We start from the raw sequence: 112,054 nt of genomic DNA, 5'->3' as shown, positions 1-112,054 counted from the left end.
GACCGCGCCGAGCGTGCCCGAACTGCTCGAGCACGTCGCCGCGCACGTGCCGAACTACATGGTCCCGCAGGCGATCATGCTGCTCGACGAGGTGCCCCTCAGTCCGGTCGGCAAGCTCGATCGTGCCCGGCTGCCCGAGCCGGTGTTCACCGCGTCCGGTGGTTACCGCGCGCCGGTGACCGCCGCCGAGATGGCGCTGTGCGCGGTGTTCACCGAGGTGCTCGGGGTCGAGCGGGTCGGCGTGGACGACGGGTTCTTCGAACTCGGCGGCAACTCCTTGCTGGCCACCAAAGTCGTTGCGGCACTGCGTGAGCAGGGCTACGAGATGCCCGTTCAGATGATGTTCGGCGATGCCACCCCGTCGGCCATCGCGGCCAAGCTCGACGACGTCGACCCGGACGCGGTGATCGAGGCGGCCACCAGCCCGGTGCTGCCCATCCGCCCGTCCACCAGCCCACACGACACCCCGCTGTTCTGCGTGCACCCGGCGATCGGTCTGGCCTGGTGCTACGCGGGACTGCTCGCGCACCTGGCCCCGCAGCGCCCGGTGTACGGTCTGCAGGCCCCGCACGTGTCCGGCGACGACGGCTTCACCTCGATCCCCGAAGCCGCCGGACACTATGTCGCCCATATCAAGTCGATCCAGCCACACGGTCCCTACCACCTGCTCGGCTGGTCGCTCGGCGGCCTGATCGCGCAGGAGATCGCCGTGCAGCTGCAGGACGCGGGCGAAGACGTCGCGCTGCTGGCGATGATGGACAGCTACCAGCTCGGCGACCGCTGGCTCGACACCTCGATGCCCAGCGTCGCCGATATCCTCGGCGAGTTCGGCGCCGATCTGGTCGACGGCGCACCGTTGCTCGCCGACCTCGACCTGCACGAAGCGGCGGATCTGCTGCGGGCACAGGAGGGCCCGTTCGCCGCGCTCTCGGTGGAGCACCTGCAACGCCTCTACACCGGGTACGCCGACGGCACCGTCATGGCCAACCGATTCCGGCCGCGCACCTTCGACGGCGACCTCGTGTTCTTCACCGCCGCGGCGGACGAGATCAACGCCGCCGATCCGAGTCGGCGCGCACAAGCGTGGCAGCCCTTCGTCACCGGCAACATCCACAACCACGACCTGCCCTGCAGGCACGCGGCGATGACCACACCGGAATCGCTGGCGGCGATCGGCCCTGTGCTGCATCGCCACCTCGATGCCATCCCGGAGATCACCGTGTGCGGCAGCGGCCAGAAGGAGATGCGTCCGTGAGTTTCGCGGTAGAAGTGCGCGGCCTTGCCAAGAGTTACGGCAAGGTGCGCGTTCTCAAAGAGATCGACCTGGAGATCCCGGCGGGCACCGTGCTGGGTCTGCTCGGACCCAACGGTGCGGGTAAGACCACCACCGTGCGGATCGTCACCACGCTGTTGCGACCCGACGCCGGTTCGGTGCGGGTCGCCGGCATCGATGTGCTGGCCGACCCGGCCACCGCGCGCACCAGGATCGGGTTGTCCGGCCAGTACGCGGCGGTCGACGCGAACCTGACCGGCTACGAGAACCTACGCATGGTGGCGCGTCTGTACGGCATGGGACGCAAGCAGTCCGTCGCCCGCGTGGAGGAACTGCTCACCGCGTTCGGGCTCGACCACGCGGCGGGCAGGCGGGCAGGCACCTACTCCGGTGGCATGGCGCGTCGCCTCGACCTGGCGGGTGCGCTGGTGGCGCGGCCGCCGGTGGTGGTGCTCGACGAACCGACCACGGGCCTCGACCCGCGCGGTCGCCTTGACATGTGGCAGGTGATCGGTGATCTGGTCGACGACGGAACCACCGTCCTGCTCACCACCCAGTACCTCGAAGAGGCCGACCTGCTCGCCGACCGGATCACCGTCATCGACAAGGGCACGGTCATCGCCCGCGGTTCCGCCGACGAACTCAAGACCTCCATCGGCGGTGACCGGCTCACCGTCACCCTCGCCGCCGGGCAGAGCCCGTGGCCCGCGGTCACCGTCCTGCAGCAGGTCGGCGTCGGCGAACCGATCCACGAACCCGGCAGCGACGAGGTGTCGGTGGTGGTCGGCAACGGGTCTCGCACGATGGTCGAAGCGCTGCGCCGCCTCGACGACGCCGGGGTCTGCGTCCTCGACGCGAACGTCGTGCGCCCGACTCTCGACGATGTATTCCTTTCCCTCACCGGCACCCCGGCCGAGCCGATCCCCGAACCCGAAACCGACGACGTGCAAGAGGAGGTCCTGTCGTGAGTGCCCCCGACGTCACGGTGGACGACTACGAAACCCGCGATCTGCCGATCCAGCCGAGCACTGCCCGCCTATCCGGCTCCGAGGAGACCGAACCACGGGCCCGGTTCGTGCGTGACAGCGCGATCGTCGCCTATCGCAACCTGCTCACCATCCTGCGGGTGCCGACGCTGCTGGTCACCGCCACCATCCAGCCGCTGATGTTCGTGTTCCTGTTCGCCTACATCTTCGGTGCCTCGCTCGGTGGCGACCAGTACCGGGAATTCCTGCTGGCGGGCATCTTCACCCAGACCGTGGCGTTCAATGCCGCGTTCACCACCGTCGGGCTGGCCGGTGACCTGCAGAAGGGCATCATCGACCGGATGCGGACGCTGCCGATGTCGCGGCTGGCGGTCCTGATGGGTCGCACCCTGTCGGACCTGGTCGTCAATATCGTGAGCCTGGGCGTGATGTCGATCTGCGGGTACGTCGTCGGTTGGCGCATCCACGGCAGCGTCGGCGACGCGGTGACCGCCTTCTCCATCATCTTGCTGTTCGCGTTCGCCATGTCATGGGTCGGCGCCCTGACCGGTCTGGTCTCCCCGACGGTGGAAGTGGCACAGAGCGCGGGCCTGATCTGGCTGTTCCCGCTGACGTTCATCTCCTCGGCGTTCATCTCCGCCGAAACACTGCCGGGACCGCTGCGCGCCATCGCCGAATGGAACCCGATCACCGCGGTCTCGGCGGCGGGCCGCAAGCTCTTCGAGAACGACTCACCTCCGAGCTTCGTCCCAGCGACGGGCTGGGCCGCGGAGAACTGCATCCTCTACGCGATCATCTGTTCGCTGGTCATCCTCGCCATCGCGATGCCCGCGGCACTACTGCAGTACCGCAAGGTCGCCAGTCACTGAATTTTTGGCGGCTGGCGCCGCGGTTCTCGGCGCTGAACTCCACCTCTTCCCTCCCTACGGGCACTCCTTCGTCGCACCCTCCGGTCAGTCCATCGGCGGAGGCGCGCCGAGAACGCCGAAGGCCGCCTTCCCGAATCGGGTAGGCGGCCTTCGGCGTCGTGCGTTCGAACTTCTACCCGCGGCGGCGGGTCTTCAGGAGGTCGAGGCGCTCCTTGAGCAGCTCCTCGAGCTCCTCCTTGCTGCGACGTTCCAGCAGCATGTCCCAGTGGGTGCGCGGCGGCTTGACCTTCTTGGTCTCCACGGAGGTGCCCTCCATGAGCTGACCTTCTTGGCCGTTGCGGCACAACCAGGTGGGCGGGATCTCCGCGTCGTCGGCGAACGGGACGTCGAACTCCTCACCGTTGTCGGTGCGGTAGCGGGCGATCCGGCGGGGGGCCAGGTCGTGGTCGCGATCGGTCTCGTAGCTCACCGCTCCGAGCCGGCTGCCCCGGAGTACGCGATCTGCCATGTGTGCTCCTGTAATTTTGGCGGCTGGTGCCGCGGTTCTCGGCGCTGAACTCCACCTCTTCCCTCCCTACGGGCACTCCTTCGTCGCGCCCTTCGGTCAGTCCATCGGCGGAGGCGCGCCGAGAACGGGTCGTAGTACTACCTCAACGCACGGGAAGTCTGAACTGTTCCATTGTAGTCGCAGGGCCACATCGGCCGAGCGACCCCCGAATTCGCACCAGTGGTGCCCCCGGGTATCGAGTGGGTGCCCGCTGAGCGAGACCTGAACCGGCGAATCGCGTCGCGGGCCGATAGGGTTTCCGATCATGTCGCGCAGTCGCCTGCTGTCCTGCCTGTGGTGCGGGCGGGAGATCGTGGATTCGGAGTCGGGTCGGCGTCGCCGTTATTGCCGCCAGTCGTGTCGCCAACGTGCCTATGAGCACCGCAGCAGTCTCAAGGGGACCGGGATCCCCGAAGACGCGGTGGTGCTGACGGCGCAGGAGGCCGCCGATCTCGCCGATCGGTGGTTCGCGGCGCGGTGTGCGGCCGAGGATGTGGCGACGGCGGTGGGGGAGGGGGCCTCCCCGGCGGAGTTGGCGGAGTTGAGCGCGACGCTGGTGCAGTTGGCTCAGGAAGCTGAACGGCTTCGCTGAATACGCGAAACCCCGTGTTTCCCACGGTAAGTCGGTGGGCACACGGGGTCTCGGCATGGGTGGGCGACACCGGCGCTAGGTCGACAACGCCTCTCGGGCACGCAGGTACACGGCCGTGACGCCCCCTGCGACGAAGAGCACAAGGGCCGTGGCGGCACCGGCGGTCGCGAGGTCGGGGCTGGTGAGGGCCTGACCGCGCAGGGCCTGCCAGGCCACGAGCGTGAGCAAACCGAAATAGCCGAGGACGGCGACCACGAGCAGGGCGGCGCGGGTCGTTTCGGTGCGCAACCAGGGGTAACGCGGCGCGAGGGCGACCAAGGCGACGGCCAGCAGCAGCAGGACCTGGATGCCGTGCAAGCCGACGAAGTGTGGGATGCGCAAATCGCCGCCGATGGTGCTCCAGTGGGTGATCGGCATGCCCGCGGCACTGTCACGTGCTGAATCGCCGGGCCGTACCGTGTGCCCTGCTACCAGCCCCACCACGGTGCCGTCGGCCTGGCGGACGAGCTGCGGCCCGGTGAATCCCATCAGGTACCCGAGCGCCATCCCGGTCACTGCCAGCCACAGTCCCGCCTTCAACGCGATCCGGGTGGGCCGGTCGGCCAGTTTCTGCCAGGAAATGATCACCGCCAGGACAAGATTGGCGAGGAACAACCCGGGCACACCGGAGGCGAACACCTGCTGCCCGATCTCGTTGACCGGGTCGGTGGAGTCGTTGAAATGGCTGAACGTCCCGCGTGCCGCTTGCACCGCGATGAACCCCACATCGACAACCCCGGTGATCGCGAAGACCGTGCCCAGCCACCAGGTGGCACGGCGCCCGCGATGCGGCAGCCGCAGAATCCACGCCAGGGTCACGCCGTAAAGGGCGAAGGCGAGGCCGAACTTGGCCGGCTCGAGCCACACCGACTCGCCGAGCAGTAGCCGGTCGTTCACCGCCATCCCGATAATCGACACCGCGACCAGCGCGGCCATGAGCGCGGAGTTCACCAGCAGCGGGCCGTGCCATCGCGCGCGGTCGGTGCCATCGCGCGCGGTGTGGAAACGGATGCGGGACAGCGTGTGGGTGAGGTCGATCGTCGCCATGAACCGAAGGTAGAAATCCGGTGCGCCACACCACGTCCCGCTGCGGAACGGTTCGGCTCCGATACCCGGGTACGGGTGCGGCCTACCCGAGTTCTAGGGGTTGTCTCAGATTCCCATGCGCCAGATGGCGGCATCGACCGCCCGGGGTGAGACGAGCGCGAGTGCCTGCAGAACGCGGGTGTAGGTCGGGTACAGCTCGACCGGGCGGGTCCGGATCGCGGTGGTGATCCAGTCGGCGGCCTCCTCGGCCGACAGTGCCGCCGCGTGGGCGTATTTGCCGGTGGGCGCGATCATCTCCGTACGCACCAGCGGATAGCCGATCGTGGTGACGTGCACGCCGCGGCGCCTGGTCTCCGCGCCGAGACTGCGTCCGAACGCGCCGAGCGCCGCCTTCGACGCGTGATAGGCGGTGAACAGTGGCATCGACCCGGCGGCGACACCCCACGTCGCGACATTGACGATGTGCCCGGCGCCCGCGTCGAGCATCGACGGCAGTAGCCCCATCGTGAGCCGCGTCGCCCCGAAGTAGTTCAGCGCCATGGTGCGCTCGTAATCGTGGAACCGGTCGGTGGTGTCGGCGGCGCCGCGGCGGATCGAACGGCCCGCGTTGTTCACCAGCACGTCGACGGTCCCGAACTGTGCTAGCAGGGCTTTGGCCAGCGCGTCGTTCTGCTCGGCGTCGGCGAGGTCGCAGGTGATCATCTCGGCATCGCCGCCTTCGGCACGGACCGCGTCGCGCACCAAGGCCAGCGGCTCGGCACTCCTGGCGACGAGAACCACCCGCGCGCCTTCCCGGCCGAGAGCATGCGCCGCGGCTTTACCGACGCCCGACGAGGCTCCGGTCAGCACCACGGTCTTCCCCGCGATCTCCTGCCGCTCGGCGCGGACCAATCGCGCGAGCAGGCCGGGGAGTGCGGGCGGGTTGAGCAGCATCGATTGTGCGACTTCGGCGAACACCGGGTCTCCTGTCGAGTCGAGCGGCGGGGACGAACAGTTAATTTACTGAATAGTAAATTACAAAGTGGCCAATTGAGTGTCAACCGGCGAGGGCGCGAATGGTTGGATGACTGGGTGAGCACAGCCGGTACCAAGGGCGTCCCGCGCCCCCAGCGCGAACAGCAGATCCTCGACGCCGCCGTCGCCGAGATCGGCCGCGTGGGTTACGCGGGACTCTCCCTCGCTGACGTCGCGCAGCGCGCCGGTGTGTCCAAGCCGCTGGTGTACACCTACTTCCAGTCCAAGGACGGGCTCTACATCGCCTGCGCGGACCGGGCGGCGGCTGTTCTGTTCGGCGCGATCGAATCCGCCATCGCCGGAGCGGGCGGTCTCAGCAAGGCCGAACGTACCCTCGACGCGATCTTCGTCGCGCTGGAACCGCGCCCGCACGACTGGACCGTGCTCTTCGACCGCTCCCACCCCGACGACGGACCCGCCGCCGAGGCCGTCCGCGCCGCGCGCCGCCGGATCGCCGCCCAAGCCGCCCGCGGTGTCGCCGACGCCATCGGTGCTGTCGACCTCACCGATCCCACCGACCTGTCCGCGCTGACCGACGTCTGGATGGGCGCGGTCACCTCGCTGGTCCTGTGGTGGTTACGCCACCCCGATCAGACGGCCGCCCAGATGACCGCGCGCAGCCACCGCCTGATCGGCGCCGTCCTGACAGCCTCACGGTGAACCGCGGTCCGCACCCCGGCTTCGGCTGGGGTGCGGATTCGCTTGTCCAGCAGTTGTTTACGAGGCGAACTCGGTGGTCGATCCGGCAGTCGGGAGCAGTTCCGCGAGCAAGGGGGCCCACTCGTATCGACGTTCGGGGAAGCAGCGCTCGAGCAGGTCGCGCATGATCGACGGTGCGATGGAGGCGCCGGGGGAGGCGCCGAGCAGGCCGGCGATGCTGCCGTCGGCGCCCGTGATCAGTTCGGTGCCGAATTCGAGTACTCCGCCGTGCCGACGATCGGGTTTCACCAGCTGGGCGCGCTGCCCGGCCTGGACCAAGGTCCAATCGGCGGGGTCGGCGGTCGGGTAGAAGCGTTGGAGCTGGGCGAACTTGCGCTGGGGTGAGGCCAGTAGTTCGGTGACGAGGTAGCGGACCAGATCGACATTCCGCAGGCCGGCCGCGACCAGCGGGACGATATTGTGCGGGCGCAGCGTGGTGAACAGATCGGTGAGTCTGCCGTGGCGCAGCAGGCGGGTGCTGAAGGTGGCGTAGGGGCCGAACAGCAAGGCGCCCGCTCCGTCGACCTCGCGACGATCCAGATGCGGCACCGACATCGGCGGTGCGCCCAGCGCGGCCTGGCTGTAGACCTTGGCGTGATGTTCGGCGACGACCTCGGGATTGTCGGTCCGCAGGAACTGCGCACCCAGCGGGAACACCCCGTACCCCCGGACCTCGGGCAGACCGGCCCGCTGCAACAGCCGCAACGCGTATCCGCCCGCGCCGACGAACACGAACCGGGCCCGCACCTGGAACCGCCGTCCACTGTCGAGGTCGCGCCCGCGCACGGTCCACAGCCCGTCCTTGCCGCGCGTGAGCCCGGTGATTTCGCGATGCATCCGGACCGCGTTGCCCGCCGCGCGCACCGTCGACAACAACGACCTGGTCAGCGCGCCGAAGTCGATGTCGGTGCCCGCGATGTGCCGGGTGGCCGCCATCGCCTCGCCGTCGGCGCGGCCACGCACCAGCAGCGGTGCCCAGCCGGCGATCACCGCACGGTCTTCGGTGTACTCCAGCTGCGCGAACGCGGGCTGTTCGCGCAGCGTCACGTACCGCTGCCGCAGGTAGGCGATATCGCGCTCGCCGAACACCGCCGTGACGTGCGGTGTCGGGGTGAGGAAGGTAGCGGGCTCTAACTCACCGCGGTGGGCCAGTGCGGACCAGAATCGGCGCGAGAGCGCGAACTGGTCGGCGATTCCCGCCGCCTTGGCGCCGTCGCGCGGGTCGGGCATGTAGTTGAGCTCGCACAGACCGGAGTGCCCCGTGCCCGCGTTGTTCCACGGATGACTGCTCTCGGCGGCCGGTTCGCCGAGTCGCTCGAACAGCGCGATCGACCAGTCCGGCGCGAGAGTGCTCAGCAGCGCCCCGAGCGTGGCCGACATGATGCCGCCGCCGATCAGCACCGCGTCGAGAATGTCTTCGCCACCGCCGGATTCGGGCCGAGTGGGTGTGGTGTCGTGCATTGTCGAACCTCCCGTGAGCTGTGTACCGCTATCGTCACGCCGGGAGTAGTGATCCGTCCAACACGGAATCGCCGAATATATGATCCGGATATGGATGATTCACCGGAGTTGGGGGCGCAGGCGCTGGCTCCGCTGCTGTCCGCGTTCGACGCGGCGGCCGAAGAAGGTCACTTCACCCGGGCCGCCCAGCGACTCGGCGTGCCGCAGTCCTCGCTCAGTCGCCGCATCAAAACAATGGAGCAGCTGGTCGGAGTGAGCTTGTTCCAGCCGGTGGGGCGCGGAGTCGCGCTCACCCCGCAGGGCCGTGACCTCTATGAACGCACGCGTGGACTGGTGCGCGCACTCGACGACGCGGTGCACCGGGTGCGTGCCGACGCCGACCCCGACAGCGGGCTGGTGCGTTTCGGGTTCCCGCTCACCCTTGGCCCGGTCAGCATTCCCTCGCTGCTCGCGCAGTTCCACACCCGCGCGCCGCGGATCCGGCTGCACCTGGTCCAGGCCCACGGCGAGGCGTTGGCCGAGCAGGTGCGCGACGGCAGGCTCGACCTCGCGGTGATGATCCCGCCACCGGCCGACCTGCCGACGGTGGACCTCGGACGTCAGCGCATCGACCTGCACGTCTCGCGCGCGCATCCACTGGCCCGGCGCACCCGTATCGACCTCGCCGAACTGTCCGACGAGGCGTTCATCGCGAACCCGCCCAGCTATCAGCTGCGCACACTACTCGACACCTGGTGTGCCGCAGTGGGTTTCACACCGCGAGTGGTATTCGAGATCACCGAGTTCGAAACCCTGCGCGCACTGGTCGCGCTCGGGCAGGGTGTCGCGCTGCTGCCCGCCGCCGAGGTCGCGAACCCCGACCTGGCGGTGATACCCATCGATGGCGAACGCGACCGCGAGGTCGGCCTGGTCTCGGGAGACCATGACTCGACGCTCGCGGTCGCGCGGCTTCGGGAATTTCTGATCGCGCGCCGGGCGGCGATCAGTGGATGAGCAAGGTATCAGTCCTGGGCGATACCGGCGTCGATACCACGCGCGGCGAGCCACGGGTGCGGATCGACCGGGGCGCCGTAGAGCGAGCCGTCCGGCACGTGCACCTCGTAGTGCAGGTGGGGGCCGGTGGAGTTGCCACGGTTACCGACGGTGGCGATGGTCTCGCCGGCGCTGACGTGCTGACCCACCTCAACCAGGATGTCGTTCACGTGGCCGAACACACCGATGGTGCCGTCATCCTGCTGGACGCGAACCCACAGGCCGAAGCCCGACGCCGGACCGGCCTCGATCACGGTACCGTCGGTGACGGCGAAGATGGGCGCGCCGATCGGGTCACCGAAGTCGATGCCGTTGTGCGCGGTGCCCCAGCGGGCGCCGTAGTAGGAGGTGAGCCTGCCGTTGACCGGGCGAACGGTCTGCGGGCGCGGCGGCGGCGGGAGAGCGATCGTCGGCAGCGGCGGCAGTTCCAGGCCAACCGCTTCGCGGTGCTCCTCCCACGCGATCGGGGCGGACGCGGGGGTCTCGCCCTTGGCCTCGGCGGGGGTGTACGCGGTGAAGCGGTACGGCGACTGGCCGGTGTTGATGGCCTCGGTGGCATCCGCGGCGATCGTGGTAGTGGGGACAGGGCTCTCGGGCTCACTGAAAGTGGCGACGGAGGTACCCACGAGTGCGGACAAAGCCACCGCACCCGCGACCACGCCTCCCCAACGACCTGCGAAGGCGTCGGAGACTCGAGCAGATAACGGGTTGGTCACGAACATGGTTATGAACGTAGCTAAACCGTAACCTTCGCGGCCAATCCTGTGGCCGCGATCACGAAGCGCTATAACCCCAGTTGATCTATAACAATACTCTAACGAATAGCGGACATCCTTGGACTCACCGGGTGAAATTTGCCTGGTCAAGATCGTTGCCGAAACTCCGCATCCCGGGGAGACTGATTCAGTGGCCGCTAACGGAGTCCGTGCCATTACGGCTTTATCCGATCCCACCCGGCGCGCGATCTTCGAATCGTTGCCGCAGGGTCCCCGCTCGGTGGCCGACCTCGCCGCCGCCACCGGAATCACCAGCTCAGCCGCGTCTCAGCACCTGCGCGTCCTGCGGGAGGCCCACCTCGTCCGCATGCGCCGTGACGGGAACAGGCACCTCTACTCCCTTGACCCCCGCGGCCTCAACGACGCCCGCGACTACCTCGACAAGTACTGGCCCAGCGCCCTGGCAGCCCATGCCGCCGCGCTGCGGGATGCGGCCGATGCCGACCCGGCTCAGCCCACCCGGCGGTAGCGCGATCTGCCGGATTCGGCCCATGCCTGCTTGTCGAGCTGCATATCGACCGCCGAGATCACCTCGGGCACCCCGATCCGCAGCAAGCCGGGGTCGGGCGACAGGCCGTCCGGATCGCCGACCTGTCCGGCCCACAGCACCGCATGCCTGCCGAGCAGGTGTGCGGGCGGGCCGCCCCGGCGCGGCGGCGTCGGACCGAACAGCAGGACCGTGCGGGTGCCGAACGCCGTTGCCAGATGCGCGACACCGGTATCGCCGCTGATCACGAGGGCCGCCTCGGCCACCGTCGCCGCGAGATCGGTCAGGTTCTGCCTACCCGCGAGGACCCGGTCGTCGGGCAAGCCTGCCTGCGCGGCCACCTGCCGAGCGATATCGTGCTCGAACGGGTCGCCGGTGAGCACCACGTCGCGGCCGAGGACCAGCAGGTGACGCACCACCGCGGCGAACCGCTCCGGCGGCCACCGGCGCGCGGGCGCGCCCGCACCGATGTGGACGACGATGCAATCGCGACGGCTGATGGAGGCCACCGGCGGCACCAGCCCGAGGTTGCGCCGATCCGCATCGATGCCCTCGCCCTCGAGCAGCCGGCACCACCGGTCGACCACGTGCGCTTCGGGATCCCAGCGCGGACCGGCGAGCTTGGGCAGGGCGGGCGTGCGATGACCGATGATTCGCGCGGCCCCGGTATCAGCCAGTGCTCGTGCGCCGGCGCCGTCGGGGCCGTGCAGGTTCACCGCCAATGCGGGCGCGGGACCATCCCAGATCAAGGCGGCCGGATCAGCGGTGGCGACGAGTTCGTCGACCGAGGAGATCAGGTCGACGATCTGCTCCAGCCGTTGTGGCGCCGCCAGGACGATCCGGCTCTGTGGTTCGGCCCGGCGCAGGGCACGCAGAGCCGGGACCGCGGCGAGAAGCTCACCGAGGCCCCGAGCTTGCAGCACGAGTACAACCGACACATTCTTCATCTACCCGGGACTGTCGCCGATCAAACTTTCGCGAGGGCAACGATGTGGCGGCGTGCGTCGGAGCTCACGCACCGGGCCGTACCCGATCGCGACACGGTGACAGCCCCAGCTATTTTCCGGAAAACCGGAGCGAGCAGGCATAACATCTCGTTATGACGACAAATACCGTGCTGGGGAGCCCGTTCACGGCTCTTGCCAAGAAGACCTGGCAAACAATTCTGGTCACCGGCCTCCTCGCGGTGATCCTCGGGATCATCGTGCTGGTGTGGCCCGGTCCGTCGCTGCTCGTGGCGGGCATCCTGTTCGGTATCTACATGGTTGTCAGCGGCATCTTCCAGCTGATCGCCGCCTTCACCCATCTGCCGAGCACGAGCTTTCGCGTGTTGTCCTTCATCAGTGGTGTGCTGTCGCTGATCATCGGTGTGTTCTGCTTCCGCGACGACCTCGCCTCGATTGTGCTGCTGGGGCTGTGGATCGGTATCAGCTGGCTGTTCCGCGGCGTCGCCGTGCTGTTCGCCGCGATCTCGGAGCCGGGCGTGCCCGGCCGCGGCGTGCAGATCTTCTACGGCATCGTCAGCGCGCTGGCCGGGGTCATCCTGATCGTCTGGCCGATCACCTCCCTCGCCACCCTGGTCTGGGTCGTCGGCATCTTCCTGATCATCATCGGTGTCATGGAAGTCATCACCGCCTTCGGCGTCAAGAAGGACGCGCACCTGCTGGACCAGCAGGTGGGCTGACCTCTCCACGGAAAAGTTCGTCTGAACCGGCCGGTGCCTTCGCGCACCGGCCGCTTTCGCCTGAACTACGCTTCGTACCCATGGAATTCGTCTACAACCTGGTGGTTGTCAGCCATCTGCTCGGCATGGCCGCGGTGGTCGGTGGCTATGTCGCGGCGCGTCCGGTGGTGTCGGAGCTGATGGTGTGGGGTGCTCGGGCGCAGTTGATCACCGGGGTGATCCTGGCCGGGATGGCTTCGGGCATCGACTCGCTCGACAAGGACCCGGATACGACGAAGCTGGCGGTGAAGCTGGTTGTCTCGGTCGCGGTGGCCGCGTTCGCGGAAATGGGCAGGGGTGATGCGAAGCGGGGCAAGCAGATCGACTGGATGACCGACGCCGCCGGTGGCCTCGCGATCGTGAACGTGCTGGTCGCCGTCCTGTGGACCTGACCGCCGTGCAATTTCTCGGCATCCACCACATCGCGATCATCGCCACCGACTACGCCCGCTCGAAATGTTTCTATACCGAAACCCTCGGCGGCACCGTCCTCGCGCAGAACTACCGGGCCGATCGCGAGTCGTGGAAGCTCGACATCGAGCTGCCCGGCGGGGTTCGCATCGAACTGTTCTCGTTCCCCGACCCGCCCGCACGCCCGAGCAGGCCCGAAGCGGCGGGCTTGCGGCACCTGGCGCTGGCGGTCGCGAGTGTGCCCGCCGCCCTGCGCGAGCTGCGGGCGCGGGGTGTCCGGACCGAGGAACTGCGCACCGATGAACACACCGGCAAGCAGATGGCCTTCTTCTTCGATCCGGACGACCTGCCGCTCGAGCTGTACGAGGCCTGATCAGTCCGTCGCGCGGGCCCGTCGCGCCAATTCGACCGTCGCCGCACGCAATTGGCTGATCTCCGACAGCGGCGCGGCGTAGCCGACCCTGGTACGAGCCACTCCGCGTGGGGATTCCACGCGCAGGTCGAGGCCGTAGCGGTCGGCGCGTTCGCACGTGGCGGCGATGGCGTCGGGGAACCCGCCCAGCTGCTGGGCCATCGCCAGCAGTGCTTCGGCGTGGTCGGCGTTGAGGTGCGCGATGCCGGGCGCGGCGTGCGCGACGATCGGGTCCGGCTGTGCGGCAAGGTAATCGGCGGCCGAAGCCGAATCCATCCGGCCGTAGCCGCCGACCCAGCGGACCCGTTCGATCCGCAGTACCCATAGTGTGAAGTCGCTGTAGTCGATGTAGTACTTGGCCGCCGGGATCGCCGCCAGGTGGGCCTCGCGGGCCGCTTCGGCTTCGGCGCCGGTCGGCCGTTCCACGAAACCCGCGAGGGTGATCCGGGTGCCTGCCAGGGGATCTGCCGGGATATCTGGCGTGACGATCGCGATGCTGGCGCGCGGATCGGCGGCCAGGTTGCGGCCGTGTTCGGCCAGGCGCGACACACTCAGCACCGGAGCGCCGTCGAGCAATCCGTAGGTGATGAACGACGCCCACGGTGCGCCGTCGGCGGTGAGGCTGGCGAGCGTGCCGGTATTGGTGCCCGCCGCGATCGTTCTGGCTTCTTCGGCCGGCGAGGGGCGGGCCTCGTTGGCCAGGGGAGCGGTCGGCAGCGCAATGGCAGGTGCGTCGCCCGGGTCGCCGTGGTCGAGAGTCATGGCCACAGCGTATCCACCTGACGCGGGCGGCGGGGCATGCTCGTCAACCAGCTGTGCAGCGCCTCGTAGACAGCGTCGTGATTGAGCAGGCTGAAGTGGTTCGCCGCGGGGATGTGCAGGCCGTTGACCGCGTCGAAATCGAGTCGCCTGGTCCGCCCGCGCCCCGACCCGCTTCCGCTGAGAACCATGCCGTCGCCGATGATCACGCCGAGTGGATGCTTCGGGCTGTGGGTGATGGTCGTGGTGACGAAGTAGTGATCGACACCGGCCAGCAGCGGCACTTCCTTGACCGCTCGCGCGCGCAGGGTGTCCACGTCGAGGTCGCGCCAGTCCTCGTCGACCAGCGACCCCTGCCGCAGGTCCCGGATGCCTGCGCTGCGCCTGCGCAGCAGTGTGCTCAGCGGCCGGGTCTCGGGCAGCAGTTCGAGTGCGGCCGAGGCGAAGTGCACGAACTGTTCGAGTGGCGCACCGTGGTGTGGTGAACCGAGGCACACCACCTGTCGCACCGATCGCACCCACGCCTGGCCCGTCTCCTCGGCCTGATGGCACGCGCTGCGCATGACCAGTCCGCCCATCGAGTGCCCGATCAGGCAGATCTCGTGCACCGGCATCGGCCAGCTGTCGACCAGGCGGGTCAGCAGGTCGCTGAGCTGGGCGGCGTTCTCGGAGATGTGCAGGCCGGAATTGAAGCGGGCGTAGACCGGGGTGTAGCCGAGATCGTTTTCCAGGCGCTCGCCGTAGGTGGGGCGGTTACCGAGGCGCCAGGCGTGTTCGGTCTCCACGAGTCCGTGTAGGAGCACGACGAGCCGGGTCGTGGGCACCGGGATATGGGCGGCGAACTGTTCGGGCTGGACGGGGACACCATCGATGCGAAAGGTCATGGGGGAGGCCAGGATCGGCGTCTCGTCTTCCAGTGTGTCACCGATCAGCCCCTGGATCGCGGCCAGCACGCCGGCACCCCACACGGTGCGCGACGGTGCGGTGAGGCCGGGCAGCTTGACCGCGCTCGCGACCTCGCCGACGACGAAGCCGGTGCCGCTGACGGCCGCGTACACGCTCTCGGTGATGGCGTCGTGCACGATCTTCACCGGAGCCGCCGCGGGCCCGACGCCTGATCGCACCGCCGCGAACACCCGATCGGAGATGGCGCGGTGGATGGCCGCGATCCCGTCGACCGCGCCGGCGAACTCGTCACCGGCGAGCCGTGTCAGCGCCTGTACTTCGGCCTGGGATTGGGGGAGCTGCTCCGTCACAGGCCTGAGAGTACAACTGTGCACTGAAAGGTGTTGGGTTCGGGGCAGCTTCGAGACCTGCGACGATGCCCGGCCGTCAGGTTTGGGGCAGACCACAAATAACATCGTGATACTGCGATATGCGCATCTAACGATGTGGCTGAGACAGTATGACTAAGGAAAAACCGGCTGCGCCGGCGGGCTCGGGACGGCGGGGGCTCCCGCCGTCCCGGGTGGTCACGGCCGGTGCATGATCGCGTACCAGAGCGCGCCCATCGTGCCGAGCACGAACAGGGGAGAGATAACCCAGGTCTCGACCCGATTCCCGGTCCGCTCGATCAGCGGCACCCGGGTGCGCAACGGAAACGGCCACAGCAATCGGCAGCCCCGATCAGTCAGGCAGTCGCCGAGCAGGTGGGCCAGGCAGCCCAGCCCCACGCAGATCGGGAGCCACACGGGCTGGTCGACGATCCAGTGGTCGACAGCGAACGTCCCCGCCGTCGCCAGCACGATCACCGTCCCGTAGGTCCGCACACTCTTCCCCGGCGGGCACAGGTGCAGCGACCGCACCGCCAGCGCGAGTAGGAAGAACACCAGGCCCAGCGTGAACGGCCGGCCGAGATAGTGCTCGCCCGCCCAGGTCGCCGCGACCGCGACGACGACGAACAGCAGCGAATGTGTCCCGTGTCGATGTCCACCCGACACCCAGGAGATCAACCGGCACAGGTGATGTGACACCGGGCCGAGCACGTGAGAGATGGTGCCGTTGGGATGATCCGCGTCCGGCAGCAGCGCGGCGCCCGCGGTGAGCAGCGTGCCCATGATGAGTTCGGCGATGCCGAATCGCGTTGTGTCGCTGTCGAACAGGGGGAAAGCGGCGACCGTGAGTGGTAGCGCGGCGGCAGTACCAGCCCAGGCCAGCGCCCCACTCGTCGCATGTGAATGTCCTAGCACCCCGCAACGTTAGAGTACGTCACGACTTCGGCGCATATGCCGTGGACAGCGCTGGAATGCGGGGCGCACCTGGATCGTTGGGGCAGGGGAGCTACCCAGCGAGATGACCATCCAGGCGTCCGTGGACCGGCTGGCCGAGCTCGCCGAGTCCTGACGAACAGCGAAACATCCTGCGACGCACAGTGCGCCGCAGGATGTTTCGCTGTCCGGATCAGGCGGTGATGTCGAACCGGTCCAGGTTGCTCACCTTGGTCCACGCGGCGACGAAGTCGTGGACGAACTTCTCCTTCGCGTCGTCGGTCGCGTAGACCTCGGCCACGGCCCGCAGCTGGGAGTTGGAGCCGAACACCAGGTCGACCCGGCTACCGGTCCAGGTGACAGCGCTGGAGGCGCGGTCGCGACCTTCGTAGACGTTGTCGTCGGCGGCCGACGGTGTCCACTCGGTACCCATGTCGAGCAGGTTGACGAAGAAGTCGTTCGTCAGCGCACCCGGGGTCTGGGTGAACACGCCGAGCGGCGAGGACTGGTAGTTCGCGCCGAGCACGCGCAGACCACCGATCAACACGGTCATCTCCGGCGCGCTGAGCGTGAGCAGGTTCGCCTTGTCGATGAGCAGGAACTCCGCGGGGATCTGCGCGTCCTTGGACACGTAGTTGCGGAACCCGTCGGCCTGGGTCTCGAGCGCGTCGAACGACTCGACGTCGGTCTGGGCCTGGGTCGCATCGGTGCGGCCGGGCGTGAACGGCACCGTCACCGGGAAACCGGCGGCCTGAGCGGCCTGTTCGACACCGACCGCACCGCCGAGGACGACCAGATCGGCGAAGGACACCTGCGCACCGCCGGTGGCGTTGAACGTGTCCTTGATGCCTTCGTAGACCCGCACCACCTGGGCGAGCTCATCGGGCTGGTTGACCGCCCAGCCCGCCTGCGGCTGCAGCCGGATCCGGCCACCGTTGGCACCGCCACGCTTGTCGCTGCCGCGGAACGACGAGACCGCCGCCCACGTCGTCGTCACCAGCTGGGCGATGGACAGTCCCGCCGACTGGATCTGGCCCTTGAGGGTGGCGATCTCGGAGTCGCCGATGAGCGGGCCGTTCTGGGCGGGAACCGGGTCCTGCCAGAGCAGCTCTTCGGACGGGACCAGCGGGCCGAGGTAGCGCACGACCGGGCCCATATCGCGGTGGGTCAGCTTGTACCAGGCGCGGGCGAACGCGTCGGCGAACTCCGCAGGGTTGTCCAGCCAGCGGCGGGTGATCGGCCCGTAGATGGGGTCGAGCCGCAGCGACAGGTCGGTGGTCAGCATGACCGGTGCGCGCTTCTTCCCCGGGATGAACGGGTCGGGCACGGTATCGGCGCCCGCGCCGTCCTTCGGGATCCACTGGTGCGCGCCCGCCGGGCTCAGCGTCTGCTCCCACTCGTACCCGTACAGGGTCTCGAGGAAGTTGTTGTCCCAGGTGATGGGGGTGCTGTTCCAGATGCCTTCCAGGCCACTGGTAATGGCGTCCTCGCCGACGCCGGTGCCGAAGCTGCTCTGCCAGCCCAGCCCTTGCAGTTCCAGCGGCGCGGCTTCCGGTTCGACACCGACCAGCTCGGCGTCGCCGGCACCGTGGGTCTTGCCGAAGGTGTGGCCGCCGGCGATCAGCGCGGCGGTCTCCTCGTCGTTCATCGCCATCCGGGCGAAGGTCTCGCGGATGTCGATGGCGGCGGCGAGGGGATCCGGATTGCCGTTGGGGCCTTCGGGATTGACGTAGATCAGGCCCATCTGGACCGCGGCGAGCGGGCGCTCGAGGTTGCGTTCACCGGTGTAGCGTTCGTCGCCGAGCCAGGTGCGCTCCGGGCCCCAGAACACGTCTTCTTCGGGCTCCCACGCGTCCACGCGGCCGCCACCGAAACCGAAGGTCGGCAAGCCCATCGACTCGAGCGCGACATTGCCGGTGTAGACGATGAGGTCGGCCCACGACAGCTTGCGGCCGTACTTCTTCTTCACCGGCCACAGCAGGCGGCGTGCCTTGTCCAGGCTGGCGTTGTCGGGCCAGCTGTTGAGCGGGGCGAAGCGCTGCATGCCCGAGCCTGCGCCGCCGCGGCCGTCACCGACCCGGTAGGTGCCCGCGGAGTGCCAGGCCATCCGGATGAAGAACGGGCCGTAGTGGCCGAAGTCGGCGGGCCACCAGGGCTGCGAGGTCGTCATGACCTGCTCGATATCGGCCTTCACTTCGGCCAGGTCGAGGGTGGCGAACTCTGCCGCGTAGTCGAAGTCTTCGCCCATCGGACTCGCGACGGCCGGATTCTTCTGCAGGAGAGTGAGATTGAGCTGGTTCGGCCACCAGTCACGGTTGCTGCCACGCGCGTCGGTGGACGCGTACGGGCGATGCATGACGGGGCAACCACTGTCACCGGGTTCCGTTTGGGCTTCCGCGATAGGTGGGTGTTCCTCGGGCACGGTGAATCCTTTCAGGAGAGTGATGGTGATGTCGTGCAGTCGGGGCACCGGCCCCAGTAGATGACCTCGGCCTCGTCGACAACGAAACCGTGGTCATCGAAGGGAGTCAGACAGGGCGCGTCGCCGTCAGCGCACTCGACATCGACGATCACCCCACATGATCGGCACACCAGGTGATGATGGTTGTCACCGACGCGGGTCTCGTAGCGCGCGACAGTGCCCATCGGCTGGATCCGCCGGAGTAGCCCGGCGCTGGTGAGTGCCCGCAGTACGTCGTAGACGGCCTGCTGGCTGACGGCACCGAGGGTGTCTTTGACTCGGCTCAGAATGGTGTCCGTGTCGGCATGCGGATGCTGGTGCACTGTGGTGAGCACCGCCAGGCGTGGCGCGGTGACGCGCAGCGAGGCTGCGCGCAGCATCTGTTCGAAGTCCAATATTGTGGACACATTCCAGATTGTGACTCATTCCAGATAGCGGGGCAAGGTTTCCGGGCTGACATTTTGTGCGTTTCGCGCGATACTTGGCGAGAAGGCCGGTCGGGGAGACCGGTCCATGAGTCCGGGGTGGGAACGATGTCGAATCGCCAATGGTATGCCGCGTCCGCGATCGCGGTGGCCGTTCTGGTAGCAGGTTGTGGGAGTTCGGGGGAGTCCGTCGGCGCCGCGCCGACGAGCGGTTCTGCGAAGGCGACCACGACGGTGCGCACCACCACTCCCGCGCCGCCGGTGCTGAATCGGCGCGGCGAGAACGGTGCGGTGGTCCAGCAGGACGGGTTGGTCGGTGCGGGCAAGCTCGACATCGTCAACGGCAACAGCGACGACTTCGCGGTCGTGGTGACCAACGGCGATCCCAAGAAGCCGCAGGCCACGATTTACGTGCAGGGCAATTCCAGCGCCACGCTCAACGGTATCGACGGCACCTACTACGTCTATCTGAAGACCGGCAAGGATTGGGACCAGGCGGCGCTCGGCTTCACCCGCGAGCGCGAATTCCAGAAGTTCGACGACGCGTTCGACGGTGACTCCGACTGGGAGATCACGCTGCAGCCCTCGATCGGTGGCAACGCCAGCACCAGCGACGTACCCTCCTTCTGACCGCGGTGTCAGGCCACACAACTGTGAACTGTGCCAAGGAATGCCCGGTCCGCCTGCGCGTCGACTAGCCTGCCGGGTGTCCGTTCCCCGAACGAAGGTGATTCATAGTGACTTCCGTAGTCGATGCCGCGCCCGTCGATGCCCCTGACACCGCGTCGAAGGTAGGGCACTACTACCGGGTCGAAGGCGTCTACGAGGTCGGTCGCGAGAAGATCCGCGAATACGCTCGCGCGGTTCAGGACTTCCATCCTGCCCACTGGGAGGACGAGGCCGCCGCAGCGCTCGGCTACCCGGGTCTGGTCGCACCGCTGACGTTCGTCTCCATCCCGGCTATGGCGGCGAACAAATTGTTGTTCGAATCGGTGGTCGTCGGCTACGACATGTTCGTGCAGACCGAGCAGGTCTTCGAACAGCACAAGCCGATCGTGGCCGGTGACCGTCTCGTCGTCGACGTCGAGCTGTCCTCGGTGCGCACTATCGCGGGCAAGGATCTGATCACCGTCACCAACACCTTCGTCGACGAACTCGGCGAGACCGTGCACATCATGCACACCACGGTCGTCGGCATCACCGGTGAAGACGGTGTCGATCCGGCGATCACCGCCGCGGTGGAGAGCATCATGCTCCACGGTGTGAGCATCTTCAGCGCCGACAAGAGCGCCGCCGTGGAGACCACTCTGCGTCCCGAGGGCGAGGTTGCGCTGTCCGTCGAGGGTGCCGCCCGTGTCCCGAACACGGCGATGTCGTTCGACGAGCTCACCGTGGGCGACGAACTCCCACTCCGCGACGCCCGCGTCTCGCGCGGTGACCTCGTCAACTACGCCGGCGTTTCCGGCGACGGCAACCCGATCCACTGGGACGAGAAGATCGCCGAGATGGCGGGCCTGCCCGACATCATCGCCCACGGCATGCTCACCATGGGTCTGGGCGCGGGCTTCGTCTCCACCTGGTCCGGCGACCCCGGCGCCGTCACTCGCTATGGCGTTCGCCTGTCGACCCCCACGATCGTCGGCCGGGAGGGCGGCCAGGTCGAGTACACCGGCCGCGTGAAGTCCCTCGACCCGCAGACTCGCTCCGCCGTGATCGCGATCGTCGCCAAGTCCGGCGGCCGCAAGATCTTCGGCCTCGCCACCGCGAACCTGCGCTTCCGCTGAACCCGGCGCGGTGGACCCGAACTCGTAGTCGGGTTCACCGCGGCGCGGCGGCGACCTCGGATCGCGGTGTGGCGTCCGGGGTTTCGGCCGCGACCGGCCGCACCCGCACCCACGTGCTGTTGACCGCCGACGCGCCCGAGAGCGGGTCGGTGCGTGCCGGGTCGTGCAGCAGGTTGACATTGACGCCCGGCAGCGCGGCCGCGACGGTCCAGCCCACCCCGGGTTCGCGATGCCCCCAGCCGTGCGGGATCGCGACCACGCCGGCGCGAATATCGTCGCTGATCTCCACCGGAGCCACGATCGCACCGACCGTGGATTCGATCGTGGCCGGATCACCGTCGGCAAGACCACGGGCGGCGGCGTCGTCGGGGTGGATGAGCACGGTGCAGCGGTCGCGGCCCTTCACCAACGACGGGATGTTGTGCAGCCAGGAGTTGTTGCTGCGCAGGTGACGTCGTCCGATGAGCTGGAGGTCGAAGCCGGACTGGGCCGCTGCGGTCGTCTCGTCGAGGACTGTGTGGATCGCCGCCAGGAAATCCGGGGGCGCCAGGTGTGTCTTGCGGTCGCTGGTGCCGATCAGTTCGGGCAGCCGTGGCTGCAACGGGCCGAGGTCGACACCGCCCGCCGCGTCACGAATCCTTGTGAGTGTCAATCCTTTTCGTCCGCGGCGCAGGACGCCGTAGGGGCCTGTCGCGACGGCCGCTGCCGTCAATCGCAGGGGACTGACCTGTTCGAACGCGGCGTTGAGCGCGCGCCCGGTGAGCTTTCGTACCGGCAGCGGTACCAGTTCGGTTACCAGTCGGGCCAGGATCTGCCAGTCCTCCAGTCCATCGGCCGGTGGATCGAATACCTTGGCGTCGTAGCGGGCGTTGTTGCGAACGCTGAACATCGGGAACAGCAGGCTCAGTTCCTCGCGTTCCAGCGCCGAGACGGGCGGCAGGATGAAATCGGCGTGCCGGGTCGTCTCGGTGACGTACATGTCGACAGCTACGTAGAAATCCAGTGATTCCAGCGCGGCATCGAGCTTGTCCGCCTGCGGTGTCGAGAGCACCGGATTGCCCGCGTAGGTGATCATCGCCTTGATCTGGCCCGGTCCGGCGGTGAGGATCTCCTCGGCGAGCACCGCGACGGGCAGTTCGCTGCGGAACGCCTTGTGCGCGCCGGAGCGGTCGGTCCACGCGCCGTGTCCCATCGGCAGGTACTTCGCGTACCGGGCGGCGTCGACGACGGGGGTCGCGAACATCTGACCGCCCGCGCGATCGAGATTGCCGGTCACCGCGCTGATCGTATTGACCAGCCAGTGGGTGAGCGTGCCCGTTACCTGCTGACACACCCCGATCCGCGCGTACACCACCGCCGACGGTGCCGCCGCGTGGTCACGGGCCAGCCGCCTGATGGTGTCGGCGTCGACGCCCGCCAGTGGTGCCATCCGTTCCGCGGTGGTGCCGGCGACCAGTTCGGTGAGCTCGTCCCAGCCGGTGCAGCGCGCGCGCACCGCCCGTTCGTCGCACAGTTCCTCGGTGACCAGCACATGCAGCATCGCGAGCAGCAGGTAGACGTCGCCGCCGGGGCGGACCGGCACGTGTTCGTCTGCCAGCCGGGCTGTTTCGGTGCGGCGGGGGTCGATCACGACGACGGTGCCGCCCCGGGCGCGAACTGCCTTGATGCGCGATTTCGCGCCGGGCATGGTGGTGATCGATCCGTTGGACACCGCGGGATTGGCGCCGAGTACCACCAGCCGGTCGGTGCGGTCGATATCGGTGATCGGCATGAGCACGTTCGAACCGAACATCCGCCACGCGACGAATTCCTGTGGGAACTGATCGATCGAGGACGCGGAGAAGAAGTTGCGGGTCAGCAGGACGGCCCGGAGAAGCGCTCCGTACATCACCGAGGAGCTGTGCGCGGCCGGGTTGCCGATGTACATCCCGATGGCGCTGGGACCGTGCGCCGACCGCACCGCGCGCAAACGTTGCCCGATCTCGCGCAATGCCTCGTCCCAGCCGACCGGTTGGAAGGTGTCGCCGACGCGGCGCATCGGCGTCCGCAGCCGGTCCGGGTCGTGGTGCAGACCGCCCATGGCCGTCGCCTTCGGGCAGATGTAGCCCTTGGACAGCACGTCGTCCGGATTTCCTTCGATGCGGGTTACCCGCGAATCCTCGACCGTGACCAGAATTCCACAGTGTGCCTCGCACAATGTGCACTGCCGTGCAATTGTCGTGCTGTCCACAGCTTTTCCCACCCTCCGCTGAATGCGCTCACCCCACGGTAGCGCGACCGCAGGGCCCGGCAGATCCGTCTACGGTCGGATTTCCGCGCCGCCTGACGACCCCGTCATCACCCCGTGCAACCACCTGTTCGGTACCCCGCTCGAGCCGCCACGCCCCGGCGCCGACGTGTACTGGAGCCCGTTGGGCACCTCGACATCGTCTGCTACGACGATGGCACCGGCATGGAGAACTATTCCCCGACCGAGCGACCCTGGGGCTGAGTGGACCGGGCGGTCGGCGACAGCATGGTCGCCGACCGTTCGGGTCACGCGGAAACTGCTGCGCCCCCGGATCTTTCGGGCGCGGTAGTGGGGCCGTCGGCGCCGGACTCGATCGGTGGACCGGTCTGCGATCCGGACCGCACGGCAAAGCCGATGAGTCCGGCGAGGACCGCGACCCCGGCGGTCACATACCAGGCGCGCTGGAAGGCGTCGAGCGTGGCGGCCGGGGTATCCGGGGTGCCGAGCATGGCTACCAGGACCGCGACGCCGACGGCGAGGCCGAGTTGGCGGGCCATGCTCAGGACGGCCGATCCGGTCGCGAAGCGTTGCGGGGGAAGGGTTCCCGCGCCGACGGCGAACGCGGTCGGCAGGGTCAGCCCGACGCCGAGACCGGTCAGCAGCATCCCGCCGAGTAGGCCGCCCACATAATCCGGTGCCAGTTCGGCCGCGCGCGCCCACCACAGGAGGCCACCGCCGAAGGCGAGCCCGCCTGCCGCGATCACCGGGCCCGCGCCGATTCGGGCGATGAGCTTGCCCGCGGCGAGGGCGACGAACGGCACGACCAGTGGGCCGGGCGCGATCGCCAGTCCGGTCCGCAAGGCCGACCAGCCCCACACGTTCTGCGCCCAGAGCGTGACCGAGAGCAGCATGGCCGCGAACGCGATCTGGAACACCAGCGAATTCGCACCCGCGAGAACGAAATTCGGAACCCGAAGCAGGGCTGGGTCGACGATCGGGCTGTGATGGCGAGCCGAGCTCACCGCGAAGACCACACCGAGCGCGACCGCGACCGCGAACGCGGCGAGCACCCCGGTGGAGGTCCAGCCCCACTCGGGACCTTGGACGAGGGCCAGGATCAACGACCCGACCGCGCCGATCAGCGCGCCCGCACCCAGCAGATCGGGCAGCGGACCACCCGCGGCGGGCGGGCACGGCAGCTTTCGCATACCGATCACGAACGCGGCCAATCCGATCGGCACATTCACGAGAAATACCCAGCGCCAATCGATTTCGATCAGCAACCCGCCGAGCACCGGACCCAGTGCCGCGCCGAGACCGCCGAAGGCGACCCACAGGCGCACCGCGCCGGCGCGTCGCTCCGGCGGTGTCGCGGCGAGCAGCAGTGCGAGCGAGGACGGCGTGAGGAGTGCGCATCCCACGGCCTGGACAACACGGAAAGCGATGAGCGACTCCACATTCCAGGCCGCCGAGCACAGCGCCGACCCGATCACGAAGATCGCCAGACCGGTGAGGAAGGTGCCGCGGTTACCGCTGCGGTCGCCGAGCCGACCGGCCGGAACGAGTAGCGCGGCGAAGACGATGGCGTAGAGGTTGAGCACCCAGGACAGCTCGGTCAGACCGGCGCCGAAGTCGCCTGCCATGGCGGGCATGGCGACATTGACGATGAACAGGTCGAGGCTCGACAACAGCACGCCGATGGAGACGATGGACAGCACCAACCGCGGATTCGTATCCCATGACGGGGCAACGGATTTCATGAAAAAGGCTCCCGTTCAGCCGAGGACGCGGCGGGTTTGACGGGCGGTGGCGAGCAGAGCGCCCGCACCGTCCCAGATATCGGTGTCATCGACGGACCAGCCGCCACCGGAACTGACGTTCGCGGCGCGGACCAGCACGGGTGCGTCGCCGAGGTCGGTGAGGTCGGCGTGCAGCTGCAGCGACAGGGTGACGGTCGGGACGGCAACCGGCGCGGTGAGCAGCGGGAACAGCCCGGGTGGGAGGGCGTCGGCGAGGACGGCGAGACTCGGGGCGTCGATGGGCAGCGCGGGGTCGAGCGCGATCCAGGCGCACATCATCGCCTCGTCCGCGCCACTGAGGGGCAAGGGGCCTGCGGCGGGTCGGATGACGAAATGCGCGCCGACGGGAACGATCTCGGGGGGCAGCTGGAACAGCGCGCAGTCCTGTGGAGCCGCGACGAGGGGCGCGGGCCGGGCGCTGTGGGCGGGGATCGCCGTCGCGCCGGGCGCGCCGAGCGTGACGGTGGCCGCGGCGACCGGCGCACCGTCCTGTTCGGCGACCACGTCCAGAATCGTCGTGCTGCGGCCGACGGTGTGTTCGGTGGCGCGCAGGGTGAACGCGCCGGTCGCTGGTCTGCCGAGGAACCGGACATCGGCGGCGCGCACGGGGTACTCGCGCGAGCTCGCCCGCTGGGCGACCTCGATCAGGAGCCCGGCGAGCGCGCCGCCGTGTGGGCCGGTCCAGCCGCGCCACGAATCGTCGACAACGGCATGCCACTGCCCGGATTCCCCAGCGGCGAGGGCGAATTGTGCGCCGAGACGCCCAGTGAGTTTCATCATGCAACTCACGATAGGTGGGTGAGTTCTTTCATGCAACCGACTAGACTCGACTCATGCGACGCACCAGCTTCGAGGACATGAACTGCTCCCTGGCCCAGTGCCTCGAGGTGGTCGGGGAGTGGTGGACGCTGCTGATCGTGCGCGACGCGCTGTTCGGCGTCACCCGCTTCGACGACTTCCGTGACCGCCTCGGCATCGCCCGCAACGTGCTGACCCAGCGCCTCGACGGCCTGGTCGAGCACGAGATCATGACCCGAGAGCCCTACCAGCACAACCCCGTTCGCTACGACTACCGGCTGACCGCCAAGGGTCGCTCCCTCTGGCAAGTGGTGACCGCGATGCGCCAGTGGGGCGACGAATGGGCAGCACCGAACGGCGCCCCGGTCGAGGCGCTGCATCGCAGCTGCGGCCACGTCGCCACGATCGAGCCGACATGCTCGCACTGCGGCGAGCGAGTGCACGGCCGCGACCTGCGGCCGGTGGACGGCCCCGGCGCGGGTGAACGTTCCCCGTTGCCCGCCTCGCTACGGCAGTGAAGTCGACACAACATCGCCACTGAGCGCGTTGTCGTGTTGATCATGAGGCAGGGGCTGGGGTGTTGAACCGGTCGGATTTCGAGCTGGTCGCACTGCGAGTGATTTCGGAAGGAAATCCGGAAGCTCTTGGCGCGAAATACTTTCCGTGAATCAGCCGCGCAGGCCGCGCAGGGCGGTCTCGACCACCAGATCGGCGAATTCGGTGGTCAGTGTGCCCGTGCGCAGTAGCCATCGGTCCATCAGCGGGCCCCAGATCATCGCGATGGCCACGTCGAGGTCGATGTCGGCGGCGATCTGGCCCGCGGTCTGCGCGGCGGCCAGTCTGCGGCGTTTGAGGTTGTCGACGGGGCCCTGGAGGCGTTCGACGTAGGTGGCGGCCAAGGCGGTGTCGTGCATGATGGCGCTGGTCAGGCCGCGCAGGGGGAGGTCGAAGCGGGGGTCGGCGAGTTCGGCGACGGTGGCACGCAGGACGAGTTTGAGGTCGGCTTCCAGGTCGCCGGTGTCGGGCAGGCCCGGTGTCGCGTCGTCGCCGGTCTCGCTGAGCATCAGGAAGGCGTCGAGCAGGACGGCGCCTTTGGACGGCCACCACCGGTAGATCGTCTGCTTGCCGACCCCGGCCCTGGCGGCGATCGCCTCGATGGTCAGCTTGTCGAAGCCGATCTCGCCCGCCAGCTCGAAGGCGGCGGACAGGATCGCGCGGCGGGATCCCTCGTTGCGCCGGGTCGCGTCGGCCGAGGGCCGGGGCGCGGGGTTCACCTGCTGACTCATGTCGCCATCGTAGCAACGAAAGAGACGAGACGTTGCGTCTTGACAGGGCGGCGATCCGGTGGCATCCTCGAAACATCAGACGAGACGCAACGTCTTGTCTAGGCAAAGGAGGATTGCCATGACCACCGCCGGTACCACCGCATCCCGTGTCTGGTTCATCACCGGAGCGAGCCGCGGTCTCGGCCGTGCCTTCGCCGAAGCCGCACTGGCGGTGGGGGACCGGGTCGCCGCTGCCGCTCGCACCGGATCCGCACTCGACGAACTCGCCGCCGCCTATCCAGGGCAGGTCCTGCCGCTGATCCTCGACGTCACCGATCGCGGTGCGGTGCACACGGCCGTCGATGCCGCCCTCGCCCATTTCGGCCGCCTCGACATCGTGGTCAACAACGCGGGCACCCTGTCGATGGGGATGATCGAGGAATTCACCGAAACCGAGGCCCGCGCGCAAATGGAGGTCAACTTCTTCGGTGCGCTGTGGGTGAGCCAGGCCGTGCTCCCGCACCTGCGCGCCCAGCGCGGCGGGCACATCGTGCAGGTCTCCAGCATCGGCGGACTCGCCGGGTTCCCGCTGTCGGGCATGTACGCCGCGAGCAAATTCGCACTGGAGGCAATGAGTGAGGCCCTGGCCATGGAAGCCGCGGAATTCGGTGTGCGGGTGAGCATTCTGCAACCGGGTGGGTACTGGACCGACCTGTATTCGGCGATGGCGAACACCACACCGATCGAGGCCTACGCCCCGCTGCGGGCCCAGCTCGAGGCGCAATGGGCCGAGGGTTCGGTCGACAGCGAACCTGCCCTTGCGGCCCAGGCGCTGCTCACGCTCGTCGGTGCCGAGGAACCGCCGCTGCGCCTGCTGCTCGGAAACATGGTGTACGACTTGGCCTTCGACCTCGCGCGCGCCAAGATGGCCACCTGGTCGGCCTGGGAGCAGACCAGCCGAGCCGCGGAGCGGGCAGTAGCCGCGCCGGGCTCGGCCTGATCGTCACACGGAGGAGCTCAGGTGGTGACCGGAGTCCGTGCGGCGCGATCGATCAGGTACTCGACCAGGTGGGTCAGCACCGCCTTGGCCGAGGGCCGATCGCGCGCGTCGCACAGGATCACCGGCGTGTTCGGATCCAGGTCCAGCGCGTCACGCACCTCGTCGACGGTGTAGCGCGGGGCGCCGTCGAAGCAGTTCACCGCGATCAGGAACGGCAAGCCGCGCCGCTCGAAGAAGTCGACCGCCGCGAACGAATTGCTCAGCCGCCGCGTGTCGGCCAGCACGATCGCACCCAGCGCGCCACGGCACAGCTCGTCCCACAGGAACCAGAAGCGGTCCTGTCCGGGCGTGCCGAACAGGTACAGCACCAGGTCCCGGTCGATCGTGATGCGACCGAAGTCGAGCGCGACGGTGGTCGTGTGCTTCTGCTCCACGCCCGACAGATCGTCGACACCGGTGCTGACCTCGGTGATCAGCTCTTCGGTCCGCAGCGGCGCGATCTCGCTGATCGCGCCGACCATGGTGGTCTTGCCGACGCCGAAGCCGCCGGCGATGAGGATTTTGACCGAGGCGGCCATGTGCTGGTCGCCTGCGGACATCGGGTCAAAGTTTTCGGATGCCATCCAGAACCGCTCGCAATATGTTGAGGTCACCGGTACCGGCCTCGGCCGCTACCGGAGCCCGGAAGATGAGGTGGCCCTCGGCGATGAGATCACCGACGAGGATCTTGGTCACCGCCAGAGGCAGTTTCAGCACGGCCGAGACCTCGGCCACCGACTGCGGACGCTTGCACAACCGTGCGATCGTCGTGTACTCGGGTTCTGGTTTGCGCAGGGTGGGGGCGGGATGTACTGCTACCACCACCGTGAGCATGTCCAGGTCGTGCGCCGCGCCCATGGTGCGGCCGCGGGTCACCGCGTACGGCCGGACCAGGGGTCCGGCCGCGTCGTCGAACCACGGATCGCCGAGTCGAGTCATTGTCGAAACCTTCTATAGCTGTGCATGCCCGTGCCGCGGCTCCGTCGACAGATAGCTGCCGACCCGCTGCACGGTGAGATTCATTTCGTAGGCGACCATGCCGAGATTGGCGGACTCGTTGGCTTGCAGTGCCAGACAAGCGTTCTCACCTGCCGCGGTGACGAAGAGCACCGCCCGATCGAGCTCGATCACCGCTTGGCGTACGCCACCGCCGTCGAACCGGCTCCCCGCGCTGCGCGCGAGACCGTAGAGGGTCGAGGACATGGCGGCGAAGTGTTCGGCGTCTTCACGCTTCATCTGCGAGGAGCGTCCGAGCAGCAGTCCGTCGGTGGACAGTACAACCGCGTAGCGGACCCCTGCCAGCCGGTCGACGAGATCGTCGAGTAGCCAGTTGAGATCACCGGGGGAAGAGTTCACCTCAGCCTTCCTGTTCGTCCTGGTTCGATGTGGTCTGTTGTTTGCGACCCTGACGGGTGCCGTTCTCGATCGCGGACATGATGTCGCGCGCCTGTTCTGCGGAGCGGGGGCGCTCGGGCACCGATGGCGCCTCGGCGGCGGGCTCGGGCGCCAGATTCGTCTGCCTGCTGCGACGCGGCAGTGCGGGGCGTTCGTCGGAGCCGGTGTCGTAGCGCGGGGTCCGCACTGCGGGCGCCTCCGGGGCAGGCGCCATCGGAGGTGGGGTCGGCGGGTCGGCGACCAGTGTCGCGACGGGCGCCGGAGCCGATTCGAGGGCGGCGAGCGGTCCCGAATCCTGCGGCGCGGGCAGACCACGGCGCAGCGGGCCGGTCACCGTGGGCGGCATACCCGCCAGGTCGGCCTCGCCCGCCAGCAACAGCTGGGGGATCAGCACGATGGCACGGATGCCGCCGTAATCGGATTCGCTCAGCCGCACCGACACACCGTGCGCGAGGGCGAGGCGCGCGACAACGAACAGGCCGAGGCGCGAGTCCACCGACAGCGTGCCGACACCGAAGTCCGGCGGATCGGCCAGCATGTTGTTGTAGCGGACCAGGTCGTCGGCGCTCATGCCCATGCCCTGGTCGGTGATCTCGACGACCATACCCTTGCCGACGATATTGCCGCCCGCCTCGACCCGCGACTGCGGCGGGGAGAACGCGGTGGCGTTGTCGACGAGCTCGGCGAGCAAGTGCACGAGGTCGGCCACGACGGTGCCCACGACTCTGACCTCGGGCAGTTTGGTCACCCGCACGCGCGCGTAGTCGAGCGTTTCGCCGATGGCGCTGCGCACCACGTCCATCACGGGCACCGGCTGACGCCACTGGCGTCCCGGTCGACCGCCGCCGAGGATGATCAGGTTCTCGGCGTTGCGGCGTTCGCGGGTGGCCAGGTGGTCGAGCCGGAACAGCGTCTCGAGCAGCGCCGGATCCTCTTGGCGGCGTTCGGCTTCGTCGAGAATCTCGAGCTGGCGGTGCATCACGATCTGGCTGCGATGGGCGATGTTGAGGAATACCGCGCGCACACCCTCCCGCGTGCGGGCCTCCTCGACCGCGGCACCGATCGCCGCCGCGGCGGCGTGTTCGAAGGCCTTGGCGACCTGACCGATCTCGTCGTGCCCGAAGTCGAGCGTGGGGGAGGTCTCGGCCTGGTCGACCTCGCCACCGTCGCGCAGGGTGCGCATGGTGGCGGGCAGCTTCTCGTCGGCGAGTTGCAGTGTGGCAGTGCGCAGGCGGCGCAGGCGGCGGATGATCCGATTGGCCAGGATCACCGCGACGACGAACACGAGCACGCTGAGCGCGAGCACGCTGCCGCCGGCCAGCGCGGCGTTCGTCTCGGCTTTGCGAGCGGAGTTCTCGGCGAGCTTCTGGACGTGGTCGTTGTAGGCGGCATAGGAGTCGAGCAGGCTCCGGTTGACCTCGGCCGCGGCGGTCTGCCATTCCGGTGTCGCCAGCGGCAGCGCGGGGAGCGTGACGGTTTTGCTGGTCGGGGTGCCTGTTTGGGTGGCCGCCGACACCGCGAAACGCTGCACGAGAGCGGTTTCCATGGCAGTGAGCTGCTGCCAGTGTCCGGTGGCCGTCAAGGCCACGACGGCGCTGCGCTCCGGTTCGTCGAGTCCGGCTGCCAGGTTGGCGATTTCGCCATGGTAGAGGCCGGTCTGGTTGGTGAACTCGTCGAGCGGGATGGTCGAGGTTCCGTCCGAAGCCACCATCGCGGTGGCGACCGCGTTACTGCGTGACATCGCCTCGGCCGCACCGAGCAAGCGCAATCCCTCGGCCACACCGGAGGCGACGATCGCGTCGGGCGCCGCGCGCTCGGCGACCTTGGTGCCCTGGATGATCACGTTGAGCAATGAGTTGTAGAACAGGTAGGCGTCCGAAATCGGCAGCATCCGGGCGTCGGCGCCCTTGCGCACGCCGTCCAGATGCGTGCCGAGAGTGGCGAAACCGGCCTTGTCGTCGCCGATATCGGAGTCATCGATCGCGCGCAGGTTGTCGCCTGCGGCGATCAGCCCGCGAAACGCCCCGTCCATGCGCGTGCGCGCGGCGGGGAGCCCGAGTGCCGCGGCCTCGTCGCCGGCCAGGTGTGCCAGGGTGAGGTGCCGCTCGGACTGGACCGCTTCGATCAGCTCGCGGGCGGGCACGGCGGCATCCTGCAACTGCCCAGCCCATGATTTGGCCTTGTTGCTCTGCTCGACCAGGTAGCCCGCCGTACCGACGCCGACCACCACCAGAGTCAAACTGGGTATGAGGGCAATCGCCAGAATCCGGGTGCGCACACCGAGTCTCGCCAAGAACATCGCTATAACGTAACGGAATCGTTGCAGTGTTGTCGTGCGTGTCTCGGTGAGCGAGACGCGATTTGGTTTGTGCGGGAACGCATTTGCTATATGGGGGCACACACGAAAAACGGCGAGCTCACCCCGCCGGCTGAGCCGCGATGGCCCAGTCGGCGGGGGCTCGCCGTGACCTGCCGGCGCCGGGAAAGATGCTGCCAGGTCAGGTTTTCGACGGCGCCGCTACAGCGTGCGGTCGGCGCCCGTTCGTGGTGGCGGCGCGGCCGCCAGTGCCGCGTTCTCCGCCGCGGTCAGCAGCCTGGCGCGCAACACGAAGCGCATGCCCTGACCGGCCTCCAGCGAGTCCTCGACGGCCTCACCGCGCGCCACATCGACGGTGAGGTGAGTATCTTTCCAGCATTCGAATTGCTTGGCGCTGATCCAGAATTCGGTATGCCAGCTGAGTCGGCCGAGCAGGATGTCGGCCTTGTCGATCGGGAACTGCTTGGCCGACAGGCACATCGGTGCGCTGGCGTCGTCGCAGCAATCGCCCGCCTGACGGAACAGGACGGGGCCGTTGTCCTCGATGAGCCGGCGGAGCAGACTCTGGGCGCGCTCGGTGATCTCCACACGGTGGATTCGATTCTGCATCAGAACATCCCGAGTTTCGTTGTCGAATAGCTGACCAGCAGATTCTTGGTCTGCTGGTAGTGCCCGAGCATCATCGCGTGGTTCTCCCGGCCGAATCCCGACTTCTTGTAGCCGCCGAACGCGGCGTGGGCGGGGTAGGCGTGATAGCAGTTGGTCCAGACCCGGCCTGCCTCGAGGCCGCGGCCGAGTCGATGGGCGGTGTTCAGATCGCGGGTCCACACGCCCGCACCGAGACCGTAGAGAGTGTCGTTGGCGATGCGGATCGCTTCGTCGACGGTATCGAAGCGGGTCACCGCGACGACCGGGCCGAAGATCTCCTCCTGGAAGATCCGCATCGTGTTGTCACCCTCGAAGACGGTGGGTTCGATGTAGTACCCACCCGGCAGGCCGTCGACCTTGCGTGCTTCCCCTCCAGTGAGCACGCGGGCGCCTTCGGCTCTGCCGATGTCGAAATAGGACAGAATCTTCTCGTACTGGTCGTTGCCGGCCTGCGCGCCGATCATCGTCTCGGTGTCGAGTGGATGACCGGACACGATGGCCTCGGTGCGGGCGATGGCTCGGGCGAGGAACTCGTCGTAGATCGACGAATGGATCAGCGCCCGCGACGGGCACGTGCACACCTCGCCCTGGTTCAGGGCGAACATGACGAACCCCTCGACGGCCTTGTCGAGGTAGTCGTCGTCGGCGGCCAGCACATCGGGCAGGAAGATGTTGGGGCTCTTGCCGCCGAGTTCGAGGGTGACCGCAATGATGTTCTCGCTCGCGTACTGCATGATCAGCCGCCCGGTGGTGGTTTCCCCGGTGAAGGCGATCTTGGCCACGCGCGGGCTCTGCGCGAGAGGTTTACCCGCTTCGACGCCGAAACCGTTGACCACGTTGAGAACTCCGTCGGGCAGCAGATCCGCGATGAGTTCGACGACGAGCAGCAGTGACGCCGGTGTCTGCTCGGCCGGTTTGATGATCACGCAATTGCCCGCCGCCAGCGCGGGCGCGAGTTTCCAGGCGGCCATCAGGATCGGGAAGTTCCACGGAATGATCTGCCCGACCACCCCGAGCGGTTCGTGGAAGTGATAGGCGACGGTATCGGCGTCGATCTGGGACAGCGATCCTTCCTGGGCGCGAAGCACACCCGCGAAGTAGCGGAAGTGATCGATGGCCAGGGGGAGGTCGGCCGCCAGGGTTTCGCGGACCGGTTTGCCGTTGTCCCAGGTCTCGGCGACCGCCAGCGGTTCGAGACTGTTCTCGATCCGGTCGGCGATCTTGAGCAGGATGTCGGACCGCTCGGTGGCCGAGGTCGCGGCCCAGCGCTCGGTGGCGCGGTGCGCGGCTTCGAGTGCCAGATCGATATCGGCGGCGGTGGAACGGGCCACCGCGCAGAATGTCTCACCGTCGACCGGTGAGGTGTTATCGAAATAGCGGCCTTCGACAGGGGGAGCCCAGTCACCTCCGATGAAGTTGTCGTATCGGGCGGCATAGCTGACTATGCCGGTATCCGATCCGGGTTTGCCGTAGATCATGCGTCTCGCTCCTCGCGACCTCTCCCGTGGTGTCCCACACTATTGCCGGAGAAGGTTGGTACGAGGTTGGTGACGGCGTTTGTGCAGGTCAGGACTGGCGTGCCGTGAAGAGTCGGGCCGTAACGACGGCGCGCCGGACATCGTCGCGAGGCAGTAGCCGCAGGGCGTGCTCGTGCACGGCGACATCGCCGGGGCACCGCTGCCCGAACGCGACCGCGTGTTCGGGGCGGTCGCTGCCGAGCACCGCATTGCGGATGCCGACGTCGAGATGGGCGCGCCACTGTTCCACGCCGGGCAGATCCGAACCGGGCAGCAGCGGACCGCGATACAGCCACAGCGCCGAGGTGAGGTCGCCGCCCTCGATGGCGGCCAGCAGATCCACCGCGTCGCAGGACACCTCGCCGGTGAGCATGTAGCGCCGGTTCGTGATCTCGCCGCGAGTGGCGCGGCGCAGGTGCGACACATCGGCTTTGAGCGTGTTCAGCGACACCGATCGCTCACCGTAGACCGCGGCGTGCAGCTGTTCGGGGGTGTAGCCGTCGGGCTCGAGCGCGAGCAGGGCCAGGATCTCGAGTTGTCGTGGCGGCAGCGGTACCGGTCGTCCGTCGCGCAAAAGCCTTGCCGCGCCGAGACATTCGAGTCGCACACCGGGCGCGGGCGTGGGTGCTTCGGCGCGCAGCATCGTCTCCACGGCAGTGACCAGCGCGCGCACCGAGGTCATCACCATCGGATGCGAGCGTTCCCAGGTCGAGGACAGGTCGAGCACACCGACTGTTCGGCCGTCGGGGCCGTGGATGGGTGCGGAATAGCAGACCCAGCCGTGCAGCGCGGCGACGAGATGCTCGGCGGAGAAGACAGTGACAGCCCTGTCGTCGTGCAGGGCCAGAGACAAGCCGTTGGTGCCCATATGGCTTTCGTCCCACACCCCGCCCGGCGCGAAGTTCACCGCTTCTCCCTGGCGGCGCAGCGCGCGATCACCCGCGGTCCACAAGATGGTGCCCGATTCGTCACTGACGACAGCGAGATAGCCCGATTCCTCGGCCATTCCGCGCAGCTGGCCCGCGAGTTCGGTGACGGGCCTGCGCAGCGGGGATTCCGACCAGCGGTCGCTGATGTCGTTGAATCCGGGAGCGACTTCGGTGGCGGGGTCGACAGTGTGCAGGGAGCGCTGCCAGGATTTGGCGACATCGTTGCGCACGGCGCCGGTGTCGCGGGGCAGGGTCAGGGGGCGCGAGGGCGCCGCCAGCCGGTTCCACTGCTTCTCGAGCTCGACTCGGTAGTCCAAGAGCCGTTCTGGCCTGTGCGGTGCGGCGATCGGGTGGTGTTGGGGCCTTCCTGCGTCCTCGGCCACGTTCACTCCCTGCTCGTCGGTGACGCACCGTGTCCGCGACGAGAACCGGTGTGGCGCTTACTGTCTATCAGCTGTGCCACCACCATGGGAACGTTTGTGCCGAGGACGACGAGGTCACCGGTCGCCGGCCTGTCGCGTTGCCTTGACGTCGGCTACTTGTTGAGGAAGATCCCGGCGATATCGGCGTTCTTGATCGGGGTGTCGACATTGCGCTGGGTCGCGCACAACAGGTCGACCTGCACGATCATCGAGTCGACCACGGTGCCCGCCGGTTCGTTGTCGTTGCCGGTTTGCTGCTTGATCGCCTTGGTGACGGTGATCCGCTTGGTGTTGGCGTCCTGGTTGACGTAGTCGCGACAGCTCGTGTCGCCACCCTGGTTGAGCGCTCGCTCGACCTCGGTGCAGCCGGTGGCCAGTGCCGCCAGCACCGCGACGCCCACCGCGACGGCGCCGATACGGGTGTTGGCATGCATGATTCCTCCTGGAATGGTTCGCTGCGCGCACCTGCGCGTCGGTGACAGCTTAGGCGGTGGTGCTCAGGCGCGGTGGATCCGCAGGGGAACCCGCAGCTCGGCGGGGGTGAGCGACCCGTGGTGGCCGACCATCAGCGATTGCAGCGGTTCGGCGCCGGACCGCACGACACCGCCGTGGCCACCCGCGATCACGACGAGATCGCCGATGCGTGCGGCGGCCTCGCGGGCGAGGGTCGGGCCGAACCAGCCCGCGTCGATCGCCTCTTCGCGGGTGCGGATCAGGAACCCGCTCCCGAGCACGCCTCGCCAGGTGTCGGCGACCGAGGCGCTCTCGTCGGTGTAGACGTGGCGGGCGCGCGGTTCACCGCCCAGTGCCAGGACGTTGTCGGGCAGGTGCGGGTGGGTGTCGAAGTCGATGCGCTCGGCGAGTTCGACCATGCCGTGATCGGCGGTGACGATGAGCGCCGAGCGAGCGGGCAGACGCGCCGCGATCTCGGCGGCGATCCGGTCGACATTGGCCAGCTCGAACCGCCACGCCCTGCTGGCGGGCCCGCGAGCGTGCCCGGTGGTATCGAGTTCTGAATGATAGGTGTAGACAAGGGTTTTCGGTGCGGAGGTGAGGGCGTTCAGCACGCCGTCGACGAGATCGCCGACTGAATAGGCGGTGCGGAATCCGCCGCCGCGCCACCCGGCCAGGGTCAGGCCGGAACCGTCCTGATAGCTCGGCGCCACCTGCACGGCGGCGATGCCCGCGTCGGTGGCGCGCTCGAAGATGGTGCGGTGCGGCTGAATCCGGTCGGGCGGGAAGGCGGTGAGCGCGTCCACCTCGGTGCCCGCGCCGGTGAGTTGCCACCGGAGCGAATTGAACAGGCGTTCTTCGCCGGGCAGCCGCATGGTGTAGCCGACGATGCCGTGCTGGCCCGACGGCAGTCCGGTGCCGAGGGTGGTCAGGCTCGTCGCCGTGGTGCTCGGGAAGCCGGCATCGAGGGTCGCGTCGGGCAGGCTCGTCAGGAACGGCGCGGCAGCGGATTCGGCGGCCAGGGCTTGCGCGCCGAGTCCGTCGACGAGCAGCACGCAGACCCGGTCGACATCGAGATCGAGGCCGAGCCGGTCGGTGTCGCCGGGCACGCCGAGGCAGGTCAGTACCGATGGGAGCAGATCGGAGAGTGCGGCTGTGCCGTAACGCGGTGTCAGCAGGAGATCGTCGCTCACGCCTGCCCTGTTTCGAATCGGCTGATCAGCCCGTCGCGCAGAACGAACTGCCAGGTGGTTCGCATCGAACCCCACCGGCTGTTGGTGTAGTCGGCGGTGAGCGCGAGGCCGTCGTCGGAGTCGACCGTGTCCACGACGAGATGGCCGTTGCTGCTGAAGATCTCGGCCTCTGTCCATTGTGCGAGATTGCGTTCGACACCATCATCGGACATCGTCGCGTCGGCGGTGAGCACACCGTAGAACTGGTCGGTGTCCTGCGCGTTGAGCGCGTCGACGAACGCCTCGACCACGGGATCGAGTTTCGCGGTGCCAGACATCGGGCCTCCTGCTCGAAACGGCTACGCAGACGACAAACACGGTGGTACCCACTGTAGGTGAGTGCACACGCCGGGTCGGCGGAATATCGGTGGCGCGTCAGGCGGTCGACGATCCCGGCGTGATCAGCGCGGTGAATGTGCGCATGATCGTGTCGACGAGTTCGGGCGCGTGGGTGCCCATCTGTTCGCTGCGCTTTTCGAGATGCCCGTCGAGCCACAGCGACGCCAGCCCGTGGGCCAGCGCCCACCAGGCGACGGCGAGGGTTTCGGCGCGGTCGGCGGGCAGGGCGCCGACGGCGACGCACTCGGCGACGGTGTCGACCAGGACGTTGAAGGCGGCGTCACCGGCGACGTGGGCGTCGGGGTGTTTTTCCGGCTGGGACAGCTCGGGCCGGAACATGAGCCGGAACTGGGCGGGGTGATCACGGGAGAACCGCACGTAGGCATCGCCGAGTTCGGTGAGTGCTGCCAGTGGGTCGACCGTGGCCGCCCGCGCGGTGACCAGGTAGGCGGCCAGCTGCTGGAAGCCGTCGATCGACAGTGCCGAGAGCAGCGCGGCGCGGTCGGCGAAATGGTGATAGGGCGCGCCACTGCTGACCCCGGCCTCTCTGGCGACGCGGCGCAGGCTCACCGCGGCCAGGCCCTCGCTCTCGATCAGGCGCAGGCAGGCGGCCATCAGCGTGGCGCGCAGATCGCCGTGGTGGTAACTGGTGCGCTTCACCATCAAGAGCGTAGGCGAGATCCCGGCCGGAATTGGCACTGGACAGCAAATCTATGCAGTGTTTAGATGAATTGAGCATCGCTTAGATGTGTGCTCCACCGAATCGACGGAATGGATGACCACCATGACCACTCGGGTACTCGTCACCGGCGCGACAGGTTTCGTCGCCGGCCACTGCATCGCCGAACTCCTCGCGCACGGCTACGCCGTCCGCGCCACCGTGCGCGATCTGGCCGCGCACACCAGACGCGCCCATCTCACCGAACTCGCCCGCCGCACCGGTGGTGACCTGGAATTCGTCGCGGCCTCCCTCGACGACGACGCGGGCTGGGCCGCGGCGGTCGCGGGGTGCGACACCGTGCTGCACGTCGCGTCACCGTTCCCCGCCACCCCACCCGACGACGAGCGAGACCTCATCGAACCCGCGGTCAAGGGCACCCTGCGCGTGCTGCGCGCCGCCGCCACCGCCGGTGTCCGCCGCGTCGTGCTCACGTCCTCGGTCGCCGCCGTCGCCTACGGCCATGACGTGGACGCGGTGCGCACCGAGGACGACTGGTCGGTGGTCGACCGCATCCCCGCCTATCAGAAGAGCAAGACCCTTGCCGAACGAGCGGCCTGGGAATTCGTCGAATCCCTGCCCACCACCGCCGATCTCGAACTGGTGGTGGTCAACCCCGGCATGATCCTCGGCCCGCTGCTCGAAGCCAGGACCAGTACCTCCCACGAACCGGTCCGCCGCCTGCTGGCCCGCGACGTCCCTGGTTCGGTGAACACCGGCTGGACCCCCGTCGACGTGCGCGACCTCGCTGTCGCACATCGGCTGGCGATGGAAGTTCCCGAGGCGGCGGGCAATCGATACATCTGTGCGACCGACCCACTGTGGATGGGGGAGCTGGCCCGCCTGCTGGCCCGCGACTACGCCGCCGAGGGCTTCCGGGTCCCCACCCGGGTCCTGCCGAACTGGGTGATCCGCCTCGTCGCGGTCTTCGACAAAGGTGTCCGCTTGACCGTGCCGGTGCTCGGCCGCACCGAACACGTCACCGCCGACAAGGCCAGGCGCGAACTGGGCTGGACAATGCGCCCGATCGAGGACACCATCCGCGACACCGCCGACAGCCTGATCGCCTTCGGCATCGTCACCGCCCCCGACCGGCCCGCGAAGCCATCGCGTGCCGCTGCCGGAACACGTTGAGCGGGAAGGGCAGACGGTGTTGATCACCGCACTCTTGCTCACTCTCCTCGGCGTCGTCCGCCGGAAGCTGCGCGGACGGGCGGGCGATGAGGCCACCGGACGTTCGAGACTCGGAATCCAGCTAGAGCGGGTCGGCGACGCGATGCGTCGCGGTGCGACCCGACTGGTTCGCGAACCGATCGCGGCGCTGTCGGTGGCCGTCGCCGTCCTCGGACTCGCCGTCGGCGGCACGTACCTCGCCTGTTCCGGTCTGGTCTGAGGTCAACGCCATTCTTGGCGTTGCAGATCCAGAATCACCGGGTGCATCAAGGTCGAGACCTCGGGGTCGACCGGGCGGCGATCCGGTGGGAAGACGGTGGCCGCGGCAAGGGTGGCGTTGTCCAGGGAGCGCAGCGGGCCGGGGCTGCGCAGGGTCGGGGTCGGGGCCGCGGTGGCCGAGGCCAGCACGAAGCCCCAGTCACCGAAGCTCGGGACGTCGACGTGGTACGGCGTGGTGTGCAGACCCGCGGAACGCAGGGTGGCGTCGATGGTCCAGAAGGAGCGCGGGGCGAAGAAGGGTGAGCCCGATTGGACGACCATCCGGGCGCCGGGCGCCAATACGTTGGCGGTCATCGCGTAGAACTCCTGCGAGTACAGCTTGGCCACCGAGGTCTGGTCGGGGTCGGGCAGGTCGACGATCACCGCGTCGAAAAGACCTGGGGCGCTGCGTAACCAGCTGAACGCGTCGGCGTTGACCACCTCGACTCGTGGGTCGTCGAACGCATGGCGGTTGAGGCCGGTCAGGCGGTCGTCGGTGCGGGCGAGGTCGATCATCGCCGGATCGAGCTCGACCAGTGTCACCTGGGCGATGTCGGGATAGCGCAGGATCTCGCGCAGCGCGAGGCCGTCGCCGCCACCGAGTACCAGCACCGAACGGTGCGGGCCGGACAGCACCGGGTGCACCAGCGCCTCGTGATAGCGGTACTCGTCTACCGAGGAGAACTGGAGTCCGCCGTTGAGATAGAGCCGGGTATCGGTGGTGGCGAACGGGGAGAACGATTCGGTGAGCACGATCTGCTGATAGGGCGTGCGCGTCTGCCACACGATCGGGTGGGCGAACAGGGCCTGCTGCGCGGTCGCCTCGAAACGGTCGGCGTAGAGGTAGCTGCCGGTGAGGCCGCAGGCGACCGCGACGGTGGCGGCGATCAGGGTGTGGCGGGCGGCGCGCGTCATCTTGTCGCGAAAGAAGAAGAACGCCAACGCGAGTCCGGCGACGGCGTTCACGACCCCGACCACCAGGCTCCCGCGGATCTGGCCGAACACCGGCAGCAGCAGGAACGGAAACGCCAATCCGCCCAGTAGCGCACCCACATAGTCGGCCGCGAACAGATCGGCGACCGCGCTGCTGGCCTCCTGCTCGCGGATGTCCTGCAGCAACTCCATCAGCAACGGAATCTCCGCACCCACGAGCATGCCGATCACCGCCGCCGCCAGCACCAGCGTGCCCGTATAGATATTGAGCCACGCGTAACTGGCGTACAGGGCAGCTACCGACAGCCCACCGACCACGGCCAAGGCCAACTCCACCGCCACGAAAGCGGCAGCGGCACGCGACCGCAACGGTTTGGCCACCAGCGCGCCGACACCCATCGAACACACCATCACGCTCAAGGTGATCGACGCCTGGGCGGCGGTGTCACCGATCAGATAGCTCCCGAGGGTGACCAGCGACAGCTCGTACACCAAACCGCATGCCGCACACACGAATACGGTCGCCAGCAGCGCCGCCCTGGCCAGGCGGTGCCGGGGCATCAGGTCAAGCCCGCGGCCACCACCAGCGCGACCGCGACATGCGCCGACGCCGTGACCCACACCGCCGGGTGCGGTTCCTCGTCGGCGACGACGGCCCGGAAGTCACCGGGTGTGAGGGCGTCGAGCAGTACGAACGCCACCGCCATCGCGGCCAGTCCGATCACCCCGTAGATCGCGCTCGACAGCAGAGCCTCGGCGATCTTGCCCTCGGAGGTCCAGATGGCAACGGCCACGATGATCCCGACCCCGAACAGGTTCGAGGCGAGCAGGATCGCGGCATTGCGGTTGCGTTCGATCCAGATCTGGGCGCGCAGGTCGCCAGGGGTGAGCAGGTCGACGACGCCGAAACCGACGGCCATCAACACGATTCCCACCGCGGAATAGGCGAGCGCGGCGCCCGCGTCCGCCGCCAGGTCGGCGAGCATGAGTGTCCTCCTGTGCTGTGCGGGCGCGGTGAAACGCCCGAGTGAATTACTTGCCGCCGCTGTCGCTGCCGCCGCCGCGGTAGTCGCCCGCCGCCGAACCGCTGGTCCAGCCGTAGCCGCTGATGTGGCCGTGGTGGCGGCGAGTGCCGTTGGACCAGCTGTCGACCAGTACGAGCGAGCCACCGGCATGCGGTGACACCGCGATGAGATCCCGGTCGAATCGCAGATAGTGGTTGTCACCGGTATTGCGCTTGTCGCGCGGATCGGTGGCTTTCGCGATCGCGGCGGCCACCGCGGCGGGTGCGGTGGTGGCGAGGAATGCCAGACCGTTGTTCGCCTGATCGAGCTGTTGCGCGCGCCGGTACTTCTCCGCGACGAATTCACGCGGATCCTCGTCGCGCGTGACAACCACAACGACGACCACCGCCACGACGACCGCAACCACAGCGACCAGGCTCGCGATGATCCACCGGGTGCGATTCATCGACTCGACCCCCCGAACCCGGTGCGCCACACAACTGTCCGTGATGCGTTGATGACTGACCCTCCCCATCGAAAAATCCTGCCGGACTGTATCACCCAGGGAGGCGGACACACCGCATCGATTCGGACAATACGGATTCGCGGAGGTCGCTACGTCGTGGGTGATCGGCGCGTGGCGGGCGGGTCCATTCCTGCGTCGGCCGCCTACCCGCAGTGACGGACTCGTTCAGCGCGGCCGCTGCCACCGCAAGGTATAGCGCCACATCAGGCGGCGACGGATCTCGGCGCCGGGGAGGTGTTCGGTGGCGGCGGAACGGATTTCGGCGAGGGTTTCGCGTGGATCGGCCAGCGTGACATCGGGGCCGCCGAGCGATCGGTGTCGCCAGCGATCGAGTCCCCAGATCGCCGGGAGGAGGGGGAGGTAGTGGAAGTCGCTGACCGGGTGCATCTTCCAGAGGCCGACCACCGCGAGGGTGCCGCCGGGGGCGACGAGGTGGCGCAGGGCGGTGATGCCGGCCCGCACGGGGACATGGTGCAGCGTAGCGACGGCGGTGACCACGTCGAAGGTTTGGTCGAGGTCGCGGAAGTCGGCGTGTTCGAGGTGGACGTTGGGTGCGGCGGGAGCGTTGGCGATGACCCGGTCATCGATGTCGACCCCGAGGACCGCGTCGCACCGGGTCGCTAATTTGCGGGCGAGTAATCCGTCACCGCAGCCGATATCCAATGCCGTGCGGGCAGTGTCGGGCACCTGATCGAGTACCCAGGGGTGGTAGTGCGTGTTGTGATTCCAATAGGGGTCGGTCGGCATGACCGGTCAACGTGCCGGGTCTCGGATGGGTTCCGGAACTGGGTTGCGTCACAGGCTGTTTCGTGGACTACCGCCCCGATACGTGATCGGCCGACCACGCGGCGAACTGGGTGAGGTCGTCGAGCACCACATCGGCGCCCGCGGTCCACAACCCGTCAGCGTCATAGGGCCCGGTCGTGACGCCGACGGCCACGACACCGGCGGCCTTGGCGCCGCGCATGTCACCCGCGTGATCGCCGACGAAGACGTGGGCCGATTCCTCGCACACCACATCGGCCTTTCCGGTCGACCACAGGTCGCCGGCGAGACGATCGATCTGCCAGCCGAGGTGATCGACGTGCAGTCGCGCGTGCGGCTCGAATTTTCCGGTGACGACCAGCGTCCGCCCACCGCCGGCGCGCACGGCGGCCAAGGCGGCGATCGCGGCCCGAACCTGCCCCGAACTGCGGTGATTCACGTGGAACCCCGGCTGCACACGATGCCGAAAACGGTGGGGGGAGTGCAGGGCGGCGAAGCATGTTGTGCGTCATCGCATTTCGGTCCTGCCGGTCGGTATGCGGAATAGTGGTAGGTCACGACCGCATCGAAAGATGGTGGGCCACCGCGCTACCCAGCGAACGGCAGGCAGCGCAACAGTGCAGTGACTGCCATTCGGCACGTCGACCTCGCCGCGGGCGCGACCCTGATCCAGACCGCGCCCCGCGGAGTCAGCTACTGGCAGCGGCGGTGAACGGCGCGATCGTGGGCACCGGCACCGGCCGCGATGGATGGGTCCACACACCCTCGCGCGCCAGAATCGGCAGCACGCCCTCGCCGAACCAGTACGCCTCCTCCGGGTGCGGGTACCCGGACAGGATGAAGCTGTCGATCCCGATCGCGGCGTATTCGAGGAGGCGATCGGCCACCTCGGCGTGCGACCCGACCAGCGCCGTACCCGCACCGCCGCGCACCAGGCCAACGCCCGCCCACAGATTCGGGGCGATCTCGAGCCCGTCGGTCCGCCCGTTGTGCAGTCGCGCCATTCGGCGCTGCCCCTCGGAGTCGCTCGTGGCCAGGTTCGCCTGCACCCGTTCGATCTCACCCGGTGCGATGCCGTCGAGGAGCCGGTCGGCCTCGGCCCACGCCTCGGCGGCGGTATCGCGGCTGATCACGTGGATGCGCAAGCCGAAGCCGACGGTGCGGCCCTCGATCGCGGCCAGCCCGCGGACCCAGTCCAGCTTCTTCGCGACGGCGTCCACCGGTTCGCCCCAGGTGAGGTAGGTGTCGGCGTAGCGGGCGGCGATGGGTCCGGCCGGACCCGACGAGCCGCCGAAGAACACCGGCGGCATCGGGTCGGGACGGGCGCTGAGGATCGCGTCCTGCACCCGCAGATGCTCACCGGTGAAGCTGAACGGTTCGGTCCGCGACCACAGCTCTCCCACGATGTGCAGGAACTCACCGGTGCGGGCGTAGCGCTGGGTCTTGTCCAGGAAGTCGCCGTAGGCCTGCTGCTCGCGCTGCTCGCCGCCGGTGACGACATTGAGCAGCAGCCGCCCGGCGGAATGGCGCTGGAAGGTCGCCGCCATCTGGGCGGCCAGGGTGGGGCTGGTCCCTTTTTCGTCGCAGTGAGGGGCCCATCGATGCTGACCGGTGCGCCCGCCCTCGTCACGGATTCCGATCACCGTGCGCCCAACCCGCGACACGCACGGCGTTACCACGCCGAACTAGACGTAACTATGCGAAACACGTAACCTCGAAGCAGGCTCGGGCGACGGTGCTCGGGTGGCGACCCTACGAAACGAGTTTCCTCAATGACGCGGCATGTCGACGTACTGATCATCGGCGCTGGCCTGTCCGGAATCGGCACGGCCTGTCACCTCACTCGCGAGCAGACCGGACGCACCTACGCGATCCTCGAGCGCCGCGAGAACATCGGAGGCACCTGGGACCTGTTCAAGTACCCCGGCATCCGCTCGGACTCGGACATGCTGACCTTCGGTTTCGGATTCCGCCCCTGGATCGGCACCAAGGTGCTCGCCGACGGCGCCAGCATCCGTAACTACGTCGAGGACACCGCCAAGGAATACGGCGTCACCGACCACATCACCTTCGGCCGCAAGGTCGTCACCGCCGATTTCGACCGTGCCGCCGCGCTGTGGACCGTGCAGGCTGTGATCGAGGCCACCGGCGAGACCGAGACCTGGACCGCCAACGTCGTCGTCGCCGCCAGCGGCTACTACAACTACGACAAGGGCTTCACGCCCGAGTTCCCCGGTCAGGACGACTTCAAGGGCCAGATCGTGCACCCGCAGCACTGGCCCGAGGACTTGGACTACGCAGGCAAGAAGGTCGTCGTCATCGGTTCCGGCGCCACCGCGATCACCCTGATCCCGTCGATGGCCGACACCGCCGCGCACGTCACCATGCTGCAGCGCTCGCCCACCTGGATCCAGGCACTGCCCTCGGACGACCCGATCGCGATCGGCTTCAAGAAGTCGCGCGTGCCCGACTCCATCGCCTTCAAGATCGGCCGCGCCCGCAATATCGCCCTTCAGCGCGCCAGCTTCCAGCTCTCGCGCACCAACCCCGAGCTGGCCAAGAAGCTGTTCCTGGCGCAGATCCGGCTGCAGCTCGGCAAGAACGTCGACCTGCGCCACTTCACCCCCAGCTACGACCCGTGGGATCAGCGGCTGTGCGTGGTCCCCAACGGCGACCTGTTCAAGGTGCTCAAGAGCGGCAAGGCTGACATCGTCACCGACCGTATTGCGAAGTTCACCGAGAAGGGCATCCTGACCGAGTCGGGTCAGGAGCTCGAGGCCGACATCATCGTCACCGCCACCGGCCTGAACGTGCAGATGCTCGGCGGGGCCGCCATGTCCATCGACGGCACTCCGGTGAAGTTCAACGAGACGGTCGCCTACAAGAGCGTCCTGTTCTCCGATATCCCCAACTTTCTGATGATTGTCGGCTACACCAACGCCTCCTGGACGCTGAAGGCCGACCTCGCCGCCGCCTACCTGTGCCGCGTGCTCAACATCATGCGTGACCGCGGCTACACCACGTTCGAGGTGCACGCCGAACCCGAGGACATCGCCGCCGAGTCGCTCATGGGTGGCGCCCTCACGTCGGGCTACATCCAGCGTGGCAACGACGTTATGCCTCGCCAGGGTGCCCGCGGTGCCTGGAAGGTGGTCAACAACTACTACCGGGACCGCGCGATGATGCACAAGGCGCCGATCGAAGACGGCGTGCTGCAGTTCAGCAAGACCGGCACCGCCGTCAAGCCCGGCGAGAAGGTAGCCGGCGCGTAGACATCGCACCCGACAAGGCCCGTCACAGCGAACTGTGACGGGCCTTTTGCTGGCCGGGATCGACCGATTTCCTTCACCCGGGCGAACTTTCAGCGGTTCCCGTACGATCGCGATCGAAGACACCGCCCGGGGAGATGAAGGAGGACGGTGTGGGATCTCGCCTACCGGCGACCATCCGTGACGCGGGGACGTGGCTGCGGCGATTCGCCACGACGACACCAGGTGCGATCGGGGTGGTCCTCGTCGTGACCACGGTGGCCTGTCTGGTCGCCGGATCGACTGTGGGCCAACAGCTCGACGCCAAGATCGTGCGCACCGAACAGGTGCTGGATCGGACCGAGCCGCTGGCCTTCGCCGCGCAGAGTCTGTATGTGTCGCTTTCGGCGGCAGACGCGGGCGCGGCGACGGCCTTCCTGTCCGGTGGCATCGAATCACCGCAGGTACGAGACACTTACGAGCAGGCGCTCGCCGAAGCCGCCGCCGCACTCGCGGAAGCGACCGCCGGTGCCACCGACGCGCAGACCAGGGCGATCGTGGCCCGGATCGCCGCCGACCTGCCGACCTACACGGGCTTGGTCGAGACCGCCCGCGCCAACAACCGTCAGGGCTTCCCGGTGGGGTCGGCGTATCTGCGCCAGGCCTCGGATCTGATGCAGACCTCGCTGCTGCCCAACGCCGAACAACTCAGCCAAGCCCGCTTCGCCGCCGTGCGTGACGACCAACAGCGCATCGGCACGCTGCCGTGGACGAGCATCGTGCTCCTGCTGCTCGTCCTCGCGGTGTGCGCGGTCGGGTCGATCGTGTTGCTGCGCCGGACCAACCGCTGGGTGAACACCGGTATGGCGATGACGGCGCTGGCCGCCCTGGTGGCGCTGCTGTGGACCGCGGGCGCCACGTGGACGGCCGCGCAACTGCTCGACAGCGGCAGTTCCGGAGCCGGTGCGCGCGTGGAGAACCTGGCCGGGGCCCGCATCCTGGCCCAGCAGGCCCGCACCGACGAAACCCTGGCCCTGATCACCCGCGGCGACATCACCGCCACGGAGAAGGCCTTCCAAACCCACAGCGACGACCTGCGAGGACGCCTCACCGCGGCAGGTGGCGGCGACTCCGATGCCGAACGCGCGCTGACGAACTGGAGCGCGGGCCACAACGCCCAGCGCACCGCCTACGAGAAGGCCGATTATCCCGGCGCGGTCACCCAGGCGATCGGCACCGGCCCCGACAGCTCGGCCACCAGCTTCGCCCGCCTCGACCAGGAACTGCGCGACGACCTCGCCCAGGCCCGTGACGACCTGCGCGACGGCGTCGCCGCCGCCGCGACATCGTTGACCCTCAGCCCCTTCGGCACCCTGCTCCTGCTCCTGGCCGCGGCCGGCGCGGTGATCACCGGACTGTGGCCACGACTCAAGGAGTTTTTGTGAGGCGTCCGCTGCTGGTCGCGCTCGCTGCGGCCGTCACGCTGGTCGCGGGCTGCGGTGACGCGCCCGAACCGTCGATCATCGCCGCCACCGCCGTCGCCCCACCGCTGCCCGGCGCCGAGACGATCACCTCGGCGCCGACCGCCGAAGGCACCGGAACCTGCGATACCGAAGCGACGCTGGCGCCGACGACCCAGCCGCGACCCGGTGCGATGCCGGTGGGATCGGCGATGGCCGCGATCGTCGCCAACGGTAGGCTGCGGGTGGGCGTCGATCAGAACACCTACCTGTTCGGGTTCCGCAATCCCTCGACCGGCAAGCTCGAAGGTTTCGATATCGACCTCGCCAGGGAGATCGCGCGCGACCTGTTCGGTGACCCGGACAAGATCGAACTGCGTTCCGTCACCGCGGCCGACCGGATCCCGCTGCTGCAGGAGAAGAAGGTCGACATGATCGTGCGTACCTTCTCGGCGACCTGCGAACGCCGCCGTGAGGTCGACTTCTCCAGCGTGTATTACCGTGCGGCGCAACGCATCGCGGCTCCCCGCGGCGCGGGCATCAGCAACGGGGCCGGGCTCGCGGGCAAGCGGGTGTGCGTGGCGAAGGGCACCACCGCGGCCGCACCGCTGTTCACCTTGCCGACGCCACCGATCGTGCTCGGCGTGACCAACTGGACCGACTGTCTGGTCGCCCTGCAGCAGGGCACCGTCGACGCGATCAGCGGTGACGAGCCGATCCTGGCGGGTCTGGTCGCCCAGGACCGCAATCTCGAGATCGTGGGCGACCCCATCGGCGCGGGCGCGTACGCGGTCGGCGTACCGCGCGGCAGTGACGAGCTGGTGCGCTTCGTCAACGGCGTGCTCGACCGCACCCGCAACGACGGCACCTGGCAGCGGATCCACGCCCAGCATCTGTCGACCCTCGGCACCTCGCAAGGCCCGCCGGTGCCCCGGTACGTCGGATGACCTGGCCGATGCTCGGCGTGCTCGAGATCGATCGTGAACTAGCCGGGCGCACAGCGGAATTGGCGAAGGTGACCACGACACTGCTGGAACTGGACCGCCACCCCGGCCTGGCACTGGTCCGCCGCTACCCGCCGACGGGGGAGACCGCACGCCGCTGGGCGCCGGTGGAGCAGGCAGTGGGCGAACTCTGGGAGGACCTGGGGCGGGTGCGCGCCATCCTCGGCGAAGCCGAGACAACGCGTGGCGGGCGCGGCAAGGTCGACGACCGCGCACGCGGGCGGCTCACGGAGCTGCTGCGTGGCCGCCCCCACGAGGTGGCGAGGATCCCGATTCCGTTGGCGCAGCGTGGACTCACCGGTCCCAGCGAAACGATCGTGACGGTGGGTATCGCCGATTGCCTGGGTCGGATGCGCGCCGCGTTCGCCTTCGTCGCCGCGTTCGCCGACGAGATCGCGGCGGTCGACGGGCGGGTACTCGGGGCGCTCGCCCCGCTGCAACAGCGCGTCGAGCAAGCCCGCGGCGCGCTGGACGCGGCCTCCGAACCACTGGCCACCCTCTTGCGTCGCGCAGGCACCGACCCGCTCGGCTTCGGACCCGGCGAGATCGACACCGCGCTCGCCTCGCTCACCGCGCTGATCGACACCGAATCCGCCCGCCACAGTGAACATCTCGCCGTTGCCGCAGACCTGCCTGGCGCGGTTGCCGCCCTGCGCGCACAGCTGGCCGATCTCGGCGAACGGCAAGATCGCGCCGACGACACCGTCACCCAGGCTCAGCACAAGGTCGCGACCGGAGAGCTACCCGATGGCGGCGAACCGGCACCGCGACTGCGCGCCGAACTCGACGCTCTCGGCGGTACGCCCGATCGGCCCACCGTGGAACATCTGCTCGCGCTGCGTGTGCGTGCCGGCGACGCTGCCGAAAAGGCCACACGGCGAGACGAATTGGCCCGTGGTCTGCTCGATCGGCGCGCCGAACTGCGCGGCAGACTCACCGCCTACCGCGCCAAGGCCTCGCGGCTCGGGGTGAGTGAAGACCGGGATGTGATGGCCGCCGACCGGATCGCGGCCGGTCTGCTCACCCGCACACCGTGCGATCTGGCCGCGGTCACCCGGGCCGTCGCGGACTATCGTTCGATCATCGGGGAGAAAGCGGGGCGGACAGCATGACATGTAGTGAACCGGGGTGCGGCGGCACGATCGAGGACGGCTACTGCGCACTGTGCGGTACCGCGCCCGTCGCGAGCGCGCCACCGGTACCGCAGGCCCGCCCCGTGGGCAACGGCCGATCGGGACGCACGACAGCGCAGCCGCGCAGCGCGAACCCGCAGCCGCCACCGATACCCGTGCCTGTTCCCGACGCCTGTGGCGAACCCGGGTGTGACGGCACGATCGTCGACGGTTACTGCGGCACCTGCGGTACCGCGCCTGCCACGGTGACGGGCCCGATGCACAGCCTGTCGGCGTCGACGGTCAGCGCGAGTGGTCGCACCTCGAGTCGTTCGGTCCGGACCCGTTCGGGCTCGGCGCGTTCGGCCGCGCGCGGCAGGCTCGGCGCCGGGCTCGTCGAAGTCCCGCCGGTCCCGCGCGTCGACCCGGCCACGGCCGTGCTCACCGACCCCCAGGTGCCCGAATCCGACCGCTTCTGCGGCAAGTGCGACAAGCCCGTCGGCCGTGGACAGGCCCGTGTCCCCGGCCGCACTTCCGGGTTCTGCCCGCACTGTGGCACCCGCTACTCGTTCGTGCCACGGTTGCGCGCAGGCGATCTTGTCGGCGGCCAGTACGAGGTGGCGGGCGCTCTCGCCCATGGCGGGCTCGGCTGGATCTATCTGGCTACCGACCGCGCCGTCAACAAGCGCTGGGTGGTCCTCAAAGGCCTCATCGACACCGGCGACGCCGACGCGCTGGCCGCCGCGCTGGCCGAGCGCCGCTTCCTGGCCGAGGTCGACCACCCCAACATCGTCAAGATCCACAACTTCACCGAGCACGCCGACGCCGACGGCGAGCCCGTCGGCTACATCGTCATGGCCTACGTCGGCGGCACCTCGCTCAAGCAGATCCTGCGCGCCCACCGCGCCGAAACCCAGCGCTATCTGCCGCCCGCGCAGGCGATCGCCTACGTGCTGGAGATGTTGCCCGCCCTCGGCTATCTGCACGCTCGTGGCTGGGCCTACTGCGATTTCAAGCCCGACAATGTGATGCAGACCGAGGAACGTCTCGAACTGATCGACCTCGGCGCGGTCATCGCGATGGACGACCGCACCAGCCCCATCTACGGCACCCTCGGCTACCAGGCGCCCGAGATCGCCGAAACCGGGCCGACGGTCGCCACCGAGATCTATACCGCGGGCCGCACACTGGCCGTGCTGATGATGCGAGTGCCCTCCGTCGACGGCAAGCTCGGCCCGATCCCCGGCCCCGACACCGAACCGCTGCTGGCCGAACACGATTCGCTGCACCGGTTCCTGCAGCGGTCCACCGACCCCGACCCACTGGCTCGTTTCGCCTCGATGAGCGAAATGGCCGACCAGCTCACCGGTGTCCTGCGCGAAGTGCTGGCGACCGGCGACGGCATCCCTCGCCCCGGTATGTCGAGTCAGTTCGGGCCCGCCCGTGCTGTCTTCGGCATCGACCGCGTCACACCCGAACCCGCCGCCCTCATCACCGGCCTGCCCGCTCCACTGGTAGACCCGGGCGACAGCGGTGCCGCCCTGCTCGCGACCACCGACGCCGCGACCCCGGCCGAACTCGAGCAGGCACTCACCGCCGGACTGCGCGCGGTGGTCACCGGATCCGGCGAGTCGGTCGAGATCCCGCTGCGACTGGTCCGCGCCGAGCTCGAAGCGGGTAACGCGGCAGCGGCTCTGACTCGTCTTGCCGCCTTGGACGCCGAGCTCGAATTCGACTGGCGCCGCGTCTGGTATCGAGCCAAGGCCGCCCTGCTGACCAGCGACTATTCCGCTGCCGCAGCGGATTTCGAGTCCGTCTACGACGCGCTGCCCGGTGAACCCGCCCCGAAACTCGCCATGGCGGCCACCCTGGAGCTGGCCGCCGCCGAGGCCGCCCGCGGCGAGAACCCGGACACCGGGGCCTTCGAGCTCAGCCGCGCACTGGCGCTCTACGAAGTGGTCTGGCGCACCGACCACACCTTCCTGTCCGCCGCCTTCGGTGCCGCGCGGCTGCGCCGCACCAGTGGTGACCGCACGGGCGCGGTAGCGGTCCTCGACCAAGTCGACCGCACCTCCTCGATGTTCACCCAGGCCAGGGTCTGCGCCGTCGAAACGCTACTGACGCACCGTGATCCGGCCGACCTCGACGAAGACCTGCTCCGCCGGACCGGCGAGCGCGTCGACCAACTGCGCCTCGACTCGCGCAAGCGCACCGCGCAGGTGCGCATGTTCGTCCTCCAGGCGGCACTGAACTGGATCCGGTCGGGACAGCGGCCGAGCACACCAGGCAAGCTGTTGGACGTGGAATTCACCGAACAGGGCGTGCGGACGGGATTGGAACGATGCTTGCGGATACTGGCGCGCGAGGCCGACGACATGTGGACCCGATTCGTCCTGGTGGACCAGGCGAACTCGGTGCGCCCGAGGACCACCCTGTGACGGCGCCGGGTTGTGCCGATTGCGCGGGCTCGGCACGGGCGGGATACCGCTTCTGCGAAGGCTGTGGCCGTGAACTCGGCGTGCGCAAAGTCGCACTGCCCGTTCATGATCCGGTCGAGGTGCCGCAATGCTCGACCTGCGGTGAACGCCGCTACGAGGGTGGCTACTGCGTCAAATGCGGCAGCCCCAAGCCCATCCCGGACCGCTTCGAGGAAGATCTCGGCGCGGTGTATGTCCTCACCGACCGCGGAATCAGCCACTCCCGCAACGAAGACGCGGTCGCGGCCGCGGTGCGCGAGGGCGACGGCATCCGGGTGATCGTGGTCAGCGACGGCGTGTCCACCTCCCAGGATCCGCAAGCGGCCTCCGGCAATGCCGCCCGTACCGGCGTCGACGCCGCCCTGGCCGCCCTGGCCGAGGGCCGAGCCGACTCCGACGCCGCGATGGCCGGTCTGGCGGCCGCGACCGCGGCGGTGCGCGGGATGTCACGCACCCCTGAGTACGCGCCGTCGTGCACCTACGTCTCCGCGATCGTGCGCGAGACGAACCTCGGCACCGACATCACCGTCGCCAATGTCGGTGACAGCAGGGCCTTCTGGCTCGCCGCGGGCGATCCCACCGCCTCGCGCCGGCTCAGCATCGACGATTCGTGGGCCCAGGCCCTCGTCGACGCGGGCGCCCTCGACGAGACCGCCGCCATGAACGACCCGCGCGCCCACACCCTGCTGCGCTGGCTCGGCGCCGACGGTGGCGAGGCACCGTGGTCGGCGAACTGCCTGCAACGCATGCTCGCCACCGAACCGGGCACGCTGCTGCTGTGCAGCGACGGCCTGTGGAACTACCTGCCGGAAGCGGTCGCGCTCGCCGGTTTCACCGTGGAGACCTCGCCGCAGGCCGCCGCTCGCGCACTCGCCGACTTCGCCCTCAACAGCGGGGGCAGCGACAACATCACGGTCGCACTGGCTCCGGTGCCCGTCGCCGGATCGCACGAACCAGGAGTGTCATGAGTTCCCCTGAGACAGCCGGTATCTCGATCGCCGTCGACCAGAACGAATTCCTCGCCGAAGGCGCGAGCGTGGTGGACGCGGTGCTGACCGTGACCACCGGCCCCGAACTCGCCGCCGTCGCGGCACCGCCGCCGCGGCTCGAGATCCTGATCATCGACTGTTCCGGCTCGATGGGTAACCAGCGCAAATTCGAGAACGCGCGCAACGCCACCCGCACGGCCCTGGACGAGATCCCCGACGGCACCGCGTTCGCCATCATCGAGGGCACCGAATCGGCCCGGATGATCTACCCGACCGACAACAGCCTGTCCGCACCCGCCGACCGCGCGCACCGCGGTTCGGCCCGTCGCGCCCTGGATCGGTTACGGCCCGACGGCGGCACCGCGATGGGATCGTGGCTGGCGCTGGCCCGCCAGGTCGCCGCCGCGCACCCCGGCGCGCAGGCCCACGCGATTCTGCTCACCGACGGCAAGAACGAACACGAGACCCCGCAGGCGCTCGCGACCGAACTCGACCGTGCCGAAGGGCTTTTCGTCTGCGACTGCCGCGGTGTGGGCGATGACTGGGTCGCCGAGGAACTGCGCAAGATCGCCTCGAAACTGTCCGGTGACGCGAATATCGTCGCCGATCCGAAGGACCTGGCCGCGGACTTCGCCGCGATGATGCGCTCGTCGGCCGCCCGCGTGATCCCGGAACTGACCCTGAAGGTCTGGACCCCCGCCGGTGCGCGGGTGCGGATGGTCAAACAGGTCTCGCCGGTGCTAGAGGATCTGACCGGGCGCCGGACCGACGTGGGCGCGCAGGTGGGGCAGTACCCACTGTCATCGTGGGCTGCCGAGGAACGCGAGTACCACGTGCAGATCGAACTGGAACCCGCCGCGCCGGGCCGGGAGAAGCTGGCCGCGCGGTTGAGCGTGCTGGCCGGTGACGAGGTCCTCGGCCAGGGCCTCGTGCGTGCCGTCTGGACCACCGATTCGACCCTGTCGACCCGCATCAGCACCCGCGTCGCCCACTACACCGGCCAGGTGGAACTGGCCAAGGCCGTCCAGGAAGGCCTGGCGGCGCGCCGCAACGGCGACGTCACGACCGCGACCGCGAAACTGCGGCGCGCGGTGGAACTGGCCGCCGCCTCCGGGCACGAATCCACCGCCAAACTGCTGCGCGGTGTGGTCGAAGTCGAGCACGACGGCACCGTGAAGCTGCGCGGCCAGGTCGCCGCGGCCGACGAACTCGCCCTCGACATCCGCTCCACCAAGACCGCCCGGGTGCGGCCGGAGGGCGGCTGACATGCCGATGTGCGCGGACGGACACCAGTCGCGGTCGACCGACTACTGCGATGTGTGCGGATCGGCACTCGGCGGTGCGCCCGCGCCCGAGCCGGCGGACCTGCGCCTGTGCCCCCACTGCCACGCGCCGGCCAGCGGCCGCTTCTGCGAAGGATGCGGCCACGACTCCGCCCTGCCGCCACCGGCCGCCATCGCGCGGGCCGGTGACCGACCGGCATCGGCTGACCCGACACGGGAGAGTGTGCGGCCCGAGTCGCCCGACCCGTCATGGGCGAGTGCGCAACCCGATCATCAGAGTGGTTTCGACTCCACACTGATCGCGACCGGCGCGGCGCCGGACAGTGGCCGGTCCAGGGTGTGGGTCGCCCGGATCTTCGCCGACCGCGAGTTCTACGCGCGCGTCCAAGCCCGCAAGGGGCCCGATGCCGAACGTGTCGAATTCCCGGACTTCTCCCCGGAACGCCGAATCATCTTGCGTGGCAACCAGTTCCTGATCGGAAAACGATCGGCCTCGCAAGGAATCGTGCCCGAGATCGACCTCGGCATCGCCCCCGCGGATATCGGCGTCTCCCGGGCGCATGCGATGATCCAGGTCGATCGGGGCGGCGCGCTCACCATCACCGACCTCGGTTCCACCAACGGGACCAGCCTGGACGGCGCCGAAACACCGATCACTCCGCAGCAGGCGGTCGCCGTGGGCGAGGGCAGCCGGATCCACGTCGGCGGCTGGACCACCATCGCGATCACCGCGGAACCGTAGACGCAGCTGTTCACCAAACGTAGGGTCGGGGCCATGACGAAGTTCGACGGGAAGACCTGCCTGATCACCGGTGCCGCCAGTGGCCTCGGCCGCGCCACGGCGTTCGCGGCCGCCGCCAAAGGGGCGTCTCTCGTCCTGACCGACATCACCGCCGACGCGCTCGCCACCACCGCCGAGGAACTGCGCGCGACCGGCGCGACGGTGCGTCTCGCGCACGCCGCCGACGTCAGCGACCACTCCGCGGTCGTCGGCCTCGCGGCCCACACCTTCGAGGCCGTCAGTCACGTCGACATCGTCATGAACGTGGCAGGCATCGCCACGTGGGGCACCGTCGACAAGCTCACCCCCCAGCAGTGGCGCCGCACTGTCGACATCAACCTGATGGGCCCGATCCATATCATCGAGGAGTTCGTGCGCCCGATGATCACCGCGGGTCGCGGCGGTCACCTGGTGAACGTGTCCTCGGCGGCCGGGATCTTCGGCCTACCGTGGCACGCCCCCTACAGCGCCACCAAGTTCGGCCTGCGCGGTGTCTCCGAGGTGCTGCGTTTCGACCTGCGCCGCCACAAGATCGGCGTCAGCCTGGTGTGCCCCGGCGCGATGGCCACCCCGATGGCCGACAGCATCGACATCGCGGGCGTCGACCGTGACAATGCCGCACTGCAGAAGGCGATCCGCCTGTTCATGCGCCACGCCGTCACCCCCGACCAGGCCGCCACGGCGGTGATCAAGGGTGTCGAGCGCAATCGCTACTGGGTGTACACCTCCCGCGACATCCAGTTCGCCCACTGGGGCCAGCGCTACTTCCCCTACGGCTACACCCTGGCCATGCGCGGCCTGAACTCCGCGATGACCAACTACGCCGAAAAGAACGCACTGGTCCGCTAGACGAGATCACTCGGGTTCCGGGATCGCGGTGTGCCGCTCGGTGATGGTGGGTCTCATCTAGACTTGCCGAGACCGGCCGACGCCGATTTGTAGGTCGGCTCGAGCGGAAGGAGCGTTCCATTGAGCACCGCGATTCCGCAGTGGATGTACCCGCCGCGCGACAGCGGCTGGGAAGCTGATGACCTCGATCTGCTGCCGCCCGATGCCCCCCGCCACACCGAGCTGCTCGATGGAGCGCTGATCTTCAACATGTCCCCTCAGCGGAGTTGGCACGACCGGGTAATCCGCAGGCTCACTGCCGCGTTGGAGCTGGTTGTGCCCGCGGAGCGGACCGTCGAAGCGCAGATGACCATCAAACTGAACAACCGGAGCAGGCCGGAGCCCGACATCATCGCCGCGCGCGTCCCCTACTCCCCAGACCGCACACGCTTCCTGCCCGAGGAAGTCGAACTGGTGGTCGAGATCGTCTCGGCAGAGTCCGAAGACCGGGATCGACGCTACAAGCCGCGCCTCTACGCCGAAGCAGGTCTACGGCACTTCTGGCGCATCGAGGACGAATCGGGGCTGCCGGTCGTGCACACCTACGAACTCGATGACACAACCGGCTTCTATGTGGCCACGGGAGTGCACCGCGACCGGCTGACCATCACCGTCCCGGTCACCCTCGACATCCCACTGACCGACCTCACGCGCTGAGGAACGACCAGCGTGGTGCTGCCCTGAGAATTGTCACGAGATCGGCTCTCGCTTCATATTGCTGCCGTGGTTCTGTATTCGGGTCGAGGTAACTCGTGCCAATCGAATTCGCCCCGCTGTCACGGTGTTGCCAATAGAACGACTGTTCTCGGGTGTTCGGGCGGAGATTCCATACAGCCGTGCAGCGGCCTCACCGGTCGTCTGGAGACTCTGAGCGCTGCCGTCGAGCCGCCGGTCACCCTGCTCCAGAATCGAGTACGGCTATACCTTGGCCATGCGGGGCCTGAACTCCGCGATGATCAACTACGTCGACAAGAACGCCCTGGTCCGCTGAACGAGGTCGCTGGGGTCGGTATTTGCCCCGCAAAGGATCACGCACACCCGTTCGCCGGGTTCGGGCCGATAGGCCGGGCCCGACCCGGTGTCGAGCAGCGCCGCCATCGCGGTGGCCGCGCCGTTCTCGACGACGATGCGGTGCGAGTCCCACAACTGCTGCCTGGCCGCGCGGATCGCCTCGTCGGGCACCAGCAGCGATCGCACACTCGGATGCTGGGCCGCGGCCGAGGCCATCGCCGACACGTTCGGCGCGCCGAGGGAGTCCGAGGCGATCGAGTCGACGGTGACATCCACCGGGTGGCCGGCTTCGAGCGCGGCATTGAGCGATCGACAGCCCCGCGGTTCGACGGCCACCGTGCGAATCCCGAAATGCTGTGCGGCGACAGCAGTTCCCGTGAACAACCCACCGCCACCGACGGCGACGAGCACGGTATCCAGATCAGGAATCCGCGCCTGGATCTCGCGCATCAGCGTGCCCGCGCCCGCCGCGATGAGCGGATGGTCGTAGGCATGGGCGGCGAGCGCACCGCTGGTCTCGGCGAATTCCCGGCACGCGGCCAGTGCCTGTTTGTACTCCGGACCGATCAGTCGCACCTGCGCGCCGTAGTCACGAAGTCGACTGATTTTGACCGGTGGAGCGGTCTCGGGCAGAAATACCGTCGCGGGCACCCCCGCGTCGCGGGCAGCCCACGCGCACGCCAACCCCGCATTGCCACCCGAGGCGATCGTCACACCCGCTGCCGGCAACGTCTCGGCAGCGGCGTGTGCGCGCACGAAATTCTGCGCACCACGCGCCTTGAAAGTACCGGTGAACTGCAAGAACTCCAGTGCGAACCACAGCGGGTCCGGCCCTGGTCCGGCAGGTGCGACGGTGATCGGGCGAACCAGTCCGTCGATGCGCGCCGCGGCGGCTTCGATGTCAGCGAAAGTCGGGGTCACGCCCCCGACTATGCCACTGCGACGACGCCGCCGAACCGCCTCTTGACCGGGTGAATTGTTACGACGGGTTTACGCCGGGGGCGCCCTGGGTACATAACAGATCAGTAACAAGCTCGAAGGCGGGTAGACGTGTCGGTCTGGGGACGCGAAACCCCCCAGTGCACCGGCACACGCCCGGCGTGTCAGCAAAGGATGTGCACAATGAGCGAGCCAAGTGAGCGGGCGAACGCAGCCGCCATCGCGGCGATGTCGGCGCCCAGCGTCAGCGAGGTGCTGGCATGAGTGCGAACCTGATGATCGTGGACGACGATGTCCAGATGCGCGGCGACCTGCGTCGCGCGATGGAAGACGAAGGGTATGCCGTAGCCGAGGCGGGCGTACCCTCCGACGCCCTCGATCGGCTGCGAAACGACGGGCCACCCGATCTGATGATCGTCGACCTGATGCGCGGCGAGGCCGACGGCTTCGACTGCATCAGGGAGATCCGTCGTGACCACGACGTGCCGATCATCGTGATCAGCACCCGTTACGACACCCACGACGTGGTCGCGGCCCTGGAGGCGGGGGCCGACGACTTCGTGAGCAAGCCGTTCGAAATCAAGGAGATCACCGCCCGGATGCGCGCGCTCCGCCGTCGCGCCCGCATCACCGCCGACCGCGACACGACCCCCGAGGCCGTGCTCGACGCCGATCCGCACGCTCCGCTGGTGCTCGCGGCCGACGCGGGCGCAGTGCGCCGCGGTGCCGAGGAGATCCACCTCACGGTCACCGAATTCCGTTTGCTGTGTGAATTGGCGGAAACCCCGGGGCGGGTGCTGAGTCGATCCGTGCTGCTCGAAAGAGTGTGGGATCAGGGCTTTTTCGGTGACGAGCGCATTGTCGACGTTCACGTGCGGCGCCTGCGTACCAAGATCGAACGCGACCCGTCCGACCCGCGCATCGTGGTTACCGTGCGTGGTCTCGGGTATCGCCTCGACGTGCAGTCGCAGTAAACGATTCGTCATACAACCGCAAAGAGCTCGACACAAAGACCGCAAAGTCGGCTGGGCACGTTAGATATATGACAACGTCCACCATGCCCATCGAGCCGGCCGCCAGTGCGGCGGGCCCTGGTTCGGAAACGAGATTGCGTCATCCACGGCTGGGCGACGGTGCTCAGCTGTGGCGGATCGCTCGCGATTCGCAGGTACTCGACGTCAATTCCAGCTACGCGTACCTGCTGTGGTGTCGCGATTTCAGTGCGACCTCGCTGGTCGCCGAAAGTGACGGTCAGCCCGTCGGGTTCGTCATCGGATATGTGCGTCCGGACGCTCCGGACACGCTGTTCGTCTGGCAGATCGCCGTCGACGCGCACTGCCGTGGCCGCGGCCTGGCCGGCGCCATTCTGCACGCATTGCTCGATTCGGTAGCACAAGCGGGCATCACCACCTTGGAAACCACGATCTCACCCGGAAACACCGCATCGCATGCGCTGTTCTCCGCGGTGGCCCGGGAACGCGGTGCCGATTTGCGCACCGAGGACCTGTTCGAAGAAAACGATTTCCCCGATTCACACGAGGCAGAGCTGCTGTATGTGATTTCACCGGCTCAGCGCCAGGAGGAACGACGATGATCACGACCACCGACACCAGCATTTTCGAGGCTATGGAATCGAATGTGCGCGGATACTGCCGTGACTGGCCGGCCATCTTCAGCACCGCCGAAGGCGCCTGGTTGCGCGACGAGCAGGGCCGCGAATACCTCGACTTCTTCGCAGGCGCCGGCGCGTTGAACTATGGACACAACAACCCGATTCTGAAAAAGGCGCTGCTGGAATACATCGGCAGCAATGGCATCACCCACGGTCTCGATATGTCGACCGTGGCCAAACGCGAACTGCTCGAAACCATCCGCGACAATCTGCTGTCGCCGCGTGGGCTCGACTACAAGGTGCAGTTCCCTGGCCCGACCGGCGCGAACGCTGTCGAAGCCGCGCTCAAGCTGGCCCGCAAGGTCACTGGGCGCAAGACCATCCTGAGCTTCACCAACGCCTTCCACGGCATGACCCTGGGCGCGCTGTCGGTCACCGGCAACGCCGCCAAGCGGGCCGGTGCCGGTGTACCGCTCGAGCACTCCACCCCGATGCCCTACGACGGCTACTTCGACAACACCATCGAGGACTTCGGCTGGATGCAGCGCGTCCTCGACGACAGCTCCTCGGGTTTCGATCGCCCGGCCGCGGTGATCGTGGAGACCGTGCAGGGTGAGGGCGGGGTCAACCTGGCCCGCGCCGAGTGGCTGCGCCACCTGGCCGGACTGTGTGCCGCGCGCGACATCCTGCTCATCGTCGACGATGTGCAGATGGGTTGCGGTCGCACCGGTCCGTTCTTCTCCTTCGAGATCGCCGGTATCACCCCCGACATCGTGACGCTGTCCAAGTCGATCGGCGGCTACGGCCTGCCGATGGCACTGGTGCTGCTCAAGCCCGAGCACGACCAGTGGGCGCCCGGTGAGCACAACGGCACCTTCCGCGGCAACAACCCCGCCTTCGTCACCGCGACCGCTGCCCTGCGCGAGTACTGGTCCGACGACAAGCTCGCCCAGCGCACCGCCGAGAACGGCGCCTACGTGGGCCGCACGCTGAGCGCGGTCGCGCAGCGGCACACCGGGGTGTCCACCCGTGGCCGCGGCATGGTGCACGGCATCGTCTTCGACGACCCGTCGCAGGCGGGCAAGGTGTGCCGCACCGCGTTCGAACAGGGTCTGCTGGTGGAGACCTCGGGTTCGATGGACGAGGTCGTGAAACTGCTGCCGCCGTTGACGCTGGGCAGCGACGAACTCGATCAGGGCCTGTCGGTGCTGGTCTCCTCGATCGACACCGTTTGTGGTGGTGCCGCATGATCGTGCGCACCACGGCAGAGATCACCGGCACCGAACGCGATGTGGCAGGGCCGGGTTGGCGTAGCAAGCGCATCGTGCTCGGCGGCGACAAGGTCGGTTTCTCCTTCCACGAGACGACAATCGAGGCCGGCACCGTCCACAAGTTCCACTACCAGAATCACGTGGAGGCGGTGTGGTTGGTCGAGGGTGAGGGCAGTTTGCTCGATCTCGACACGGAGACCGCGTATGAGCTGGGCCCTGGCTCGATGTACCTGCTCGACGGCCACGAACGTCATCAGGTGACCGCCCGCACTCAGCTGCGGATGCTCTGTGTTTTCAATCCGCCGGTTACCGGCCGCGAGGTACACGACGAGAACGGGGTGTATCCGCTGATTATCGAGGAGGATGCCGCCAGTGTCTGACCAGCTCGACCGCTACCCGACCCGGTTGTCCGAACCTGCCCCGCACATCGAACGCACCGATCCGACGACCTGGGGAAGAATGCCCGGCCAGTCGACGGATAGTCCTGTCTCCGGCCCGGTCACCTCACCGGAGCTGGCGGGATTCGGCGCGAACGGCTTCGCGACGATTCCCGACCTGCTCAGCCCCGACGAGGTGGCCGCGTTCGGCGCCGAGGTCGGCCACCTCGCGGCCGACCCGGTGCTCTACGGGGACGACCGGGTGATCGTGGAACCCGTTGCGGGGCAGGTGCGTTCGGTGTTCCAGGTGCATCAGCTCAGCAAGCCGATCGCGGACCTGGTCGCCGAGTCGCGGATCGCCGGGCTCGCCGAGCAGATCCTCGGTTCGCCGGTGTACCTGCATCAGACCCGGGTGAACTACATGCCCGGTTTCGGTGGTAGCGGGTTCGGCTGGCATTCCGATTTCGAGACCTGGCACGCCGAGGACGGCATGCCGACCCCGCGCGCGGTGAGTCTGTCGATCGCGCTGACCGACAACTACCCGTTCAACGGCAGCCTGATGTTGATGCCCGGTTCACACCGCACCTTCGTGCCGTGCCTGGGCGAAACGCCGAGCAGTCATTATCGGGAGTCGTTGCGCGAGCAGCGAATCGGGATTCCGACCGCCGACGACATCACGTTCCTCGCCGCCCGCTACGGCATCACCCAGTTCACCGGGCGGGCCGGTTCGGCGCTGTTGTTCGACTCCAACATGATGCACGGCTCGTCGAACAACATCACCCCGTTCCCGCGCTCGAACATCTTCCTGGTGTTCAACAGCGTGGAAAACACGCTGACCGAGCCCTTCGCGGCACCTCATCGCCGCCCGCAACACATCGCCGCCCGCGACTTCACCCCACTGCGTGACGTCGCATCGGAAACTGCTGCCGTACTGGCGGATCAGGTGCCCTAGGGCTGTTCGGACAATGCGGACAGGGAGGCCGCCGCCCGCGGATCGTCGTGGGCGGCGGCCTTCCACCATTGTTCGGCGGCGGCGCGCTCGCCTTGTTGCAGGAGCAGGGTGCCCAGGTCGAAGGCGGCCCCGCTGTGGCCTGCCTGTGCGGCCTGGGTCCACAGGGCGCGGGCCGAATCGTGTTCGCCGCGTTCGTGCATGGCGGTTCCGAGATCGTGCAGGGCGCCGCCGACACCTTGGCTGGGGGGTCGCGGGGGAGTCGGTGGGTCGGCGGGTGCGCTGGCGACGTCCGGCGGGGGATCGGAATTCGCGGTCGGGGCTTCGGGTCCGGTGGAAACCACCGGGGGAGCCGGTTCGGCTGGGCCCGTGCTGAGCTCGACGACGAGTTCGTTGAAATCGGGGGTACCGGGACCGGTGCTGCACCACAGCGTGGACGCCCCGTCGGGGAGCAGGTCCACGACCATCCCGTAGTTGCCCGTCCAGGACTGGTGGGTGCCCGACTCGGCCACCCACACGGGTGTGAGCGTGAACAGCGCGTCGGGTGCGTCCGCTGTCACCGAGATGTCGATGCCTTCGGCGAGGGCGTCGTACCAGATGTCGACGCCCGCCAGCGATTTCCCGTTCAGATTCACGTGCCCGTCATGGACGGAGAGCCCGAGACCCAGGCCCGTCACGTCCTCGGGCGCCATCACCGACAGTGCGCGCAGATGTACCGCGGTCGTCCCGGCGGGCAGCGCCTCGGTGTACATCGGATAGACCGCCGCGCCACACCATTCGATCGGATCGGCGCCGTGGTAGCGCTGATCGAGCGGTACCGGTTCGCCAGGGCGTTGCGCGCCGGGATCATTCATCGGTGGCACCCACACTTTCCGCTGTCGAACCCCCTCGCGGCGCCAGACGGTCCGCGGTTGCGCGGTACACCGTACTCGCCTCTACGCGCAGCCGTGGCTGATTCTCGGCTACATCGCCGCTGATCGCAACAGTGCCCCGGCGACCTCTGCCGACCGGGTCCGCAACTGTGTGTCCGGATGTCGGGCAACGGGATTCGCCGGGGCGTAACCCGACTGATCGGGCGTGGTGTCAGACGGCGACCGACTCGCCGATCTCCTCCTCGGCCGCGGCAGGCGCGATCGGCTTCGGCGCGTGGCGTGCCTCGTGCCGACCCGCCACCACGACGAGCACCACGCCGACCGTCAGCCAGGCGAACAGGCCGATCAGGCGGGAACCGAACCCGGCGCCACCGTCGAAGTAGAGCAGGTCGCGCAGGCCTTCGACGAAGTCGGCGCCGTTCCAGAACGAGTGCAGCGCACCGAGGAAGCCGTGCTGGAGTTCGGGCCCGTAGACGCCGCCGGAGGTGGTGAAGTTCAGCATCACGAACAGGGTGATCAGGGCCAGCGTGGTCCAGCGCTTCAGTCGCCGACAGCATTCTCGACCTGGTCCTCGAGCGCGACGGTTGCCTGGCCACCGACCTGGCCGAACAGTTCCTGCTCGACAAGTCGACCGTCAGCAGGCAGGTCGCTGCGCTCGAGCAGCTCGGCTACCTCGACCGTGCCGTCGATCCCGGCAATCGACGCAATCACGTCCTGCGCGCCACCCTGGTGGGCCGAACGGTCGTCCGCGAGGCCGAACGCCGCCGCCGCGAGGCCTTCCAGGCGCGTTTCGCCGACTGGGCCGACGAGGATGTCGCGGCCATGGCCGGTTACCTGACCCGGTACAACCGCGGCGACTGACCAACCCGGCATTGCGCGCGGGCGGTCTCCCGGTGGGCATCCGCCTGGCTATTGCGCGCGTCACTCCCGCCGATGGGCGGTGCCCCGGCAACGCGCGCGAGTCGGTATAGTCGCCGCGGATGAGTAGTGACACCACCCACCCCGTGCAAGAGAATTCCCCACGCCCGATCAATCGAGCATGGTGGCTGGTGCCGGTGTTGCTCACCATTGTTTCGGTCGTCTGTGTCAGGACGCCGCTGTGGCCCTTCGAGCGCTATTCCGACGGGTTCATCGATCTCCAGGTCTACCGCCTCGGCATCGAGGCGATGCGCGACGGCGCCGATATGTACGGTCAGCTGCCCAAGACCACGATCGGCATCGGTTTGCCCTTCATCTACCCGCCGTTCGCGGCCATCGCGCTCGCGCCGTTCGCGCTGCTGCCGTGGGGCGCGGCGAAGATCCTCTACGTCGTGGTGTCGATCGCCGCCGTCGCCTGGACGCTGTACCTGGTCGCCCGCCGCTACCATCCAGACCGCAAGCAGGTCGCCCTGCTGGTGACCGCCTGCGCGCTCCCGCTGGCGATGCTGGTGGAGCCGGTCCGCTCGACCATCGACTTCGGTCAGGTCAATCTCCTGCTGATGGTGCTGGTCGCTACCGACTGCCTGCTCCCGAAAACCCGCTACCCCCGCGGCATGCTGATCGGCCTGGCCGCCGCCATCAAGCTCACGCCCGCCGCCTTCGTTCTCTACTTCTTGGTTCGCAAGGACTACAAGGCCGCCGCGACCGCCGCGGGCACCGGTGCGATCGCCACCATCGCCTCCTTCGCGTTCCTGCCCACCGAATCCACCCGCTACTGGTTCGGTGGCCTCGGCAATGTCTCGGGCCTGAGCGGCTCGGCATTCCATACCAATCAGTCGATCCAGGCCGTCATGGCCCGCCTCCACATCACCGGCCTGCCCTTCGATGCCCTGTGGCTCGTGCTGGGTGCCCTGCTGCTGGTCCTCGTCGTCGCCGCGATGCGCAAGGCCGCCGACGCCCCCGCGATCGCCCTGTCCCTCAACGCGGTCTTCACACTGCTGCTCTCGCCGATCTCGTGGTCGCACCACTGGGTCTGGATCGCGCCCGCGTTGCTCGCGATGGTCTGTCACGCCCGGACCCTGCCCGCCAGCAGTGCCCGAGGCTGGTATGCCACGGCCGTCGTGGTCGCCGCCGTCTTCGTGATCGCACCGCACAGTTTCCTGCCCGACGGCGAGCACCGCGAGACCTCGTGGACGTGGGATCAGCACATCATCGGCGACACCTATGTATGGCTGGCTGTTGTGCTCGTTGTGCTGTTCCTGGTCACCGGACGTCAGCAGGCGCGGACCGTGGCGGCGCCGACGGTGGTCGAAGAGCCGGCGCGCGTCGCCTAGATCGTCGTCGGCGACGGCTGATCGTCACTCGAATCCGGCGGCGTCATCCCTGGTCGGGCGGTGACCGACGGCCGCCCCGGACGGCACCGACGATGTTCGCGTGGGCCCAGCTCGACACCGAGACGTCGATCGCACCGGCGGTCTGGTCGCCGAGTCGTGGGCGGCGGCGGGACACCGGGCCCGAGGTAGCGGGTGCGGTCTCCAGCCGAAGCTGGGCGGATGTGGAACAACGGGTAGTCGACTACTCGTGAGGGCGTCCCCGGTGGCGACGACGATCGTGTGCACGCCCATCACGGGCGAACTACCGACACGCACCGTCTGCCTTCTGGAAGGGGCATCCGATGACCGCCCACGTGGATACTCCGTCGGCAACCCGCATCGAGAGCGCCGTGCTGCGGACCGGATACGACCTGGACTTTCTCGGGCCCCGAGTCGAGGTTCCGGAACTGGATGCCGCGATCCGCGGTGACGCGGTTCGCCTCGACGGCTCCGACGTCATCAGCTACACCCACTTCTCGTTGGCGTTGAGCACGTCGCGGCGGTTCGCGTTCTGGGTGGCGTGGAATATCGACGGTGCCGCGATGCGGAACCTGTCCCGCACCGGCATCGAATTCGTGAAAGACCCGCGCATCCCGGCCCGTGTGCAGGTGGGAAACGAACTCTACCTCCGCAATCGGCTCGATCGCGGACACCTGGCGCGGCGCGCGGATCTGCTGTGGGGCAGCGAGACCGAAGCCGAGCAGGCCAATATCGACTCGTTCTTCTACACCAACATCGGCCCGTGATCGCCGGCACCGGTCAGCGCGTGCCCGGCCGTCAGGCGGTCCCGGGCTTCGCGCCGGTGACAGGTAGCGCGCCGCGGTTGTCGATGCTCAGCAGCAGGCTCGCGATGAGGTCGGTGAGATGTTCCCGGGTGGTGTCGAATTCGCCACGCATCCAGGCGGCGACCAGCTCCAGGGTGCCGCTGACCACGCTGTAGGCGGTCATATCGGCGTCGAGTGGATCGGCGGGTTCAGCGAGGAGTTCGCGGCCCACTGCCGACATGGCGCGGGCGATCGCGTGCTGGGTGGCCAGACGTGCGTCCTGGAGTGCCTCGGTGCTGTGCGCGTTGAGCAGCAGAGCAGGTCGGCGGGGGTCGGCGAGCAGGAATCCGAGCGATGCGTCCGCTGCCGCGCGCACCTGGCTATCGATGTCAGGGGCGGCGTCGTGGGTGGCGGTGACCACCGCGGCGATGCCGAGGGCGGTGTGCTCCTCGACCAGCGCGCTGAGCAGGGCATCGCGGTCGGTGAATTGCTCGTAGAAGTAGCGATCGTTGAGCCGGGCCTTGACGCAGACGGCCCGTTTGGTGACGGCGGGCGCCCCACCCTCGGCGAGCAGGTCGAGCGCGGCATCCAACAGCGCGCCCCGGCGGCGGGATCGGCGTTCCTCCGCGGCCACGCCACCGTAGACGCGCGACGGCGTCGCGCCATCGGAGTCGTTGTGCATGGCCGCCTTTCCCTACCTCGGGCGTCAGCGTAGTCCACCGGCACTCTTGACCATCCACCAGTTCTGGTGCACTCTGGCACCAGACTAGTTTGTGGTGCCAACCTGCACCAGAACTGGTGGCGGAACAAAGGAGTTCACCGATGACCTGTCCTGTGCCACATCCAGAACCCCGTTCGGTCGGCGCCACCCCGGCGTCCTCGGGCGAATCGCTCAGCGCCGTCGCACGATTCGAACGTGTCGGCGGATCGATCCTGTTCGGTTTGTTCGGTGTCGGTTTGTTCGACCAGCCGATGCTGCCCCCGGTGTCGGCCGCACTCGAGGCCACCGGACGTTCGCGGTACCAGCCGTGGGCGCGGGCGGTGCGCACCGCGGCGGCGGACCAGCTGATCTACCACGGCGAAGACGCCGATCGGGATGCCGAGTCGCAGCGTCTCATGCTGCTGCACCGCGACGTCAAAGGCGTCGGCCCGGATGGCGAGCGATATTCGGCGCTCAACCCACAGGCATGGAACTGGATCCTCTACTCCACCTTCTTCGTTCAGCGCGGCGCCTATCTGGCGTTGACCGGCGACACTCCGTCGGCGGCAACGGACCAGGCGATCTGGGACCACTACCGCACCAAGACGCGCGGCCTGCACCTGCCCGGCACCTCGCGGCCGATCGCGAACTACCCGGACCTGACCGCCCACTACAACAGCATGATCGCCGAACTACGCGCGACCTCGGCCCTGGAGGCAGCCACCAGCTCCGTCCGGAAGTCCCCGAGCCCGGACTTCGTGCCCGCCGTCATCGCCCCGCTCTGGCGGCTGAGCGCACCCGCCCTCGGCCATATCGCGATGATCCTCGGATGCGGCATCATGCACCCCGACGTGCGCGCCAACATGCCGATCACCTGGACCGCCCGCCAGGACCGCCAATTCCGGGTCCTCACAGCCGCCCTGCGTCTGGCCCACAACCGGCTCCCCGCCACGCTCACCGATTCCCCGATGGCCCGCAACCGGCGCAAATACGAACGACTGGTCGACCGGTATCGCAAGGTCGGCCTCACGTCGTTCGCCCCTGATACCGCCGACCGTCCCGGCAGTCGTCGCCCCAGCGTTCCAGGGTCTCATCGGGGTAGCGGGCGAAGTTGCGGGCGTGGCGGGTGCGGGCGCCGCGCAGGGTCTGGATGTTGTGCAGGCTGTGATTGGCGTTCTCCGCACAGGTCAGAGCCTTGAGTTGCGGGATCCAGATGTGCATCTCCTCGGGCGCCTCGGTGTCGGGGGCGTAGAGGAACTCGAATTCGATACCGGCGATTTCCCGACGGGTACCGGTCTCGGTGATGAGGTTGGTCGGCGAGATGTAGGACACCTGCGGTCCCTGTGTCGCGGCGATACCGATACCGCACGTGACGAAACCCTGTGGGCCGGGCGGCAGCATCGATCCGAACGCGTAGAAACTGCGGCGTGCCATCGCATTTCCGGCGACCACGTTCTCGCCGATGCGTACTTGTCGAACTGCAGTCCCGGCGCGATGATCGGCTGGGTGGCGGCGCGATTGATCTCGGTTGTCGCGTCGCTGACCTGCTTCGGCTTCTGGCACATGGGCGGGCGCTCCTGCCGTGGTCAGACGGTCGTCGTCTCGACGATCCACCGCGCCGCGTACGCGTACATCGCCCGTTGCGGGTGAACTCCCCAGGCGCTGGTGTCGGTGGTGCGGTATGCCCGCGTGGTGGTGCGAGCGATTTCACCCACAATGTGTGACGCGCGGTGCTGTTCGCCCTCCTTAGCGTGAGCGCATGGGCTCAGTCATCGGTGATCTGCTTCCGCTGGCGGTGGGTGTGGCGATCTCGCCGATCCCCATCGTCGCGGCCATCCTCATGATCTTGTCGAAGAACGCGGGCGGGGCGGCGAAGGGGTTCGCGGCGGGCTGGGTCGCCGGGATCCTGGTCGTGACCGCCGTGGTGACGCTGCTCGCCGGATCGCTGGGCGACTCGGCGGCGAAGGAGCCGTCGGCGGTGGTGTCCTGGATCAAGATCGTGTTGGGCGCTGGGCTGGTGCTGCTGGCGATCAAGCAGTGGCAGTCGCGGTCGGACACGTCGGTGCCCGCCTGGATGCAGGCCATCGACACGCTCACGGTGGTCAAGGCGGCGGGTCTTGGCGCGTTGTTGTCCGGGGTGAATCCGAAGAACCTGTTGCTGTGTGTGTCCGCGGGCGTGGCGATCGGTTCCGGTGCGCTCAGCGCGCTCGGTGACATTGTCGCGATCGTGGTGTTCACGCTGATCGCCTCGGTCACCGTGCTCGCCGTGGTGCTCGGATACGCGCTGGCCGCCGACAAACTGCGATCCACCCTCGACAGCGCCAGACAGTGGCTGCAAGCGAACAACCACGCGGTGATGGCGATCGTGCTGCTCGTGATGGGCGCGGTCGTGGTCGGCAAGGGCATCGGCGGACTCTGACAGAAGGGGCTCGTCGTGAGAACATTTCCGGTCTTCGAATCGCTGCACGGCTATCAGCGCGCGTGGCTGCGCCCCGATGTGATCGCGGGGCTCACCGTGTGGGCGGTCCTGGTGCCCGAAGCGCTGGCCTATGCCTCGATCGCCGGTGTGCCGCCGGTCGTCGGGTTGTACGCGGCGGTACCCGCGCTGGTCCTCTACGCGCTGGCGGGTAGTTCGCGCCACCTCATCGTCGGCCCGATGTCGGCGACCGCCGCGCTCTCGGCCGCGATCGTCACCCCGATGGCAGGCGCCGACGGCGGCCGCTACCTGGCCATGTCGACAGCGCTGGCCATCGCGACCGGCATCGTCGGCCTGCTGGCTGGGCTGATCCGGCTGGGTTTCATCGCCTCGTTCATCTCCGAACCGGTCTTGAAGGGCTTCATCGTCGGACTCGCCCTGACGATCATCATCGGCCAGGTGCCCAAGCTGTTCGGGGTGCACAAACACGACGGCAACTTCTTCGAACAAGCCTGGGGTGTGATCCGCGAGCTCGGTGACTCCCAGTGGCGCACACTGCTGATCGGTCTGCTCGGTCTCGCGGTCGTCCTCGGCCTCAAGCGCTGGCTGCCGCTCGTGCCCGGCTCGCTGCTGGCCGTGCTCCTGGGCATCGTCGCGGTACAGCTGTTCGGGCTCGACGACAAGGGCGTCGATATCGTCGGCCACATCGATGCGGGTCTGCCCTCGGTCGGTCTGCCGTCCGGTGTGGGGTTCGACGACTACCTCGACTTGCTCGGCCCTGCGGTCGGTGTGTTGCTGATCGGCTTCGCGGAAGGGCTCGGGGCGGCGAAAACCTATGCGGCCAAGGCGGGTTACACCATCGATCCCAACCGGGAGCTGTTCGGGCTCGGCGCGGCCAACCTCGGTGCGGGCCTCGGCTCGGGCATGGTGGTCAACGGCAGCCTGTCCAAGACCGCGGTCAACGGCGGTGCGGGCGCGAAGACCCAGGTCAGTGGTCTCGTCGTCGCCGTGCTGACCGTGCTCACCCTGCTGTTGCTGACGGGGCTGTTCGAGAAGCTGCCCGAGGCGACGCTGGCCGCGGTGGTGATCGCCGCGGTCATCGAACTCGTCGACATCGCAGCTCTGCGCCGTCTGTATCGGGTGTGGAATCAGCTGCTCGGCAGCATCTACGGCCACGCTGCCCGCGCCGACTTCCTCGCCGCGATGGCCGCGATGTTCGGTGTGCTGCTGTTCGATACCCTGCCCGGTCTGCTGATCGGCATCGGCGTCTCGATACTGCTGCTGGTCTACCGCAGCTCCGAACCGCATGTGGCCGCGCTCGCGAAACAGGGCGCCCTGTGGGTGGATACGGCCCGCCACCCCGAATTGACCTCGCGCCCGGACCTGCTGGTGGTTCGCGTCGAAGCCGGCTTGTTCTTCGCCAACGCCGACTACGTGAAGTCCCGGATCGAGCAGCTGTGCACGGACTCGACCCGCTTGGTGGTGCTCGACGCCGAGACCTCGCCCGCGCTCGACGTCACCGCCGCGGCGATGTTGCTGGACCTGCGAAATACCTTGGCCCACAAGCAGATCGATTTTCGCATCGCCCGCTCGGTAGCCCAGTTCGGTGAAGCCCTCGGTTCGGCCGAGGCGGGCGAGACCCCGATCGGGATCTACCCGACGGTCGCCGCCGCGGCCGCCGAGTTACCCCCGCAGTCACGCACATCGAGGAGCACCGATGGGTGAACTGCTAGCGCTGCTGCTGCCCGAGATGATCGGGCTCGTCGTCACACCTGCCGCGATCGCCGGATGCGTGCTGCTGCTGCAATCGCGGCGCCCCATCGCCAACGCGCTCGCCTTCGGTGGGGCCTTCTTGCTCGTCTATACCCAGGTCGGGGCAGCGGCGCTGCTGATCGCCGCGACCGTCGACTTCGTCGTGCCGATCGCTATCTACCTGGTCCTGGGGGAGCGTGCCGAGGCGGGGCTGGGAGGAGCCAAACAGTGGATGCTGCGCAACAACCGAGCGATGTCGATCGGTGTGCTGTTCGCCTTCGGCGCGCTGTTCACGATCCGTGGCATCGCCAACCTGACATGACCGCAATTCACCCGTAGTGGGTGATGCACCGCCAGGCTACGGAACCGAGGATCGGGGGACTAGCCGAGCCGAGCTGAGGAGTGGATCCGATGGCGCTGGATTACGACGACCGCACCGATTTCGAGAACGCCGACCATGGGTTCATCGCCACCTTGACGCCGATGCGGATCACCAAGGCCGACGGCACGGTCGTCTTCGACACCACCGGCTACAGCTTCCTCGACGGCCCCCGCCCCGACACGGTGAACCCCAGCTTGTTCCGGCAAGCCCAGCTGGTGGTGAAGAACGGGCTGTACAAGGTGGTCGACGGCATCTACCAGATCCGCGGCTTCGACATCTCCAACATGACGATCGTCGAGGGCGACAAGGGCGTCATCATTATCGACCCGCTCATCTCGGCCGAATGCGCCGCGGCGGGGCTGAAACTGTATCGCGAGCATCGTGGCGACCGACCGGTCACCGGCGTGATCTACACCCATTCCCACGGGGATCATTTCGGCGGGGTCGGGGGAGTGCTGCCCGATGGGCGGGGTGAGGTGCCGATTTTCGCACCGCAGGGTTTTCTGGCCGAGGCAGTCTCGGAAAACGTCTACGCGGGCGTGGCGATGACCCGGCGCGCCACCTACATGTACGGCGTCGGGCTGACACCGAACCCGGACGGGCAGTGCAGCACCGGACTGGGCATTCAGACTTCGCAGGGCACCTTCGGGCTGATCCCGCCGACCGTGGACATCACCCACACCGGCCAGCAGGAGACCGTCGACGGCGTGCCGATCGTGTTCCAGATGACGCCGGGTACCGAGGCGCCTGCGGAGATGAACTTCTACTTCCCGCGTCACCGCGCACTCTGCCTGGCGGAGAACGCCACCCACAATCTGCACAACCTGCTCACGCTGCGCGGTGCGCTGGTCCGCGACCCGAGAGTCTGGTCGAACTACATCAACGAGGCGCTCGAGATGTTCGTCGCCGATTCCGATGTCGCCTTCGCCTCCCACCACTGGCCGACCTGGGGCACCGACAATGTCAGGTCGTTCCTGTCGGTGCAGCGCGACCTGTACATGTACCTGCACGATCAGACGCTGCGGATGCTGAACAACGGTATGACCGGGGTCGAGATCGCCGAGGCGATCGAGCTGCCGCCGGGCCTGGACGACGCGTGGAGTACTCGCGGCTACTACGGCTCGGTCAGTCACAACGTCAAGGCGATCTACCAGCGCTACCTCGGCTGGTTCGACGGAAACCCGAGTTCGTTGTGGCAGCTTCCGCCGGTGGAACAGGCGCTGCGCTACGTGGAGACCATCGGTGGCGTCGACACGGTGGTAGCCAAAGGCAAGGAGTACGCGGAGAAGGGCGATCTGCGTTTCGCCGCTGAACTGCTCAAACACGCTGTGTTTGCCGAACCGGACAATGCGCAGGCCAAGCAGGCGCTGGCGCAGACCTACCAGAAGCTCGGGTTCGGCGCGGAGAACGCCACCTGGCGCTGCTTCTATCTGACCGGCGCCAACGAACTACGCCACGGCATCCAGTCCACCCCACTGAACTTGGGTGGCGGCATGGCTGCCGCGCTGACCATCGAGCAACTCTTCGACACCATCGCCATCCGGGTGAACGGCCCGCGCGCGGCGAAGGATTCCTTCGTCATCGAATGGCACTTCACCGACCTGGACACGGTCATGCGACTGGCCCTGTCCAACGGTGTGCTGGTCCGCACCGTCGACCCGCGCTCGAAGGGCGACATCGATCTGACCGTCAACCTCACCAAACTCCAGCTGCTGGGTGTCCTGGCAGGCAAGGGCCTCGACGGGCTCGACCACAGCGGTGACCCCGGCGTCCTGGCGCGTCTGTTCGGCCTGCTGGACGATCCCGACCGGAGTTTCCCCGTCGTCACTCCGTGATCACAGTCGCCGCTCGGCTCCGTGGGGCGAAGGTCGACTCGAAATGACGGAGGAGATCGTCGGGGGAGGCGGGTGAGGCGGCGTAGCCGAGGTAGCCGTCGGGGCGGACGACGTAGGCCGCGCCGGCGGCGCAGTGGTATCGCCGGGCGAAGTCGCCGTCGCTGTCGCGGATGACCGGGAGGATCGTGGGGTCCACGGTGGCTCCCGGGCCTGCGACGAGGTAGGTGTCGAGGTGGTCGTCGGTCAGCTGCCGGAGTAGGCCGACATGGCGTTCCAGGTCGGTGAGAGTGGCTGTGTCGCAGGTGTTGTCGACGTACCGGAGCAGCGTGTGGCCTGGGCCCGCGAGGAGGGGGAACAGGCGGAATGGGGATCGCACGCCGTCCCTGGTCAGCCCGATCGCGTCGGGAGCGCGGCTGCCCGCGGTGGGAGATGGTGCGCCGGTGGGGGATTCGGTGACGATGGGGGTCAGGCCCAGCGTCTTGCGGACGGTGCTGTGCGCGCCGTCGCAGCCCACCAGATACCGTGCCCGCACCGTGTGTTCGCCCTCGGGTCCGGCAAGCACGGCATCGACCCCGTCCTCGTCCTGGGTGAACCCGACGAGCCGGACTCCGCGCTCGATCCGCGTGCCCAGCGACTCCAGGTGCCCGCGCAGGATCCGCTCGGTCTCGTACTGGGGGAGCCCGAGGAACCCGAACGGAATCTCGGGTGGCAGCGTCAGATCCATTCGGCCCGCCTCGGCGCCGTTGATGTACATGATCTGACCGCGCAGCAGGATCGCGGCGTCGAGGACCTGCCGCAGGATGCCCATCGCCTCGAACAGTTCCAGCGTGCGGGGCTGGATGCCGACCGCTTTCGCGTACTGCGGCGGATCGGACAGCGCGTCGATGATCCGGCATCGCACGCCGCGCCGGACCACTTCCACGGCGGCGGCCGAACCCACCGGACCTGCGCCGACGATCAGAACATCGGTATCGAACATGCGACATCACCTCGCGCTGGAAGCCCCCGCCTCATGTTGTCCGCTGATCGTACGCCGGGCACCGACCCGCGGAATCCCCCGGAAAAGGGTTCGCGGGGTTCTCTTCGCGCGCAGTCGATATCGGCATGTCCCGCAAGGTTGCACCCAGTGCCATCCATAGAAGTACTGGGCACTGTACTCAGTGGTATGGTCGCTGCCGCGGTGCCTGCGACGTTGCAGCCCGGGAAGGGCTCGAACATGGAACATCCGGTCGAACGCCGTCGGTTCCTGTGTGCGGCCGGAGCGGGTCTGCTCGGCGCGGTGCTGTGGGAGACGCAGGCCGCGGCGGCCCCACCGGGGGTGCGCAGACCGCTGCTGTTCCATTCCCCGCGGTCGAAATCGTCGCGGAGCAAAAGCATTCCGGCCAGGCCGGCGTAGGCGTTCACAAGGGTGATGCCCATGGCGTGGTCGTGGTACCGGCACCGTCACCGGCATCATCGTGCGGTTCCCGACCGCGGCGGAACGGGGCTTCGACCCGGACGCACCGTTCCCGCGCCGGGTCGCGGCCGAACGCGCGGGCGCGAACACCCATACCGGTCACCGCGTGTCCGACCATGCCGGTCATCAGCGCGACGACCTGTGCGGATACGTGTGGCACTGTCACCTGCTCGACCATGAGGACCACGACATGATGCTGAAATACCGCCTCGTGCCGTGACGGTTCCGTACTTTCAGGTATGGACAACTGTTCGGCTTAGTATGGTCGAATCCGATCGCAGTCAGCGAATGGATGTCATATCAGGAGGCCGGCAGTGGTCGATGCCGTCGAAGATCAGCTCGAGCACCTCCGCTCCGGGCCACCGGTGAAGTGCCCCACAGCCTTTCGCTACTGGGAAGCGCGCGACACCCCGCTGGTGCGCAGGCTCGAACGCGTCTTCACGACCGTGACCAGGCAGCGGTTGTTTCCCAGCGACGAGCAGGCGAGCGCGCTGTGCGAGGACCTGTTCAGCGGTGACCCGGTAGCCGAACGGTTCGTCGCCGAGGTGATGCGCGGCGAGATCGGGGCGAAAGCTGGGCGCCGGATGCTGGACACGGCACTGGCCGAGGGCATCCACGCGGTGCCCGACGCCCCCGAATCCATGCGCGCATTGTTCGCCGAGTTCGAGGGTGCCGGCCTGGGTGGTGCCCGAACTGGTCGAGCAGGGCGCCGCGATCTGGCGGCGCTGGGGCACCATGCTGTTCAGTTTCGCCGGCGCCGAAACGCTCGAGATGTACACCGAGGCCGCGGTCGCGACGCCGCTGTCGCTGGCGGGCGGCTACGCGGGCGACAGCGCCCTGCGCCGGTTCCTGGAGACCACCCGCTTCTGGATCGACGTCTCCGCCCCTGACGCGCTGCTCACCCCCGGTTCGGCGGGCCGGGCCACCGCGCTGAAGGTGCGGGTCATGCATGTCTCGGTGCGCGCGAAGGTCGCGGGCCACCCCGAATGGGACAACGAACGCTGGGGGCTGCCGATCAGCCAGACCTACCAGATGCTGACCCTGCTGGCAGGCAGTGTGACGCCCGGCCTCGGCCTGTGGGCGCTGGGCTATCAGACGACGCCGTCGGAAATCCGTGCGCTGCTGCACTTCCAGAAGTACATGGGCCACCTGCTCGGCGTGCGGCTGCGCTGGTATCCGGAGACGGTCCTCGACGGGCTGCGGGTACTGGCGATGACCATCGCCTCACGGTCCTACGACGCCGGACAGCACGGGACGGAACTCATCGAGTCCTATCCGGCGGCCTTCGCCCCGCGCGACGGCCACCGTGGCCTGGCCCGCTGGCGCGAGAAGTACAACTACCGGATCAATTCCGTGTACTCCGCGATGTACATGGCCCCCGGCACCCGCCGTCGCTACACCATGCCGCCCGCGTTCCCGTGGATCCTCATCCCGGTCCTGCGCTTTCCGCTGATCACCGCGATGGAGATCGTGCGCCGGATCTGCCCGCCGTTCGCGAGGGCGCACGAGAAGCTGATGCTCGTGCATCGAGACAACTGGTATCGCGCCCAGATGCAAGGTCGCGAAGCGGCCTTCGACGCCAGCGGTGCCCTGCGCCGATGAACCCACCGAAAGCAGCCATGACTACCGCAGACATCGTCGAAGTGTGGAACGGGCCGGGACGCCGCGACGGCGAACTGACACCGGTTATGCCGCACCACAACGGATTACATCCTTCACCGAGCAAACTCGCCTTCGAACACTGGTATTTCGACGCGCACCTCGACACCGGCCACGTGGTGATCGGCTTCCTGACCAAACGCCGACCCGAGGACCTGCCCTTCGCCCGGCCCTGGGTGGAGATGATGGTCTACGCCCCCGACGGCACCCGCCGCCAGGTATCGCGGCGCTATCCGCACTCGGCGACCTCGTTCTCCTCCGATGCCTGCGACGTGCGCGTCGGTGACAACACCGCGCGCACCGAGTTCGGCGACGACGGTCTGCCGGTCCATCACCTGCGGATGGCCGAGGACGGCCTCGTCTTCGACCTGCGGTTCCACAACGAGGTCCCCAGCTGGATGCCAGGCAAGGGCGAAACCCGTTTCGGCAGTACGGATTCCTTCGGCTGGATGGTCGCCGCGCCACGTGCCGGGGTGACCGGTGCGATCGAGCTCGACGGCGTGCGACACGAAGTCACCGGACGTGGATATCACGACCACAACTGGGGCGTCGGCGACATGAAGAAGATCATCGAGCGCTGGCACTGGGGCAGGCTGTACGTCGAGGACTACTCGCTGCTGTTCGCTTCGGTACTGACCCAGCAGCGCCGGGGCGGACACGAGATCAGCCCGCTCATGCTCGCCCACCACGCCGACATCGTGCTGTCCACCGGCGAGACCGTCCTCACCGAGGGACCCGCGCGCTTCGACACCACCGCGGGCCGGACCTACCCCGAATGGGTCGAACTGCAGGTGCCGGCCAAACTCGAACTGCGCCTGGACGTCGAGCGGGTCATCCACGCCCACGACCTGCTCGACGATCTACCGGTCGTGCGTTCCCGCCTGGTCAAGCCCCTGGTGCACCGGCTGGTCGGGCACCCGGGCTACTTCCGGTTCGAGTCGGCTTTCGACCTGACCGTGCACACCGACGGCGCTACCGAGCGGCGGAGCGGGACCACGCTGCACGAACTGGTCGCGCTGACCTGACTGCACGTCACGCCGGCGGCTCGGTGCTGGTGATGAACCGGAAGAACTCGCGGCGCTGATCCTCGGTCGGCACGGGCAGGTTCTGGTTCCCGTGGACGAAGCCGATCCCGGCGAAGCACATCAGACCGGCGCGCATCTCCGCCTGCTCGACGGAGAATCCCCGATCGATCAGAGTCTTGGACAGGGTGTGGAAGATCCGCTGATCCAGCGCCTTCACCGCCGCGGCCACCTTGGCATTCGTGCGCGCCCAGTCGCGGACCGCGAGCTCGACCTGCCAGACCCGCTCCCCGGTGAGCAAGGCGCCCATCCTGGCCAAGCGCTCCTGCACCGGCAGGTCGTCGAGGTCCTCGAACCCGCGCGCCGCGTCGTTGTGATCGGCGCACCAGAACTGCGCGGTGGTCTCGAGCAGCTGATCGATACCGTCGAAATGCCAGTAGAAGCTGCCTTTGGTGACGCCGAGCTCATCGCAGACCTTGGCGATGGTGATGGCGGCGACGCCGTCGCGCAGCAGCACCGCCAGCGCCGCGTCGGTCCAGTCCTGGACGCCGAGCCTGCGCGCTCCACCCCGCGCGGCCGCCGCTTTGCGTTTGGACACCGGGGCCGTCGGCCGGACGTTCCCGGGCTCTTCGGTCATGGCCGTCTCCTCTCGGCATCCCGCCATACTCGGCCGTACAGTCGAACCTACCAAAAGGTATAGACAGTGATGCGGTTCAGTCCGAGGTGGGAGCTTCGCGGTGATCAATCTCCGATGCAGCGTGCTCCTTTGATACCGACCGTGAGTTCGGCCCCGTCGGTGGAAACAACGACGACGCTGTTGACATCATTGCTGTAGGCGACAGTTGCTGCCGCAGTACAGATTCGGTGGGCGGTCTCAGCGCTGGATGAATCGTCGGCCAGGTTCGTCTCGATGTTCACGGTAGTGCATTGGCCGGTTATCGAGACTCGGGTGACGTCGAATTCGGAAAGGGCGTTCTTGATCAGGTCGACCTCGCCGCACGCGGCGCTGGTCGGCTGGGCAGTCGCTGCGGATGATGCCGGTACTTCAGCAGAGGTCCCCGGCGAACTTCCGCACGCGGCCGACATGCCGAGTGTCGAACATGCGGCGAACCATCGCAACGCCTTGCCGGAACGGCGCATCAGGTGCCCTGTCCGGCGATGAGTGTGCCGGTCGCGTGCACGACATCCAGGTGCTCCACCACTGGCTCGCCCGGGCGTTGACCGGCGAACGCGGTGTCGACGGCCGGGTGGATGCGTTCTTCGAAGGCGCGAGCGCAGTGGGCCTCCGATTCCCAGACATCGATGTAGCGCAGCCCGCCGTCGGCGCGGCGTACGCACAGATGCAGTAGCGAACCATCGAGCGGCTCTGGGCCGAGCTCTTCGATGATCCGCTGGTAGAGCTCCTCGCCGATAGGGACATCTTGAACATAGGCGTAGACCATGGCCGGATCCCTTCTGAATTGATCCGAGGCATATTCGGATCAATATTCGGTAGGGTAGGCGTGATGAACGAGAACGTCAAGGTCGGCAAGCGTCGATACAACGCCCCACGGCGCGCCGCGCAGGCGGCGGATACACGTCACGCGATCCTCGACGCCGCGCGTCGGCTGTTCGTTCAGAACGGCTACGTCGCCACCACCGTGAGCGAGATCGCCACGGGCGCGGGCGTTTCCGTTGACACCGTCTACGCGTCCATCGGTCGCAAGCCGGTGCTGCTCCGGGAACTCGTCGAGACCGCGCTCTCCGGCACCGACCAAGCGATCCCTGCCCAGCAGCGGGAGTACGTGCGCGCGATCGGCGCGGCGAGGCGGGCCGAGGACAAGATCGCGATCTACGGCGACGCGCTGGCCGCGATCCAGCAACGGCTCGCGCCGATCTTCCTGGCCCTGCGCGATGCCGCGCTGACCGACGCCTCGTGCGCCCGCATCTGGGCTGAGATCGGCGATCGGCGCGCGAACAACATGCGTGAGTTCGCGGCCGACCTGCGCAGTACTGGACAGGTGCGCGAGGACCTGTCCGACGACGAGGTCGCCGACATCCTGTGGAGTATGAACGCGACCGAATACTGGGTACTGCTTGTCGGCGAACGCAGTTGGACGGCAGAGCGTTTCCGGGACTGGATCGTCGACGCCTGGACCCGCGCGCTCCTCACTGATCCGGTAGCGCGCCGCGACAGCTCGAGCTCGAAAGCCGGCACGGAGAAGAACCCATCCTTGTAATCGCTCGAGAAATCGACGTTCCTCGAGATCTGGGCGGGCACTGTCGAGACCTTTGGGATGGGTCGACGACGGCTGATGCGGGCTTGATGCAGAATGTGAAGGTGAAGGATAGGCCTGAGATGAAGTTTGGGGTGTTGGCTGCTGTGGGACTGATGCGTGTCGCGACCCCTGTCCGCGGTTAGTTCGATGTCGGATCAGGAAGCCGGGATGGGGCCTGATGGAGGTCACTACGATGCGGTGGAACGGCTGCGTCGGAAGTGGGAAGCGATACAGGCCGTCGAGGGTGGTTCCGGTGCGGCTGAGAGCGGGGCGTCGAACGTTGTACGGCTGCCGAGGCTGCCGCGGCGAGGTCGCGAGGAGGTCGCCGACGCTCGGCATCAGCCTTGGATGTCGGCGGAGGCCGACGATCCGGCTCCTACCCGCCCGGTGACTCGAGCGGAATTGCAGGGTGAAACGGGTGCGTGGCTGATGCATACGGCGGCGCAGGCCGACGGGGACGCCGAGCATGAACGCAATGTCATAGACCTCGGCGCGTCACGCCGGAAACGTGCCGGTGCGGCGGGTTCGCCCCGGCGTGCTCGGCCGAGGGTGATGCCGCGCAGAATCGGCACTGCCGAGACGAAGCCTGAGGGCGAAGCCGATGCCGCGCCGCCCAGATGATCAGGGGTACGACAGGCTCCCCACGCACCGTTGAGGCAAATGGGTGATTTGTCCGACGCGGGCCCCCGGCGGACTGAGTGCCAGGGAAGTCGAGGTGCTGCGCCTGGTCGCCGTCAGCAAGACCAACCACGAGATCGCGACCGCTCTGTTCCTCAGTGACAAGACGATTGCCCGCCACCTGTGAAGAGTCGGCGCACGGCCATCACCGCCACCGATTCGGCCACCGCCGCCCTGATCCTGCGCGAACCCGGCTCAGCCACCCGATCGGTTCCTCCATGATCGGCTCACGCCGACCCGGGATCTGACCTGCACCGCTGCGCAGGTGACCGACGATCAGGTGTTGGCCAACGGGCAGACACCGCCGGGGGTGAGGGCGGACACCTTCACTACTTCCAGGCCGACGTCTGCGATTGCACCTCGGCGGCGATGAGTTCGAGGTGATCGAGGTCGGCGAGATCGAGGATCTGCAGGTAGATCCGGCCGGCGCCGATTGCGCGGTAGCGGGCGATCTTGTCGACGACCTCGGCGGGCGAACCGGCCAGGCCGTTGGTCTTCAGCTCGTCGACCTCCCGGCCGATCGCGGCGGCCCGGCGTGCCACCTCGGCGTCGGTGCGCCCGACGCAGGCGACCAGGGCATTGGAGTACACCAGTTCGTCGGTGCGCCCGGCGGTGCGCACCGCGGCGCGCACTCGATCGAACTGGGCGGCGCTGTCGGCGATCGAGGCGAACGGCATGTTGAACTCAGTGGCATAGCGGGCCGCCAGGCGAGGGGTGCGGACCTTGCCGTTGCCGCCGATGATCACGGGCACCGGATCCTGCACCGGCTTGGGCAGGGCGGGGGAGTCGGTGAGTTGATAGTGGGTGCCGTCGAAGCTGAACGTCGCTCCCGGCTTGGTCTCCCACAGGCCGGTGATGACCGCCAATTGCTCCTCCAGTAGGCCGAACCGGTTGTCCGGGAACGGGATTCCGTAGGCTGCGTGTTCGGCGGCGAACCAGCCGCTGCCGAGACCGAGTTCGACCCGCCCGCCCGACATCTGATCCACCTGGGCGATCTGGATGGCCAGCGGTCCCGGCAGCCGGAAGGTCGCGGCGGTGACCAGGGTGCCGAGCCGGATCCGGGAGGTGTCCCTGGCCAGCCCGGCCAGGGTGATCCAGGCATCGGTCGGGCCGGGCAGGCCCGAGGCCTCGCCCATGGCGAGATAGTGGTCGGAACGGAAGAACGCGTCGAAGTCGAGCTCCTCGGTGGCGCGCGCCACCGCCAGCAACGTGTCGTAGCCGGCGCCCTGCTGGGGCTCGGTGAAGATGCGGAGGTCCATGATCATCATCGTGCCGGATGCGTCCCGGGCGCGCCCGGCACGCAGGTCGCTGCGAGCAGGCCCGCGACCGTCCGCCGGACAACTCGCCAGCAATGGACTCAGATCGAAGGTTGCCTGATCAGGCGGTGCACTCTGGTCGCGCTGGACTGGCGGCAGAGCACACCTCAGCCCCCGTGAGCGGTTTTTACCTCACGGCACAGACCGGGGTGAGGCGGTGAGTGCCTCGCAGACCCTTGAGGGTCGCGTCCCGGCCGGTCCCGATGCTGAGATTCGTACTGCTACCGATCGCCGCCAGCACCGGCTCGCTGATGAGGACTTCCCCACCCTCGGCCTGCGCGGTGACCCGCGCGGCCATGGCGACGTTGCGCCCGAACAGATCATCGCCCCGGCGGACGGACGTCCCCATGTGGATACCGATCCGCACCCTGAAATCGGTCTCGGCCCGCGATGATTCGGCGTCCTTGTGCAGCGCCGCCTGGATGGCGAGGCCGCATCCGACCGCTTGTTCGGGCGCGGCGAAGGCGATCATGTAGCCGTCGCCCTGGTTCTTGACCACATGGCCACCGCGGTCCTGCACGCAGCGCGCGACGAGCCGGTGATGGCGGTCGAGCAGTTTGACCCACGCACGGTCACCCAGCTGTTCGTTGAGAGCGGTCGATTGCTCGATGTCGGAGAACATGATCACGACGTTGCCGTCCGGTGCCAGCCTGGCCAGGTCGGGACGCTCGACCCGGGCCCAGCCCGCGAGGTCTTCGATGGAGGTCAGCACGGCGGCACGAAAACCTTTGGCACGCACCAGGTCCGCGGCCTGCCAGGCCGTTCGCACCGCCTCTCGACCGCCGACCATCAACCTCTGCGTCGTCGTGGCCCGACGCTGTGCCAGCCGTTTACGCCGACTGCGGGCCAGCAGGATCGACAGGGTGATCAAGCCGACGGCTTCACCGGCGGCGACGATCGCGAGCACAACGATCACGACTGTGTTCATCGGATGAAACCTGGCCGAGTAGCGTAGCTTGCCGAACCCTGTAGCGGCGGCGCGCCCGAGCTGTTCACGCCAAAATAGTACACAGTCGTTCACTCGAATTCCGAACCGAGTGCCAGGTGCATGCCGAGCGCCGATCGCGGGGTTGACTACCTCGTAGCCGTCGGCCGAATCCGCCTCCTCTTCCGTCTCCCGAGGCCTTTGTGCAGCCAAAATACCCCTACTTTCGATCCTCGACGTGACGCAGTTGGAGCTGAGTGAAGAACGTGAGGCGCATGCCTACGCGGGAGCCGCGCTTCTGCTCGTTCCGCTTTTCGGTGTACGGCTACCATGGCTAGGAAGGCGCCCGCTGGTGCATGTTGCACAACGAAAATCTCTTTCGGGTGCGAAACGCCGCTGGAAGGCGAGGTACTGAGAACGCACGATGGAGCGCAAACATAGCGTCCTTTCGGCCCCGATCGTGACGATGGCAGGTCAGCCGTTGGCCGACTGCCTGCCTGCGGTGTCAACGATTTCGGGCACGATCACGAGCCGATTAATCGTCGACAGCGCACTGTTCAGAGCCGAGGTGTCGCACGGGTCAGCGTGCCCGCGCATGTCGCTGCTGACGACGAAGTCGCCGTTCGGCAACTGCGCCAACCCGTTCGGCATCGTCAACCCCGTTGCCACCGTCGTCACGGCACCCGTATCGAGGTGCAGTGCGCGAATCGAGCCGTCGGCGCGGTCCGCGAGGGCGGAGGCGGCACTGTTGCCCGCCGTGAAGTAGGCGATATCGCCGATGACCAGGATTGCCCCCCGGCCGTCGATAGTGTCGACCGCGACCGACGTCGAGCCGTCGGCACCGAGACGCTACATGGAGCCGGCGGCCCGGGTCGTGCGGTGCGTCGTCGACGAGATCGACCCCAGCCTATGGCGGCGGCGCTGAGCTCGCGGCAGAGATTGCTCGCGATGTCACCAGACGTAGGTACTGGCGAAAGCGGTGAACTCCGCGCGAAAATCGCGGTAGGCGCTCCGGAGGTCGGCACCAGGCCACGGTTGCGGCAGAAATTCCGCGGGCAGGATCGGGTCGCGCATGATGTGGCGCACGACGCCAGCCGCCACCTCGAGGCGGTCGCGCATTCTGTCGGCGCCGTCGAGGGCGGCCAGCAATCTCGTCGCGATGTCCGCCCACGCGGCGGGGCGGAACAGCCGTGCGGCGAGTTCGTCGGGGTCGTCGGGCCTGCCGGTGACGTAGGTCAGTCGGTGGCCTGCCGTGATCCGCGGGGTCATCAGGTTGTCCGGGCGCCCCCATACCCCCTCGCGAACCTCACCGAATTTGTTGGCCTGCAGTGATTCTCGTAGCAGTGTTCGGTCGGCTGCCGCGTCGGCACCGGTGGTGACGATCGCCAGTCGCCAGTGGCCGTCGTAGGGCCGTAGCATCGGGTCGATGGCGAGGTCCTGCAGTTTTTGCCGGCCGAGCAATCGCGGGGTGAGCCGATAGGTCGCGTCATCGCGCTCGAGGTCTCCGGCCGACACCATGCGGGTCAGCGCCGCCCGCACCGTCGATTCCTGCAGCCCGAGTTCGGTCGCCAGGTGCACGATCGCCGCCGCGGGCGCCTGGGCCGGATGTGCGCCCAGCAACACGCTCAAAATCGCCGATCGAGCCGTCAGGCGGCGGAACGGCAGCGAGTTCTGAACCATCGTTCGATGGTATCCAGCCCTCGGTCCGTGGACCCGGAAGGATCGGCAGTTGCCGAACGCAGGCATTGCATATTCTCATCATGCGATTCAAACTTGCAATATGATTCGGGTCCGGCCGACCGGACATGGACTGTTGGAAGGACCGTCATGGCAACCCATGAGGTGACGAATCAGGCTCCGCCGTTGGCCGGCTACGACGCGGCCGACTACCCGGTGATGCTGGAAGCGCTGCAGCGCGCCGGCGCGGTCCACGCGATCGATGAGGTGCACGAGGTCGGCCGACTGGCAGGCAGCACGCAAGCGTTGCAGCTGGGCGATCTCGCCGAAGCTCACCCACCTACCCTGAAGACCCATGATCGCTACGGGCACCGCGTCGACGAGGTCGTCTACGACCCCAGCTACCACCAGCTGATGAGCCATGCCGTCAGCTTCGGCTTGCACGGCGCGCCCTGGGCCGACAACCGCCCCGCCCCACATCTGGTGCGCGCGGCCAAATTGAGCATCTGGGCCCAGGTGGACGCCGGGCACGGGTGTCCGATATCGATGACCTACGCGGTGGTGCCCGCGCTGCGGGCGAATCCCGAACTCGCCGCGGTCTACGAGCCGCTGCTCAGCAGTTCGGTCTACGATCCCGAACTGCGCGTGCCCGCCGCCAAGCTCGGGCTCACGGCGGGTATGTCGATGACCGAGAAGCAGGGCGGCTCCGACGTCCGGGCGAACACCACGACCGCGGTGCCACAGCCCGACGGCTCCTACCTGATCACCGGACACAAGTGGTTCACCTCGGCGCCGATGTCGGACTTGTTCCTGGTGCTGGCGCAGGCGCCCGCCGGGCTGTCCTGCTTCTTCGTGCCGCGAGTGCTGCCGGACGGCACCCGTAATCCGTTCCACCTGCAGCGGTTGAAAGACAAGCTGGGCAACCACTCCAATGCCAGTAGTGAGGTCGAGTACGACAACACTGCCGGCTGGCTGGTCGGTGCCGAAGGTCGTGGCGTGCCGACGATCGTCGAGATGGTGAACCTCACGCGTCTCGATTGCATTCTGGGCAGCGCGGCCGGGATGCGGGTCGGGGTCAGCAATGCTGCCCACCATGCCGCGCATCGCAGTGCGTTCGGCGCGACGCTGATCGACCAGCCGTTGATGCGCAATGTGCTCACCGATCTGGCTGTGGAAGCCGAAGCCGCGACTCTGGCGGGTCTGTGGTTGGCCGAGCTCACCGACTACGCCGTGGCCGGTGACGAGCGGGCAGCGACGCTGCGCCGGATCGCCTTGGCGGTGACGAAGTATCACGTCTGCAAGCGCGGTCCGATCCACGCCGCCGAAGCATTGGAATGCCTCGGCGGCAACGGATATGTCGAGGAGTCGCGAATGCCACGCCTGTATCGGGAGGCACCGTTGATGTCGGTGTGGGAAGGCTCCGGCAATGTCGCGGCGCTGGACACCTTGCGCGCCATGGCAAAACAGCCCGAAACCCTCGGTGTGTTCTTGGACGAGGTGAAGACGGCGGCCGGTGCCTCGACCGAACTCGACGCCGCCGTCGGCCGCCTCGAGGCGGAATTCTCCGACTTGGAGACGCTGCAATACCGGGCGCGCCGGGTTGTCGGGCAGATGTCCCAGGTGCTGCAGGGCTCGCTGCTCGTCCGCTACGGAAACACCGCCGTCGCAGCCGCGTTCCTGCGGACCCGACTCGCCGGTGACCGCGGCGACGTCTTCGGCACCCTCCCGCTCGGGGTCGACACAGCCACAATCATCGAACGATCTACGCCGAAAATCGCCTGAGCCGAAGGAACCCACTGTGTCCCATCCCAGCAGCAATTCCGGTGACCGGCCCGCGGCCTGGTACGAGAACTGGACCGAAGTCCCCGATTCGCCGTGGCAGCATCGTCCGGAACCTGATTTCGAGCGTGAGTACCGCACGCTCACCTACGAACGTGACGGCCGGATCGCCCGCATCACCTTCAACCGCCCAGAGAAGGGCAACGCGATCACTGCGCATACCCCGCTCGATCTCGCGCACGCGGTCGAACGCGCCGATCTCGACCCTCGAGTTCACGTCATCCTGGTCTCCGGGCGGGGCAAGGGCTTCTGTGGCGGCTACGACCTCGACCTGTTCGCCGAGCAGAGCTTCGCCGGTGCCGACGGACCGGACGAAGTGACCGGCACCGTCCTCGACCCGGTCGTCAACGCCGTCAACCACAACCCGCGCGGGGTCTGGGACCCGATGATCGACTACGCGTCGATGAGCCGGTTCAACAGGGGATTCGCCAGCCTGCTGCACGCCAACAAGCCGACCGTCGCCAAGGTGCACGGCTTCGCGGTCGCCGGTGGCACCGACATCGCGCTCTACGCCGACCAGATCATCTGTGCCGACGACACCAAGATCGGCTACCCGCCCACCCGCGTCTGGGGGATACCGGCGGCGGGAATGTGGGCGCATCGCCTGGGCGATCAACGTGCCAAACGTCTGCTGTTCACCGGCGACTGCATCAGCGGTAAGCAGGCCGCCGAGTGGGGCCTCGCGGTCGAATCGTGGCCCGCCGATGAGCTCGACGAGCGGACCGAGGCGCTGGTCGAACGGATTGCCCGGATGCCGGTCAATCAGCTCATGATGGCCAAGTTGGCTCTCAATTCGGCGCTCAATGCTCAAGGGGTGGCCAACTCGGCCATGATCAGCACCGTGTTCGACGGCGTTTCGCGACACACGCAGGAGGGCTATGCGTTCCAGACTCGCGCCGCCACCGTCGGGTTCCGTGAGGCAGTTCGGGAACGCGACGAACCCTACGGCGACCACAAACGCGCCCAGTTCGAGCGCTGACAACGGATGCGTACCCCCTTGGGCCGCCTCGGTATAAGGGAGGAAGCGGTGGGCGCGGTCTATCGGCGAATGCGCCCGACGTTCGCGTCGGGCTGCCATGTCGCGACGAATCCGTAGCCGCCGAGTGCGATGACGCCTGCCCCGATCCAGGCCCGGCCGCAGGTCGAACGTGGACGCTGATGTCCTCACTTGTTCGGGCGAAGAATGTCGTCGAGTTGCTGCTCGAGGCGGTCGAGCGCCGCACGGGCCGCCTCGAGCTCAGCCTCCAGCCGGGCGATCGTAGCCTCGTCCATCAGCGGTGGGGAAGTTGAGGGCTGTGGTTCACCCGGTGGCACCGTCGCCCGGCCCGGTGGTGGCGGTGCGGCCGCGCTGCCGCCGGGCGGGGTCGCGAGATTGCCGGTGGCGGGCCCGAATACCTGATCGAGCGCCTCGGCGAGGGTCGGGGCGTAGCCGACTCTGACTCCACCGGTGCCCGGTTCCCGGTAGCTGGCCAATACGCGAGCCAGCTGCGGGAAAGTCGAGCCGTTCGGGGCCGTCGATATCCGTTCGGTGAACAGCGGCTCGACGTAGAGCACGCCGCCGTCGGCGATCGGCAGGGTGAGCAGGTTGCCGTACTGGATGCGGTTGGAGCGCTCCAGCAGGGTTCGCTCGGAAGCCACTCGCGTGTCGGAGATCATCGAGTTCTGAATCTGTTGTGGTCCTTGGGTGAGCGTATCGGTGGGCAACTGCAGAATGCTGAACCTGCCGTAGTTCTCCGGGTCGGAGTGCACGGAGATGTACGCGGACAAGAACTCTCGTTTGAACCCGACCATCGCACTGGTCAACCGGAACGACGGCGCGGCGCTGTCCGGGTCACCGAGCAGCACGTAGTAGGGCGGCTGCTGGGGATTGGCGTCGACGGTCGGATCGCTGGGAACCGACCAGAAGGCGTTGTTGGTGAAGAACTCTCGTGGTTCGTCCACGTGGTAGCGGGCGAGCATGTCGCGCTGGATGACGAACAGATCCTCCGGGTATCGCAGATGTGCGCGCAGGTCGTCGCTGATCTTCTCCGCGGGTTCGACGGTGCCGGGGAACACTCGCATCCACGCGGACAGCACCGGGTCGTCGGTGTCGACCTGGTACAGCGTCACGGTGCCGTCGTAGGCGTCGACGGTGGCCTTGACCGAGTTCCGCACGTAGGAGATCTCGGCCGGATCGCGCAGCGATCTGCCGTCGTCGCGGGCGAGCGCGTCCAGCGAACTCCGCGCGGCATAGGGGTAGCCGTCGATCGCGGTGTAGGCGTCCACGATCCAGACGATCCGGCCGTCGACGACCGCCGGGTACGGGTTGTTGTCGACGGTGAGCCACGGCGCGACCAATTCGACACGCTCGCTCGGGTCACGGTGGAAGATGATCTTCGAATCAGGCCCGATCGCCGTGGCGAAGAGAATGTTTCGCTCAGCGTAGGTCGCGGCGAAGGCGAGCCGGTTGAACCAGTTCCCGATCGGCACACCGCCCGCACCCGTGTAGGTGTACTTGGTCGTGTCGGTGTCGTACTCGCGCGCCTCGGTGCCGCCGCCGACGATGGCGTAGTCGGGATCGGCCCGCGCGATCACCTCACCGAAGTAGATGCGTGGCTGTTCGACCGGGATCACCTGGTCGCCTGCGCGTTGGGAGGCGATGTCGCTGACCGCGTAGATCGGATACCCACTGTTACTGGCCGAACTATCGCCCGACGCTTCCCGGACAGCCGCGTTGACCCGGTTCGCCGGCGCGGCGACGAACCCGTCACCGTGGGTGTATACCGTGTGCCGATTGACCCAATGCGACTGATTGCCGCTGAGCGCGCTCGGGGTCAACTCCCTCGCCGCGACGACATAGTCGCGCAATTGCCCGTCGATCCGGTAGCGGTCGAGGTCAAGGTTGTCCGGGAAGCTGTAGAAGTTCTTGAGCTGCTGCTGCTGGGTGAATGTGCGGGAGAGAACATGCGGGTCGAGCAGCCGGAGATTGGCGATCGTGGTCGCGTCGGCGGCGACCTCGGGTGGCGGTCTGGAACCGACACCAGGATAGGGCTGGTAGTCGACCATGTCGCCGCCGATCCCGTACGCCTGCCTCGTCGCTGCGATATTGCGTTCGATATAGGAGCTCTCCCGGTCGGCGGCGTTGGGCCGCACCGAGAACTGTTCCACCGCCAGCGGCCAGATGCCCCCCGCCACGATCGACGACAGCAACAGCAGGACAGCGGCCATCGCCGGGACCCGGAGATCGCGGATCACGACCGCTGAGAAGACCGCGGCAGCGCAGATCAGGGCGATCGCGAGGAGAATGAACCGGGCAGGCAGCACGGCATTGATATCGGTGTAGCCGGCGCCGGCGAATGTCGGTTCCCGCCGATGGCTCGACAACAGCGCATACCGGTCGAGCCAATACGCGCCGGCCTTGAACACGAAGAACAGCCCCACGAGCACCGCGAGCTGTCTGCGGGCCCCATGACTGAGGCCGATCGATTTGGCGCCCGGACGGAGTCCGCCGAACAGGTAATGCGTTGCCAGACACGCCAGAAACGCGAAGAGCACGGCGACGAACAACCAGCTCAGGATGAGTCGATAGAACGGTAGGTCGAAGACGAAGAAGCCGATATCGATCCCGAATTCGGGGTCGCGCTCGCCGAACGACCCGCCGTGCAAGAACAACTGCACCGTCTGCCACCTCGATTGCCCGATGAGACCACAGATCAGCCCGAATCCGACGGCGATCCCCAACCCGAACCGCAGCGGCCATCGGCCGACCACGCGGCGGTATTCGCTGAGCGGGTCGCCGGTGCGCGCGGTGGGAAAGAAGACGGGACGAGCGCGGTACGCCAACCACATGGCGACGAACACGGCGCCACCGAGACACACCGCGATCACGGCGAACAGCGACAGCTTGGTGAGGAGCACGGTCAACCAGACACCGCGGTAGCCGACCTCGCCGAACCACAACCAATTGATGTATGCGCCGATCACACGCGGCACGGTCAGGAGTAACACGAAGAGCACCGTGGCGGCCGTCAGCATCAGTCGCAGTCTCCGGGGAACTCGTCCCGAAGCGGAGTCGTCTCGTGCGCTCATCTGCCGCTCCTGTGACCACGTCGGATCACCTGACCGACGGCGGCCATCTGGTCGCAATTCTACGCGCCGGGCTACCGAGCAGCGCGGTCAGCGCGTTTCAGCAGGAAGGTGGAGGTGGCGCAGCCCTTCGGCATCGATGATGTCGATCGTCTCGTCGCCGATGTTGATCAGGCCGTGTCGTTCGAATTCTTTGACGATCTTGTTCAGCGACGGGGATTGCACACCGAGCATGGCGGCGAGGGTGCGCTGGGGGAGTGGGACCGACCCGTCGACGGCTTCGTCGAGCAGCAACTGCGACACCTGGATGGGCAGCGGGCGGCCGAGAATGTTGATCAGCTGCGCCTGAACTGCCGAAATGCGTTGCGCCACACTGCTCAGCCAGCGACGTGCGATGGCGGGATGGCCGGCGAGCACCGCGTCGAAGCCGGCGGCGGGCAGGAACAGGCATTCGGACTCGGTGAGCGTGCGCGCGGTGTAGGCCAGCGGCATGTCGAGCAGCAGTGCGATGTCGCCATCGATATCGCCGGGGCCGAGCACGTCGACGACCGCGTGTCGGCTGCCCGAACCGGTGGACAGTTCGATCTGCCCGTGCCGCACGATCCACACACCGTCCGGCGGCTCGCCCGCCGAGAACACCAGCGATCCGGCGGGCAAGGATGTGAGCTCGAGCCGATCGGCGAGCGCGGTGAGGTCTCCGATGTGCAGGGGAGCGGTGGGTCCTCGGCCCACGCACCGCGCGTCCCAGGCCGCGTGCCGTAGCTGGTCGTCGTAGAACGACTCCTCACCGGTCGTGCGAACCAAGTGGGAGAACATCCGGTGGCTGTGGATCATCGCTGGCTCCAGGTGGGTGATTCGGGCGAACCTGTCATCCCCGGTGACGATTATCCTCGCAATGTCGACAGAACGCGATCGCCTGAAACCACAGCCCCGATCCGTCTCGAGCGGGTTCTCAGCCCGTCGCGTGGAAAAGGACGGTTATCGCCAGATCCTTTCGAGCGATTCTTCCTGCCAGGCGAATGCCCGCACTCGGTTTCGGTAATCAGCGGGCCGTCGAGTCGATTGCATGGTGCGTGCCGGGGTATTACCCCGGCACGCGTCGAACCTCGCGTGAAGGAGGAGGCGGTGGGCAGGCACGAACACGTACTCACGGTCGGTGTCGAAGAGGAATTCCTGTTGACCGATCCCGGTACCGGCGCACCGGCACCGAAGAACACCCAGGTCGCCGCGGCGGCTCGACAGGTCGGCATCGACCTGCAATTGGAGCTCACGAGCTGTCAGGTAGAGACCAGCAGCAGTGTGCACTGCGACATCGGCGAACTGCTGACCGAGCTGCGCACTTCCCGCCGCCGGGTCGCGGCATGCGCGGTCGACCACGATGCGCGCCTGCTCGCGGTGGCCGTCCCGCCGACGGTGCCAGAGGGCTATCCGGTCACCGATACCCCGCGCTACCAGCGGATCGCGCACACCTTCGGAATGCTCGCCCACGAGCAGGGGCTATGCGGCTGCCACGTGCATGTCGGCATCCCCGATCGCGAGACCGCGGTGTTGGTGAGCAACCATGTGCGGCCCTGGCTGCCGGTCCTGCTGGCCATGACCGCGAACTCGGCGATCTACCGCGGCAGTGAGACCGGGTACGCGAGTTGGCGCAGCATCATGTGGCGTCGCTGGCCCAGCGCGGGACCGCCACCGTTTTTCGCCTCGCTCGGCGACTACGATTCGATCGTGGCCATGATGCGGGCCAGCGGCAGCATTCTCGACAACAAGATGGTGTATTGGGATGTCCGCCCGTCGGAGTCGTTCCCGACGGTCGAGATCCGGGTCAGCGACATTCCCGCCACCGCCGAGGAATCGGCGCTGTTGGCCGCTCTGATCCGAGGAATCGTCGGGACGGGTCTGCGGTCTATGGCGCGGCACGAAGCCGCGCCCGCGGTGTCGGGGGAGCTCCTGCGCGCCGCGTACTGGAATGCCGCCCATTCCGGCCTTGACGGCAACGGTCTCGATCTCGTCGACGGGATTGTCGTGCCGCACCGCGAGCTGATGGGGCGCCTCGTCGAGCACGTCGAGCCCGCCCTACGTGAGTGCGGTGACCACGCCTTCGTCACCACGGCGATCGCCGCCCTGTACGCGCGCGGCAACGGCGCGCGGCGACAGGTCCAGGCATTGCGCGCACGAGGTGAGATCGCCGATGTGGTCACCGAACTGGGCCGGGCGACGCTCGAGGGCTGCGGCTGACCGCAGCTCGGTATCCCTGCTCTAGCCGGGCGTCTCCTCGCGCACACCTCGTGTTCGGGCGAGGCGCTGGAATTGCCCTTCGTGGATGTCGTTCACCCACTCCCAACCGGGCTCAGCCGATTGACCAACCCGCGGGTCGATGGGAACGCGGGCGTCACGCCGGGCGTGAACGCCGAGTTCGGTATGCCAGAGCACGTGATCCCAATCAGGATGCGTCGAGAACCCTGCTACTACGGGCTGGCCCAACTCCCGAAGGTCCTTCGCCAGGCAAACCATTTCAGCGCTTGTTATCCCGGGGTCGATGAGTAACACACCACCCGTGCCCTGCACGACAACGGTGTTGTTGCGGAGTATCTCGCTCTGGTGGACCAGCACACCCTCCGCGACCTGCTTCAGCATGCGGCGCCGCCCTCCTGTGGTCTGCCACTGCGCCGGTCCGCCGGCCGGAAGCGAACGCTGAGCTCCTCGTTGGGTGCACCATCGTGCACCCGATCGAGTCGTACGGGTGCGCAGCCCGGCTTGTCGAACAACCGGATGCCGTCGCCGAGCAGGATCGGCACGATGTGCAGGTCGAGCTCGTCGATCAGGCCGCGCTCGATCAGCTGTGCTCCGATCGAAGCCGAATGGATCTCGACGTTCTTACCGCCCGCAGCTTCCACAGCGATCCGCACGGCCTCGGCGACGTCGCAACTGAGGAACGTGACATCCGCGTCCGGCGTAGCGTCCTCGGGGTGGTGGGTGAGGACGAAGACCGAGCCCTGCCAGGCATCACCCCCACCGTACGGGCGAGCTCCGGGAAACGCGTCCCAGCCGTCCCGGCCACCCAGCACCGCGCCCGTGGTCGCGGTGTACTCCTGTTCCAGCCCCGGCTTGCCGGAGAACCCAGCCATCCAGTCCATCTCATGGTTCGGCCCCGCGACGAAGCCATCGAGCGACATCGTGAAGTGCCAGAGCACCTTGCCGGCCGCGGTCTGTGGTTCCAGCTGAGGGGTTGTGTTCACCACGGATATGACTCCGCTGGTCAGCGAAATTCATCGGTGCGGCGACGCTCTCGCGACAGCGGCCCAGGCCGGCCACGCCGGCACATGCGGGTACGCCCTCGAGGGCACCCTGCGCGGCGCCGGACGGCACGTCGACGGCCGTCACGACATGCCTTTGCACGCGCGTCTACGTACCGACTGACTGCACGCCGACCGCGCACAAAACCGCAGGTCATCTAGGCGATTTGGTTTCCGACAGCGCGTCGGATAATCTTTTGGCACACCAGCAAGTCCGGGTGGCGGAATGGCAGACGCGCTAGCTTGAGGTGCTAGTGCCCGTATTAGGGCGTGGGGGTTCAAGTCCCCCTCCGGACACAACCAGTACGCCCACGGGTGGGTTCGCTTCGGCGATCACCACCCGTGTTTTGTCTTTATAGGTGAGTTTGAGCCCGATCTGGCGGTAGACAGCATTCTTGTCCTCCGTGTCAGCGCGACCTAGGGCTACGACCAGGTCGCCGAGGGTTTCAATCAGCTCCCGAATATCTTGGCGGGTCATCCGCAATTTCTGGCCGACCGCTTGTTCCAAGGTCGCGAGTCGGCTCGCGGCGACCTGACGCTCGGCTTGCGTCTGTCGGGTCCAGCCGGCGACAGTGATGGGATCAGCGCCCGCGTCGAGTGCGTCCCGGTATCGGGCCAGCTTTCGATCGAAGTCGCTGATCAGTCGTCGCGTCGTCTCGAGTTCGGGCAGCCGGTCAGGTTGGGTGCTTTCGAGAGCTGCCAGTGACTCCTCGATCTGCGCTGGCCGGAAGATCTGAGCCAGCCAGCGGTCGAGCTGTTCGGTCAGCTGGTCCTCGCGGAGGTAGACCGATGGTTTGTGGTCGATCTGGTTGGCGATGGCGTACTCAGATGGGTACCGGCAGCGATAGTGCGCCTTGTCGTGGTTCCACGTGCCCTGCATCAGGCGACCGCAGGTTTCGTGCGATATCAGACCCTTGTAGGCGTAGGGGTGCTTGCGACGCTGGGTCGCCCGACCCGTGGATTGTGGTCCGCGTGAGGCCAGTCGGAGCTGCACTTGGTCGAACACGGACCGATCGACCAGCGGTTCATGCGCGAGCTGATCGGAAAATACCCACTGCGACTTAGGATTCCATGCAAGCCGCGTCTCGTGGCCCAGAGCCACGTCCTCGACGTCGATGAGAGATTCCTGCTTGCGTTGTCTGTTCCAGACGGCGTGCCCCGTGTAGCGCGGGTTGGTGAGAATCGCGCGGATAGCGCTTTTCGACCATGCGGCCCCTTCCCGGTGACTGTTGCGAGCACGGTCGTGCGCTGAGGGACAGGCGATTCCGGCCGTCGTGAGCAGTTGGGCGAGCGCGAATACTCCTACGCCAGCCAGATATTCGCGGAAGATTCGTTGCACCACCGGTGCGGCAATCGGATCGGGTTCGAGTCGATGCAACCGCTTGCCGTCGGCAGCCTTACCGGGGTGCGGGTGTGGGCCCGCGTCGGCGAGTTGGTAGCCGTATGGCGGTCGACCGCCGAGGTAGCGACCCTCGACCTGTGCCTGTGCTGACATGGCGGCGCGGACGCGGATTTTGATCCGGTTGCGTTCGCCCTTGGACATGCCGCCGAAGACGGACATGATCATGTCGTGGGCTTCGGAGTCCGGGTCGATCGGACCGCCGACCTCTGGTACCCAGAGTTGGACGCCGTAGTGGACGAAGACCGGGAAGGTCAATCCGAACTGGTTGCCGTAGAAGGCCCGTTGGGGTTCCCCGATCACGACCGCGTCGAACCCGCGATCGGGGTCTTTGAGGAGCTCGAGAAGACGGTTGGCCTCAGGCCGCCGCTTCCACGGGATAGAGCGAGACTGCCCGACATCGAAGAAGTCGGTGACGACTTGGCCGTGGCGTTCGATCAACGCGTTGGCACGCCCCAGCTGCCAGTTGCGGGAAGCTTCTGGATCTTGTTGATCCTCTGTCGAGACTCGTCCGGCAAACGCGAATCTGATTTGGGTCATGACCCCTCCGAACTGTCGTTGTCTGGATCTGGGCGCGGGATCCGCTGCAGGAGACGCAAAAGTGCAGCCGCTGCAGCGGGATTGAGAACGGGTGGGTCTAGAGGGCCGACGACGCGGACCGCGTCGGAGTCGGCACCATCCTCGCCCTCGTCCGGGCGGTTAGCCGGATTCGGCGAAGCGGATTGACCGGAATACGACACGACAGGCTCCTATCGCCTGTCAGTGACTCCTCCGCCTCCATGAAACCTGAACTTCCGCTCGAGCGCCAGGCAATTCGCATGATCAACCCACCCGCGCTGCTTGACCTGTGTGCGCACGAAACATGGACTCCCCCAGCTACTCGCGACGTCACCGGACCCGAACCACCTGCCGTCCTGTTCGGGCTGTACGCCGAGCGAGTCGTCGCGACGCGTGTTTCCCGACGAGGAAGACCACTCGCGAGACGAACCGCCGACTCCTACAACTACCTGCTGCGCGAGCACATAAACCCGACGTTCGAGGAAACGCCTGTCACTCGAATCACTCCCGAGATGGTTCGCGACTGGTACAGCGATGTCGCGCGCGTTCGTGCCCGAGGAGCAAAAGTCCGCCGGCGCCGACGCCTCTGTGCCTACTACACGCGCACGCGCCTATGAAGTGCTTCGGATGGTGCTCAACGTCGCGATCGATGACGGTCACATCGACCGGAATCCATGCCGAATCGCAGGCGCCACCGCTGTCCAACCTGCGCACGACACCACGATTCTGCTCCCCAGGGAGATCAGTGCGCTCGCTGCTGCGATGCCCGAAGAGCTCTCCGTGTCCGTGCTGCTCGCCGCTTGATGCAAGTGGGTTTCGGTTCGAGCCATTGGCGCGCTCCGGCTGTGATGGTCGTCACAAATGTTCGGGTTAGTTGATTGGGACTGCCCCGGAATGAGTTGACTCGCGGGTTGTAGTGGTTCAGGCCGCGAGTGGGGCCTGGTTCAGAATCTCATACTCGACCGGAGTCAGTCGTGACAGGCCACGCTGACGGCGCCGCCGATGGTAGGTCCGCTCGATCCACGACACCATCGCCAGGCGGAGTTCTTCCTTTGTCGCCCAACGTTTTCGGTCTAACACATTGTGTTGTAGCAGCGCGAACCATGATTCCATCGCCGAGTTGTCCGCGCATGCGGCTACCCTGCCCATCGAGCCGCGTAATCCGTTGTGTGACAACAGATGCACGAACTTTCTGGAACGAAATTGGCTGCCTCTGTCCGAATGTGCGATCGTGGCGGTCGGTGACCGTAGCCCGATCGCGTTGCGCAGCGCTGAACACGCGAGTTCGGCGGTCATTCGGTCGTCGATGCTGTAGCCGACGATGCGGTTGGACCACACGTCCTTGACTGCACAAATGTAGAGCTTGCCCTGGTCGGTGCGGTGTTCGGAGATGTCGGTTAGCCATAGCTGGTTGGGGCCAGAGGCGGTGAAATCCCGCTGGACCAGGTCGTCGTGGACCGGCGGACCCGGCCGGGTGACCATGGCGCGTCGACGGGCGAAAGCGCTGTAGATCCCTTGCAGCGAGCACAGGCGTTGGACACGGTTTTCGCCGGCTTCGAAACCGAGGTCAGCGAGCTCGTCGGCGATGAACCGGTATCCGAACTCGGGATCATCGGCGTGGATATCGAGCGCGGCGTTGATCAAATGGGTGTCATCCCAATCGCGTTGGGACACCGGGTCTTTCACCCATTTGTAGAAAGCTTGTTTCGAGAATCCCAATACCCGGCAGGTCACCGCGACCGGGATGCGGTCAGCGGCTAGATCAAGGACCAGCGGATAGGTCATTTTGGGGGCAGCTCCCTGGCGAAGAACGCGGCCGCTCGTCGCAGGATCTCGTTTTCTTGTTCGAGCAGTTTGGTTCGTTTACGCAGTTCACGGAGCTCTTCGGTCTCGGCTGTGGTCAATCCTGGCCGGTTGCCGTCGGCGACGTCGGCCTTCTTGAGCCAGCCCGCGAGGCAGCTTTCCGAGATGCCGAAATCCTTCGCGATTTGCTTCAGCGGTGCTTGGCCCTTGCGGGCCACAGCGATGACGTCACGACGGAATTCGTCGGGGTAAGCCTTGGGCACGGTGGTTCATCCTCTCACGGAGGAGACTCGCTGGACTCCTCAGGGTAGGAGTCAACCAAACCCGGGGCAGTCCCGCCGTGGAATGTGGTTCCGTGGTGGGTCAACAATCCCGCGAAGGCCAAGCGTTCGATGATGGGCGAAGCGAAGCGGGCGCGCCCGTTCCTGGTTGATTTCCTCGAGAACCTGCCCGCTGATCCGGCGGTCATCCTCGTCATGGGCAAGTCGGTTGCCTGGCCGGCCTGGCATGCGGCGATCGGTGGTCGTCTGCCGCGCCGACTGCGTGACACCGAGATTGTCTTCATCCCGCACCCGGGCCCTCTGTCGATCAATCAGCCAGGTAAGGGCCATCGCGAAGAGATTCGGCGGCAGTTCGCGCATGCCGCCGAGGTCTGTCGGTCACGCCGCTGAGTTCGTCGGAGTGGCGATGGAGACGTGCGTCATCAGGGGATTGGTTCCCAGCCGGTCCACGGCCGGGGACCGAACCGTCCGCGCAGGCAATTGACCCGGTGCTGAGCTTGAGCAGCATGCTCTGGCTTCGACCCGGCAGCCTGGACGGCTATGCTGGTCATTCGGAATTCTCGGATATCGCGCACCAGAGTGAAACCTGACCACGTTGTCACGTCGTAACCGTATGCACGCCAAAATGACTCGTATTGTCGCTCCGTGATCCACCCGAACGAAGTGTGCTTGATAGCGGTCGAGGTCAGGTCCCACTCGGGCGGCCCGATCGAAGCGCGCTCCAGGTCGAGGAAGGTGGTCACCCCCGAGGTTGTGGTCACCACGTTGCCTGCCCACGCATCACCATGGATCGGCCCCCAGCCCTGTCCCGGCGCCTGCTCTCCCCACTCCGCGCGCAGCGAAGCCAAGCGGTCGCGCAGCCACTGCCGATCTTCTGGTGCGAGAGTGGTTGCGGCGTCGATTCGTTCGTCGAGCCGGACGAAAGGGTCGACCTCCCTGAGGAAGTCTGGCGCGGGCAGCTGGTGGAGGGCTCGCAGGGCCGTAGCGATCTCCTGCTCGGTCCCTGGCCGGTGGGCTGCCACCTCGCGCCAGAACGTGACCGGACGACCGTCGACAACGACGAAATCAGCGCGGCTGCCTGCTGGTTCGACGGCCGCGACACAGTTGGACTGCAGCCATCGGGCGACGTCGAGTTCGCGGGATGCGGCCTCGGTCTGTCCTGCGCGGGCGACCCGCACTACAACCGGCACGTCGGCCACCTTGTAGATTCCGTTCTCGGCGACCTTGATCGGCACCAAGTTGGGGTTTCCGAATCCTGCTGTTACGCAGGCATTCCGCGCAATCAGCTCGATATCTGGGTCCGTCACGCGGGTGTCGCTGTCAGGTTGACTCCGGCTCTACGGGCGTATCGGCGCAGCTCTTGGACGTCCTGCGCCGCGCGACGTGAGTGCAGCGCGTTGGCGCGCGTGAGCGCGGCCGATCCGATCGAGTGCGCCTCGGCAGGGTCACCGGTGGCCATCACCAGCGAAGCGAGCTTGATCGACGACATCGTGCGTGAGCGGGCCGCCAGGTCGGTGTGTTGCTGCACGGCGGTGGCTAGGCGGTCTCGGGCCTCACCGGTGAAGCTGCCCTTCACCGCGATGTCGAACAACGCGTGCCCAGTATCACCGGCGTGCTGAGCAGGGTCGTAGTAGCGCATCCAGACGGGATCGTTCGCCGGCGAGGAGTTGGCGAACTGTTCGTCCGCGCGGCCGACGGCTGTGAGTACCGCCTGTACGTCACCGAGCTTTGCCCGCACCCGAGCCTCGGCGGTGTGCAGCATCGCCTGCTCGGTCGCAGTCAGCCGTGGCGCCAACGCGAGCGCCTCCTGGACATGCCCCAAGCCGTCGGTGTTCTTGCCGATCCAGATGGAGTGACGCGTCATCGAGGAGAGGACCTTCGCGTGCAAGTGCACGGCATCGACCTCCTTGGCGCAGTCGCGCGCCAGACCGAACATCTGCTCGGCGTCGTTGTGCGCGCAGGCGTCGAAAGCCATGAACGCGGCGGTGTGGGCCAACGAACCGACGGCCAGATACAGATCGGCCCGGTTGGCGGGCGCGCAGTCGGCGTTCAGGTAGCCCTGGGCGATTCGTAGCTGGGCTGCGACGACGTCGCGCACCAGAGCGCCGCCGTAGGTGGCATCCCACTTGGCGAATAGTTGCGCGGCATCCCGGATTTGCGCGATCTCGACCGACCCGACCCGCGACGGAACGGGAGCAGCCCTGGTGTCGTCCAGCAAACGCAACATGCTGCCCGGCGAGGCCACAGCGGTCGCGGCGGTCGCGGCGGCCACACGCAGAAATCCTTGGCGGTCCACCTCATCCACGGTATCCCTTTGTGGAAGCCGGAACCACAACAGTTCCTGCGGGACGCGCAGAATGGTCGCCCACCTGATCAGCTTTGACATGATCTCTGGCGCGTCACCGGTTTCGATTCGGCTCAATGTGGCTTGGGTGATGTCGAGCCAGTTCGCGACATCGAGCTGCGTGATCGGGCTCTTGTGCGTCGGATGTGTACGGAACGCGTAGATGACCCGGCCCATGTGCCAGGACGCCAGTGCATCCCGCATGTGGTCGCTGGCCCAGAACTCGGCCGGCATCATCGGTGGCCCGACGCCGAGTGGAGTTCGTGCGCAGCCGCTGCACGAGGTGCCGGTGTTGTATCGACTCAGTCGGTTCCCGCACGTCATGCAGTGCCTGTTGTTCTCGCTCGTTCGCGTCATTCGCCCCGCTCCAGCGATCTCGCCGTCCCCAAACGATTTGTCGGACGGTACCACCCGTAATACCCAGCTCGTATACAGCCGCCGTATATCAGCGACCCAATTCGATATCCGTTGCGCGTATAGCTCTTTGGTGCCTTCGAGGCGATTGTCGTGGTGTCCGTTACGAAATCTGCGAAAGGGGCGACATGGCGCTATCCCTGCTGGTGCCGATCCTCGGACCACCGGCATCTGGCAAGACCACACTGACCCTCGCGCTCGGCAAGGATCCCGACCGCCACGTGTTCCGGCTCCGCGAGCACGTACCACCAGGGGTCGTCATGGCCACCGTCAGCAGCGGCCCACGAAACCTCGGCTGGATCGACGAATCCGTTGTCGAACAGGCTGTTCGCGCCTACCTGGAGTCGGTGGTCGGGGACCCGCTGATCCAGACCGTGCTCATGGACAACTACCCCGGTACCGCCGACCAGGTTCGTGCACTGCTCGACGTTGTCGAAGCTGTCGCACCCCGGTGCGTGGTCGAACCGGTCGAACTTGTGCTCGACCCGAAAGTTCGCCGCAAGAGGGCGCAGAGTCGTCGCGTCTGCCACCGCTGCGAGCATGACCCGGCAGCGGATCCGCGGATGCCAGCGAGGCCGTCCCGGGTCGGTGGATGGATCTGCGCGAACTGCAAGTCGTTGCTGCACACCCGCCGTGGTGACGCACCATCGTTGTTCGCCGCACGAAGTCGCCGCCACCAGGACACCGTCGACGACGTCCGCGCCGCGTTCGACAGCGCCGGAATCGCCACCAACGTACTCAACGCCATCGTTCCTGCATCCGCGGTGGCCAGCCTCGTCGAGCCCATGCTGATCGCTAGGAGCAATACCGCGTGACCACCTCCAGTACAACACCGTTGCCGTTCCCGGCGGTACGACCATTCCGGCCCGAAACCTATGGTCAAGACACCTACGGTCACGCCAGGATGCCGCGCAACACCACACAGCCCGAACCTCATCGCGTCGACAAAGTCGACTACGGCCGTTTCCGCAACCTGTACCTCTACATCACCGAGGCCTGCCAGCTGCGCTGCGACCACTGCTACATGGGCGAGCGCCTCGAGCGGGCTTTGAAGATGACTCCCCAGCAGATCGTGGACACGCTGACGACCTGGCGACAACTCGGCAGCGACAAACTCACGATCCTGGGCGGCGAACCCACCCTGCATCCGTGGTACGTCGACGCGATCAAGGCCGCCCGCACGATCGGCTACCAGCACGTCATCACCACTACCAACGCACAAAAGATCGCCCAGAAGAAATTCGCCAAGCTCACCCCCGACGACTTCGCCTACGTCCAGGTCAGCCTGGATGGCGGCAGCGGCCAGACCCACGACGAGGTCCGCGGTGCGGGAACTTTCGACCAGGCCATGGAAACCAGCGCCGAGCTGTGTGAACGCGGGTTCGACACCCGCATCATCTGCACCGTCAACAAAGCCAACGAAGGCGATGTTCTCCGGCTGCTCGAGATCGCCGACGACATAGGCGCCAGCCTGGTGAAGTTCCACGTCTTCTCCACCATCGGCACCGGACACGGAAACGCCGACATGGCGATGACACCGCCCGAATGGATCGAGTTCTGCGAACGGCTCGAATATGTTGCGCCAGAACATAAGTCGCGTGTGTGGTTCCAGCCCACCTACGCGCGCGTCGACCAGATGGGCCGATACGCAGACGAGGGATATCAGGGCTGCATCGGCCGGACATTGGACCGGATCTCGGTGTTCCCCGACGGCCGTGCCTACATCTGCTCCTACCTGTTCGACACCGATATGTACTTCGCGAAGATGCAGGACGGTCGGGTGCTCATCAACCGCGACACGTCCGGAAACGAATTCGACCTGTTCACCCTGCCGCTGACCAACAGTGCCTGCGGCGGATGCAAAGCCACCGCATGCCAGGGCGGGTGCCCCGCTGAAGAAGTCGTCATGGGCGAGTCGTCGTGCTCGGCCTACCCCGACATCGTGCCCGTCTGCCGGCTGTGGAAGTCCAGCGCCAAACCCGAATAGGAGACACCCGTGCATACCATGGAAACGATCATCGAGCCGCTGCGCGCGCTGGACTGGAACGACGTCGAGGCCGTCGACTCTGCCGCCCGAAAAGCCTTCGACCTCTTGGCCGCAAGCAAATACCTGCTGCGCCGGGCCCTCAACGGCCTGCCCCGCAACCCCGACCTCACGCCGCTGTGCGAGCACTACGACATCCTCGACAAGATCGTGCTGCACGACGATCCGGAATCCGGAATCCGGTTGCGGCTGCACATCTTCGGACCCGGCTACCACGACCGACCTCACAACCACCGCTGGACCTATGCCAGCAACATTCTGCGCGGCGAATACCGCCACCGGATCTACGGCGAAGCGAAACTCGACACCGGCGTCGATGTCTCGACGTTGCGCGCCATTCATGTCCGCCACGAACAGGTCGGCGCCAGCTATGCCCTGCACCACAGCGCCATCCACGCCGTCGTCGCTGAACCCGGCACAGTGTCGCTAGTGCTGCGCGGGCCCGCGATCAACGACCGCTTCCTCGTGATGGACGCGAAGACCGACCGGTCGTGGTGGCAGTACGGCGCGAACCAGGAATCCCTCGAAGACGCTGCGAAGAAGCGTATGTCGCCGCAGCGGCTCGAGGAGTTGATCGTCTTGCTCGGGCAATGGGACCTCATCTGAGCGAGGCTGGGGAACGGTGGGGTCGTCGAGAGAGCCGTGAGAGGCGGCGCCCCCACCGTGACCACTACCAGCCGTACATCGAGATGGTCGCCCCGGAAGCGATGCGACCCAATGCTTCTCGGCAGTAGGGGATCATCTCGGCCGGCAACGAGTCCATCGCGAACCATTCCAGCGCGTCGCACTTGTCCGGCTCACGGTTCTCCGGCACACCCTGCCATCGATCGACCTGGAAGAAGAAGGCGATCCGCCCGCCGGACGCGGAGTTGTGCATGACGTGCACGAACTCGACGTCGCTCGGCGCGATCTCGACACCGATCTCCTCGGCGGCTTCGCGGACCAGCGCGTCGACCACGGACTCGTCGGCCTCGAGGTGGCCCGACGGCGGGTGGTAGGCGCCATCGGCGTACCCCGTGTCGGCGCGCCGACCGAACAGAACTCGGCCCTGCTCATCGGTGAGCAGCAAGTGCACGTCACCGATCAGTTTGTGCCGCTCAACGCTGGCCACAGCCATGACCTACCCCACTCTCTCGATGCGCCCGACCTGAGCGCGAGCCCGACCGTAGGTCACCCGCCACCCAATGACTATGCGTCCGACGTATATCGCACCTCGGAGATCTCATGACGACCCACCCGCGGTCTAGTGCCGTACAAGACCGCCCCGCTGCCCCAGCGCCGGGAATCGCAGTCAAACAGCGGGGCCCTGCTCCCGATGTTGACGGTCCTCGGAGCCATCCGATGACCGAGCCCGTGTTCGCCTACTACCGGCGCCCACTGGCCCACGACCGAATCTGGTCTGTTGAAGCCCGGATCGCCGAGGTAGCGTCGTTCTACGGCTGCGACGACCTGGCTGGCCGGATATTCGTGGAGTTCGAGTCGCCGATTCGCCTGTTGTGGTCGCTGGGCGAGTTCCTGGATCAGAGGGTCGACGCGAAGATTGCCGAACACGTGCGCGACCTCGCACGAGCTCACGGCTACGAGTACGACCGGATGCACAGCTATCCGACTCCCGCTCCGGCGCTGTGGCAGCTGATCGCAGCGCTCGAAGCGGCCGGTGACGGGATCGTGTTGATCCCGTCGCTGCACCACCTCGCGGATCTCGAAGTGACCGAAACCCAGATCATGCAACATTTTTCGGCGAATCTGAACGCTCGGGTCGTATGGACAGACCCAGTGACCGGGAACGCTCGTCAGACGTACGAGCGTCGGCCTGATCTTGCCGATTCACCGACCCGACTACTCGGCGAATTCCGTGTCAGCCCGTTCTGTGCTGCGCTGCGGATGGCACGCGTCAACTGCGAGGAGTTCCTGGCTCGAGCCGGACTCGCGGCCCTGACGGGCACGATCGACGACCTGATGGTGGCGATCGTCGGTCCGGCCGAGCAGCGGTGGAGCGGCAATATCGACATGCTGGATGAGTGGTTGATAATTCGGTTGATACGACCTGCGAGATCTCACCTACTCGTGGTCGAGGTAGCCGAGGCTCACGATCACGGCGACGCGCCCTTCGACACGTTGCTGCGGCGGATCTGCGACTCGGGCATCGGAGTCCGCCGCGAGAGCGTTTCCAGCGGCGGGACAGTGACTCGGTACGAGGTGCGGATCCCAGACGCGGTGCGACGCTGATGTGGGAGCTGGCTCTGCCTGTCGCGCCGTGCCTGGCCGTACTTTTCTGGTGCATCCGCGGTCCGCGCTTGACGTCCATGCTCACCCGCGCGCCTGCACCGGCCCGTGCCCGGACAGGTGCAGGCGGGGAGGTGTGACGTCCGCGAGCAGTTCGAGAGGCTCTACGCCATCGCTGCGTCGTATGCCGCAACGACTTCGGTGGAGATCCTGCCGCGGCTGGACACGGTGTGGCCGTTTTCGCCCGCCCAAGCCCGGATTGCCGCGAGGTCGTTCCGACGAGAGGAAGTAACCGCGCCGGCTGTCGCAGCCTGGCGGCGGCCGCCGGACTTGATGCGTCCGACGCGGCGCGCGTAAGGCAACCACTGGTCGAAGGTTTCGCGGAGCTTGGTGGCGTTGGTCTCGGAGAGGTCGATTTCGTATGCTGCGCCGTCGATTTCGAAGCTGACCGTGTCCTCGGCGATCGAGGTGCCGTCGAAGTCGTCGACGAGGGTGACAACTACCTTGCGCGCCATTGATCTGCGTCCTTCGTTTGCGTTCGGGAATTCCTGTTAGCAATCGTAATTGCTTTTCGGTTCGTGGCGAAATTATCGACGACCGTTGCGCCGTCCCGCGGTCTGCCAGCCGATCGACGCATCGTAACCGGCGCCTACGCCTACTGCAGGTCCGCGAACTCAGCCTTGATGGTGCCCCGGTTTGCCCTTTCGTTGATGAAATGCAGGGGACTCCGCAGTCCGAAATAGGTTTGGATCGTCTCGCGTCTGGGATCGGCACCGTGGGCGCGCGCAGGACCCGAATAGCAGCCACCGGGTCACCGCCAGCGGATGTCGCGGCCCAGTAGATGGTAGGCATGCCCTTGTCGGTCAAGGCATCAACGTCGGCACCGGCGTTGAGGAGTCGCTCGAGCGCCGCCGGGTGGGCATCGCGCGCCGCGAAGTGCAGCGGTGTCCAGCCGTGGTGATCCGCCGTGTTGACCCACTCGGTGACGAGCAATCGGTCGGTGGCATCGAGGTCGCCGTCGCTGGCGGCCTAGTGGAGTGGTGTTCTGCCCCAATCGTCAAGCTCGCTCATCCGGTTCAGCTTCCTTCGGGAGATCAGCTTCCCCGCCACGTTCTCGACACACGTCCGAGCGGTCGCTCGCGGGTCCAATCCTGTACTACTCCAGCATCTCCCAATGATGGGACCGACGAGCTTCTATGATTCTTGACTGGAACCACGTGTGGTGTGCAAGGAGCGTCGGGAGGGGACTTCGTGCCGGGGACAAGGGCTCCAGCGCCGCTGGTAGACCGGGTTGACGAGCTGGCGATGCTGTTGGCGGCCGTCGACCGTTCAGTCGAGGGGCGCGAGGCGCAGGTTGTCGTTCTCCGCGGTGAGGCCGGCACCAAGATCGCGGATGCGCAGCCAATGATAGGCACTGCGCCGCCCGAAGCCCGAAGCCCGAAGCCCGATTGGTAGTGTTGGCGATCCAAGCACGCGACCCGCGTTCGGCCGCGGGGGGACGAGCGGTAGGTGGCGACGTGGCACTTGGTGATGACCGGTGGGTCGAGGTCTCCAAATCGGCATATCCGCATGAAGCAGCCGGTTTGGCGATGCTTCGGTACGTCATTCCCGACGCTGCTCCGTACCGCGCATGGACTAACTTCGAGTTCATGGATAACCATGGCCAGTGGCATGAGGTCGATGCGCTAGTGCTGGGTCGGCGCCGCCTGCATCTCATCGAGGCGAAGCACTTTGTTGGCGAGTTGCGTGGTACCGAAATGAACTGGGTCCGAACCACACCGGGCGGAAAAAGGCGCACTCAGCGTTCCCCGCTGCTGCTGACCCGCCGCAAAGCCCAGCGGCTGGCGACTCGCATTGGCGAGGAGGCGCGCAAGGTCGCGCAGGAGCACGGACTCGATGTGGGGAAGGTGCAGCGCGGACTGCCGTACGTGCAGGAATCCGTGTTCCTACACGGCTCGCCGTTTGAGGTCGACATGCCCGATCTGGCGAAGTCGAGTCTTTTCGCACCGGACGGCTTCGAGCAGGAGGTGGGCCTTCCTGCCATTTCTACACGCATTCTCGAACCGCCTTCCGACAACCAACGGGTGGATGAGGATCTGTCAGTCATCATTGCGTTGGCTCTGAAGAATCTAGGGATCGCGCGTCGAACGGAGCGCGACGCTGGGTCGTGGAGTATCACCACGGGTACGCCGCTCGCCAGCGGTGACGACTGGCAGGAGTGGGCGGCCACCCACAAGGGCACCGGTAAGGGCGGCCGCGCGCGTGTCGTCTCATTTCGGCGTGGCACACCGGATCAGGCCCGAGCTGCCGCGCACCGACGAATGCAGCGTGAGTTCGCGTTGCTTTCTTCCCTTAGGCACGATGCAATCGTCGCGCCGAGTGACCTTGTGCAAGACGACGATGGGAACACCGTCATCGTCTACCCGGAAATGCGTGGCTTCGAACCGCTAGATCTGGCGTTGGCCACGCGCGAGCTGACCGCCGACCAGCAGCTCGATATCCTTACCCAGATCGCCGAGGCCGTCGCGTACGCACATCGAAACCACGTCGCGCACCGAGGCTTGGGGCCCAGTACCGTCCTCATCCACATCGACGAGCTGGACCGCGGGGAATTGCGTGTGCGCGTGGCCGACTGGTCGTGGGCCGGTCGAGTCTACGGCACGGATACGCGCTCGACGACCTCGATCGGCACACCACCGGAGCCTGGAAGTGCCCCGGCTGACGAGGTATATCAGGCGCCAGAGGACCGGTGGGCACCCGATGCGAATCGGCTCGCGCTCGACGTGTTCTCTCTCGGTGCACTCGCCTACTACCTGTTGTCCGGGGGTCAAGCGCCAGCGCGGGACCGTGCGGAATTGCGTGAGCGTCTGCGGAACGAGCACGGTATGGATCTCGCCGCGTCGGGCAGTGAGTACATCGATGGAACTCTGCGCGCATTGGTGCTGCAGGCAACGAACCCGTCGGTGTCGAAGCGGATGAAAACCGACAGCAAATCGGGCCTACCGCGATTCGATGCGAAACAGTTCGTAGCAGCACTCGCCGACTATCGACACACTCAACTCGCAACCTTTGCGGCTCCTGAGGTTGATCCTCTGAACCCCGCGCCGGGAGCGCTCCTCTGTGGCAGGTTCGATGTGGTCCGGGTACTTGGAGCAGGTTCGACCGCCCGCGGTGTGCTGGTCACCGATCGCGAACATGACGATCGCCTGCGGGTGCTCAAGGTCGGATTGGACGCGGCATCCACCTCACGCCTTCACGACGAGGCTCAGGTGCTCGCCGAACTCGCCAAGCGGACACCGCCGATTCCAGGTGTGGTCGAGCTGATCGAGGGGCCGATCGAGCTGGGCATTCGTACTGCCCTGGTGCTGAGCAATTGTGGTGAACAGACGCTGGCGGACGTCGTGCGATACACCCCCCTCGGGGAGACGCAGCTGCGCACCTGGGGTAGGGAATTGCTCGACGTGGTAGTGGCGCTCGATGCGGTGGGTATCACACATCGAGATCTGAAGCCTTCCAACCTCGGCCTGGCGAAGCCGGAGGGACGAACAAAGGCGAAGGTGCGGCTTGCGCTGTTCGACTTCTCGCTTTCGCGTGCACCGGTTGAGCAGACCGAGGCTGGCACGCCTCCCTACCGGGATCCCTTCCTGGGCACCGGTACTCGCACCACCTATGACTCGGCTGCAGAGCGGTATTCGGCTGCTGTGGTCCTGTACGAGATGGCCACCGCTGGGACTCCCGTCTACGGGGACGGCTTGAGCAATCCGGAAGTCCTCGACGACGATGTTGCAGTCGCTACCGAGGACTTCACGTCGGCCGGAATGAGCGGAGCGCGCGCTGAAGCGCTGGCTACTTTCTTCCGGAAAGCGCTGGCGCGCAACGTTAAGCAGCGGTTCGACACTGCCGCCGCGATGCGCGACGCGTGGGCCGCAGTGTTCACTGCTCAGCCGATAGAGCCGGAACTGACGGTGAAGAAGCCCGCCCCGGCTCCGGTATCCGTTCCTAAGCCGTCCGCGACGTACACCTCGCTCTCGGCGCTGGCCGAAATGTTCGCTCACGCTGCGGCGACGAGGCCGTCGGCGATACGCAGGCAGGTCGTCGAGCTGATCCTGGGATCGCATGCTCAAAGCCCCGACGATCCATTCGTCACCTACCAGGCGCTTGCAGCTCGAGCTGGAGTAACCTCCGCCCGGATCGCTCAGGTATTTGGTGAGTTCACCACATTGTGGGCGAGGAATCCTCAGCTTGAGGCCACCGTCGCCGATCTGCGCGGACGGTTGCTGAGACTGCTCCAAACCTCGGGCGGCGCTTCGACTCCAGAACTACTGGCCCGCGAGCTGGCTGGCGCTCTCCACACTGATGGGGTGGACGATCCACAGCGCACTGCACTCGGCGTGCTGCGCCTGGTCCTATCGTCGCCACCACAGCCCGACGGCGACGTGGACACGCGACCACTCGCGGTGCACACCGTGCGCAGGCAGGGTGCGGGGACGGTTGCGATGATCTCGACCTCGTCACTTATGCGCAGACTGCCAGCGTTGCTCGCGGCGCGCGCCGAACAGCTCGTAGCCGATTCACAGGCGCAGGGATCACAACTGGTGCCGGCCGAGGAATCCGAACCGGAACTCCGTGCGGTCGCGGCGACCCTGCTGGATCTAGCAGTGGACGACATGGAGATACCCGCGCACACCCTGCTGCGGATTGCGGCGGCGGCGTCGACCGAGGCGGCACTGAGCTCGCGCGATGAGCTGCACGCGCGATCGATGCCGATTCTTGAGGCGCTGCGCCTGCTGCTGCGTGGTCTCTCGTCGACGGATGTTTTTGGGCGACCCGAGCTCGAATCCAGGCTCAAGGCGCGCTTCCCAGCACTGAAGTCGGCTCTGCCGAAGCGTGCGGACCTCGATGAGCTGGTGCAGGCGCTGGTTCCGGAGATGCAGTGGAACGACACGATGAATAGATACGAATTCGCGCGTGAGCACGCGGCGGCCTCGTATGTGCCGACTCGCGTTAGTCGCCCAGCGGCGGCCACGGTGCGTCGGGAGCACGGGACCTCAGATGCCGAGTACCTCCTCACCGCGAGTAGGCAGGAACACACATTCCGTGCGCTCGGCATTCCGATGGGCACCTCCGACGCAGTGGCGAAGGCTCTGGCCAGCGCATTCGGTGCCACTCACATCGATGTGACAGATTTGTTGCTCAGCACACTGCGGTCGAAAGCCGCCGAGGTTGGGATCGACTGGAGCATGATCCTCGCCGCCGACGCGGGCGCGGTGGCCGACCGCGAAGGGCTTAAAGGTTTTGTCGCACAAGCTATTCCGGCGCTGATCGAAGCAGTCGATACCGCGCCGGGACCGGTCGTGCTCACCGATCTGTCCACCCTGACCGCGTATGGGCAGCTCGACATTCTCGGCCGCTGGACCGACTTGACAACCCCGCCCCCGCACGCCATCTGGGTATTGATACCGCAACGGGAGGAGGCCGGTGGGCGACCGGGCTCGAAGGTGGACGGACGGAGGTTGCCGATCAACAGCCCGGAGCAGTTCGTGCAGATTGACGATACAGAGGTGACGGTGCTGCTCACCGTCGCGCATCGCGACGATTCGACAGTGAAGGAGCCCGCCTGATGGCGTTGGCCACGATCGCAGGAGCCCAGCTGACGGCTGCACTGAGGCCGCAGCTGAAACGGCTGGTCGATGATATGCGCGAGCTGCTTGACGCTGACGCGGGCGAGCTGAGCAGGTGGGAGGCGACTCACAGCGAGGCGGTGAGGGAGAAGCGAACGGCGCCGACCTCATGGACCGAGTGGTCGGAGGACCAGCTCACCCAGGCGGCTGTCGGCTGGTTACTCACTTCGGTGTTCGTGCGATTCTGCGAGGACAATCAACTGCTCGGTGAAACCGCTGTGTGGGTTGCAGGACCGACGCCTCTTCTGCGTCAGCGGGCTGTGGATGCAGAGAACGCGTTCTACCGCGAGCATCAGGACTGCTCGTATCGCGAATGGCTTGAGCAGTCGTTCGATGCGCTGCGTCGAAATCAGGCGACGCAGGCTTTAGTAGACGACCATGCCGCATTGAACCTGATTTCGCCATCATCGTACGCCGTGCAGAAGTTGCTCGAATTCTGGCGGCAGATAGACGATTCCGGCGAGTTGGTGTGGTCGTTCTGCGATGAGTCACTTTCCACACGGTTTCTCGGCGACTTGTATCAGGATCTGTCAGACTTCGCTAAGGACAAATACGCGCTGCTGCAGACTCCCGAGTTCGTCGAGGAGTTCATCCTAGATAAGACGCTCGAACCGGCATTGAAAGATCGTCCGCTTGAGGGCTTCAAGCTCATCGATCCCACGTGTGGATCCGGGCATTTTCTGCTCGGAGCATTCGATCGGCTGGTCGAGCGGTGGCATCGTCATTCCCCAGGGATGGAACTACGCACCCGTGTCGACAATGCATTGGCGTCGATATACGGCGTGGATTTGAATCCCTTCGCAACAGCTATCGCAAAGTTCCGTCTTATAGTTGCCGCCATGAAGGCGTGTGGCGAGGTATCGCTAGTGCATGCTCCAAAATTCACGCTGAATGTGACGGCCGGTGACTCATTGCTATTCGGCCCGGAAATCGATGGCAAGAGTGCATTCGATTATGGGGACTCCAAAATAGACAAAGACATTGCCGTTTCAGGTTTTTCATATCAGACCGAGAATGCTTACGAATTGCGTCGAGTGCTTGAGCCGAATCAGTACGATGCAGTGGTGGGAAACCCTCCGTACATAGCGGTCAGTGATAAAGCGCTGAACGCCCGCTATAGAGATTACTGTATCTATTGCAAGGGTACGTACGCTCTCACTGTTCCTTTCATGTGGAAGTTTTTTGACCTGGCGAAGTCCGGCGATCGACCTGGTTGGGTTGGGCAGATCACCTCGAACTCATTCATGAAGCGCGAGTTTGGCGCCCCACTGATTGAGAACTTTCTCGCCCGGAAGGACCTGCGTCTTATTGTGGACACCTCCGGAGCCTATATTCCCGGCCATGCTACTCCGACGGTCATTATAATTGGGCGGAATCAAGAGAACGTTCACGATACAGTTCGTACTGTGCTGGGGATTCAAGGTGGTCCGGGATCGCCAGAGAACCCAGCAAAGGGGCTGGTCTGGACCTCGATAGTAGCGAATATTGATCAGCCTGGATACGAAGATCAGTGGATATCGGTTACGGATTTTTCGCGAATGAATCTGCGCAAGCATCCATGGAGTTTAAGTGGTGGCGGCGCAGCCGAATTGCTCCTGGCGATCGAAGCGGCGGGCAATAAACGTATTGCCGACTATTGCGATGCCATCGGGCGGACTACGCATACCGGCCTTGATGATGCGTTCTATGTAACACCGTGGGCTGCGCAGACGCGCGGATACGTCGGCGATGTAGCCCCAATCACACTGGGTGAAGATATTCGAGAATTCGAAATTTCCCCTCGATTCGTGACCATCTTGCCTTACGACCGTAAAGGGACGCCAAAAACTCTCACGGAATCAGCTTTTCGCACCTTGTGGCTCAATCGGACAGCTCTAAGTCGACGAATTGATTTTAAGAAGACGCTCGCCGAACGCGGCCTGCGATGGTACGACCACTC

108 protein-coding genes, 1 tRNA gene and 8 pseudogenes (2 of these 117 running past the window's edge) are annotated in these 112,054 nt (G+C 66.9%); 60 read left to right on the top strand and 57 right to left on the bottom strand.

Annotated features, from left to right (window positions below; genetic code table 11):
* The 3 genes from ACTWPB_RS23230 to ACTWPB_RS23220 all read left to right on the top strand — a co-directional run.
* A protein-coding gene (locus ACTWPB_RS23230; RefSeq protein ID WP_446222668.1) for an amino acid adenylation domain-containing protein crosses the window boundary here: on the top strand, window positions 1-1,255 show its 3' end. The gene continues 12,413 nt to the left of window position 1, outside the view; the window shows 1,255 of its 13,668 coding nt (coding positions 12,414-13,668); the start codon falls outside the window, past its left edge; the stop codon is at window positions 1,253-1,255.
* Window positions 1,252-2,241, top strand: a complete 990-nt coding sequence (locus ACTWPB_RS23225; protein WP_378919785.1) for an ATP-binding cassette domain-containing protein — start codon at window positions 1,252-1,254, stop codon at window positions 2,239-2,241. Before ACTWPB_RS23230 ends, ACTWPB_RS23225 begins: the two co-directional genes overlap by 4 nt.
* Before the next feature lie 107 nt (window positions 2,242-2,348).
* On the top strand, window positions 2,349-3,128 hold the full coding sequence (locus tag ACTWPB_RS23220; protein ID WP_446226451.1) for an ABC transporter permease: 780 nt from the start codon (window positions 2,349-2,351) through the stop codon (window positions 3,126-3,128).
* Window positions 3,129-3,300: 172 nt separating this feature from the next.
* Here ACTWPB_RS23220 and ACTWPB_RS23215 read toward each other — a convergent pair whose 3' ends face one another.
* Window positions 3,301-3,636, bottom strand: coding sequence for an RNA polymerase-binding protein RbpA (locus ACTWPB_RS23215; protein WP_067453486.1), 336 nt, complete (start codon window positions 3,634-3,636; stop codon window positions 3,301-3,303).
* Between the two features lie 304 nt (window positions 3,637-3,940).
* Here ACTWPB_RS23215 and ACTWPB_RS23210 point away from each other — a divergent pair, with 304 nt between their 5' ends.
* A complete protein-coding gene (locus ACTWPB_RS23210; protein WP_446222667.1) occupies window positions 3,941-4,267 on the top strand; it encodes a hypothetical protein in 327 nt (108 codons plus the stop codon).
* A 75-nt stretch (window positions 4,268-4,342) separates the two neighbouring features.
* Here ACTWPB_RS23210 and ACTWPB_RS23205 read toward each other — a convergent pair whose 3' ends face one another.
* Window positions 4,343-5,353: a hypothetical protein gene (locus tag ACTWPB_RS23205; RefSeq protein WP_446222666.1), complete on the bottom strand. Its 1,011-nt coding sequence runs from the start codon at window positions 5,351-5,353 to the stop codon at window positions 4,343-4,345.
* Window positions 5,354-5,458: 105 nt separating this feature from the next.
* The gene (locus ACTWPB_RS23200) at window positions 5,459-6,286 is read right to left on the bottom strand and encodes an SDR family oxidoreductase (protein WP_446226450.1); all 828 of its coding nucleotides are present in this window, start codon (window positions 6,284-6,286) and stop codon (window positions 5,459-5,461) included.
* 138 nt (window positions 6,287-6,424) lie between these two features.
* Here ACTWPB_RS23200 and ACTWPB_RS23195 point away from each other — a divergent pair, with 138 nt between their 5' ends.
* Window positions 6,425-7,027, top strand: coding sequence for a TetR/AcrR family transcriptional regulator (locus ACTWPB_RS23195; protein ID WP_446222665.1), 603 nt, complete (start codon window positions 6,425-6,427; stop codon window positions 7,025-7,027).
* Window positions 7,028-7,084: 57 nt separating this feature from the next.
* Here the strand turns inward: ACTWPB_RS23195 and mqo are convergent, their stop codons facing one another.
* Window positions 7,085-8,527, bottom strand: a complete 1,443-nt coding sequence (gene mqo / locus ACTWPB_RS23190) for a malate dehydrogenase (quinone) (protein WP_446222664.1) — start codon at window positions 8,525-8,527, stop codon at window positions 7,085-7,087.
* A 90-nt stretch (window positions 8,528-8,617) separates the two neighbouring features.
* Between mqo and ACTWPB_RS23185 the strand changes: the two genes are divergently transcribed.
* Entirely contained in the window at window positions 8,618-9,520 is a 903-nt protein-coding gene (locus ACTWPB_RS23185; protein WP_446222663.1) for a LysR family transcriptional regulator, read from the top strand.
* 8 nt (window positions 9,521-9,528) lie between these two features.
* On the opposite strand, the gene ACTWPB_RS23180 is transcribed toward ACTWPB_RS23185, so the two are convergent.
* A complete protein-coding gene (locus tag ACTWPB_RS23180) occupies window positions 9,529-10,281 on the bottom strand; it encodes a M23 family metallopeptidase (protein WP_446222662.1) in 753 nt (250 codons plus the stop codon).
* A gap of 184 nt (window positions 10,282-10,465) precedes the next feature.
* Between ACTWPB_RS23180 and ACTWPB_RS23175 the strand changes: the two genes are divergently transcribed.
* Window positions 10,466-10,804: an ArsR/SmtB family transcription factor gene (locus tag ACTWPB_RS23175; RefSeq protein WP_378951800.1), complete on the top strand. Its 339-nt coding sequence runs from the start codon at window positions 10,466-10,468 to the stop codon at window positions 10,802-10,804.
* Here the strand turns inward: ACTWPB_RS23175 and ACTWPB_RS23170 are convergent.
* The gene (locus tag ACTWPB_RS23170) at window positions 10,786-11,760 is read right to left on the bottom strand and encodes a glycosyltransferase family 9 protein (protein WP_446226449.1); all 975 of its coding nucleotides are present in this window, start codon (window positions 11,758-11,760) and stop codon (window positions 10,786-10,788) included. The genes ACTWPB_RS23175 and ACTWPB_RS23170 overlap by 19 nt on opposite strands.
* 161 nt (window positions 11,761-11,921) lie before the next feature.
* On the opposite strand from ACTWPB_RS23170, the gene ACTWPB_RS23165 reads away from it, so the two are divergent.
* The 3 genes from ACTWPB_RS23165 (at window position 11,922) to gloA2 (ending at window position 13,329) form a co-directional block, all read left to right on the top strand.
* Window positions 11,922-12,506 (top strand): HdeD family acid-resistance protein, encoded by a 585-nt coding sequence (locus ACTWPB_RS23165; protein WP_446222661.1) that lies wholly within the window; start codon window positions 11,922-11,924, stop codon window positions 12,504-12,506.
* 80 nt (window positions 12,507-12,586) lie between these two features.
* Window positions 12,587-12,937, top strand: a complete 351-nt coding sequence (locus ACTWPB_RS23160) for a hypothetical protein (RefSeq protein ID WP_446222660.1) — start codon at window positions 12,587-12,589, stop codon at window positions 12,935-12,937.
* Window positions 12,928-13,329, top strand: coding sequence for an SMU1112c/YaeR family gloxylase I-like metalloprotein (gloA2, locus tag ACTWPB_RS23155; protein WP_446222659.1), 402 nt, complete (start codon window positions 12,928-12,930; stop codon window positions 13,327-13,329). Before ACTWPB_RS23160 ends, gloA2 begins: the two co-directional genes overlap by 10 nt.
* On the opposite strand, the gene ACTWPB_RS23150 is transcribed toward gloA2, so the two are convergent.
* The 5 genes from ACTWPB_RS23150 to ACTWPB_RS23130 form a co-directional block, all read right to left on the bottom strand.
* The gene (locus ACTWPB_RS23150) at window positions 13,330-14,130 is read right to left on the bottom strand and encodes a HugZ family pyridoxamine 5'-phosphate oxidase (protein ID WP_446222658.1); all 801 of its coding nucleotides are present in this window, start codon (window positions 14,128-14,130) and stop codon (window positions 13,330-13,332) included.
* Window positions 14,127-15,383, bottom strand: coding sequence for a lipase family alpha/beta hydrolase (locus ACTWPB_RS23145; RefSeq protein WP_446222657.1), 1,257 nt, complete (start codon window positions 15,381-15,383; stop codon window positions 14,127-14,129). The genes ACTWPB_RS23150 and ACTWPB_RS23145 overlap by 4 nt, the downstream gene beginning before the upstream one ends.
* A 216-nt stretch (window positions 15,384-15,599) precedes the next feature.
* Window positions 15,600-16,316 (bottom strand): metal-dependent hydrolase, encoded by a 717-nt coding sequence (locus ACTWPB_RS23140; RefSeq protein WP_446222656.1) that lies wholly within the window; start codon window positions 16,314-16,316, stop codon window positions 15,600-15,602.
* A gap of 211 nt (window positions 16,317-16,527) precedes the next feature.
* A complete protein-coding gene (katG, locus tag ACTWPB_RS23135) occupies window positions 16,528-18,756 on the bottom strand; it encodes a catalase/peroxidase HPI (RefSeq protein ID WP_446226448.1) in 2,229 nt (742 codons plus the stop codon).
* Between the two features lie 11 nt (window positions 18,757-18,767).
* On the bottom strand, window positions 18,768-19,202 hold the full coding sequence (locus ACTWPB_RS23130) for a Fur family transcriptional regulator (protein WP_446222655.1): 435 nt from the start codon (window positions 19,200-19,202) through the stop codon (window positions 18,768-18,770).
* 126 nt (window positions 19,203-19,328) lie between these two features.
* Here ACTWPB_RS23130 and ACTWPB_RS23125 point away from each other — a divergent pair, with 126 nt between their 5' ends.
* On the top strand, window positions 19,329-19,850 hold the full coding sequence (locus ACTWPB_RS23125) for a hypothetical protein (RefSeq protein WP_446222654.1): 522 nt from the start codon (window positions 19,329-19,331) through the stop codon (window positions 19,848-19,850).
* A 107-nt stretch (window positions 19,851-19,957) separates the two neighbouring features.
* Complete coding sequence (locus tag ACTWPB_RS23120; RefSeq protein WP_446222653.1) at window positions 19,958-21,004, top strand: fused (3R)-hydroxyacyl-ACP dehydratase subunits HadA/HadB; 1,047 nt, start codon at window positions 19,958-19,960, stop codon at window positions 21,002-21,004.
* Between the two features lie 34 nt (window positions 21,005-21,038).
* Here the strand turns inward: ACTWPB_RS23120 and ACTWPB_RS23115 are convergent, their stop codons facing one another.
* The 3 genes from ACTWPB_RS23115 to ACTWPB_RS23105 all read right to left on the bottom strand — a co-directional run bounded on the left by ACTWPB_RS23115 (window position 21,039) and on the right by ACTWPB_RS23105 (window position 25,813).
* A complete protein-coding gene (locus ACTWPB_RS23115; protein WP_446222652.1) occupies window positions 21,039-23,234 on the bottom strand; it encodes a molybdopterin oxidoreductase family protein in 2,196 nt (731 codons plus the stop codon).
* Between the two features lie 305 nt (window positions 23,235-23,539).
* On the bottom strand, window positions 23,540-24,994 hold the full coding sequence (locus ACTWPB_RS23110; protein WP_446222651.1) for an MFS transporter: 1,455 nt from the start codon (window positions 24,992-24,994) through the stop codon (window positions 23,540-23,542).
* A 15-nt stretch (window positions 24,995-25,009) separates the two neighbouring features.
* The gene (locus ACTWPB_RS23105) at window positions 25,010-25,813 is read right to left on the bottom strand and encodes an acyl-CoA thioesterase (RefSeq protein ID WP_446222650.1); all 804 of its coding nucleotides are present in this window, start codon (window positions 25,811-25,813) and stop codon (window positions 25,010-25,012) included.
* 53 nt (window positions 25,814-25,866) lie between these two features.
* Between ACTWPB_RS23105 and ACTWPB_RS23100 the strand changes: the two genes are divergently transcribed.
* A complete protein-coding gene (locus ACTWPB_RS23100; protein WP_446222649.1) occupies window positions 25,867-26,349 on the top strand; it encodes a winged helix-turn-helix transcriptional regulator in 483 nt (160 codons plus the stop codon).
* Window positions 26,350-26,499: 150 nt separating this feature from the next.
* On the opposite strand, the gene ACTWPB_RS23095 is transcribed toward ACTWPB_RS23100, so the two are convergent.
* Window positions 26,500-27,117 carry a TetR/AcrR family transcriptional regulator gene (locus tag ACTWPB_RS23095; RefSeq protein WP_446222648.1) on the bottom strand — a complete coding sequence of 206 codons (618 nt, stop codon included), beginning with the start codon at window positions 27,115-27,117 and terminating at the stop codon, window positions 26,500-26,502.
* A 118-nt stretch (window positions 27,118-27,235) separates the two neighbouring features.
* Between ACTWPB_RS23095 and ACTWPB_RS23090 the strand changes: the two genes are divergently transcribed.
* Window positions 27,236-28,096 (top strand): SDR family NAD(P)-dependent oxidoreductase, encoded by an 861-nt coding sequence (locus tag ACTWPB_RS23090; protein ID WP_446222647.1) that lies wholly within the window; start codon window positions 27,236-27,238, stop codon window positions 28,094-28,096.
* Window positions 28,097-28,113: 17 nt separating this feature from the next.
* On the opposite strand, the gene ACTWPB_RS23085 is transcribed toward ACTWPB_RS23090, so the two are convergent.
* The 11 genes from ACTWPB_RS23085 to ACTWPB_RS23035 form a co-directional block, all read right to left on the bottom strand.
* Window positions 28,114-28,719 carry a GTP-binding protein gene (locus tag ACTWPB_RS23085; RefSeq protein WP_101467406.1) on the bottom strand — a complete coding sequence of 202 codons (606 nt, stop codon included), beginning with the start codon at window positions 28,717-28,719 and terminating at the stop codon, window positions 28,114-28,116.
* Window positions 28,700-29,074 (bottom strand): DUF742 domain-containing protein, encoded by a 375-nt coding sequence (locus tag ACTWPB_RS23080; protein ID WP_378914292.1) that lies wholly within the window; start codon window positions 29,072-29,074, stop codon window positions 28,700-28,702. The genes ACTWPB_RS23085 and ACTWPB_RS23080 overlap by 20 nt, the downstream gene beginning before the upstream one ends.
* Window positions 29,075-29,086: 12 nt before the next feature.
* Entirely contained in the window at window positions 29,087-29,491 is a 405-nt protein-coding gene (locus ACTWPB_RS23075; protein WP_446222646.1) for a roadblock/LC7 domain-containing protein, read from the bottom strand.
* Between the two features lies 1 nt (window position 29,492).
* Window positions 29,493-31,829, bottom strand: a complete 2,337-nt coding sequence (locus ACTWPB_RS23070; RefSeq protein WP_446222645.1) for a sensor histidine kinase — start codon at window positions 31,827-31,829, stop codon at window positions 29,493-29,495.
* Window positions 31,830-32,048: 219 nt separating this feature from the next.
* Window positions 32,049-32,456 (bottom strand): DUF779 domain-containing protein, encoded by a 408-nt coding sequence (locus tag ACTWPB_RS23065; protein WP_446222644.1) that lies wholly within the window; start codon window positions 32,454-32,456, stop codon window positions 32,049-32,051.
* Window positions 32,456-33,973 carry an acetaldehyde dehydrogenase ExaC gene (gene exaC / locus ACTWPB_RS23060; protein ID WP_446222643.1) on the bottom strand — a complete coding sequence of 506 codons (1,518 nt, stop codon included), beginning with the start codon at window positions 33,971-33,973 and terminating at the stop codon, window positions 32,456-32,458. The genes ACTWPB_RS23065 and exaC overlap by 1 nt, the downstream gene beginning before the upstream one ends.
* 88 nt (window positions 33,974-34,061) lie before the next feature.
* Complete coding sequence (locus ACTWPB_RS23055; RefSeq protein WP_446222642.1) at window positions 34,062-35,324, bottom strand: transcriptional regulator; 1,263 nt, start codon at window positions 35,322-35,324, stop codon at window positions 34,062-34,064.
* 152 nt (window positions 35,325-35,476) lie between these two features.
* Window positions 35,477-35,797, bottom strand: a complete 321-nt coding sequence (locus ACTWPB_RS23050; RefSeq protein WP_446222641.1) for a hypothetical protein — start codon at window positions 35,795-35,797, stop codon at window positions 35,477-35,479.
* A 63-nt stretch (window positions 35,798-35,860) separates the two neighbouring features.
* Window positions 35,861-37,009 (bottom strand): alkaline phosphatase family protein, encoded by a 1,149-nt coding sequence (locus tag ACTWPB_RS23045; RefSeq protein WP_446222640.1) that lies wholly within the window; start codon window positions 37,007-37,009, stop codon window positions 35,861-35,863.
* Window positions 37,006-37,326, bottom strand: coding sequence for a nuclear transport factor 2 family protein (locus ACTWPB_RS23040; RefSeq protein WP_446222639.1), 321 nt, complete (start codon window positions 37,324-37,326; stop codon window positions 37,006-37,008). Before ACTWPB_RS23040 ends, ACTWPB_RS23045 begins: the two co-directional genes overlap by 4 nt.
* 97 nt (window positions 37,327-37,423) lie before the next feature.
* Window positions 37,424-38,050, bottom strand: a complete 627-nt coding sequence (locus ACTWPB_RS23035; protein ID WP_446222638.1) for a TetR/AcrR family transcriptional regulator — start codon at window positions 38,048-38,050, stop codon at window positions 37,424-37,426.
* A 121-nt stretch (window positions 38,051-38,171) separates the two neighbouring features.
* Between ACTWPB_RS23035 and ACTWPB_RS23030 the strand changes: the two genes are divergently transcribed.
* Entirely contained in the window at window positions 38,172-39,239 is a 1,068-nt protein-coding gene (locus ACTWPB_RS23030; RefSeq protein WP_446222637.1) for an SDR family oxidoreductase, read from the top strand.
* A gap of 16 nt (window positions 39,240-39,255) precedes the next feature.
* The gene (locus ACTWPB_RS23025) at window positions 39,256-39,498 is read left to right on the top strand and encodes a hypothetical protein (RefSeq protein ID WP_446222636.1); all 243 of its coding nucleotides are present in this window, start codon (window positions 39,256-39,258) and stop codon (window positions 39,496-39,498) included.
* A 2-nt stretch (window positions 39,499-39,500) separates the two neighbouring features.
* On the opposite strand, the gene ACTWPB_RS23020 is transcribed toward ACTWPB_RS23025, so the two are convergent.
* From ACTWPB_RS23020 to ACTWPB_RS22995, 6 genes and pseudogenes are all read right to left on the bottom strand, one after another.
* Window positions 39,501-41,030 (bottom strand): polyamine aminopropyltransferase, encoded by a 1,530-nt coding sequence (locus tag ACTWPB_RS23020; RefSeq protein WP_446222635.1) that lies wholly within the window; start codon window positions 41,028-41,030, stop codon window positions 39,501-39,503.
* A complete protein-coding gene (locus tag ACTWPB_RS23015) occupies window positions 41,030-41,455 on the bottom strand; it encodes a DUF350 domain-containing protein (RefSeq protein ID WP_446222634.1) in 426 nt (141 codons plus the stop codon). The genes ACTWPB_RS23020 and ACTWPB_RS23015 overlap by 1 nt, the downstream gene beginning before the upstream one ends.
* Before the next feature lie 46 nt (window positions 41,456-41,501).
* The gene (locus ACTWPB_RS23010) at window positions 41,502-41,939 is read right to left on the bottom strand and encodes a DUF4247 domain-containing protein (RefSeq protein WP_446222633.1); all 438 of its coding nucleotides are present in this window, start codon (window positions 41,937-41,939) and stop codon (window positions 41,502-41,504) included.
* A gap of 225 nt (window positions 41,940-42,164) precedes the next feature.
* On the bottom strand, window positions 42,165-42,746 hold the full coding sequence (locus ACTWPB_RS23005) for a class I SAM-dependent methyltransferase (protein ID WP_446222632.1): 582 nt from the start codon (window positions 42,744-42,746) through the stop codon (window positions 42,165-42,167).
* 67 nt (window positions 42,747-42,813) lie between these two features.
* A complete protein-coding gene (locus ACTWPB_RS23000) occupies window positions 42,814-43,203 on the bottom strand; it encodes an HAD family hydrolase (protein WP_446222631.1) in 390 nt (129 codons plus the stop codon).
* Window positions 43,204-43,453: 250 nt separating this feature from the next.
* Window positions 43,454-44,332, bottom strand: a pseudogene (locus ACTWPB_RS22995) (LLM class flavin-dependent oxidoreductase); the annotation flags it as partial.
* Between the two features lie 204 nt (window positions 44,333-44,536).
* On the opposite strand from ACTWPB_RS22995, the gene ACTWPB_RS22990 reads away from it, so the two are divergent.
* From ACTWPB_RS22990 to ACTWPB_RS22945, 10 genes are all read left to right on the top strand, one after another.
* Window positions 44,537-46,036: a flavin-containing monooxygenase gene (locus ACTWPB_RS22990; protein WP_446222630.1), complete on the top strand. Its 1,500-nt coding sequence runs from the start codon at window positions 44,537-44,539 to the stop codon at window positions 46,034-46,036.
* Window positions 46,037-46,185: 149 nt separating this feature from the next.
* Window positions 46,186-47,457, top strand: coding sequence for a hypothetical protein (locus ACTWPB_RS22985; protein ID WP_446222629.1), 1,272 nt, complete (start codon window positions 46,186-46,188; stop codon window positions 47,455-47,457).
* Entirely contained in the window at window positions 47,454-48,419 is a 966-nt protein-coding gene (locus ACTWPB_RS22980) for a glutamate ABC transporter substrate-binding protein (protein ID WP_446222628.1), read from the top strand. Before ACTWPB_RS22985 ends, ACTWPB_RS22980 begins: the two co-directional genes overlap by 4 nt.
* Window positions 48,416-49,588, top strand: a complete 1,173-nt coding sequence (locus tag ACTWPB_RS22975) for a hypothetical protein (protein WP_446222627.1) — start codon at window positions 48,416-48,418, stop codon at window positions 49,586-49,588. The genes ACTWPB_RS22980 and ACTWPB_RS22975 overlap by 4 nt, the downstream gene beginning before the upstream one ends.
* Complete coding sequence (locus ACTWPB_RS22970; RefSeq protein ID WP_446222626.1) at window positions 49,585-52,026, top strand: tetratricopeptide repeat protein; 2,442 nt, start codon at window positions 49,585-49,587, stop codon at window positions 52,024-52,026. The genes ACTWPB_RS22975 and ACTWPB_RS22970 overlap by 4 nt, the downstream gene beginning before the upstream one ends.
* Window positions 52,023-53,033 (top strand): PP2C family protein-serine/threonine phosphatase, encoded by a 1,011-nt coding sequence (locus ACTWPB_RS22965; protein ID WP_446222625.1) that lies wholly within the window; start codon window positions 52,023-52,025, stop codon window positions 53,031-53,033. Before ACTWPB_RS22970 ends, ACTWPB_RS22965 begins: the two co-directional genes overlap by 4 nt.
* The gene (locus ACTWPB_RS22960) at window positions 53,030-54,319 is read left to right on the top strand and encodes a VWA domain-containing protein (protein ID WP_446222624.1); all 1,290 of its coding nucleotides are present in this window, start codon (window positions 53,030-53,032) and stop codon (window positions 54,317-54,319) included. Before ACTWPB_RS22965 ends, ACTWPB_RS22960 begins: the two co-directional genes overlap by 4 nt.
* A 1-nt stretch (window position 54,320) precedes the next feature.
* The gene (locus ACTWPB_RS22955; protein WP_446222623.1) at window positions 54,321-55,079 is read left to right on the top strand and encodes an FHA domain-containing protein; all 759 of its coding nucleotides are present in this window, start codon (window positions 54,321-54,323) and stop codon (window positions 55,077-55,079) included.
* Window positions 55,080-55,112: 33 nt separating this feature from the next.
* The gene (locus ACTWPB_RS22950; RefSeq protein ID WP_446222622.1) at window positions 55,113-55,967 is read left to right on the top strand and encodes an SDR family oxidoreductase; all 855 of its coding nucleotides are present in this window, start codon (window positions 55,113-55,115) and stop codon (window positions 55,965-55,967) included.
* A 120-nt stretch (window positions 55,968-56,087) separates the two neighbouring features.
* Window positions 56,088-56,663 carry a Uma2 family endonuclease gene (locus ACTWPB_RS22945; RefSeq protein WP_446222621.1) on the top strand — a complete coding sequence of 192 codons (576 nt, stop codon included), beginning with the start codon at window positions 56,088-56,090 and terminating at the stop codon, window positions 56,661-56,663.
* A 303-nt stretch (window positions 56,664-56,966) separates the two neighbouring features.
* Here ACTWPB_RS22945 and ACTWPB_RS22940 read toward each other — a convergent pair whose 3' ends face one another.
* Window positions 56,967-57,938 carry a threonine/serine dehydratase gene (locus ACTWPB_RS22940; protein ID WP_446222620.1) on the bottom strand — a complete coding sequence of 324 codons (972 nt, stop codon included), beginning with the start codon at window positions 57,936-57,938 and terminating at the stop codon, window positions 56,967-56,969.
* A 278-nt stretch (window positions 57,939-58,216) separates the two neighbouring features.
* On the opposite strand from ACTWPB_RS22940, the gene ACTWPB_RS22935 reads away from it, so the two are divergent.
* The 5 genes from ACTWPB_RS22935 to thpD all read left to right on the top strand — a co-directional run bounded on the left by ACTWPB_RS22935 (window position 58,217) and on the right by thpD (window position 62,168).
* Window positions 58,217-58,930 (top strand): response regulator transcription factor, encoded by a 714-nt coding sequence (locus ACTWPB_RS22935; protein WP_378914266.1) that lies wholly within the window; start codon window positions 58,217-58,219, stop codon window positions 58,928-58,930.
* A gap of 68 nt (window positions 58,931-58,998) precedes the next feature.
* The gene (gene ectA, locus ACTWPB_RS22930; protein ID WP_446222619.1) at window positions 58,999-59,550 is read left to right on the top strand and encodes a diaminobutyrate acetyltransferase; all 552 of its coding nucleotides are present in this window, start codon (window positions 58,999-59,001) and stop codon (window positions 59,548-59,550) included.
* Complete coding sequence (gene ectB / locus ACTWPB_RS22925; protein WP_446226447.1) at window positions 59,550-60,818, top strand: diaminobutyrate--2-oxoglutarate transaminase; 1,269 nt, start codon at window positions 59,550-59,552, stop codon at window positions 60,816-60,818. Before ectA ends, ectB begins: the two co-directional genes overlap by 1 nt.
* Complete coding sequence (locus ACTWPB_RS22920) at window positions 60,815-61,219, top strand: ectoine synthase (RefSeq protein ID WP_446222618.1); 405 nt, start codon at window positions 60,815-60,817, stop codon at window positions 61,217-61,219. The genes ectB and ACTWPB_RS22920 overlap by 4 nt, the downstream gene beginning before the upstream one ends.
* Window positions 61,203-62,168, top strand: coding sequence for an ectoine hydroxylase (gene thpD, locus ACTWPB_RS22915; RefSeq protein WP_446222617.1), 966 nt, complete (start codon window positions 61,203-61,205; stop codon window positions 62,166-62,168). The genes ACTWPB_RS22920 and thpD overlap by 17 nt, the downstream gene beginning before the upstream one ends.
* On the opposite strand, the gene ACTWPB_RS22910 is transcribed toward thpD, so the two are convergent.
* Window positions 62,165-63,019 carry a hypothetical protein gene (locus tag ACTWPB_RS22910; protein WP_446222616.1) on the bottom strand — a complete coding sequence of 285 codons (855 nt, stop codon included), beginning with the start codon at window positions 63,017-63,019 and terminating at the stop codon, window positions 62,165-62,167. The genes thpD and ACTWPB_RS22910 overlap by 4 nt on opposite strands.
* A 229-nt stretch (window positions 63,020-63,248) precedes the next feature.
* Window positions 63,249-63,539: a hypothetical protein gene (locus ACTWPB_RS22905; RefSeq protein WP_446222615.1), complete on the bottom strand. Its 291-nt coding sequence runs from the start codon at window positions 63,537-63,539 to the stop codon at window positions 63,249-63,251.
* Window positions 63,540-63,592: 53 nt separating this feature from the next.
* Between ACTWPB_RS22905 and ACTWPB_RS22900 the strand changes: the two are divergent.
* The 4 genes and pseudogenes from ACTWPB_RS22900 to ACTWPB_RS22885 all read left to right on the top strand — a co-directional run.
* Window positions 63,593-63,685, top strand: a pseudogene (locus ACTWPB_RS22900) (MarR family transcriptional regulator); the annotation flags it as partial.
* Window positions 63,686-63,766: 81 nt separating this feature from the next.
* Entirely contained in the window at window positions 63,767-63,898 is a 132-nt protein-coding gene (locus ACTWPB_RS22895; protein ID WP_446222614.1) for a hypothetical protein, read from the top strand.
* Window positions 63,899-64,017: 119 nt separating this feature from the next.
* Entirely contained in the window at window positions 64,018-65,289 is a 1,272-nt protein-coding gene (locus ACTWPB_RS22890; RefSeq protein ID WP_446222613.1) for a glycosyltransferase family 87 protein, read from the top strand.
* Window positions 65,290-65,630: 341 nt separating this feature from the next.
* On the top strand, window positions 65,631-66,074 hold the full coding sequence (locus ACTWPB_RS22885) for a DNA/RNA non-specific endonuclease (protein ID WP_446222612.1): 444 nt from the start codon (window positions 65,631-65,633) through the stop codon (window positions 66,072-66,074).
* A gap of 31 nt (window positions 66,075-66,105) precedes the next feature.
* On the opposite strand, the gene ACTWPB_RS22880 is transcribed toward ACTWPB_RS22885, so the two are convergent.
* Window positions 66,106-66,774, bottom strand: a complete 669-nt coding sequence (locus tag ACTWPB_RS22880) for a TetR family transcriptional regulator (RefSeq protein WP_446222611.1) — start codon at window positions 66,772-66,774, stop codon at window positions 66,106-66,108.
* 140 nt (window positions 66,775-66,914) lie between these two features.
* On the opposite strand from ACTWPB_RS22880, the gene ACTWPB_RS22875 reads away from it, so the two are divergent.
* The 6 genes from ACTWPB_RS22875 (at window position 66,915) to ACTWPB_RS22850 (ending at window position 73,177) form a co-directional block, all read left to right on the top strand.
* The gene (locus ACTWPB_RS22875) at window positions 66,915-67,991 is read left to right on the top strand and encodes an oxygenase MpaB family protein (protein ID WP_446222610.1); all 1,077 of its coding nucleotides are present in this window, start codon (window positions 66,915-66,917) and stop codon (window positions 67,989-67,991) included.
* Window positions 67,912-68,442, top strand: coding sequence for a hypothetical protein (locus ACTWPB_RS22870; RefSeq protein ID WP_446226567.1), 531 nt, complete (start codon window positions 67,912-67,914; stop codon window positions 68,440-68,442). The genes ACTWPB_RS22875 and ACTWPB_RS22870 overlap by 80 nt, the downstream gene beginning before the upstream one ends.
* 109 nt (window positions 68,443-68,551) lie before the next feature.
* Window positions 68,552-69,211, top strand: coding sequence for a GAP family protein (locus ACTWPB_RS22865; protein ID WP_446222609.1), 660 nt, complete (start codon window positions 68,552-68,554; stop codon window positions 69,209-69,211).
* Window positions 69,212-69,226: 15 nt separating this feature from the next.
* On the top strand, window positions 69,227-70,933 hold the full coding sequence (locus ACTWPB_RS22860; RefSeq protein ID WP_446222608.1) for a SulP family inorganic anion transporter: 1,707 nt from the start codon (window positions 69,227-69,229) through the stop codon (window positions 70,931-70,933).
* On the top strand, window positions 70,926-71,282 hold the full coding sequence (locus tag ACTWPB_RS22855; RefSeq protein WP_446222607.1) for a hypothetical protein: 357 nt from the start codon (window positions 70,926-70,928) through the stop codon (window positions 71,280-71,282). Before ACTWPB_RS22860 ends, ACTWPB_RS22855 begins: the two co-directional genes overlap by 8 nt.
* Window positions 71,283-71,371: 89 nt before the next feature.
* Window positions 71,372-73,177, top strand: a complete 1,806-nt coding sequence (locus ACTWPB_RS22850) for an alkyl/aryl-sulfatase (protein ID WP_446222606.1) — start codon at window positions 71,372-71,374, stop codon at window positions 73,175-73,177.
* Here the strand turns inward: ACTWPB_RS22850 and ACTWPB_RS22845 are convergent.
* Window positions 73,167-74,156 carry an FAD-dependent monooxygenase gene (locus tag ACTWPB_RS22845; RefSeq protein ID WP_446222605.1) on the bottom strand — a complete coding sequence of 330 codons (990 nt, stop codon included), beginning with the start codon at window positions 74,154-74,156 and terminating at the stop codon, window positions 73,167-73,169. The genes ACTWPB_RS22850 and ACTWPB_RS22845 overlap by 11 nt on opposite strands.
* Before the next feature lie 237 nt (window positions 74,157-74,393).
* Here ACTWPB_RS22845 and ACTWPB_RS22840 point away from each other — a divergent pair, with 237 nt between their 5' ends.
* The 4 genes and pseudogenes from ACTWPB_RS22840 (at window position 74,394) to ACTWPB_RS22825 (ending at window position 77,317) form a co-directional block, all read left to right on the top strand.
* Window positions 74,394-74,573, top strand: coding sequence for a hypothetical protein (locus tag ACTWPB_RS22840; protein ID WP_446222604.1), 180 nt, complete (start codon window positions 74,394-74,396; stop codon window positions 74,571-74,573).
* Window positions 74,574-74,616: 43 nt separating this feature from the next.
* Window positions 74,617-74,853, top strand: a pseudogene (locus tag ACTWPB_RS22835) (copper oxidase); the annotation flags it as partial.
* Window positions 74,854-74,998: 145 nt separating this feature from the next.
* Window positions 74,999-76,235, top strand: a pseudogene (locus ACTWPB_RS22830) (oxygenase MpaB family protein).
* A 17-nt stretch (window positions 76,236-76,252) separates the two neighbouring features.
* Window positions 76,253-77,317: a lipocalin-like domain-containing protein gene (locus ACTWPB_RS22825; RefSeq protein ID WP_446222603.1), complete on the top strand. Its 1,065-nt coding sequence runs from the start codon at window positions 76,253-76,255 to the stop codon at window positions 77,315-77,317.
* Between the two features lie 7 nt (window positions 77,318-77,324).
* Here ACTWPB_RS22825 and ACTWPB_RS22820 read toward each other — a convergent pair whose 3' ends face one another.
* From ACTWPB_RS22820 to ACTWPB_RS22810, 3 genes are all read right to left on the bottom strand, one after another.
* Window positions 77,325-77,951: a TetR/AcrR family transcriptional regulator gene (locus ACTWPB_RS22820; protein WP_446222602.1), complete on the bottom strand. Its 627-nt coding sequence runs from the start codon at window positions 77,949-77,951 to the stop codon at window positions 77,325-77,327.
* A 104-nt stretch (window positions 77,952-78,055) separates the two neighbouring features.
* On the bottom strand, window positions 78,056-78,454 hold the full coding sequence (locus ACTWPB_RS22815; protein ID WP_446222601.1) for a hypothetical protein: 399 nt from the start codon (window positions 78,452-78,454) through the stop codon (window positions 78,056-78,058).
* On the bottom strand, window positions 78,454-78,756 hold the full coding sequence (locus ACTWPB_RS22810) for a hypothetical protein (protein ID WP_378925865.1): 303 nt from the start codon (window positions 78,754-78,756) through the stop codon (window positions 78,454-78,456). Before ACTWPB_RS22810 ends, ACTWPB_RS22815 begins: the two co-directional genes overlap by 1 nt.
* 63 nt (window positions 78,757-78,819) lie before the next feature.
* On the opposite strand from ACTWPB_RS22810, the gene ACTWPB_RS22805 reads away from it, so the two are divergent.
* Both ACTWPB_RS22805 and ACTWPB_RS22800 read left to right on the top strand, forming a co-directional pair.
* Window positions 78,820-79,533: a TetR/AcrR family transcriptional regulator gene (locus ACTWPB_RS22805; RefSeq protein WP_446222600.1), complete on the top strand. Its 714-nt coding sequence runs from the start codon at window positions 78,820-78,822 to the stop codon at window positions 79,531-79,533.
* 703 nt (window positions 79,534-80,236) lie between these two features.
* A complete protein-coding gene (locus ACTWPB_RS22800) occupies window positions 80,237-80,377 on the top strand; it encodes a LuxR C-terminal-related transcriptional regulator (RefSeq protein ID WP_446222599.1) in 141 nt (46 codons plus the stop codon).
* A 202-nt stretch (window positions 80,378-80,579) separates the two neighbouring features.
* Here ACTWPB_RS22800 and ACTWPB_RS22795 read toward each other — a convergent pair whose 3' ends face one another.
* The 4 genes from ACTWPB_RS22795 to ACTWPB_RS22780 form a co-directional block, all read right to left on the bottom strand.
* Window positions 80,580-81,509 carry an LLM class F420-dependent oxidoreductase gene (locus tag ACTWPB_RS22795; RefSeq protein WP_446222598.1) on the bottom strand — a complete coding sequence of 310 codons (930 nt, stop codon included), beginning with the start codon at window positions 81,507-81,509 and terminating at the stop codon, window positions 80,580-80,582.
* A gap of 184 nt (window positions 81,510-81,693) precedes the next feature.
* Window positions 81,694-82,494, bottom strand: coding sequence for an adenylate/guanylate cyclase domain-containing protein (locus tag ACTWPB_RS22790; RefSeq protein ID WP_446222597.1), 801 nt, complete (start codon window positions 82,492-82,494; stop codon window positions 81,694-81,696).
* A 471-nt stretch (window positions 82,495-82,965) separates the two neighbouring features.
* A complete protein-coding gene (locus ACTWPB_RS22785) occupies window positions 82,966-83,160 on the bottom strand; it encodes a hypothetical protein (RefSeq protein ID WP_446222596.1) in 195 nt (64 codons plus the stop codon).
* A 282-nt stretch (window positions 83,161-83,442) separates the two neighbouring features.
* Window positions 83,443-84,171 carry a PaaX family transcriptional regulator C-terminal domain-containing protein gene (locus ACTWPB_RS22780; protein ID WP_446222595.1) on the bottom strand — a complete coding sequence of 243 codons (729 nt, stop codon included), beginning with the start codon at window positions 84,169-84,171 and terminating at the stop codon, window positions 83,443-83,445.
* A 147-nt stretch (window positions 84,172-84,318) separates the two neighbouring features.
* On the opposite strand from ACTWPB_RS22780, the gene ACTWPB_RS22775 reads away from it, so the two are divergent.
* Entirely contained in the window at window positions 84,319-85,950 is a 1,632-nt protein-coding gene (locus tag ACTWPB_RS22775) for an acyl-CoA dehydrogenase family protein (protein WP_446222594.1), read from the top strand.
* A gap of 16 nt (window positions 85,951-85,966) precedes the next feature.
* The gene (locus ACTWPB_RS22770) at window positions 85,967-86,986 is read left to right on the top strand and encodes a crotonase/enoyl-CoA hydratase family protein (protein ID WP_446222593.1); all 1,020 of its coding nucleotides are present in this window, start codon (window positions 85,967-85,969) and stop codon (window positions 86,984-86,986) included.
* A gap of 68 nt (window positions 86,987-87,054) precedes the next feature.
* On the opposite strand, the pseudogene ACTWPB_RS22765 reads toward ACTWPB_RS22770, so the two are convergent.
* The 3 genes and pseudogenes from ACTWPB_RS22765 to ACTWPB_RS22755 all read right to left on the bottom strand — a co-directional run.
* A pseudogene (locus tag ACTWPB_RS22765) lies at window positions 87,055-87,138 on the bottom strand (YnfA family protein); the annotation flags it as partial.
* 33 nt (window positions 87,139-87,171) lie between these two features.
* Window positions 87,172-90,075, bottom strand: a complete 2,904-nt coding sequence (locus tag ACTWPB_RS22760) for a UPF0182 family protein (RefSeq protein ID WP_446222592.1) — start codon at window positions 90,073-90,075, stop codon at window positions 87,172-87,174.
* A gap of 87 nt (window positions 90,076-90,162) precedes the next feature.
* Window positions 90,163-90,906, bottom strand: coding sequence for a Crp/Fnr family transcriptional regulator (locus tag ACTWPB_RS22755; RefSeq protein WP_446222591.1), 744 nt, complete (start codon window positions 90,904-90,906; stop codon window positions 90,163-90,165).
* Between the two features lie 291 nt (window positions 90,907-91,197).
* On the opposite strand from ACTWPB_RS22755, the gene ACTWPB_RS22750 reads away from it, so the two are divergent.
* Entirely contained in the window at window positions 91,198-92,307 is a 1,110-nt protein-coding gene (locus ACTWPB_RS22750; RefSeq protein WP_446222590.1) for a carboxylate-amine ligase, read from the top strand.
* Between the two features lie 21 nt (window positions 92,308-92,328).
* On the opposite strand, the gene ACTWPB_RS22745 is transcribed toward ACTWPB_RS22750, so the two are convergent.
* Window positions 92,329-92,706 (bottom strand): MBL fold metallo-hydrolase, encoded by a 378-nt coding sequence (locus tag ACTWPB_RS22745; RefSeq protein WP_446222589.1) that lies wholly within the window; start codon window positions 92,704-92,706, stop codon window positions 92,329-92,331.
* Window positions 92,700-93,308, bottom strand: coding sequence for a dihydrofolate reductase family protein (locus ACTWPB_RS22740; protein ID WP_446222588.1), 609 nt, complete (start codon window positions 93,306-93,308; stop codon window positions 92,700-92,702). The genes ACTWPB_RS22745 and ACTWPB_RS22740 overlap by 7 nt, the downstream gene beginning before the upstream one ends.
* 269 nt (window positions 93,309-93,577) lie before the next feature.
* On the opposite strand from ACTWPB_RS22740, the gene ACTWPB_RS22735 reads away from it, so the two are divergent.
* Window positions 93,578-93,662, top strand: a tRNA-Leu gene (locus ACTWPB_RS22735).
* A 733-nt stretch (window positions 93,663-94,395) separates the two neighbouring features.
* Here the strand turns inward: ACTWPB_RS22735 and ACTWPB_RS22730 are convergent.
* Together ACTWPB_RS22730 and ACTWPB_RS22725 are read right to left on the bottom strand one after the other, a co-directional pair.
* Window positions 94,396-94,704 (bottom strand): annotated as a pseudogene (locus ACTWPB_RS22730) (recombinase family protein); the annotation flags it as partial.
* A gap of 198 nt (window positions 94,705-94,902) precedes the next feature.
* Window positions 94,903-95,304 (bottom strand): annotated as a pseudogene (locus ACTWPB_RS22725) (recombinase family protein); the annotation flags it as partial.
* A gap of 239 nt (window positions 95,305-95,543) precedes the next feature.
* Here ACTWPB_RS22725 and ACTWPB_RS22720 point away from each other — a divergent pair.
* Together ACTWPB_RS22720 and ACTWPB_RS22715 are read left to right on the top strand one after the other, a co-directional pair.
* Window positions 95,544-95,939, top strand: a complete 396-nt coding sequence (locus ACTWPB_RS22720) for a hypothetical protein (RefSeq protein ID WP_446226446.1) — start codon at window positions 95,544-95,546, stop codon at window positions 95,937-95,939.
* A complete protein-coding gene (locus tag ACTWPB_RS22715; protein ID WP_446226566.1) occupies window positions 95,857-96,126 on the top strand; it encodes a hypothetical protein in 270 nt (89 codons plus the stop codon). Before ACTWPB_RS22720 ends, ACTWPB_RS22715 begins: the two co-directional genes overlap by 83 nt.
* Before the next feature lie 117 nt (window positions 96,127-96,243).
* Here the strand turns inward: ACTWPB_RS22715 and ACTWPB_RS22710 are convergent.
* Window positions 96,244-97,388, bottom strand: a protein-coding gene (locus ACTWPB_RS22710; protein WP_446222587.1) for an IS3 family transposase whose coding sequence is annotated in 2 segments (ribosomal slippage) — window positions 96,244-97,115 and window positions 97,115-97,388 — 1,146 coding nt in all. Because the reading frame shifts where the segments join, the coding sequence is not laid out codon by codon here.
* A gap of 129 nt (window positions 97,389-97,517) precedes the next feature.
* On the opposite strand from ACTWPB_RS22710, the gene ACTWPB_RS22705 reads away from it, so the two are divergent.
* On the top strand, window positions 97,518-97,796 hold the full coding sequence (locus ACTWPB_RS22705) for a hypothetical protein (protein ID WP_446222586.1): 279 nt from the start codon (window positions 97,518-97,520) through the stop codon (window positions 97,794-97,796).
* Between the two features lie 32 nt (window positions 97,797-97,828).
* Here the strand turns inward: ACTWPB_RS22705 and ACTWPB_RS22700 are convergent, their stop codons facing one another.
* Window positions 97,829-98,641 carry a phosphotransferase family protein gene (locus ACTWPB_RS22700; RefSeq protein WP_446222585.1) on the bottom strand — a complete coding sequence of 271 codons (813 nt, stop codon included), beginning with the start codon at window positions 98,639-98,641 and terminating at the stop codon, window positions 97,829-97,831.
* A 68-nt stretch (window positions 98,642-98,709) separates the two neighbouring features.
* Window positions 98,710-99,987 carry a helix-turn-helix domain-containing protein gene (locus tag ACTWPB_RS22695; protein WP_446222584.1) on the bottom strand — a complete coding sequence of 426 codons (1,278 nt, stop codon included), beginning with the start codon at window positions 99,985-99,987 and terminating at the stop codon, window positions 98,710-98,712.
* A gap of 305 nt (window positions 99,988-100,292) precedes the next feature.
* On the opposite strand from ACTWPB_RS22695, the gene ACTWPB_RS22690 reads away from it, so the two are divergent.
* Genes ACTWPB_RS22690 through ACTWPB_RS22680 form a run of 3 tightly spaced genes read left to right on the top strand, consistent with a single transcriptional unit; the run spans window position 100,293 to window position 102,814 of the window.
* Window positions 100,293-100,979, top strand: coding sequence for a hypothetical protein (locus ACTWPB_RS22690; RefSeq protein ID WP_446222583.1), 687 nt, complete (start codon window positions 100,293-100,295; stop codon window positions 100,977-100,979).
* Entirely contained in the window at window positions 100,976-102,151 is a 1,176-nt protein-coding gene (locus tag ACTWPB_RS22685; RefSeq protein WP_446222582.1) for a radical SAM protein, read from the top strand. Before ACTWPB_RS22690 ends, ACTWPB_RS22685 begins: the two co-directional genes overlap by 4 nt.
* Window positions 102,152-102,169: 18 nt before the next feature.
* Window positions 102,170-102,814, top strand: coding sequence for a hypothetical protein (locus ACTWPB_RS22680; protein ID WP_446226445.1), 645 nt, complete (start codon window positions 102,170-102,172; stop codon window positions 102,812-102,814).
* A 64-nt stretch (window positions 102,815-102,878) separates the two neighbouring features.
* Here ACTWPB_RS22680 and ACTWPB_RS22675 read toward each other — a convergent pair whose 3' ends face one another.
* Complete coding sequence (locus ACTWPB_RS22675) at window positions 102,879-103,325, bottom strand: NUDIX hydrolase (protein ID WP_446222581.1); 447 nt, start codon at window positions 103,323-103,325, stop codon at window positions 102,879-102,881.
* 224 nt (window positions 103,326-103,549) lie between these two features.
* On the opposite strand from ACTWPB_RS22675, the gene ACTWPB_RS22670 reads away from it, so the two are divergent.
* On the top strand, window positions 103,550-104,437 hold the full coding sequence (locus ACTWPB_RS22670; protein WP_446222580.1) for a hypothetical protein: 888 nt from the start codon (window positions 103,550-103,552) through the stop codon (window positions 104,435-104,437).
* 161 nt (window positions 104,438-104,598) lie between these two features.
* Here the strand turns inward: ACTWPB_RS22670 and ACTWPB_RS22665 are convergent, their stop codons facing one another.
* Window positions 104,599-104,949, bottom strand: coding sequence for a histone-like nucleoid-structuring protein Lsr2 (locus ACTWPB_RS22665; protein WP_446222579.1), 351 nt, complete (start codon window positions 104,947-104,949; stop codon window positions 104,599-104,601).
* Window positions 104,950-105,268: 319 nt separating this feature from the next.
* Window positions 105,269-105,451: pseudogene (locus tag ACTWPB_RS22660) on the bottom strand (ankyrin repeat domain-containing protein); the annotation flags it as partial.
* A gap of 500 nt (window positions 105,452-105,951) precedes the next feature.
* Here ACTWPB_RS22660 and ACTWPB_RS22655 point away from each other — a divergent pair.
* Together ACTWPB_RS22655 and pglX are read left to right on the top strand one after the other, a co-directional pair.
* A complete protein-coding gene (locus tag ACTWPB_RS22655) occupies window positions 105,952-110,055 on the top strand; it encodes a protein kinase domain-containing protein (protein ID WP_446222578.1) in 4,104 nt (1,367 codons plus the stop codon).
* A protein-coding gene (gene pglX / locus ACTWPB_RS22650; RefSeq protein ID WP_446222577.1) for a BREX-2 system adenine-specific DNA-methyltransferase PglX crosses the window boundary here: on the top strand, window positions 110,055-112,054 show its 5' portion. It continues 1,597 nt past the right edge of the window; only the first 2,000 of its 3,597 coding nucleotides appear in the window; the start codon lies at window positions 110,055-110,057; its stop codon lies beyond the right edge, outside the window. Before ACTWPB_RS22655 ends, pglX begins: the two co-directional genes overlap by 1 nt.

Source organism: Nocardia sp. IBHARD005, from assembly GCF_052814245.1.
This window is presented reverse-complemented; position numbering and strand designations above follow the sequence as displayed.

What these genes read in the sequence shown, in the direction of transcription:
- ACTWPB_RS23215 (WP_067453486.1), bottom strand. Translation starts at nt 3,636, where the DNA reads ATGGCAGATCGCGTACTCCGGGGCAGCCGGCTCGGAGCGGTGAGCTAC.
- ACTWPB_RS23210 (WP_446222667.1), top strand. Translation starts at nt 3,941, where the DNA reads ATGTCGCGCAGTCGCCTGCTGTCCTGCCTGTGGTGCGGGCGGGAGATC.
- ACTWPB_RS23205 (WP_446222666.1), bottom strand. Translation starts at nt 5,353, where the DNA reads ATGGCGACGATCGACCTCACCCACACGCTGTCCCGCATCCGTTTCCAC.
- ACTWPB_RS23200 (WP_446226450.1), bottom strand. Translation starts at nt 6,286, where the DNA reads ATGCTGCTCAACCCGCCCGCACTCCCCGGCCTGCTCGCGCGATTGGTC.
- mqo (WP_446222664.1), bottom strand. Translation starts at nt 8,527, where the DNA reads ATGCACGACACCACACCCACTCGGCCCGAATCCGGCGGTGGCGAAGAC.
- ACTWPB_RS23185 (WP_446222663.1), top strand. Translation starts at nt 8,618, where the DNA reads ATGGATGATTCACCGGAGTTGGGGGCGCAGGCGCTGGCTCCGCTGCTG.
- ACTWPB_RS23180 (WP_446222662.1), bottom strand. Translation starts at nt 10,281, where the DNA reads ATGTTCGTGACCAACCCGTTATCTGCTCGAGTCTCCGACGCCTTCGCA.
- ACTWPB_RS23165 (WP_446222661.1), top strand. Translation starts at nt 11,922, where the DNA reads ATGACGACAAATACCGTGCTGGGGAGCCCGTTCACGGCTCTTGCCAAG.
- ACTWPB_RS23160 (WP_446222660.1), top strand. Translation starts at nt 12,587, where the DNA reads ATGGAATTCGTCTACAACCTGGTGGTTGTCAGCCATCTGCTCGGCATG.
- ACTWPB_RS23150 (WP_446222658.1), bottom strand. Translation starts at nt 14,130, where the DNA reads ATGACTCTCGACCACGGCGACCCGGGCGACGCACCTGCCATTGCGCTG.
- ACTWPB_RS23125 (WP_446222654.1), top strand. Translation starts at nt 19,329, where the DNA reads ATGTCGAATCGCCAATGGTATGCCGCGTCCGCGATCGCGGTGGCCGTT.
- ACTWPB_RS23110 (WP_446222651.1), bottom strand. Translation starts at nt 24,994, where the DNA reads ATGAAATCCGTTGCCCCGTCATGGGATACGAATCCGCGGTTGGTGCTG.
- ACTWPB_RS23105 (WP_446222650.1), bottom strand. Translation starts at nt 25,813, where the DNA reads ATGATGAAACTCACTGGGCGTCTCGGCGCACAATTCGCCCTCGCCGCT.
- ACTWPB_RS23100 (WP_446222649.1), top strand. Translation starts at nt 25,867, where the DNA reads ATGCGACGCACCAGCTTCGAGGACATGAACTGCTCCCTGGCCCAGTGC.
- ACTWPB_RS23095 (WP_446222648.1), bottom strand. Translation starts at nt 27,117, where the DNA reads ATGAGTCAGCAGGTGAACCCCGCGCCCCGGCCCTCGGCCGACGCGACC.
- ACTWPB_RS23090 (WP_446222647.1), top strand. Translation starts at nt 27,236, where the DNA reads ATGACCACCGCCGGTACCACCGCATCCCGTGTCTGGTTCATCACCGGA.
- ACTWPB_RS23085 (WP_101467406.1), bottom strand. Translation starts at nt 28,719, where the DNA reads ATGGCATCCGAAAACTTTGACCCGATGTCCGCAGGCGACCAGCACATG.
- ACTWPB_RS23080 (WP_378914292.1), bottom strand. Translation starts at nt 29,074, where the DNA reads ATGACTCGACTCGGCGATCCGTGGTTCGACGACGCGGCCGGACCCCTG.
- ACTWPB_RS23070 (WP_446222645.1), bottom strand. Translation starts at nt 31,829, where the DNA reads ATGTTCTTGGCGAGACTCGGTGTGCGCACCCGGATTCTGGCGATTGCC.
- ACTWPB_RS23065 (WP_446222644.1), bottom strand. Translation starts at nt 32,456, where the DNA reads ATGCAGAATCGAATCCACCGTGTGGAGATCACCGAGCGCGCCCAGAGT.
- exaC (WP_446222643.1), bottom strand. Translation starts at nt 33,973, where the DNA reads ATGATCTACGGCAAACCCGGATCGGATACCGGCATAGTCAGCTATGCC.
- ACTWPB_RS23050 (WP_446222641.1), bottom strand. Translation starts at nt 35,797, where the DNA reads ATGCATGCCAACACCCGTATCGGCGCCGTCGCGGTGGGCGTCGCGGTG.
- ACTWPB_RS23040 (WP_446222639.1), bottom strand. Translation starts at nt 37,326, where the DNA reads ATGTCTGGCACCGCGAAACTCGATCCCGTGGTCGAGGCGTTCGTCGAC.
- ACTWPB_RS23035 (WP_446222638.1), bottom strand. Translation starts at nt 38,050, where the DNA reads ATGGTGAAGCGCACCAGTTACCACCACGGCGATCTGCGCGCCACGCTG.
- ACTWPB_RS23030 (WP_446222637.1), top strand. Translation starts at nt 38,172, where the DNA reads ATGACCACTCGGGTACTCGTCACCGGCGCGACAGGTTTCGTCGCCGGC.
- ACTWPB_RS23020 (WP_446222635.1), bottom strand. Translation starts at nt 41,030, where the DNA reads ATGCCCCGGCACCGCCTGGCCAGGGCGGCGCTGCTGGCGACCGTATTC.
- ACTWPB_RS23015 (WP_446222634.1), bottom strand. Translation starts at nt 41,455, where the DNA reads ATGCTCGCCGACCTGGCGGCGGACGCGGGCGCCGCGCTCGCCTATTCC.
- ACTWPB_RS23010 (WP_446222633.1), bottom strand. Translation starts at nt 41,939, where the DNA reads ATGAATCGCACCCGGTGGATCATCGCGAGCCTGGTCGCTGTGGTTGCG.
- ACTWPB_RS23005 (WP_446222632.1), bottom strand. Translation starts at nt 42,746, where the DNA reads ATGCCGACCGACCCCTATTGGAATCACAACACGCACTACCACCCCTGG.
- ACTWPB_RS22990 (WP_446222630.1), top strand. Translation starts at nt 44,537, where the DNA reads ATGACGCGGCATGTCGACGTACTGATCATCGGCGCTGGCCTGTCCGGA.
- ACTWPB_RS22975 (WP_446222627.1), top strand. Translation starts at nt 48,416, where the DNA reads ATGACCTGGCCGATGCTCGGCGTGCTCGAGATCGATCGTGAACTAGCC.
- ACTWPB_RS22970 (WP_446222626.1), top strand. Translation starts at nt 49,585, where the DNA reads ATGACATGTAGTGAACCGGGGTGCGGCGGCACGATCGAGGACGGCTAC.
- ACTWPB_RS22960 (WP_446222624.1), top strand. Translation starts at nt 53,030, where the DNA reads ATGAGTTCCCCTGAGACAGCCGGTATCTCGATCGCCGTCGACCAGAAC.
- ACTWPB_RS22955 (WP_446222623.1), top strand. Translation starts at nt 54,321, where the DNA reads ATGCCGATGTGCGCGGACGGACACCAGTCGCGGTCGACCGACTACTGC.
- ACTWPB_RS22950 (WP_446222622.1), top strand. Translation starts at nt 55,113, where the DNA reads ATGACGAAGTTCGACGGGAAGACCTGCCTGATCACCGGTGCCGCCAGT.
- ACTWPB_RS22935 (WP_378914266.1), top strand. Translation starts at nt 58,217, where the DNA reads ATGAGTGCGAACCTGATGATCGTGGACGACGATGTCCAGATGCGCGGC.
- ectA (WP_446222619.1), top strand. Translation starts at nt 58,999, where the DNA reads ATGACAACGTCCACCATGCCCATCGAGCCGGCCGCCAGTGCGGCGGGC.
- ACTWPB_RS22920 (WP_446222618.1), top strand. Translation starts at nt 60,815, where the DNA reads ATGATCGTGCGCACCACGGCAGAGATCACCGGCACCGAACGCGATGTG.
- thpD (WP_446222617.1), top strand. Translation starts at nt 61,203, where the DNA reads ATGCCGCCAGTGTCTGACCAGCTCGACCGCTACCCGACCCGGTTGTCC.
- ACTWPB_RS22910 (WP_446222616.1), bottom strand. Translation starts at nt 63,019, where the DNA reads ATGAATGATCCCGGCGCGCAACGCCCTGGCGAACCGGTACCGCTCGAT.
- ACTWPB_RS22905 (WP_446222615.1), bottom strand. Translation starts at nt 63,539, where the DNA reads ATGCTGAACTTCACCACCTCCGGCGGCGTCTACGGGCCCGAACTCCAG.
- ACTWPB_RS22890 (WP_446222613.1), top strand. Translation starts at nt 64,018, where the DNA reads ATGAGTAGTGACACCACCCACCCCGTGCAAGAGAATTCCCCACGCCCG.
- ACTWPB_RS22885 (WP_446222612.1), top strand. Translation starts at nt 65,631, where the DNA reads ATGACCGCCCACGTGGATACTCCGTCGGCAACCCGCATCGAGAGCGCC.
- ACTWPB_RS22880 (WP_446222611.1), bottom strand. Translation starts at nt 66,774, where the DNA reads ATGCACAACGACTCCGATGGCGCGACGCCGTCGCGCGTCTACGGTGGC.
- ACTWPB_RS22875 (WP_446222610.1), top strand. Translation starts at nt 66,915, where the DNA reads ATGACCTGTCCTGTGCCACATCCAGAACCCCGTTCGGTCGGCGCCACC.
- ACTWPB_RS22865 (WP_446222609.1), top strand. Translation starts at nt 68,552, where the DNA reads ATGGGCTCAGTCATCGGTGATCTGCTTCCGCTGGCGGTGGGTGTGGCG.
- ACTWPB_RS22855 (WP_446222607.1), top strand. Translation starts at nt 70,926, where the DNA reads ATGGGTGAACTGCTAGCGCTGCTGCTGCCCGAGATGATCGGGCTCGTC.
- ACTWPB_RS22850 (WP_446222606.1), top strand. Translation starts at nt 71,372, where the DNA reads ATGGCGCTGGATTACGACGACCGCACCGATTTCGAGAACGCCGACCAT.
- ACTWPB_RS22845 (WP_446222605.1), bottom strand. Translation starts at nt 74,156, where the DNA reads ATGTTCGATACCGATGTTCTGATCGTCGGCGCAGGTCCGGTGGGTTCG.
- ACTWPB_RS22840 (WP_446222604.1), top strand. Translation starts at nt 74,394, where the DNA reads ATGGAACATCCGGTCGAACGCCGTCGGTTCCTGTGTGCGGCCGGAGCG.
- ACTWPB_RS22825 (WP_446222603.1), top strand. Translation starts at nt 76,253, where the DNA reads ATGACTACCGCAGACATCGTCGAAGTGTGGAACGGGCCGGGACGCCGC.
- ACTWPB_RS22820 (WP_446222602.1), bottom strand. Translation starts at nt 77,951, where the DNA reads ATGACCGAAGAGCCCGGGAACGTCCGGCCGACGGCCCCGGTGTCCAAA.
- ACTWPB_RS22815 (WP_446222601.1), bottom strand. Translation starts at nt 78,454, where the DNA reads ATGCGCCGTTCCGGCAAGGCGTTGCGATGGTTCGCCGCATGTTCGACA.
- ACTWPB_RS22810 (WP_378925865.1), bottom strand. Translation starts at nt 78,756, where the DNA reads ATGGTCTACGCCTATGTTCAAGATGTCCCTATCGGCGAGGAGCTCTAC.
- ACTWPB_RS22805 (WP_446222600.1), top strand. Translation starts at nt 78,820, where the DNA reads ATGAACGAGAACGTCAAGGTCGGCAAGCGTCGATACAACGCCCCACGG.
- ACTWPB_RS22795 (WP_446222598.1), bottom strand. Translation starts at nt 81,509, where the DNA reads ATGGACCTCCGCATCTTCACCGAGCCCCAGCAGGGCGCCGGCTACGAC.
- ACTWPB_RS22790 (WP_446222597.1), bottom strand. Translation starts at nt 82,494, where the DNA reads ATGAACACAGTCGTGATCGTTGTGCTCGCGATCGTCGCCGCCGGTGAA.
- ACTWPB_RS22780 (WP_446222595.1), bottom strand. Translation starts at nt 84,171, where the DNA reads ATGGTTCAGAACTCGCTGCCGTTCCGCCGCCTGACGGCTCGATCGGCG.
- ACTWPB_RS22775 (WP_446222594.1), top strand. Translation starts at nt 84,319, where the DNA reads ATGGCAACCCATGAGGTGACGAATCAGGCTCCGCCGTTGGCCGGCTAC.
- ACTWPB_RS22760 (WP_446222592.1), bottom strand. Translation starts at nt 90,075, where the DNA reads ATGAGCGCACGAGACGACTCCGCTTCGGGACGAGTTCCCCGGAGACTG.
- ACTWPB_RS22755 (WP_446222591.1), bottom strand. Translation starts at nt 90,906, where the DNA reads ATGATCCACAGCCACCGGATGTTCTCCCACTTGGTTCGCACGACCGGT.
- ACTWPB_RS22745 (WP_446222589.1), bottom strand. Translation starts at nt 92,706, where the DNA reads ATGCTGAAGCAGGTCGCGGAGGGTGTGCTGGTCCACCAGAGCGAGATA.
- ACTWPB_RS22720 (WP_446226446.1), top strand. Translation starts at nt 95,544, where the DNA reads ATGAAACCTGAACTTCCGCTCGAGCGCCAGGCAATTCGCATGATCAAC.
- ACTWPB_RS22715 (WP_446226566.1), top strand. Translation starts at nt 95,857, where the DNA reads ATGTCGCGCGCGTTCGTGCCCGAGGAGCAAAAGTCCGCCGGCGCCGAC.
- ACTWPB_RS22705 (WP_446222586.1), top strand. Translation starts at nt 97,518, where the DNA reads ATGATGGGCGAAGCGAAGCGGGCGCGCCCGTTCCTGGTTGATTTCCTC.
- ACTWPB_RS22695 (WP_446222584.1), bottom strand. Translation starts at nt 99,987, where the DNA reads ATGATGCCGGCCGAGTTCTGGGCCAGCGACCACATGCGGGATGCACTG.
- ACTWPB_RS22690 (WP_446222583.1), top strand. Translation starts at nt 100,293, where the DNA reads ATGGCGCTATCCCTGCTGGTGCCGATCCTCGGACCACCGGCATCTGGC.
- ACTWPB_RS22680 (WP_446226445.1), top strand. Translation starts at nt 102,170, where the DNA reads ATGGAAACGATCATCGAGCCGCTGCGCGCGCTGGACTGGAACGACGTC.
- ACTWPB_RS22675 (WP_446222581.1), bottom strand. Translation starts at nt 103,325, where the DNA reads ATGGCTGTGGCCAGCGTTGAGCGGCACAAACTGATCGGTGACGTGCAC.
- ACTWPB_RS22670 (WP_446222580.1), top strand. Translation starts at nt 103,550, where the DNA reads ATGACCGAGCCCGTGTTCGCCTACTACCGGCGCCCACTGGCCCACGAC.
- ACTWPB_RS22665 (WP_446222579.1), bottom strand. Translation starts at nt 104,949, where the DNA reads ATGGCGCGCAAGGTAGTTGTCACCCTCGTCGACGACTTCGACGGCACC.